Genomic DNA, 115343 nt, shown 5'->3' with positions numbered 1-115343 from the left:
CTGTTGATTCGCTCATACGCTTTGCTGCCCGCCCTGTTGGTGCTGCTAAGATAAACGGATAAGGGTTGTCTTGATTATACTCCTTCTCATTTAAGGAAAGACCACGGAGTTCAGCAAAGATCTCAACAATTCCCTTAATAACAGTGGTTTTTCCTGTACCAGGTCCCCCTGTCAGAAGCATGAGCGGGGATTGAATCGCTTTTTGAATGGCTTCTTTTTGAGAAGGCGCATATTGAATGCTTAAGCGCTCTTCCAACTCGCCTAGTGCTTCAAGAAATTCACTTTCAGAAAACTCACTTTCAAAATCAGTTTGTTCCGACAACTTTTTTATACTTGTAACGATGCCTTTTTCAGCAAAATAGAGGGAGGGAAGGTAGACATGCTCCCCTTCTACAATCAATAAGCCTTCTTCTTCTAGTATATTGATTTCTTTTTCAATAGATTCCGTGCTCACTTCCTCGGCCTTACTCATGGTTAATAACGCTTGAACCCCTGCTATAACTTCTTCAAAGGGCATATACACATGGCCTTCATTCATCGCCTTTTCGTTCAGCCAATACAAGCAGCCGGCCTGGATACGCTCTGGATGATCCCCTATCAGACCAAGCCGCCGGCCCAATTCATCGGCACGTTGAAAGCCAACGCCTTCTATATCCTGCACAAGTTGATAGGGATTGCTTTCTATCATACTGATGGCTTCATTCCCATAAGTTTGATAAATTTTGGTGGATAATTGCGTACCAAACCCATAATCTGAAAGTGCAATAAGCACCTTTTCTAACCCTTCGTGCGCGAGTAGTGTTTCAGCGATTTGTAAGGCCTTGTCCTCTTGAAGTTTTGGCACCTCGCTTAACACTTCCGGTTGGTTTAAAATCTTCGAGATGGCATTCTCTCCCAAGTGCGCAACGATACGTTCAGCTGTCGTTTGTCCTATGCCGGGGAATAACTCACCAGAGAGGTACTGAACGACACCATCCTTGGATTGGGGAAGAAGCTTCCTAAATTGCGTGACTTCATATTGCTGGCCATACTTGGGGTGTTTTTTTAGCTGTCCAAAGAATTGATAACTTTCATGGAGGTGGATCACTGGAAAGTAACCAAAAATCGCAATATCTTTAGATTCAATCGCTTCATTGGTTTCTTGAACTCGAATCCTCAGAACGGTATACGCATTATCGTCATTGCGAAACACAATGTGGTGAGGCGTTCCTTTGACATATTTTTTTTCTTCAGAAAACAGATCTAGCGTTTCATTTGTCATGATCCTTGTTCCTTTTTACTCAACTGTTTGAGACCGTTAATAGCTAAGAGATGATCCTCCTGCAAAGCTAATGCTTTTTCAAAGGCTGCTTTTGCCTCAACGCTTTGTCCCTTCATCCCGAAGGCGACTCCCATATTATAATAGGCGTCCGGGTGGTTTGGCTTTTGCTCAATAATGCGATTCAATTGCTCTAGGGCCATATCAATATGATTAAGTTTAGCCAAGCATAAAGCATATTGAAAACGGGCCTCAACATCATCTTCATTTAATTCGACAGCTGTTTGCAAATGGACAAGCGCCATCATCAACTGGCCAACATTTACATAGGACATCCCAAGCATGAAGTGAAGATCCGCCTGATTAAGTCCCTGTTGTTCAGCCTTTTTAAACTCCACAATCGCCTCATTATAACGCTCTAGCTCATAGAGTGCCCCACCATAACCATAGTGGGCAGACGGATAGTTTGCCTTCAGGCTAATCGCCTTTTCAAAAAAATTCAAGGAGCGCTCCAATTCGCCAATCATCGTAAGTACCGTTCCAAAATTAATATATCCAAGCGGATCCTGTGGATGATCCTGAATAGCTCGGTCAAAAGCACGCATGGCTTCTTCATACTTTTTTTCATTTAAATAGTTTATTCCAATCTGATTCCAATCCTCCATTTGGATCCCTCCGTGTTACCCTAAATCTCTGATAAGTATATCAAAAATAAGAAGCAGCTGGAAATAGAAGAGCAGTAATTTCCCACTAGCACTTGCGTTAGACAAAGCATTAAAAGAAAAAATAGACAACAATGCCTATCCCTTCATAGGCTAAAGGAATAGGCAATGTAGTAGCCATTTGAGGGGAGTTTGGTTCATTTATACCTCCCCTTTGTCACAATAAAACCATAATTTGGGAAACTCGAGGATTCGGAACATTTCAGGCACAATATGTTCCCAAACGCTGCGGACCACTGAAAAATGACTCACCCAGCGGATTGGATTAGAAGGCACGCGAGATTCGGAACACTCTAAAATCGTATGTTCCTCGAGCGCCGCTGACTCATGATGCGATACGAGAGTCCTGCGGGAAGTGGGAGACCGATAAGACCTTAGCAGCGTGCAGCGCGAGGAGACTTACCACTTCCCCGCGGAAAGCGAGCTGCCTGGAGTGGAAATCCGCACCGTCCTCATGATCAGAAATTTTATACTTTCTGATCTTTTTAGAAACTTGGCTTACACCTCTTCGCTGGTACTCCTGATATGATTTTTGCAAATCACACTCTTAGGGTGCCCGCAAGCCTTAGATGGTGAAAGCCAAAGTTACATTTATACTCTCTTCCTTTGAGAGCAGCAGCGAAATTATAATTTCTAATAGTATAAAAAAAGCCGAACGCATGGACAAATTCTATGCGTTCGACTCCTCTATGAGCGGAATACTTCTGTTTTCAGCCCCTATTTTGCGGCAACAAAATCTAATTTTTCGTGATAGATTTTTTGATAAATGGTTGCTATAGTGGCACCACCTAGACAAACCTCTCCATCGTAAAAAACGACGGCTTGACCTGGAGTAATCGCCTTTTGCGGCTCATCGAACATAACAGTGAGACGGCCATTTTCTTCAATATACACAGTTACCGGTTGATCAGGCTGTCTGTAACGGAATTTCGCCGTGCATTTAAAGGCCTCCTCAGTAGGTGCGCCATTGATCCAATTGGTTTTTTCAGCGGATAATCCATCAGAAAATAGAACAGGATGATTGTCTGGAGCGACATAAAGGATATTTTCCTTCAAATCCTTTCCACACACAAACCACGGTCCACCAGGTCCGCCAATGCCCAGCCCTTGACGTTGTCCATTGGTATAATACATCAACCCTTCATGACGGCCTTTATATTCGCCATCAATCGTCAGGATATCACCACTTTGCGCGGGCAAATAGTGGCTTAAAAATTCCTTGAAATTGCGTTCACCAATAAAACAAATCCCCGTGCTGTCCTTTTTGTTTGCTGTGGCCAATTGATGTTTGCGCGCAATGTCACGCACCTCAGATTTTTGTAGTCCACCCAAAGGAAACATCACATGAGAAAGCTGTTCCTTCGTCAATTGGTTTAAAAAGTACGTTTGATCTTTTCCACGATCCACGCCTCTGAGCATTTTGACTTGTCCATTCACACGATCGACCCGTGCATAATGACCTGTTGCCACATAATCCGCACCTAATGCCAATGCATGGTCTAAAAAGGCTTTAAATTTGATCTCTTTATTACACATGACATCCGGGTTAGGTGTTCGTCCGGCTTTATATTCATCTAGGAAATAAGAAAAAACTTTATCCCAATATTGTTTTTCAAAATTCACAGCATAATAGGGAATGCCGAGCTGTCCGGCAACACGGGCAACATCCTCATAATCCTCAGTAGCAGTACAAACGCCGTTTTCATCGGTATCATCCCAGTTTTTCATAAAAATACCGACAACATCATAGCCCTGCTCTTTAAGCAACAAAGCCGTAACAGATGAGTCGACCCCACCTGACATCCCAACAATAACACGTGTCTCTGCTTTTGATTTCACGGAAAACACCTCCTTCATACAGGCTTGTTTTATCCTTATGCAATACCCATGCGCTGAACGGTTTTTGCAATAATCTCTGCAGCCTTTAAAACCTGATCTTCTGTATTATATAACCCAAAGCTAATTCTAATCGAGCTTTTTGCTTGCTCACTCTCTGCACCATAAAGGGCCGTCAATACATGAGAAGGTTCAACAGATCCCGCTGTGCACGCTGACCCACTCGATACTGATACACCGTTGAGATCAAGAGCTGTGAGTAAGGATTCCACATTAACACCCGGAAAATGCACATTGATGAGACTGGCTAACGTGTGCTCCGTTGAACCATTAATAGAAAACTGTACATTCGCATCCGTCAAGGCATCGATAAGCACTTGCCGCAAACGATGATACTGCTCCACCTTTTCCTCTCTACCTTGAACCGCCAATACTAAAGCGTGTTGCAGGCCGACAATCCCCGGTACATTATGCGTCCCACCACGGCGCTTTCTTTCCTGCTCTCCCCCATGCTGATAGGGGAGTAGTGGAACAGCTTCTCTTACATAAAGAAAGCCAATGCCTTTCGGTCCGTTGATTTTGTGTGCAGTCATGGAGAGTAAATCAACTTTAAGCGCATCTACATCCATCGCCATCGTACCAAAAGCTTGAACCGCATCGGTATGAAAAACAATGCCTGTCCCTTCTAACAATGCTCCGATTTCTTCAATAGGCTGTAGCGTGCCGACCTCATTATTGGCAGTCATTACAGTGACAAGAATGGTGTCCTTTCGAAGTGCTGCCTTAACATCTTCAACAGCAAGCCGTCCTGTTTGGTCAACATCAAGATAGGTGACATCAAAGCCTTGCTTCTCCAAAAATTTGCAGGTATTTAGCACCGCATGATGTTCAACTTTTGTTGTGATAATGTGTCTGCCCTTTTCTTTCTGAGCAAAAGCTGTGCCCATGATCGCCATATTATCCGCCTCTGTACCACCGCTGGTAAAAACAATATCCTTTGCATTTGCCCCAATCATTCGAGCAATGTCACTTCGGGCATCATCGATGATTTTACGCGCCTCGCGCCCATGATAGTGAATGCTCGACGGATTGCCATATACCTCTTCAAATATTGGACGCATCGCCTCTACCACCTTTGGATGAACCGGGGTGGTTGCGGCATGGTCCAGATAGATGTGTTCCACATTGCCCACTTCCTAAATCATTTTTAAATGTAAAACATATACGGATCTTGTGTATGATCATCTTTATCAAAGCTAATTAAATCCGCAAGCGTCGTATTATCTAAAACCCCTTTAACCGCATCACGAATCTTAATCCAGAGCTCACGCTTCGCTGGATCATCATCATCCATAATTTCTACTGGTCGGATGGGACCTTCAAGCACCCGAATGATGTCTGCGGTCGTAATTTCATGAGGCTCACTCGCTAAAACATAGCCTCCATAAGCACCGCGAATACTGTTCACTAATCCCGCATTTCTGAGTGGCGCAATCAGTTGTTCCAAATAATGTTCTGACAAATTATGTTTTTCTGCAATCACTTTAAGTGCCAAAGGACCCTTACCATAATGCTCAGCGAGGGCCATCATGATGGTGAGTCCGTATCTTCCCTTTGTTGAAATCTTCAAAGAAAGTACCCCCTTCAAATATCATCTTGACTAAAGCTTGTGAAAAATGGGAAGACGTTTTCCCACAATTGTACCAATGGTTAATTCAAACAGACGGTGTCGCTGGAAACAACACCTCTCTACAGCCAGCCTAAAGTTGAACACACCCGCCTCCATAATTCCCCAAACGTTAAAGTGCTTCTATCCCGCCAATCGACTCGATAAAACATAAACTGCCACGGCGTTTTCACTCCACGATCTGTTGCAATGTCTATTGCAGGTACCACGCAATAACATTCCCCATTTTAATAATAAATCATTTAGCGTTTGAAGGACAGCCATAAAAAGATCAGCGCAGCCACTCGCTAAACTCTTATTGGGCCAGCTTTTGCTCATACCTCTTGTTCATTGCGTATTGAACGAATTGCCATGTCCCGACAGTTAATAACGAAACGCTTCTAAAAAACACACTGAAGGAACCCGAGGTGTTATTAGGTTGGCATAAATGATCAAAGCCAATCCCAAAGCCATGATGATCAAGCCGATTAAAAAAGATGAAAGTGACAGCTATACATTTATGGTTGCCATATCGTCATGACACACCTTCCGTCAGAGGGTGTAAACATGATCAAATCGCTAAAAATTGCTATGACCTCATGGTGAACTGACCTTCCCTGTTTTTAAACCTATCAAATGACTCCATATTATGTACGATTTCTATTTGTATAGAAATTTAGCACAACTAGTATAACATGAATGCTTACCTTTGGGTATGCGAGCAAAGCTAAGCAAACTGAATCATCATTCTACTTAATGTTATAATAGGATGAATAACTCTAGTGATTCAGTATGAAGAATGAATCGCCTTCATTGACAGAACCACCGTCAGAAAGGACGAGCAATTATGGATCTATTTGACTACTCTAATGAGAAAAGACAGGCTGGAGCACCACTTGCTACGCGAATGCGCCCGAGAACCTTGGATGAATTTATCGGTCAAGATGCGATTGTTGGTGAAGGTCGCCTGCTTCGCCGTGCCATTCAAGCGGATCAATTAACTGCAATGATCTTTTTTGGACCGCCTGGAACAGGGAAGACAACACTTGCCAGAATCATTGCCAATACGACCTCGGCCTACTTTCAACAAATCAACGCAGTGACTTCAGGGGTTAATGATATACGCAGCATCACGTCAGCTGCACAAGAACGCTTAAAATTCGAGGAGCAAAAAACGGTGGCCTTTATCGATGAAATTCATCGATTTAATAAAAGCCAACAAGATGCCCTGCTTCCTTTTGTAGAAGATGGAACCATCATATTAATCGGGGCAACAACCGAAAGTCCCATGTTCGAAATTAATCCTGCGCTGCTCTCACGGTCACGCTTATTTCGTTTTGAGTCTTTAACTGATGACGACATTCAAGCTATCTTACAACAGGCCCTATCCGATAAAGAACGGGGCTATGGCAATTATCCTGTTAAAATTGATGATGATGCCCTCGCACACTTAGTTGATGTGGCAAATGGCGATGCGCGTACAGCCCTCCATGCTCTAGAATTAGCCGTTTTAACGACACCGCCCAACAATACGGGGAAGATTCACGTCACTCTTGCAGAGGCCGAAGAATCCATCCAAGAGCGTGTATTACAATATGATAAATCTGGAGATAACCATTATGATACAGTCTCAGCCTTTATTAAAAGCATGCGCGGCTCTGACCCTGACGCCACACTATATTGGCTGGCGAAAATGATCACCGCTGGCGAAGACCCACGATTCATTGCCAGACGCATTTATGTTCACGCAGCGGAAGATGTCGGTTTATCAGATCCCAACGCCTTACTCGTCGCTCAAGCGGCCGCCTATGCAGTCGATTTTCTAGGCATGCCAGAAGCCCGCATTCCTTTGGCGGAGGCCGCACTTTATATCGCAACTGCACCGAAATCCAATCGCGTGATCCTAGGGATAGATGCCGCCCTAGAGGCCGTTAAAAAGGAACGTACGGGTCAAGTGCCTATTCATCTCAGGGATGCCCATTATAAAGGAGCCAAGCAGTTGGGACACGGGATCGATTATCAGTATCCCCATGATGCACCTGATGGCTTTGTTGATCAACAGTACTTACCCGATCATTTACTTGGCCGTCAATTTTATACACCTTCACCACGTGGGCATGAAAAGACCATTCAAAAACGACTCGATTATTGGTTATCGCGAAAGAAAAAGTAAGTCGCTATTTCCAATAATATCAAGCCTTTTCAGTAGATATATAGAAAAATTAGAGTTGCTTTGTATAATTCCATCACATTTTGTCTATCCTTTCTATTAAGCAATTTATCTTAAGGAGAGGTATATACATGACAAAAGTAAGACAAGATGCATGGAGCCATGAAGATGATTTATTACTAGCTGAAACCGTATTAAGACATGTGCGCGAAGGTAGCACTCAATTAGATGCCTTTGAAGAAGTGGGTGACAAATTAAATCGGACAGGAGCCGCTTGCGGTTTTCGTTGGAATGCTATCGTACGGAAAAAGTATGAGAAAGCCGTAGAGTTAGCTAAAAAGCAACGAAAGCAGTTAAAAAGAGCACAGCAAAAGCGGCCGATCCAAAACTGGCAACCAAGCTATCGAGACCAACAGGCCCAATCACTCGACTTACCTCCTGTTATCTCTGAGCAAGGTGACAGCCCTCAGCTCACACTTAATGAAGTCATCCAATTTCTACAAAACTTACAAACTAATGATTCTGAAGGCATGCGATTACGTACAGAAAATGAAAGCCTTTGGAAGAAAAATGAAGAATTAGAGCAAAAGGTCAAACAGCAAGAAAAAGAAATTGAAAAGCTTAAGGAAAATCATCAAACCATCGAAGAGGATTATCAATCTCTTATTAGTATCATGGATCGTGCAAGACGCATGGTGATGCTGGCCGATGAAGCGGATTCCCATGGACCAGCCTTCAAGATGGATAAAAACGGAAACCTTGAAAAACTCGCTAAGTAACGCGGGAAGGTAAGCTTAGTCTGCAGTGAGCAGCGCCTGCTTTTACTAAAGCATTGTCGCAAAAGACTTTTTCCGTTAATACAATATGACTAAAAAACGAGCCACTCAACGGCCCGTTTTTTTATACTATCAGAATGTATAATTTCGCTGACGCTCCAAAGAAAGAGAGTATAAGTGTAACTTTGGCTTTCGCCTTCTAAGGCTTGGCGGCAACTTAAGTGTGTGATTTGCAAAAATCACATCAGGAGTACCAGCGAAGTGGTGCAAGCCAAGTTTTCTAATTAAACATAAAACAAGAGTCCCAATTGTGCCGTATAGAACCCGAGTTTTGAACCCGCTCTTCGCAGGTGGGTGCCCTGCCTTATCTCTCATGCGTCCACATCTAGCTGAGGCATGCAATCCAGATAAAAACCAACAGGCTCCCTTTTCAATCATGTTCGGTCAAAACATGTGGTTTTTTACGTACACTTCAGGACTCTTTTTTGATTAGTGTTATTCTAACATAGGCTTCCGTCCGACTTCAAGGCAATGCGCCTGTAGGAATGAAACCCTTTATTCCACTCTCTCATTTTCACGAAGCAATTGAATATGCAATTGATCCAGTTGCTTCTCATCCACCGGCGATGGTGCTTGGGTCAACAAACAAGAGGCATTGGCCGTTTTCGGGAAGGCAATGGTTTCTCTAAGATTGGTTCGACCAGCAAGGATCATGACAATCCGATCAATCCCTAACGCTACACCGCCATGAGGAGGCGCACCATATTCAAAAGCTTCCATTAAGAAGCCAAATTGAGCTTCTGCTTGTTCTTTAGAAAATCCTAGCAGCTTAAACATTTTCTCCTGGAATTCTCTCTTATGAATCCGCTGTGAGCCACTGCCTAGTTCATAGCCATTAAGCACAAGGTCATAAGCTTGAGCACGTACAGCGCCTGGATCAGTCTCTAACTTATCAATGTCTTCAACCATTGGCATCGTGAAAGGATGATGTTCTGCAACATATCGCGCTTCATCCTCATCCCACGCAAAAAGCGGAAATTCAGTGATCCATAAAAAGTTAAGCTGAGCTTCATCTATAAGGTCAAGTTCCTTACCGAGCTTTAATCGAAGAGCACCTAAACTATCGGCTACCACCTGTGGCTTGTCAGCAACAAAGAGAAGAAGGTCTCCGTCTTTTGCGTTTGTCGCCTTGAGCAGCTCTCCTGCAGTTTCCGCCTCAAAGAACTTCGCAATCGGTCCCTTAGGCTCACCATTTTCAATTTTTAACCAAGCTAAGCCTTTGGCACCATAACGGTTGACAAAGTCAGTCAATGTATCAATATTCTTTCTGGAATAGTTTTCCGCTTGTCCTTCCACATTAATCGCTTTAACCTGTCCACCATTTGCCACCGTATCGCTAAACACCTTAAAGCCGCTGTTTTCAACAATAGCCGACACATCGATCAATTCTAAGCCAAAACGGGTATCCGGCTTATCGCTGCCATAGCGCGCCATAGCTTCAGCATAAGTTAAGCGCGGGAACGGGCCTGAGATTGTCGTTCCCCGTACTTTATCTACAACATGAATCATCATCTCTTCAATCATCGCAAGGAAAGCTTCACGTTCGAAAAAAGAGACTTCAATATCGACCTGAGTAAATTCTGGCTGACGATCCGCACGCAGGTCTTCATCACGAAAACAGCGAACGATTTGGAAATATTTTTCCATACCTCCCACCATCAATAATTGCTTAAAGATTTGGGGGGACTGTGGCAATGCATAAAATTCACCTGGATGGACGCGACTAGGTACAAGATAGTCACGCGCACCTTCAGGAGTACTCTTAGTTAAGATCGGGGTTTCCACCTCTAAGAAATCCTTATCCTCTAGAAAACGCCGAATGGCTTTAGACGTTTCATGTCTGATTTTAAATGTATTTTGCATGACAGGACGACGCAAATCAAGATAACGATATTTAAGACGTACCTCTTCAGAGACCTCTGCATCATCATCTATGGAAAACGGCGGAGTTTTGGATTCATTTAAAATATGAAGGGTCTCCACCTTAACCTCTATATGACCTGTTTGAATTTTATCGTTAATGGCATTTTCTGCCCGAGCGATAACCTCGCCTGTTACCTCAACAACAAATTCGTTACGTACCCTTTCTGCTGTTGTAAATGCATCTTTCGACCCTTCAGGATCAAAGACGATTTGAACAATCCCTGAGCGATCACGCATATCGATAAAAATCAAGCCACCCAAATCCCGTCGTCTTTGGACCCAGCCTTGTAGTGTAATGATTTGTCCGATATGTTCAGTTGTCAACGCTCCACATGGTATTCTCACTGTCATCATTAGCCCTCCTGCTGATCAACGATCGATTTGATATAACTTGGCAAATCACTAAAAGCGACAGCCTGCTGTTCACCTGATGCCATGTTTTTGACATTGATCACAGCCTTTTCTAACTCCTCATCCCCTAAAACCGCAACGGTTTTTGCTCCAAAGCGATCCGCTTGCTTGAATTGCCCCTTTGTTTTGCGATGCATGTAATCTTTATCCGCTGTAATCCCAGCTTGTCTGAGCTTAAATAAAAGCTCTGCTGCTTTTCCTTCAGCCGCTTCCCCAATCGTCACGATATAACAATGCAGAGGGTTGGCTATTTCTGGTTCAACCCCTTCAGCATTAAGTGCTAGAAGTAAGCGTTCAAAGCTCAAGGCAAAGCCGATTCCCGATGTTTCAGGACCACCAAGCTCATGGACTAAGCCGCCATAGCGCCCTCCGCCACACAGGGTTGTGATCGCTCCGAAATCTGCACCCATAATTTCAAAGGTTGTGTGGTTATAATAATCTAAGCCACGCACAAGTGTAGGATCAACTTCATAAGTTACACCCATTTGATCCAGCGTTTGTTTCACATCCGTGAAATACTTTGCGGACGCCTCATTTAAGTACTCCAATATAGATGGTGCTGTCGCCATGAGCGGATGATCTCTATCGACCTTACAATCTAGAATGCGCAACGGATTTTTTTGCAAACGATTTTGGCAATCAGTGCAAAACTCATGAATGGATGGCTCAAAATGACGGATGAGCGCCTCACGATGTGCCTTGCGGCTTTCTATATCTCCCAGGCTGTTAATGACCAATTTTAGCTTAGTTAAACCGAAGCTCTTATAATAGGACATCGCAAGGGCAATCACTTCCGCATCAAGCGTTGGGTCCTCAGTTCCGATGGCTTCGACACCAAACTGTGTCAGCTGTCTCGTTCTTCCAGCCTGTGGCCGCTCATAACGGAACATCTCACCGATATAGTAGAGCTTAACAGGTTGATTTGCCCAGCCATGCATTTTATTCTCCACATATGACCTGACAACTGGAGCTGTACCTTCTGGCCTTAACGTTAAGCTTCGATCGCCTCTATCCTTAAATGTGTACATTTCTTTTTGAACAATATCTGTCGTTTCACCAACCCCCCGTTGAAAGAGGTCTGTTGATTCAAACATAGGTGTTTTGATTTCATCGTAGCGATACAGCTTACAAAGCTGTCTTGCCTTTTCAACCATCCATTGCCATTTCGGAGAGGCGTCCGGTAGAATGTCTTGTGTTCCTCTTGGTATTTGTATGGTCATATCGTTCCCTCCTCATCAGTCCTGTGCTTCAAGCCAATAGGGTCCTTAAAATAGAAAAAGTCCCTTATCCACATCCAATGACGTGAATAAGGGACGAGTTTACCCGTGGTGCCACCCTTTTTGAAGCAACGATCTAAAAAATTAAAGCTTCCGCTTACGCCAGTTAACGCCTTGGTTACGGTCCTCTCTACTGACTTAAGGCTTCTGGCTCTTAAGCGTTCGAGAAGACACCTCGGAAGTGTCATTCATTACGTGCTTTGCAGAAACGCTTCCAGCCATGGCGTTCCTTCTCTATTCAAAGCGCTGCATAATTACTTGTCTTCCTCATCGGTTATCTTTAATGCTTTAATTAGCTTGCAATAAGCATACGGAGTCCACTGCAATTTGTCAAGTATCATTTAAACAGCATGAAAGAATCTTTAAGACGCTTACCCTTAGCCTCGGGATAAGCTCCTTTTTAGAGTCTGCACGCTTTGACGATCCGCAAAAAGTGGATGAGTCAATACATCTTGTATATCCAATCTTTTTTCTTGATGGTCAAAGTTAATCTGTTGTCGATTTTCTTGCTTTTGTGAGACACGCATAAATCTCCCGTCCTTTCCTATGTCTATACATAGGTTAGCCGGAAGTCTATTTCTCTATACCTTTTAAAAAGCCTTGCTTTCGACGATTAAAGTCACTGGTCCATCGTTGACAAGTTGTACGGCCATATCTGCCCCAAAGACTCCTGTTTTAACAGTAAATCCAGCTGCGCGCAATGCATCATTAAAGCGCTCATATAAGGGCTCTGCTTCACTTGGCATTGCCGCATCAACAAAACTGGGTCGGCGTCCTCGGCGAACATCTCCATATAGTGTGAATTGGGAGACTGAAAGTAAGTCTGCTCCAACATCACTCGCAGAGAGATTCATCTTTTGATCATCGTCTTCAAAGATTCTGAGCCCTGCAATCTTATTTGCCACATAAGTCACATCTTCGTCAGTATCCCCTTTTTTTATACCAACCAAAAGCAAAAGGCCGGCCCCAATTTCACCGACGGTCTCATTCCCTACAACCACTTCAGCATGACTTACGCGTTGCACCACTACTCGCACGCATCCAACCTTCCCTTCCTCAGCTAATCCATAACACGTCTTACCGCATAGACATCTGTAATCCGCTTAATCCGCTCAACCACTGTTTTAAGATGACTGACATTATGAATAGCAATCTTCATATCGATGAGTGCCACTTTGTTTTTGTCTGCTTTTCCTGAAACGGCGTTAATCTGTGTTTTCGTTTCAGAAACAGCTTGTAGCACTTCATTTAATAATCCATTGCGGTCATACCCAGTAATCTCAATATCCACATTGTAATTTTTTGTTTCTTCCTTTGGTGCCTCCCACTCCACATCAAGCAAGCGGGCTTGATCGACATTTAGGTTTGGACAATTCCGTCTATGAATAGACACCCCGCGTCCTTTAGTGATGTAGCCGACAATATCATCACCAGGTACAGGATTGCAGCATTTTGACAGGCGAATCATTAAATTATCGACGCCTTTAACGCGGACGCCCGTTTCCGTCTTGCGTCTTGGTGTGTAGGTTTTCACATCAGGAAACGCATTAAGCAATTGTTCAGCATCTGTCGATTTTCTCATTTTTTCAGTGAGACGTGTGACGACTTGCTTTGACGTAATACCATTATAGCCAACAGCGGCAAAAATCTCTTCATCAGTAGAAAAATTAAATTTTTTAGCGACATTGTCGATGTTCTCTTCTGTAAGCAGCTCTTTAGGATCAAAACCTTGGCTTTTGAGTTCCTTTTCAACAAGCTCTCTTCCCTTTGCAACATTTTCATCACGTCGCTGTTTTTTAAACCACTGACGAATTTTATTCTTAGCATGAGAGCTTTGCGCCATTTTAAGCCAGTCTTGACTCGGACCGTAGGAATGCTTAGAGGTCATCATATCGACAATATCACCGGTTTGTAAATGATAGTCAAGCGGGACTATCTTTCCATTCACCTTGGCGCCAACAGTCTTGTTGCCGATCTCTGTGTGAATACGATAGGCAAAATCAATCGGCACTGACCCTCTAGGCAATTCAATGACATCGCCCTTAGGTGTAAATACAAATACCGTATCCGAAAATAGATCCGCCTTTAAAGATTCGATGAACTCTTTGGCGTCCTCTGCATCATTCTGCCATTCTAAAATCTCTCGAAACCAAGCGAGCTTATCCTCAAACTTATTATTGACGTTCTTTTGCTTGCCCTCTTTGTAAGCCCAGTGAGCCGCGATACCATACTCAGCAACCTTGTGCATATCTTCCGTTCGAATCTGCACTTCCAATGGATCACCCTTAGGCCCGATAACAGTCGTGTGTAAGGATTGATACATATTGGCCTTAGGCATAGCAATATAGTCCTTAAAACGACCGGGCATCGGCTTCCATTGCGTGTGGATAATCCCTAATACGGCATAACAGTCCTTAATGCTTTTCACAATAATGCGTACGGCTAAGAGATCGTAAATCTCATTAAACTGTTTATTTTGATAAGCCATTTTCCGATAGATACTATAGATGTGCTTAGGTCTTCCAGAAATATCAGCCTCTATGTTTAATTGATTAAGCGTGTCTTGAATTTTATCAATGACCTCAGAGATGTACTCTTCACGATCATTGCGCTTCCGCTTCATAAGATTGACAATTCGATAGTATTGCTGCGGATTTAAAAAGCGTAAAGAAATATCCTCTAGCTCCCATTTGATCGCCGATATCCCTAAGCGATTAGCTAACGGGGCAAAGATTTCCAGTGTTTCATTTGCTTTTTGCACTTGCTTTTCTGCAGACATGAATTTTAAAGTGCGCATGTTATGCAGGCGATCGGCGAGCTTGATCAACACACATCGAATATCCTGTGCCATGGCAACAAACATTTTGCGATGATTCTCTGCTTGTTGATCTTCTTTGGATTTGAATTCAAAGTGACGAAGCTTTGTGACGCCATCAACGAGTCTTGCCACCTCTTCACCAAAGCACTCCGTAATATCCTCTAATGTCACATCCGTGTCTTCAACAACATCATGTAACAAGCCACCGATGATCGTTGTTGCATCCATTTCCAAATCAACGAGAATGCCTGCAACCTCAACAGGATGGATGATGTATGGGTCACCTGATTTTCGCAGTTGCCCACTGTGAGAGTCTTCAGCATATTGATAAGCAGACTTGATGTTATTTACCTCTGCGCTGCTAAGATAGCGGGCAGCTTTCTCTAAAAGATCATTAATCGTCATTAAACCCATCACCTTAAATAACTATATTGATACTATTATCATGAATATTAGCGAACATGTAAAGTCGGAAATGAAAAAATGTCGAGATTTGCTAAAAAATTAACGTTTAATCCCATTATGGCCAAAAAATTTGCCTCTATCTTGGAAACCAAGGTTTTTTATGGAAAGAAAAAAGAGCGCTCAGCTTCGAGCAACCCTCCGTCTTGTCTTAATATTGCATCAGCGTAAAAATGTCATAGTCCTTCAACTTTTCTCTGCCATTAAGATACGCCAATTCGATCATAAATGCAAGCCCAACAACATCGCCACCTAGCTGCTCAACCAATTTTATCGTTGCATCGATCGTTCCACCAGTGGCTAACAGATCATCCATAATGACGACCTTTTGTCCAGGCGTAATGCTGTCTTTATGAATGGTCAGCGCATCATTCCCATATTCCAAACCATAATCAACCTTGATGACTTCACGAGGCAGCTTACCGTTTTTTCTTACAGGAACGAAGCCTAGTTCAAGAGAATAGGCGACAGGGCAACCGACAATAAAACCGCGCGCTTCAGGGCCAACGATAATATCAGCATCCTTCTTCTTGACATAGGCAGCCATCTCATCCATTGCTTGCTTATACACTTTGCCATTTTGCATTAAAGGAGTGATATCCTTAAAGCGAATTCCTTCCTTTGGAAAATCTTCAATAATCTTAATGTGATCTTTAAAATCCATCTTAAACAAAGGCCTCCTCAGCGGGTGTCAAATCATGATTAAATTGATTAAACCATTTTTTTAATTCTCTTTTTGGAGAATAGCAAAAGAGTTCTTCTATTTTAGAGAGCTCCTGTCTCTGAACATATAAGTGCGATTCTGTTAAAGACTTTTTATTAGGATTAATCGATATCTGGACAATGTCCTTCTCTATTGTAGCAAAATCCAATTCAAAAAACACTTCAAACATAAATTTTACAAGCTCCTGACTCCAGCCCTTATGTTTGGGAATGGCTTGTAAAGCTTGTGCATAACTCAATTGCTTTTTCTTAAAAAGAAAGGCATAAAGCCATTTAAATTGCTCTCTTGTCGGAAAGCTTGTAAAAAAGTGCTCACTATTTTGGTAGAAAACCACGTAGATGCGCTCTGGAAATGTCTCACGTTGTTCAAACACTGCCGCGAGCTCATCACGAGTAGTAGGGAGATCTAAAAGAACCAAATATGGTGCTTCTGTTTTCTTTGCCGCATTTACGCCCACCTCATTGCTAAGTGTCTGCAGTTGCAAGGCCTGCAACGTCTCCTCGCGAAAACATATCAGGCGACGCTGCGCCGTTGGTATAGATGCTAAATGAGCTGCCAATGCCTGAGGATTTCCTCTGTAATCAAAGAGCTGCCATTGAGGAACTTGAATATCCTTAATCATCAGTTGAGGTTTTCTATACCCATTCCACTCATTAATCGCTAATTCTCCCACGATTGACAAACGTGCATCAGGTGTAATTTGATGATACAAATCACCGATTCTAAAGCCAATCGCATCAAGCGTCTCCTCATCCTTTGTTAGGACAAATTTCAAATGATCTTTATTGCTGCCAATCTGCTTTATCGAAGCAATCGTCAGATTTTTAAATAAAAATTGCGGTTTCGGATTTCCCACTCCATATGGGGCTAAGCGCTGCAGATCTTCAATAGCCTCAAGCGATAGCTCCTCCAGAGCGTAGACATGATCAATGAGCGTTCGTGGCGTCAGCACTTCCGGTGTTAGCAGCGTCTTTCCATAGACATTTAACTGCTCGCGCAAAGCTGCGATATCATCGTGATGAATGGACATTCCAGCTGCCATCGGATGCCCGCCAAAATGAGGCAGTAGCGTTTTACATGTGGTGAGCGCCTGATAGATATCAAATCCTTCTATGCTTCTTGCTGAGCCCTTCGCCATTCCTGTATCTGAATCCACGGCAAATACAATGGCTGGACGATAATAAGCTTCAACTAATCGCGAGGCAACGATGCCAATGACTCCTTCATGCCAATCTTCGCCCGCTACAACGATGACATCTCGAAGCTCTTCTGGCATGAGGGCAACCTTTGCCATTGCTTCCTCCGCCATCTCCTCTACCAATTGCTTGCGTTCATTATTGTAATCATCAAGCATCTCTGCTAGCTGCTCAGCCTCATCTGCCGAATCCGCAAGCATCAATTCAATAGCCGGCCGCGCATGATCCATTCGTCCTGCCGCATTAATGCGTGGACCGATGCCAAAGCCGATATCATCTTCGGTTATTCGTTGAGGCTGCTTATCTGCTACCTTTAATAAAGCAAGGATCCCATGTCTTGGATAACTAGCAATTCTTTGTAATCCTTTAATCGCAAATAAGCGATTTTCATCCACAAGGGGAACAAGATCAGATATGGTTCCTACCGCAACTAAATCTAACAATGGCTCTGGGACTTCACCCAGCAATGCATGGATAAGCTTAAAAGCCACACCAACCCCTGCCAACCCTTTAAAAGGATAAGGGCAGCCCGGTTTTTTAGGATTAATAATGATACTCGCCTCAGGTAATTCTGCAGGCGGTTCATGGTGATCCGTCACGATCACTTCAAGCCCCATCGCACGTGCTGCCGCTATCGGTTCTATTGCAGCAATGCCTGTATCAACAGTGATGATCAGCGTTATCCCTTGCTCCTTCGCTTTCTCAAACGCAGGGCTATTAGGCCCGTAGCCTTCGGTAAACCGATGAGGAACATAGTAATCTACATTTGCCCCTAATTGTCTTAAACCGAGAACCATGACAGAGGTGCTACTAACACCATCGGCATCATAGTCACCAAATACGAGAATTTTCTCTTGATTCTCAACTGCCCTTTGGATACGCTCCACAGCTTCTGCCATGCCATCGAGTTGAAAGGGTGAATGAAAAGGCATCTTGTCTATATTAAGAAAGTCGCGTGCCTCTTCAGCTGTCCGGAAGCCACGATTAAAGAGCAGGGCTGCAAGAATCGGTGAAATCGCTAAAGATTTAGAAATATTTTCAATCTCTTGCTCCGATTCTTCCCTCAACTCCCAGCGCATTTTTGCTTTTAGCATAGTGATACTCCCTCATTCCTAGTTAAATTGCTCACTGTGAATCATTCTTCTGATCCACCCTTGCGTCTATCTCTCTATCCAAAGCTTCAGTAGTGTTTGCCATTTCTTGGTTGGATTCAAGCTCGGTGTACTCATGCAGACGCTTAGTCAATCTGTTCACGGTGCGCTGGAGCTTATACACTCTCACCAAGCCTAATGATCCGACGATGAGTGCGCCCATTAAAACAGAGCCTAAAATCACAAGAATGAGCGGCCACTTCGCATGTCCAAATAAATAATTGACCGTCACTGGATCAACATTGATCACAGAAAAGATGGCAATAATTAAAGCAAATACAAGTCCCAAAATGAGACCCCACTGTCCTTTCACTATCAACACTCCTTAAAAAGTGAAGAAGGCGAGCACACGTCGAATCCGCATGCCCGCCCCCATCCGTTATTTTTATTATGACTGTTGCGGTTGAACCTTCTTTTTCTTGTTTTGCTTTTCAATATGGCGATACTTTAACACTGCCCACAGTGGTGAGGCAATAAAAATTGAAGAATAGGTTCCGGCAATAAGTCCGATAAACATCGCAATCGTAAATGTGCGGATGGATGGACTGCCAAAGATTAAAAGAGCAATGACGGGGAGTAAAACCGTAAGTACCGTATTAATTGAACGAACAATGGTTTGCTGAATACTTTTATTGACGATTTCCTTCAATTCATCAAAACTGCGAATCTTCTTATGCCGTTTCATATTTTCGCGAATCCGGTCAAAGGTAACGATGGTATCGTTAATCGAATACCCGATGATCGTCAGCACCGCAGCGATAAAGACAATGTTTATCTCAATATGCAGCAGGCTAAAGACTGTAATGATAAAGAAGGCATCATGCAGTAATGCAAGGATTGCTGTTAAGCCTTGTAAAAATTCAAAGCGAATCGTGACATAAATGATGATAAAGAGCGAAGAAATCAGCACAGCCCAGAAGGCATTTTTTGCAAGCTCCCGTCCAACAGTCGGATCGACCGTACTCACAGATGGCTTGATGCCAAATTCATCCTGCACCTTATTCTGTAGTGTGTTCACTTGTTCTTTAGTGAGCACCTCATTTAAATTCACACTTGCAAAATTGTTATTATTACCAGATAAGGTTGGTCGTTCCGGTGTATAGCCTAAATCCTCCATCACTTGTGACACTTTATTAATGGATATGGAATGGTCAGCACGAATGTCGACCCGCGTTCCACTTGAAAAATCTATACCCAAATTCATTTTGAAAACAAATAGGCTGACTATCCCTAATATGACTAAGATTGAAGATAAGGTGAAAAAGAACCGTCGCAACTTCATATAATCCATCGTTTTAAAGCTCATCGATATCACCCTTCTTCACACCAAAAACTCCTGGCTTTTTATCCAGCGCTCGGCTTTTCACCCATAGGGATAAAAAGAGTCGGGAACCAAACACTGAAGTTATAAACGTAATTACAATGCTGACAATCAACATGACTGCAAAGCCCTTAACCGAGCTGTTTCCATAAATGAACATGACGGCTGCAGCAATGAGCGTGGTCAAGTTGGCATCTAATATCGTGCCAAAGGAGCGCTTGTTTCCCGCTCTATAAGCAGACAGCACAGACTTTCCTGAACGCAGCTCATCCTTAATCCGCTCTAAGGTAATGATATTGGCATCCACGGCCATCCCTACCCCAAGTATGAGGGCGGCAATCCCTGGCAAAGTAAGAACAGCTTCTAAGCCGACAAAAACGGCTATGACAAGCCATAAGTATACGCACAACGACACTACTGCGATAAACCCGCCAAAGCGATAGAACAAAAGCATGAATAAGAAGATAGCTGCGATACCAATGGCACCAGCAGTCAGGGTATCCTTCATGGCATCTTGTCCAAATTGCGCACCAACAGAATTCGAATAAATTTCTTTCATATTAACAGGCAGTGCCCCAGCATTGAGCAAATCCCGAAGATTATTGGCTTCATCAATCGAAAAATTACCAGTGATTTGTACATCCTTGCTATCAATTTCTTTTTGAACAGCAGGAGCTGAAATGAACTCAGGGTCTGGCTTTGACTTAGTGATCTCATCATTATAAGTCAATCCCTTATGCCAATCGAGCCAAATGACCAATTTATTATCTGGATCACCCTTCGCCGCGATGGTTTTGGTCACCTTTGCGAACTTATCTGCATCCTTCAGCTGCATGGTGATCATCGGCTGATTGGTTTGATCAAAGCCAACCTTTGCGCTGCCTGGCTTTAAGTCAGATCCATCAAGCATTTTCTTATTATCGACATCCCTAAAGCTCAGCTTAGCTGTAGTTGATAAAAGCTCTCGAGCCTTTTTTTGATCTTTAACCCCAGCTAATTGGACGCGAATATGATTTTTGCCTTCAATCGTTACGTTGGGCTCACTGACACCCAGTGTATTAATTCGGCGATTGATGGCAGAAACCGCATCATGTAATGTATCACTTGTTACCTTATCCCCTTTATTAATCGGAGATACTTGATATAACACTTCGAAGCCACCTTGGAGATCAAGGCCAAGCTTTATATTATGTATCAATGGTTTTGCTGTTGCGGCGATCAGCCCAGCGAGTATAACTACGATGACAAAAAAGGATACGATCCTCCCCTTTTTAACCATGATCGCTCCTTACCCCCTTCACATTAACCTTCGATTCTTTTCAAATCAACATTCATTCTAATGAAAGCAATACCACCATTATAGCCAGTCCTAATTTTTCCTGTCAAACAGACCATTAACATTCTAACATATCCCGATGTGAAATCGAAGGTCTATCCCTTAAGTAAACCTATAATAATTCTTGAGTCATTGTTAATAAATCCTCGCCTTGGAACATCTCTAGTCGGATTTTGTTCATATAATCATTGACGGAAACACTCATGATGTGACCGACAACCTCATAAAGATGCCATTCTTGTTTCTTTTGCTTCTTTCCTTCCTTTTCCATCTTTTCTTTAATAAACGCCCAAAGTTCTTTTTCTTTAATGTGTGTTAATCCTAACAAGCGAAACTCCTGTAATTTACTCTCTATGAATGGTTTCAAATCCTGCAATCGCTTGTCCCACTCACCATGCACGATTGGTTTATCCATTGTATGCACCCCACTTATGCCTTTCACATGCTTCAATTAAAGAACTAATCAATGGTTTTATCAGGCATTTAAAGAACTTCATATTCATTATCTTACCACACTCTAACCCGCAATGATAAAAACTATTTTATCTAAGCTGTGATAACTTGTCATGCTTGGCCCATAACTCCCATATACATGAGTCAGCAGGACTTTTTGCATGTGACGTGAGACTTTTTGATGAAGGATGGAGAAAACTATGCAAAGACAATCGTTCTTAAGAGGGGCATTCACCTTAATGTTCGCTGGTATGATCACAAAAATACTCGGCTTTATCAATAAGATCGTCCTTGCTCGCATCGTTGGGGATGTTGGAGTGGGACTTTATATGATGGCTTATCCTACGCTCTTATTGACTGTTACGCTGACTCAGCTGGGGCTGCCCGTAGCGATTTCAAAGCTTGTTGCCGAAGCCGCTGCTTACGGGGATCATAAAAAAATCAAACGCATTTTAACCGTTTCCTTTTTTGTTGTCGGGACATTAAGCATTATTTTTACCATTGCTTTGATGATTATTGCCCCTTTTGCTGCTCACTTATTATTCACCGATGAGCGTACACTCTACCCCCTTCTTGCGATCACACCGATCATTCCCATAGTCGGCATCGCTTCGGTTTTACGGGGATACTTTCAGGGAATGCAAAATATGAAGCCTTATGCCTACTCTCAAGTCATTGAACAAATGGTCCGGATTTCTCTCGTGGCCGCACTCGCTCAAGCCCTGCTCCCTTATGGCATTGAATACGCCGCTGGAGGTGCCATGATTTCAGGAGTTATCGGCGAATTGATCTCGCTCTTTTATATGCTTTGGTCTTTCAAGCACAAAAAACAAGTGCGCATACGACGGAACTTTTGGAGCTACTTAAATGGCGGGAAAGACACCTTCAAGCAACTCATGAATATCGCTCTGCCGACTACCGGAAGCCGTTTGATCGGATCGATTTCCTACTTTCTTGAGCCAATCGTCGTCGCTCAAAGTCTGGCTTTAGCTGGGGTGGCAACCTCTCTTGCCACCAGTCAATATGGTGAACTTGTTGGCTACGCTTTTCCCGTATTAGGGTTGGCCGGCTTTATTACACATGCCTTACATGTCTCGCTTGTCCCCACAATTAGCGAAGCCGCTGCACAAAATCGTCTTCCCACCATCTTTTTTAGATTGAATCAAGCATTAAAAATTGCCCTCATTGCTGGAGGCTTTTCAACAATTATTTGCTTGGTATTCGCGAGACCTATTATGGAGCTTATGTATCACTCTCCACATTCCGCTGTCTATATTTATGTGGTCGCACCCTTTTTCTTCTTACTTTATTTCCAATCACCACTTGCCGCCGCTCTACAAGCCCTGGATCTAGCTAAGGCAGCAATGATCAATAGTTTGATCGGCGCAGTGGTTAAAATCGCTTTCGTTTTCGTCTTAGCCTCTCGCCCAGAACTAGGTATCATGGGGGCAGCACTAGGATTTTCAGCAAGCATCGTTCTCGTCACCCTACTTCATTTTGCGACCGTGGTCAAAGCCATTCAATTCAAACTCAACACAATCATTTTCATAAAGGGTGGCATTTTATTAGTTCTTACAGGATTGACTGCAAGATTCTTCAACCATTCCCTTTTAGTAGATTGGGCACTCTTACCCAGGACACTCACCTTAATTCTCTTTGTCACTCTCATCTACACCATTCTTTTATTCGTCCTTCGCATGATTACCAAAGAAGAATTGTCTCACTTCCCCATCATTAACAAATGGGTGGCGTAAGGCCTCCCATTATTCTTTTATTAATTTTATATGAAATACTTTATTTTTATCGAGAATACAGCAGGCAATATCCTTAACCTGCCGATAGCCCAGTTCTCTAAGCTTTTGTCTCAGCCATAAAGGCGTTTTATGTAATTGCTCTAATGCCTTTTCTTGAACAATCCCATTTAAAATCAATGTCACCGGAAGAAAGGAATAGGCCATTCTTTGATTTCGGGCCTCATCCTCGTTCATTTTTTGCAATACAGAAAGCTTGCCATTCGGTTCTAAAATCGCAAACTCGACATCCGCAATATCTCTGACGTTTTTTTCTCTTAATTGCATCATCAAATCATCATAATTATAGCGTTGCTTGCGCATTTGTTTTTGATCAATTTTTCCCTCTTTGATAATTGTTGTCGGTTTTCCATCAAAAATATGCCGTAAAAAAGGCGTCTTCAACGCAATGAGTGCTAAAGCAAATTGAATAAAAAATAAAATACCAATCGGGATAACCGTTGAAACTAATGAGCGGTTTGGCTCTTCTATAGATAATACTGCAAGCTCTGCAATCATTATCGAAACGACAAAGTCAACCACGCTCAACTGACCAATCTCCCTCTTTCCCATTAAACGAAAGGTCAACAATATAATGACATACAATATCAGGGTTCTAAGTACAACAGTAATCATTATACAGTCTCCTTTCCTTGCTTAAAGATATAGTTGCGCTCTGACTTCTCCTTTGAAATAGTATCTCATCTTAGTATGAGCAAAAAATGAGCGATTATCAGGCCATTCTGCCAAGCAAGAGAGAGGTTCCACTTCTAAATCGTACGAGCCTGAATATTTATAAATTAACAGAAGTTACTTAGGAGGTGAAAATGGATGACAAAGAAAATGGTCACTGCAGCGAGCTATGGGATGGTCACTGCCTTTGCTCTTATCATTGCTGTAGCTATTGTATTAGCAACTCTTTTTAAATTTACATCATTAGATGAATTCTCTATCGGGGAACTGCCGATGTTAATTATCTCATTCTGCGCTTTATTCATTGGTGGAATCATTGCTGGAGCAAAAATGAGGGAAAAGGGGCTATTTATAGGCGCAAGCACAGGTTTTTCCTATTCACTATTGATTTATCTTATTCTTTTTTTAGGCTATGATCGCCCTTTAGGATGGGACCAATATCTGACCATCTTAGTGAATATTATTGTCACAGGCATGGGAGGCATTATCGGAGTTAACCTCAGCGGCGCATCAAAAAAACGCTGACTCTCGCATAGGATGTATAGCCATCGCTTTCCCTGGACTTCTATCTAGGGGATATAGTGTATGAGAAAGACCTTATATTTTAAATATTTTTGAAAAGGCTCACCTGACGTGCCCACTACATGAATGTTCCTCGAAAAACAACTGGCGCATACTCTCAAAACAAAGTGATAGATAGAGGGGTCTAAAAATAGAGCAACCACCCGTTCTCACGGGTGGTTTGTGATTATGAATCCTGCTCTTGTTTTTCTTCCTCTTTTGCTGGTTCTTCGTCTTTTTTAGCTTCTTTTTCATGAGGATTAACTTTCTTTTGCAAAACCTCACGAATCGCGCTGCGATCAAAAGTCAACTTCGTATTGCCATGACATTTAATCGTCACTTGGTTATCCTCAATCACTTCAACAATACCATGAAGACCACCAATGGTTGCGATTTTATCGCCCTTTTCGAGACCACTTTGCATTTCCTGTGTTTTCTTCTGTCTCTTTTGTTGAGGACGAATCAACAGAAAATAAAAGATCGCAAAAAAGATTACCAGCATGATAATTAAACCTGCTCCACCCATTCCTATCACTCCTTTATGTAGTTAAAGCCTAAGCTTTAAAAATTCTTAGCGTTTGGTTGATTAAAACCATATTGCTCAAAAAATTCATCTTTAAAATCAATGAGACGATCTTCGCGTATGGCATCACGGACACGCTCCATCAATTTTATCAAAAAATAGAGATTATGGTAAGTAGTAAGTCGAAATCCGAATGTTTCATTTGCTTTAACAAGATGTCTTATATACGCCCGACTGTATGTTTTACAAACATGACAATCACATTGCTCATCAATCGGTCTGAAATCACGCGCATATTTGGCATTGCGTATCACAAGACGTCCCGCACTTGTCATACATGTGCCATTGCGGGCGATGCGCGTTGGGAGTACACAGTCAAACATATCGATGCCACGAATCGCCCCTTCAACTAGAGCATCTGGGGAGCCTACCCCCATGAGATAACGGGGCTTATTTGTTGGAAGCAAGGGCGTTGTATATTCAAGGGCCTCGTACATTAAATCTTTTGGTTCACCAACAGAGAGTCCTCCCACTGCATAGCCAGGAAAATCTAGTGATGTCAATGCTTCCGCGCTTCGCTTACGTAAATCTTCATAAACCCCACCCTGAACAATACCAAATAGCGCTTGGCGATCTGGATGTTTATTGGCGGCTAGACAACGCTCTGCCCAGCGACTGGTACGCTCTAAGGAATCGATAAGATATTCTCTTTCAGCAGGATAAGGCGGGCACTCATCAAAAGCCATCATGATATCTGACCCTAAAGCATTTTGAATATGAATCGATTTTTCAGGGGTTAAAAACAGCTTCTCCCCATTAAGATGGTTGCGGAAATGTACCCCTTCTTCAGTGATCTCACGCAGGTCACTGAGACTGAATACCTGAAAGCCTCCAGAGTCTGTTAGAATGCCCTGATCCCAGTTCATAAACTGATGAAGGCCACCCGCTTCCTCCACAATATCTTCCCCTGGGCGCAACCAGAGGTGATACGTGTTACTTAAAATCACACCAGCGCCCATTTCCTTTAATTCTTCTGGGCTCATTGTTTTTACGGTTGCCAATGTGCCTACAGGCATAAACATTGGCGTGTCGAACGTTCCATGTGGCGTATGGAGCTTTCCTAACCGCGCACCTGATTGTTGACACACTTTAATACATTCATAGGTTACTGCTGCTGTCATCTCTGTTATTCCTTTCTAGCACAAGCATCGCATCACCAAAGCTAAAAAAACGGTAGCGTTCTTTTACAGCTTCTCTGTAAGCAGACATGAGAAATTCACGTCCAGCAAAAGCACTGACAAGCATGATTAGCGTGGATTTTGGCAGATGAAAATTGGTGATAAATCCATCGACACCTTGATAGCGATAGCCAGGATAGATAAAGATATCTGTCCATCCCGAAGAGCCTTCAAACTGTCCATTATACTTCGTCGCAATGGTTTCTAGCGTACGAATTACCGTGGTCCCTACCGCAATGACACGCCCGCCTTCTTGTCGCGTTTTATTCAGCTGCTCTGCCACTTCGTCTGGCATGCGATAAAATTCCGCATGCATATGATGGTCTTCGATAGTATCAGTTTTGACAGGGCGAAACGTTCCCAAACCCACATGAAGCGTGATAAAAGAAATATGAACGCCTTTATCCTTAAGCCTTTGCAATAATTCCTCTGTAAAATGCAGTCCGGCAGTGGGGGCTGCTGCAGAGCCCTCATGCTTGGCATAAACCGTTTGATAACGCTCGCGATCCTCAAGCTGTTCACGTATATAAGGAGGAAGAGGCATATTTCCTAATTCATCAAGAATTTCATTGAATATCCCCTCATACTCAAATCGAAAATAACGTCGCCCTTCCTCTGCCATTCGGGTACAATATGCCCTTAATTTTCCATTGCCAAAATCAACTGTTGTACCGACATTAATCCTTTTAGCGGGCTTAACCAGACATTCCCACTCGTCTTCCTCCAGTTGTTTAAGAAGTAAAACTTCCACTTTAGCACCCGTATCAGACTTGATGCCAAATAAGCGGGCGGGGAGAACCTTAGTGTCATTGAGAACTAAACTATCGCCTGGATTAAAATAATCGACAATGTCATAAAAATGCCGATGATCAATTTGCCCTTCGTTCGGATGCAGCACCATGAGTCTTGAAGCATCGCGAGCCTTTAATGGTGTTTGTGCAATTAATTCTTCAGGTAATTCAAAATCAAATAATGAAACGTCCATCCTTTACTTCACCTCAAAACAGTTAACGAAATCGGTTGACGATATAGACAATCAAGGAAAGAACAAGACTGATGACAATTGAAGTCATGATTGGAAAATAAAAAGTGGTATGCCCCTTTTTAATCACGATATCTCCAGGTAGCCGGCCAATCACATACCACAATGCTCCAAATAAAAAGAGGAGCATACCAATGAGCATCAAAAGCTTAGCCATATCCTGCATCGTCTAAACTCCTTTAATATTTAAGTGCTCATAAACCAGAGGCGTAACCATCCGACCTCTGGGTGTTCTCTGTAAAAAGCCAATTTGGAGAAGATAGGGTTCATAAACATCTTCGATGGTGTGCCTTTCTTCCCCAATCGTTGCAGCAATCGTATCTAACCCCACGGGTCCCCCGTTGAATTTATGAATAATGCTCGTTAATAATTGGTGATCAATGTGATCAAGCCCTTTTTCATCGACTTGAAGCTGTTCTAACGCTTGACGGGTCACTTCTAATTGAATGTCCCCTGTGCCCACAACCTGAGCAAAATCTCGTATTCTTCTTAAAAGTCGGTTAGCAATCCTCGGTGTCCCGCGTGAACGACTGGCAATCTCAAATGAAGCCTCATTGCCAATGCTTGTATTCAAAACTGCTGCGGTCCGAGTAACAATCGCCGCAAGCTCGTCCACCTCATAAAATTGCAGGCGCAATATCACGCCAAACCGATCCCTTAAAGGGGGAGACAAATAGCCGGCCCTTGTCGTTGCCCCAACAAGTGTAAAGGGGGGTAAATCAATACGCATCGAATGGGCGGTTTCCCCCTTACCGACAACAATATCTAAGCAAAAATCCTCCATAGCTGGATAAAGCACTTCCTCAACCGTGCGCGGCAGGCGATGAATTTCATCAATAAATAAAACATCTCCAGGCTCAAGTGCCGTTAAAATTGCTGCCAAATCACCAGGGCGTTCGATTGCTGGTCCAGACGTTGTACGAATATTGACCCCCATTTCATGAGCAATGATCATTGAAAGCGTGGTTTTCCCTAATCCAGGTGGACCATATAATAAGACGTGATCCAAAGCCTCGTTACGCTGCTTTGCTGCCTCTATAAAGATCTTAAGGTTCTCTTTCGCCTTTGATTGACCAATATAATCTTCAAGACTCTGTGGACGTATTGATGTTTCAATCTGCTCTTCGTATACATCCGCTTCCTGAGAAACCATGCGTCCTTCAGACATTAGGCTCACCCCCTAATTTTTCAGCATGAGCTTAAGCGCCGCTTTAACGTATTGTTCAGGTGTTAGATCCTGATTCTCAAGCCTTGGCATAATTTTTTTAATTTCTCGTTCAGAATATCCTAGAGCTTGAAGCGCTTGACTCGCCTCTTCCAATCCCGTATCTTCCTGCGCAGACGCTGGCTCTGAAAATAAAGAGTACTCGGTAAAAGCACCTTGGAGCTTCCCCTTTAGATCCAGGATGATCTGTCTCGCTGTTTTCTTTCCAATGCCGGGAAATTTAACAAGAAATTTCTCATCTTCATCCTCTATTGCTTGCATGACACGCTGCGGCTCTCCCGTTGCCAATATAGCAAGCGCCCCTTTTGGTCCAATGCCAGAAACGCTTAATAAATGTTTAAATAATGAGCGCTCTTCCCTTGTTTTAAAGCCATATAAATGAATGGCATCCTCACGAACGTAGTGGTATGTATAGATTATCAGTTCTTGTCCAATCGGTTGAAATGAAAATGGATTAGGACAATAGATTAGGTAACCTATTCCCTGATTTTCAATAGTAACTGACTCACTTGTCACGTGAGCAATCTTCCCCTGAATAAATTCAAACACGCCTTTTGCCTCCATCTTACCCATTATAAAATGCACTTAAAGATACGTTAGCATTTTATATATTAATATGACTTTCCTTTTCATAAAAGGGAAAACATATGTGCCTCATTTCATCATACCATAATTTATACAACAACATAAGAGCGAAAAGCTCAAATTCCTCCGCTTGAGCCACAGAAAAAACCACCTTTAGATCAGAAGCCCTTAACCTGTCCTGCTTCGCCTGGTCCTCCTGCTGTGATCATAAAACGATCACACATTAAGGATGCATAAGCCCCGAATGCGAAAACGATGTCCGGACTTATTCAAGGATCAAAAATATTTTTTACCAAAAGACAGCATCATCCATGCAGTTGATTGGAACAGAAGACGCTCGAGCTCCTTTGAGAATACCGTGCGTCCAAAGATCCACCTGGGAACCCGCATCATTCCATCTTAAGTTAGCTGAGGCCGTGCCTGCGGAAAACAAGCGATATGGAGTGAAGATAAACACTCCCCTCTGGTTTTAACATCCAAAAGAATACATTTATTCAACAAAAAAGTGCAGCCGTAAAGCATTCAAGTTATAAACCCTGATAGTATTAGAAAAACCGGGAGAAAAGTATGCCCGGTCCTTGCCTTAGTATAGAGCATCGTCCAATATAAGATAGGCTTCATTGCCTGGTCAAGTGGAGGGGAGCGCAAGGCGCCTGCGGAACTCTCTAAAATCGTATGTTCCTCGAGCGCCGCTGACTCATGATGCGGAGACTAGAGTCCTGCGGGACGTGGGAGATCGGTAAGACCTTAGCAGTGCGCAGCGCAAGGAGACTTACCACTCCCCGCGAAAAGCGAGCGGCCTGGAGCGGAAATTCGCACCGTCCTCATGACCAGAAATTTTATACTTTCTGATCTTAAAAAAAACTCACCCAGCGGTGAGTCAGTCCACGTTCACTTCATATTTGGCAAATAAGTGAAGCATATTTTGGTACGCTTCTTTATTTGTTATGGGGATTCCGGTTTTTAAACGATTAAAATCCTTAGCCTGTAGGGCATGAATATCAATTTGAAAGAAGGTTTGAATAATCTGATTGTGTTCAGGGCTGCCATTAAATAGTGTCAGCGTATTGCCATTTTTTAGCCCTAATACTCCCACTGCTTTAGAAACAGGTGAAAGATCATCAACTTTACGCTCTAAAAATACATCCGTCTTAGTTTTTTTGATCAACGTCCATTGTGGATGCTGATGTAAAAAATCCTTTAAGGATAGGACATGCTTATCCATCGTTTTCTGTATGGAGATCCCGTCTATATATCGTGTATTCATATGAATATGTGATAATGACACAGCTTGTACTTGTATTCCTTTTCTTTCTTCTGCCCGTGCCTGCGTATGACTTAAAAATGACCCTGTGCTAAAACAAGCCAAAACCAGCAGAATATATAGTCTCTTCTTCATGATAATCACCTCTAATACTGAGGATTGTTTAATTATTGTCTAGTTTACCCAGCAGAAGACATGTTTATCCATCCTTCCCATAATCCCTTTAAATCAAAAGACTAACTTTTTTTAATTCCCTATTTTACAAGCCATTAAACGGGATTCGTTAAGAAATGATGGAAATTTTGCAAATTTCGACAACATTTTAAGGAATTCTAGTATACACTATCAATAATAAATCATTCAGAAAAGGCAAATCTTTCGAAAGAGAGAGACGCAAAGCTACAGACCTAAAGGAAATTCCCATGGTGGCTGAGCTACCTGAGCGTGGAGTGGAAACGATGCCTAATCAGGTCGATCTTAGAAGGGGTAGAAAGCTTGATAAGGAATGGGTTGAGCTCATTCTACTTGCCCAAAGGATGGGCATGAGCGTAGAGGATGTTAGAAAAATCCTAAAGAAAAAAGAAGAGCTTTAATCCACCTTCAAGTAAACCGCTATCGCTCCAGAGTTAAACCGGTGAGTAGTAAAAAAGAGGATGCCTCTAAAGTTTCCTTTAGGACATCCTCAAAAGCAGCAGCGATTTTTTTATTTTGCGTTATTTTGGAAAGGACGTTGTAAGGCATTACCTAAATCGTTGATAATGCCACTTATATCAGAGCGTACTTCTTTTATTGGTGCACCATTGTCTAAACGGTCATTGACATCAGCAATACGATTGACCATTTTACGATCAGTGACAACGCGGATGTTTTTATCAGGTGCCAGTTGTTTTGCCGTTGAGCGAATACTTTGTTCGACGGCTTGTTTATTATTCACATCTTTGTCTAGAGTCGCACCGATGACAACGGTATTGTTGTCGGTAAAAGCACTTGCGTCATTAACGTTATTCAATCGAGCAACCTGGCTAGCTATACGACGAGAAAGTGCACTATCAGCAGCAACAGAATCCTTATCATTGACATCATTGTAGTTTCTGTTGTTATTTAGTGAGGCATTATTGTCATACACATCATTTCTAGGTACGACATTTGGCCTATTTTTATCCGTATAATAGCCAATGTTGCGGACGCCATTATCCCCCATCGCGTTGTTATTATCTTTATCTGTTCCACACCCTGTCATTAGTCCTACAGCCATTAAACCAGTAGAAAGCAATGTGAGTGTTTTTTTCATGTGTTTAATTGCCCCCTTTCATCTATAGGATGTGTGGGGAGCAATTAAAGTAAACTAACAGTTAGAGGCGATCATGTCATTTTTTTCAAGGCTATGCGTCGTCTTTAATCCATGCTTCTATGTCTCAATTTCCTAACAGGGCTTTTTAAACTTTTTCACAAAAAACCTTTTCTTTCCACACTATATTTTTTCTTAGTCCTAAGAAAAAAAGCGACGATTTTCTCATCGTCACTTTTCATCCTCTTCATTTTTAGGAAAATCGGGTAAATTAATGGTATTGTGATGAGATTCCCATAAAGTATAAGGATTTTCATCTCGATGCGGAAGCTCTGTCAATCCAGGCGGTGTTTGCAATGTGGAACTCTGACCCGACTGTCCCATAGGAGGATACCCATAGCCTCCTGGTATTTGACCGCCTCCCATTGGAGGCATTTGCGAAGAAGGCTGTGAGGCTGGAATAGCTTCCTGCGAAGGCTGTCCTTCAGCCCCTGGCATCATGCCTGCGCCCTGAGTCCCCATCTCTTGATGACTTCCTGACATCATGTCCGGTTGAGTGCTGGGGTAGCCATACCCCCCTGGCATCATCCCTTGTTGTGGATGCATGGGCTGCATGCTCGGATAACCATATCCGCCCTGCGGCATACCTGGCTGAAACTGCTGGGGCTGTGACTGAGCCCCCGGATAGCTATACCCCGGCATCATTCCTTGTTGTGGATGCTGTGTTGGCTGCATGCCCGGATAACCATATCCTCCTGGCATCATTCCCTGCTGTTGTGACTGTACAGGTGGCATGCCCGGATAACCATATCCTCCAGAGCCCATCCCTTGTTGCTGAGACTGTTGCGGATCTGAAGCACCATCAGCAAATGGATAGTAGGGCTGAGGATCTTGATTTAACGTCTTCATTTTTCCAGATTGTGGATTATTAAAGGGCTGTTGATGAAAGTAAGGATGATGCCCCTGTTCATAGACAGTGGAACCGCTGGACGACTGATAAGAAGGGACACCCATTCCTGGATCAGGAAACTGCCATTTCCCGTCATGTGTTGGTGAATCAGATTTTTTAGGCGTCATCACATTAGGATAAGGATCTTCCATCATAGGTAATGTATGTTCCTCTTTTGTTTTCATTGATTTAACAGGTTCGTTATCCATGGGCTGTGTTGGTGCAATGATTTTAGAGTCTTTCATTGGCAGTTGATTTTCTTCAATATTTTCCACAGCTTTTTCTTTTGCAATAGGTTTTTTTTCTGATTTGATTTTTTTCTTGATCGGCGCCTTAATTTTTTTCTTAACTGGCTCTTTTTTCTTCACTTCCATAACAGGTTTCTTTTCTGGAATATTTTCCTTCACAGGATGTTCATTGACTGGATTTTCTTTTACCGGAATCTGATTAATCGGGTTTTCCTTCATGACATTTTCCTTAACTGGCATTTCTTTTTTTGGCATTTCTTTTTTTGGCATTTCTTTTTTAGGCGCTTCTTTAATAATTTTGTCTGCCTTTACTTTTTTCTTTACATATTTTGACCCAGAAGGGACTTTTATTTTCATTCCTGGCTTAATATTATCCGGATCAGTGAGCTGAGTATTGATCTTTTTTAAGTCTTCTAAAGATACGCCATGTTTCTGTGCAATTTTGTACAACGAATCGCCCAGTTGAACAATATATATTTTCACTCGTATCCTCCTCTACGCACAAGTTACTACAGTATATTTGTCACTTGGGCGTATTGCCACTGTTTTTTTCTATTTGTTGGACTTTTTTCTTAAGACGCTTCGATCAATGCCTTAGCTCTCTAAATTATGTATAATATAATCATATAGAAATCAGGGGGAATGAACAATGGACCAAGAGCAAGAGAAACTTTTAGGGGAAGAAAGGCGGACAACCATCCTTAAATGGCTCCAAGAGGCTGATGAGCCTTTAACTGGAAGTGAACTCGCCAAGAAAACGAATGTCAGCCGTCAGGTTATTGTCCAAGACATTTCACTATTAAAAGCCAAAAACGAGCCAATCTTAGCGACTGCAAGAGGGTATCTTTATTTTAAAAAGGGTCAGAAAGAGCAGTGCGTCCAAGTGATTGCCTGTCAGCATAACGAAGCACGCACAGAAGAAGAATTAAATTTGCTTGTCGATCATGGGGTGCGTGTGAAGGATGTTATTGTAGAACATCCAGTGTACGGCGAAATTACTGCATCACTTATGCTGGAAAATCGTAGAGATGTCCAACTGTTCATGAAAAAAATCAAGGGGACCAAAGCATCGTTACTTTCAGCCTTAACGGAAGGCATTCATCTTCATACCATTGAAGCAGGTAGTGAAGAAAAACTGAGCGATGCCTGTATAGCACTAAAAGAAGCCGGATTATTGGTCAATCAGGATTAAATTCCTCCGGTTCCTACAATATCGACTTTTTTAACCCCTCTTAATTTTTTCAAACGTTCTATAAAGGCATCCAGTTCAGTGTTCATTTCAGTCGTATCAATAGAAAGGGAAACATTGGCACTCCCCTGTAGAGGGATGGATTGATGAACGGTTAAAATGTTCCCATTGGATTCGGAAATAATATTCAATAAGCTTTTTAAAATTCCGGTTCGATCCTCCAGATGAAAAAATAACGTGACCACTTGTTCCTTAATGATTTTCTGAAAAGGGAAAATGCCGTCTTTATATTTATAAAAAGCACTTCGGCTCAGCCCAACGTCACGCACCGCTTGTGTGACACTCTGAGCCTGACCTGTTTCAAGAAGACGTTTTGCTTCAAGAACTTTAAGCATGGATTCAGATAATACATCTTGTCTTACCAAATAATATTGCTCTCGTTTCTGCACGGTCTCTCTTCTCCTCTCATACACATTTTACATACGAACTATTTTGAAAATTTCAGACGCTGGCGTTTGGATTCCGCCCCTTGTTCCACATTATACTTAAGAAAAACCGGGCGAAAAACATGCCCGGTCCTTGTCCTTAGTATAGGGCATCATCCAATATGACATAGGCTTCATTGCCTTGTCAAATGGATGGGAGCGCAAGGCACGAGATTCGGAACACATTAAAATCGTGTATTCCTCGGGCGCCGCTGACTCATAATGCAGAGACTAGAGTCCTGCGGGAAGTGGGAGATCGGATCGGTAAGACCCCCGCAGTGCGAAGGCGCGAGGAGGCTTACCACTCCCCCGCGGAAAGCGAGCTGCCTGGAGCGGAAATCCGCATCATCCTCATGACCAGAAATTTTATACTTTCTGATCCTTCAAAAAAGGAGAGCTGGCTCTCCCTTAGTTAACAAATTCAAACTCAAAATCACGAATTCTTACCGTATCTCCATCCTCGATGCCGCGTTTGCGAAGCGCATCATCCAACCCCATGCCACGCATTCTTTTTGCGAATCGTCGCACGGACTCCTCACGATTAAAATCCGTCATGATAAATAATTTTTCTATTTTTTCCCCGGAAACAACAAAAGCGCCATCATCATCCCGCGTAATAATAAAAGGGTCTTCCTCTTCTGTCGCCCGATAAACCACCTTATCTTCTACCTCTTCAGAAATGCCAAGAGGGAACATCGGCGTGTGTTCAACAAGCTCTCCGACATAATTCATGAGAGGCTGAATACCTGTTTTAGCAACGGCTGAAATTGGAAAGATCGGCACCTCTTCTTCTAGCTGTGTTTTAAAACGCTCGAGATGATCTTCGGCCCCAGGCACGTCCATTTTATTTGCTGCAATAACCTGTGGACGCTCCATCAAGCGATATTCATATTGTCTTAGTTCATCATTTATTTTGACATAATCATCAAAAGGATCGCGCCCCTCTGATCCAGACATATCAATCACATGGATAATCACCCGCGTGCGTTCAATATGACGTAAAAACTGATGGCCTAAACCCGCGCCAAGATGAGCCCCTTCAATCAGCCCAGGCAGGTCGGCAATCACAAAGCTTTTAGCCTCATCAACAGCAACAACGCCTAAGTTAGGAGAAATTGTCGTAAAATGATACTCGGCCACCTTAGGCTTAGCCGCTGAAACGACCGATAAAAGGGTGGATTTTCCTACGCTTGGAAAGCCCACCAAGCCCACATCGGCCAAGAGCTTTAGCTCAATACGAATATTGCGTTCTATACCGGGTTCCCCATTTTCTGCATGATAAGGTGCGGGGTTCGCCGGGGTTGAAAACCTTGTATTTCCTCTTCCCCCTCTTCCCCCACGGGCAATGATTGCTTCCTGGCCTTGCTCGGTCAAGTCAGCAATCAAGTCGTCAGTATCTTGATCATACACAATTGTCCCTGGTGGTACACGAACAACAAGATCGTCAGCATTTTTTCCATGCTGATTTTTAGGACCGCCATTTTCTCCGCGCTTGGCTTTAAAATGTCTTTGAAAGCGAAAATCCATCAAAGTTCGGAGACCTTCGTCCACCTTAAACACAACATTGCCACCTTTACCACCATCGCCACCAGCAGGGCCACCGTTAGGGACATATTTCTCACGACGGAAAGCAACAATACCGTTACCGCCGTCGCCACCTTTAACATACACTTTAACCTGATCTACAAACATGCTTCCACCTCAGTTATGTGGTGATAATAAAGGCTAAAATCGCCTCTTCTTTATGTATATATTTTGTTACATAGTCTAAAGAATGATACGATGCTTGTTTCATAAAAAAACGTTCCGACTCTAGAACATCTGTAAGGCTCCCAGCAAAATCTATTGTAAAGGTTGCCTGATGCTCCTCAAGATCAATGCTGATGGTGACATTATTATTCGCTTGCTGTTCAGCCTTCGTATTAAAATAGGTTAAAACGTTAAGAAAATAGGTATAAAGGCATTCATCAGCATGTGATAAATCCAGGACCTTTCCTACCACTTCAACATCTAATGTCACCATAGGTCGATTTAAATTATAGGTCAGTAAATAAGCAGCCGTTTTTGGCGCACATAAATTTGAAAGCTGCGCCTCATTTTTTGCCTTAGAAACAAGCAGGTCTACAATTTCTGATACACGTTCTACTCGGTTTAAATCTAGATTAGCTTTTATAAGTTGTAACTCGTTTAGCCAATCGTGTCTAATGGCTCGCAATAAGTCAATCATCTTATCCGGATCATGCATCGTCGAAATCTCCTATATACCGACGTTCTTATGAGCTGGAAAACTTGACTTCTCATATCATGAATGATCATGGGGCGAGAAGTCATACTCTATTCATTAAATACACCACAAGAAAGTAACTATAACATGTTTTTTCCCTTATAGTGCTAAAAAACCAGCCAAAGGGCTGGTTTTTTGTTATACTTATGCTTCTTTTGCTACAGGATATACACTTACTTGCTTGCGATCACGGCCAAGGCGTTCAAATTTTACAACACCATCAACCTTTGCATAAAGTGTGTCGTCTCCACCGCGTCCAACGTTGTTACCAGGATAAATTTTCGTCCCACGTTGACGATAAAGAATGGAGCCTCCTGTTACGAATTGACCATCGGCACGTTTTGCACCAAGGCGTTTCGCAATAGAGTCACGGCCGTTCTTTGTACTACCGACCCCTTTTTTCGAAGCAAAAAATTGAAGATCAAGCTTAAGCACGCCATCCACCTCCTTGATCATTAACTTGTATATGTTCAGAATAAGAAGCCTCAATGGTTTTTAATGAAGAAATCATGCCCTCGAGCAATACATAAACATGCTCATTCGGCTGCGTTCGAAAGGAATCAGGAACTGAACAATGAAGGTAGCCTCCATCTTCTGCCTGCTCAATATCCAATTCAACCTGGCACAATTCCTCGATTGCATTAACAGCCCCAAAGGTCACAGCCGAAACCCCCGCACACACGAGATCATAGCCATACGGACCAGAATCTGCATGACCTGATATCCGGACAGACCTCAGCTGCTTATGTTCATCGCGCTCCACTTTAACCTGAATCATAATAATGTCCTACTTATGCATTAATCTTTTCAACAGTAACTTTTGTGTAAGGCTGACGATGTCCTTGCTTACGACGATAGTTTTTTCTCTTTTTGAACTTGAATACGACGATTTTATCGCCTTTTCCATGCTCATCAACTTTTGCAGTCACATTTGCGCCTTCAACGAGTGGCTGTCCAACTTTTACGTTATCTCCACCAACGAAAAGGACTTTATCAAAAGTTACTGTTTCTCCTGGTTCAGCATGCAATTTTTCGATGAAAAGTGTTTGCCCCTCTTCAACCTTTAATTGCTTACCACCAGTTTCAATAATAGCGTACATCCCTGCACCTCCTCTAATTCTCAGACTCGCCAAAACAGGTAGCCAATCGGCATTTATAACCCATCTCGTGCGGTTGGAGCCGGTGCTCCAAAGTCTAACGTTAAAATCTTACCATAATCCTAATCACACTGTCAATCGTCTTAAAATATGTTAAAGCAATTTTCCAATCGCTTGATTATAATAATTTCCGTTGAAAAAAGCGTTCAACACATGCTTCTCTGTGATGAGGTATTCCTCGTTTTTTCCTTGAATTTTAATCTGGTGATGCCGGTCTTTATAAAACATTTCTACAACATCCATTAATGCCATATCACTTGGCACACTGACGGTCATACTTTTAAGCTCGTTTAAAGCTGAATGTTGCCAGCGCTCCAATAAAAACCGCATGAAGACATAGCGCTGCTGCCTCCATTCCTTTATCAACATCACAAGAAGGAAGAGAGCGATGACAAAATAATTCAAAAGAATCGTCCGATGAAAGGCTACCCAGAGCGTTAAGAGCATCAAGAATAGAAAGGAACTTAGCAAAGCGAGACGATACGCCCGGCGGTATGGAAAATACCTGGATAGCACAATTAATAGCAGCTTTCCACCATCTAATGGCCAAATGGGAAACAGATTAAATAATAGAATCATCCAGTTCTTCTCCAAGAACATTTCATGGTTAGTCGCATTCCAATAGGGTGTCATCAATAAAAGGAAAGACACAAAAGGAAGCCACAGGTGTTGCATAGGTCCAGAAAGCGTCACGATGAATTCCTCTTGGAATGGACGCGTTCCACTTTCATCCACCTTTGCCACCCCACCGAAAGGAAGCAATTCTATCGATGTTAATCGCCAGCCCAAAAAGAGCGCCGCAAGCGCATGCCCTAGTTCATGCATCATGACAATAAAAAAAATGGCAGTGACATCCCAAAAGTGTCCTGTGAGAACGCCAGTGCCAAACACGATCCAAAAAACTGGGTGGATATGTACTTTTTTTCTTAACACCCTTATTCCCTTAATCAAAGGAAATCACCTGGATAGGATCAACAAATGACTTTCCATTTTTAATGGCAAAATAAAAGCTTCCCTTATTTTTTCCGTCTTCCGTTGTCACTGTACCCAGTTTTTGATCCTTTTTCACATTGTCATATTGTTTAACATCGACATTCCTAAGCTTGCCATACCACGATTCCTTACCATCTTTATGCTGAATCACAACCGTTTTACCAATGCCTGCTTTGTTACCGACAAATATCACAAGTCCACTATCAATGGCTTTGACTTCTGCGTTTGCTGCCGCTTCAACCGTAATGCCCTTTTTCTTTGAAGAGAAGCCTTCAGTTACCGTCCCAGTCCCACTGACTGGAACGGCAAAGTCTTGTGAGGCTCTGCCATCATCCTGTCCGGACGCGCTTTGACTCTTATGCTGATTTGTGGGAAGAAAGGCGAGCGGTTGTCCAAAGGCCTTTTCATACCACTTAGAGACGACCGTAAAATTCATTTCATCATTTAAAGCCATTGACACAATACTCTTTGCTTTAGGGACAGAAGCAAGCATATTCGTTTTATAAAGGATGGCTCCGCCCAAAACAAGTATGGCAGCTATCAAACATTTCATAATAAAAATATTCGTTTTAAACAATGGGTGATTCTTGTTTGGAGGCATTGGATTCTCTTGGTGTATTGGACGATAACTCGGCATATCCATTGGAAGGCTTGTTCGTCTTGAACGCTGTTTGTGGCGCCTTTTGATCTCATTCATTCGATTCATCAGTAGTAACCCCCTACTCTTGCTTAATACCACTCTATGAGGAGGAGGGACGAGTTATGACGCCAATATTCAGAAGAATTTTTTACTCCAATGCTATACATTTTATCAGTACCATGATGTTTATCGGAACAAAAGACAGGACCTTTTTAACAAAGGCCTCGACCAAATTAACAAATAAAGTCCGAAATTTACGAAAAGAGAATGAATCCGGGGGCAAGTTTCCAAATCTAGAGGTGAGCGCAACAAAAGCCAGAGACAGGGTAACAAATGCCGATTCCAAAGGAACGAAAACCGGTGTCAAAATATCAAAAACTCCCTAGCAATAAGAAATCCTAGGACATTTAATAGAACCCAACTCTTTACTTAACATAGCCTTTATTGCCTGGTACTCCTGATGTGATTTTTCAAATCACACACTAAAGGGGCGCCAAACGGTATTTTTTTGCCACGTTTAAACCCATGTATTTTATGTTATTCTTTATAGTAACCGGCTCCTTTTCGTAATGTAGCACTGATTTGGTTTGTAATTCATCAGCAAGTGTTGCCAAATTAACCTACGCTATTATGAGTAAAGGAGCCATTATAAGAAGCCTTTCCGGTGGTTATTTTGTGGTGATTTAACCTTATCAGAAACGGATTCTTTTTTCATTTATTTGATGCGTTGAAATACAGAATAAACCACTTGATAGATAAGCCTTTTTACTGTGTTTTGAGAACTTCTATGAATAATCTAGGTGATAGCATAAAAAAAGAGATCTTCTGTAGATCTCTTTACTAACGCATGCCTAATAATTTTTTCATTCGAGAAAAAAATCCCTTATTTTCATCAAGAGACATGAGCGGGACAGACTCTCCTAATATTCGCCGGGCGATATTCCTGTAACCAATTGAAGCGCGTGAAGAAGGATTAAGTGCAATGGGCTCACCCTTATTCGATGCGGAAATGACCTCTTCGTCATCGACGACAACGCCCAAAAGGTCAATAGCCAAAACGTCCAGAATTTCATCAATTTCCAACATACCGCCTGATTTCATCATATGGTTGCGAATTCGATTAATGATCAGTTTGGGCGAGGCGACGCTCTCTTCTTTCTCTAAAAGACCGATAATACGATCGGCATCCCTGACAGCGGAATTTTCCGGTGTTGTTACAACAATGGACTGGTCCGCTCCGGCCACAGCGTTCTTAAATCCTTGCTCGATTCCTGCAGGACAGTCGATGAGCACGTAGTCAAAGTCACGCTTTAACTCATCAACAATGTCTTTCATTTGCTCAGGGGTGATCGATGTCTTATCCTTTGATTGTGCGGCAGGCACAAGCTTCAAGCATTCAAAACGCTTGTCTTTAATCAAGGTTTGACTTAGCTTACAACGGCCTTCTGCCACATCTACAATATCATAAATAATGCGATTTTCTAATCCCATAATGACATCGAGATTTCGAAGTCCAATATCAGTATCAACTAAACATACCTTTTTATTTTGAAGGGCTAAGGCTGTACCAATATTCGCTGTGGTTGTGGTTTTACCCACTCCGCCTTTTCCTGAAGTAATTACAATAGCTTCCCCCATATTCTTTCACCTCTCTACAATCGCTCGGCAGATTCAAGGGATCTCCGAAATAATGTCTGTAATCGTTCTACAGAAATCTGCTTCGTTTGTTGATCAACAAATGCATACTCCATCACACGGTTACCGTCATTTATGATATCTGGCGATCGGCTAATGACATCAGCAATCATAAGTTGGGAGGGCTTCATCACTGAAGCGACAATCACTTTATCTTCTCGACCTTTAAAACCGGCATGAGCAATCCCACGTAACGCCCCTAATACATAAACGTTTCCCGTAGCCATGATTTTACCACCTGGATTGACATCTCCTATTAATAAAATATCCCCTTCGATCATCACTTCTTGACCAGAGCGAATGATTTGCCTTAGAGTCGTGAGCTGCTCCTGTTTTCTAAGTTCTTCAGCCTCATCCTTCGACAACACATTCGAAACGATTTCCGCCACGAATAACTGTTTTTCGGAACGAATAATGTCTTGAATTTCTTCACGATCTTCCTTAGTTAAGTAGCGATTGCCTACTTCAACTTTCACTGAAATGAGAGGACCCTCATGAAAATAACTTCCCTGACCAGAAAGTTTCTCTTTTAATTCCGATATCAGCTCTTCATAGGAACAACGATCATTTAGCAAAAGGATGAGACCATCCTTTTTTCCTTTAATTGTCACAAGTGGTAGTTTATTTGCCATTATGTCGTTCACCTCAACACTCTATGTAAATGTTTCGACGCTAGGGCTGGAATATCCTTTTTTCATAAAAGAATGTTTGAGATTTGCTAGTTTTCTAATCTAAATAGACATTCCTTAAGGAGCGCTCCTCATCAACTCTCTTTTAAACGTTCACATAGGGCTCTTAATGGATAGAAACAAATCACCGTAAAGACGCTATTCAGAATCAATGTAGGTGCTAAATGCTGATGGGTGTACAATGTAAAATTCTGTTTGGCAATGCCAATCAATGTGTAAATCCCATACACCTCCATATCCAGCAAAAGCGTAGCAATCATTGCAGTCAATAAAATAATAACAATATGGGTATTAAAGTGTTTGCCCACCAAAAGCAAAACGTAAGTGGTAATCGTAATGCAAAAAGCATAGACACCCCATACATCCGTGTAGACCAGATCAATAAGGAAACCGAAAATCAAAGCATAACGAAGGGCAATGGTTCGTGAATAAAAGAAGCCAATCATAAGTACACCGATGAGAATAAAATGCGGTGCTGCGATGAGATTATAGCCAAAGGAACGCAGCGAAAACACTTGAAATACCGTACCTTGTAGCAATAAGAACACCAGCAAGACAATAAATAATTTCACCTGCTTCACTGCCCGTTGTCCCCTTCCGAATCGTTGCCAGAAATCGCACTCCGTTCAACAACATTAACATAATCAATATTGTTGAAATTGGCAGCAGGTTCAATCTCAGCATTCTTCGACAACCCGTAACGATCAGAACCGACGCTTTTTACTTTACCAATATAGAGTCCTGCTGGATAGACACCGCCCATACCTGAGGTTACAACCTTGTCCCCTTTTTTGATCTTCGCATCGACGCGAAGCTTCTTTAATAAGAGTACATTTTTATTAGGATCATAGCCCTCAATCATGCCATTTGTTCCATCTTTATTTATCACCTTCACTGATATTTCGTTATTGCTTTTTTGATCAGTGATTAAAGTAACAGTACTTGTAAATTGGCTAACAGTCTTAACCTTACCAATAAATCCATCGGCTGTGACGACCGCATCATTAATTTCAATGCCTTGTTGTCTGCCTTTATTAATGGTCAATTGTTGATTCCAGCCATCAAAAGAACGACTAACGACTAACGCAATATGTGTTTTAGAAGCCATGATGTCTGTAGTCGAGTTAATATGTAACTGCTTTTCTAATGACGTATATCTTTGCTTCAGATCATCGTATTTCGCATCTAATTGCGCATAATCCTGTAGATGCTTCTTTAAGGTTTTGTTTTCTTCATATACGTTTTTAATATCTTCAATGTTCTCAAAGAAACCCGCTACATATTGAGCGGGTCTATTGAGTACTACTTGAAACCAGCCGACCGTATCATGAATGAATTGCTCTGGCCAAGATAATTGCTTGCGCTCTTTTAACGAAAAGCCGATAAGTGCAACCAGCAATATCAAACTTGTTAATAATAAAATCAACTTTTTATTTGAAAAAAAGGGTGGCATATTCACACCTACTTCAGATTACTTTGATCCAGATCTTGAGGTTATTCCTGCACGTGATTTAAACACGGCAAGGTTTTCTAGCGCACGTCCTGTACCAATTGCTACACAATCCATCGGATTTTCAGCAATGATAACAGGCATTTGTGTTTCATCACTTAATACTTTATCAAGATTACGCAACAATGCACCACCGCCTGTTAAAACGATGCCTCTATCCATAATATCCGCAGCGAGCTCAGGTGGCGTATTTTCTAATGTGTTCTTTACCGCTTCAATGATCTGATCAACGGTATCTTTTAATGCTTCAGCAATCTCTTCAGCAGTCACATTAATCGTCTTTGGTAAACCCGTTAATAAATCACGTCCACGAATTTCCATGTCCTCGTATTCCTCTGGTTTTCCTGCCGATCCAATTTGTAGCTTTAATTGCTCTGCCGTTCTTTCCCCGATCATCAGATTATAATTTTTCTTGATATACTGGATGATATCCTCATCAAATTCATCGCCAGCGATACGAATGGACTGACTGGTGACAATGCCGCCTAAAGAAATGATGGCAACTTCAGTTGTTCCGCCGCCAATATCTACGACCATGCTTCCTGTTGGTTCCCATACGGGGAGATCTGCACCGATCGCCGCTGCAAATGGCTCTTCAATAGTAAAGGCCTCCTTTGCACCCGCCTGCTTCGTTGCATCCTCAACAGCTCGTTTTTCCACAGCTGTGATCCCTGATGGCACACCAACCATCACATTCGGTTTTCTACCAAAAACCGAGCGTTTATAGGCTTGCTTAATAAAATATTTTAACATGGTTGCCGTGGTTTCAAAATCGGCAATCACTCCATCGCGTAAAGGGCGCTGTGCCACGATATTCCCTGGGGTTCTTCCAATCATGTTCTTAGCAGAATTTCCCACCGCTTCGATCGTTTCCGTATCTGTTCTCTTAGCGACAACAGATGGCTCCCGAAGGATGACACCTTTCCCTTTAACATAAACAAGTGTATTTGCAGTCCCAAGGTCTATACCCATATCTTTGGAAAATCCGCCTAACATCTATGTAAACTCCCTTCATGTTGCAAAACTCATAAATTAAATTATATCCTAAATAGAATCACTTGAATAGTCTTAAACGACACCTTTTTCCTTTAAGCTGATAAATTTTCTATCCCCGATAACAATATGGTCTAAAACATCAATTCCAAGCAATAATCCGCATTCCACTAAGCGTTTAGTCACATCAATATCTTCACGACTTGGAGTTGGATCCCCACTGGGATGATTATGAAAACATATAATGGAGGCTGCCGAGCGTTTGATGGCCTCCTTAAAAACCTCTCTTGGATGAACAATGGAGGCATTCAAACTGCCGATGAATATAGTCTGACGATGGATCACTTGATTCTTCGTGTTAAGAAATAAAGCGACAAAATGCTCTTGAGAAAGAAACCTCATATCGTCCATGACATAATTCGCACCATCTTGAGGCGAACGAATCACGTAGCGCTCCTCATCCGCTTCCTTTATCAGTCGTTTTCCCACTTCAATAGCGGCAAGAATTTCAACAGCCTTGGTCTTTCCTATCCCTTTGATGGCCATCAATTCTTCAATAGTTGCTGTTCTTAGACCGCGCATTCCTGCAAATTGAGTCAGCACTCTTTGGGCTAATTGCATCACCGACTCGTTGCGCAGGCCCGTTCTTAGCACGATGGATAAAAGCTCCTGATTGGTTAAACGGCCAGCCCCTTCTTTGATCAACCGCTCTCTAGGGCGTTCTTCCTTTGGAACATCACGGACCATCAGCATTGACTTTGTCAAAAATATTCCTCCTTATAAAAATTTTCATGACTGACAAAGATGCCGCAGTGGAAACGATCCGCAAGTTCGACTTTAGGCCTGAAACGCATTATCCTCTTTAAATAAATGTCGAATAGGGTCAACTGAAGTAGTGATGTGGAAAACGCATGTGAAAGAGGAAAAAATGAAAGGAATAATCATTAAGCGGCCTATGATAAGCCGTTTGGGAGGCGTTTTACTGTTTATATTAAATGTAACGCACTCCCGCTCATTTGTCACGAGAAAACTGGAGATAATCCTTTACTTTTTCACTCTCTTTAAGCTTTCGTCAAAACCAGTCATTTTATGACAAGTGTAACCAAAAAAAGAGGGTGAGACAAAACGACTCCCCCCTAATGCCGAGCGATAAAATTATAAAAATGGCAGGAAAACTGGATGCGCAGTCAAAACACGGAGACTCCTACGGAAATAGCGCATGTCCGAAGATCTATTTGGGAAAATAAATAGTCTATTCCCAAATTAGCTAAGGACGTGCCCATGGAAAGCAAATGTGCTGACAGAGCACTTCATCACTCGCTCAAAAATCCGAACGCATTTCTTAAAATTGTGAATGCATCCGGATGCTCTATGAGCTGAATCCTTCTGTTCCTGCCTCTTTATTATTTAGCAAGGCCCTGTAAAATCCCTTGATAGACATTTAATGCATCGAGAAGAGACTGCTGTCCTGTCTCTCCACTCTTAATTTGGTTGAAAGCAGTCATTAACTTATCATGCAGTGTTTTTAACTGTGAAATTTGGCTGGACTCCGCCTGTGATGCTTTAGGCAATTGGAAGTCTGTCAAAGCTTTCTTGGCTTTATTTAAAGCTGCCTGACTTGGTTCTCCACCTGCCAAAAACTGGCTGGATGCATCGAGACAGGCTGAGAAGGCCTTTTGTCCTTCCTGTAAATCGCGATACACTCGATCTGTTGCATGAACAGACTGAACGCTATAAGACCAGCTCTTACTATAGATGTCTACGCCTTTTGAAGTAAACGTGTTTGTTAGCTGAGCCTTAGCCGAATCACTGGAGACAATCCCAATAAATACAGCATAACGCTCCCCATCCTTAATCACCGCTGCCGGTAATCCGCTATGTTGTTTGAGATCGTTCATCCCTGCCTCTGCCGCTTTCTGTGTTGTGAATACGCCTCCCTGGATTTCAGTAAGTGTAAGGGCCAAAGCCTTGGCATTCTGATTATTCTTTTCTTCTGATGATGTATTCGTAGCAGTCTGGCTCTGATGGCTGGACGTTTCAGTATCTGTTGGTGCTTTACTATTATGCGAAAAAAGTATAAGTACCGTAAATCCAATACCCAGCCCAACAATAATGGCTGTGATAAAGGGCATCCAAATATGCTTAAAGAAGGTTGTAAACGTTGTCGACCGTGACTTCTTCTGCCCCGACACTGGCAAACGCTTCTTTTTTTTCTTCTTCTTTCTATGTTTACTTGTGAGTACTGTCGATGCAGGTTCGCTATAGTCTGGTTCATCAATACGCTTTTGATCTTGAAATGTTTTTTTCCAATCTAAAGAATGGTCCTCCTCAGCTGCTGCAACTTGCTTTCTTGTCCACTCTTGTAGCCGATGCTCTTTTCCATTGAAGCTCACAATGATATCATCGGTATCACGATGCTGTTGTTCGTTAGGTTTAGAACGTGTCATCGACAGATTCCCCTTTCAACGACGACTTCGAATGAAGAATAGCACATGAACAAAAAAAATGGACAAGACATTTGTCGTCTCATCCTTTTTATTTATCGGCAAATTATCACATTTTTTTCTTATAAAATATAGGAAGCGACTCGATTTCGTCCCTTTTGCTTCGCACCTGAATACACGGCTCGATTGGCAGTGCGTATCAATGTCATCGAATTATTCCCATGAATTGGTACTGTTACGACACCAATACTCGCCGTAACCTGATCGCCTGATTCACCTGTAGACACTCACTTATACACAAAGGGATGGCTACCTGCATGCGAATCTCTTCAGCAAGTTGATAGGCCTCCTGCTTAAGAGGGACAACGAAGTTATAAACTCTGATAGTCTGAGATACCGGGCTTAATAGCATGCCCAATCCTTGTCCTTAGCATAAGCATCATCCAATATGAAAGAGGCTTCATTACCTGGTTAAGTGGACTGGAGCGCAAGGCGCGCGATTCGGAACACTCTAAAATCGTGTGTTCCTCGGGCACCGCTGACTCGTGATGCGGAGACTAGAGTCCTGCGGGAAGTGGGAGAGCGGTAAGACCTTAACCGCGCGCTTTCTGCGTGGAGGCTTACCGCTTCCCCGCGGAAAGCGAGCGGCCTGGAGCGAAATCGTGCACCGTCCTCATGACCAGAAATTTTATGCTTTCTGATCTTTAAAAAAAACGCTGGCTAGCACTCAGCGTTTTTCCAAAGATTGATTTTGCTTGTAGTAGACTCTAACTTGTGAAACAAAATATAATGATCCAGTGATCAGCAACAGCTCATCTTGCCCGTTCATCTCCTCTACAAGTTGTTCCAAAGCCTCCTGCCACCTACTCACCACTTGAGCCTTGATTGCTTTTGGAACCAACGGTAAGACGTTCTGAGGATTGAGAGCTCTCTCGAATTTAAAGCCAGTCAAAATCAAGCGATCACTGATCTTAGATAATTCACGTAATAGCCCTGCATTATCCTTATCCTTTAAAGTCGCAAAGAGCGTCGTAATCTTTTTCTCAGGAAAATGTTGTTCCATCGTTCGGACGAGCGCTTGCATCCCCTCTAAATTATGGGCGCCATCGACGAGGATAAGGGGCTTGTCAGAAAGCCGTTCAAATCTTCCCGGCCAGCGCATCTTTTCTAACCCTCTACGAATAGCGGCTTCTTCAATATAAAAAGAGTAGAAGACTTGTAAATAATCCGCAGCCATGACTGCCAAGGCAGCATTTTTTATTTGATGCTGGCCAATCATATTAAGTTTTAAAGCAGGATAAGCATGAAAAGGTGTTTTTATGTCAAAGATTTCAGTGAACGTCTGACTTTCTTCAGTCGCTTGAATCTTAAAAGCCTGTCCCAATTGATAAACCTTTGCGTGATTTTCTTCAGCTATTTCTTTAAAGACTTCAAAAGCATTTCCATCAGCTGCTGTGATCAAGGGCACACCCGGCTTGATAATCCCTGCTTTCTCAAAGGCAATTGCTTCAAGCGTAGGGCCAAGCTGCTTCATGTGATCATGACCAACATTGGTAAGAATCGTGAGCAGGGGCTTAATCACGTTCGTGGAGTCATGACGTCCTCCAAGTCCTACTTCAAAGAGCACAATATCACACGGATTGATTTTGGCAAAATAAACGAGAGCAATCATTGTGATCACTTCAAACTCTGTCGGCGCACCCAAATCTGTCGCCTCAAGCCCCTCCGCAACAGGTTTGACTTGTTGCGCCGCTTCAATAAGCTCGGTATCAGAGATAGGTAGTCCATCTTTTGTAATGCGATCATTAAATTGATAGAGCGCAGGTGACGTGAAGGCACCTACTTCATAGCCAGCTTCTCTTAATATATGGCTTAAATAAGAAAGCGTCGACCCCTTCCCGTTTGTCCCACCAATATGCACGGTCCGCATGCGATGTTCAGGATGATCAAGCTGTTCCAACATCCATTCCATTCTTTCCAGTCCAAGCTTTATGCCAAAAGTCAGCCACTGCTCCAACCATTTTTTTACCTCAGAAACATCAGAAAACATACTCTCACCTTCAGTTATCTCAGAATATATAATATAGCTCAAGACAGAAAGAGTCATGGCTAGGAAGCCATCACTCCTTCTGTAAAATGATAGAGCCGTTCTAGTGATTAAGCATTTAATTCAGCCAGACGTTCTTGAACCTTCCTTTGTTTCTCCAAATAATCCTTTTCCTTGGCACGTTCAGCCTCAACAACCTTTTCTGGCGCCTTGGCAACAAAACCTTGATTGCTAAGCTTTTTCTGAACACGTTCCACTTCACTTGTCCATTTTTTTAGTTCCGCCTGTAATCTTTGCCGCTCTTCTTCAATATCAACCAGACCTGATAGCGGGAAATAAAGCTCTGCGCCGGTTACGATCGCCGTGAGCGATTGCTCAGGGGCGCTAATAGATAAAGACAGTGTCAGCGTTTCGGGATTGCAGAAGCGCTCAATATAGTAGTAATTGGCCTCTAAGATCGCCAATTCTTTTTCCGAAGCCGGCTTAATCAGAAGCGCAATCGGTTTGCTTGGAGCGACATCCTTTTCAGCGCGAAGATTTCTGACGCTTTTAATGATGCTCTGCAGCAGCTGCATCTCATGTTCCGCTGCCTCGTCCTCCCATTTGTCCTCTGTTTCCGGCCAATTTTTAAGCATGATCGTTTCACCTGTATGTGGAAGGTGTTGCCAAATTTCTTCTGTAACAAATGGCATGAAGGGGTGCAGCAAGCGCAAGATATGATCAAGCACATGAACCAATACCGATTTGGTGTTCAGCTTCACCTCTTCATTGTCTCCGTATAGGGCGATCTTTGCCATTTCAATATACCAGTCACAGAAGTCATCCCAAATGAAGCCATATAGCTTACGACCTGCTTCCCCAAAGTCATAGTCATCTAAGTGCTTCGTGACCGCTTGAATGGTCGTATTCAATCTTGAGAGAATCCAGCGATCAGCAACCGATTGTTTCCCATCTAAATGCAGATCATCAACTGTCAATTCACCAAGATTCATGATAAGAAAGCGCGAGGCATTCCATATCTTGTTAGCAAAATTCCAGTTGGCCTCAACCTTCTCCCATTGAAAACGTAAATCCTGACCTGGAGTTGTTCCCGTAGCCAAGGTAAAGCGCAAGGCGTCCGCTCCATATTTCTCGATCACTTCCATCGGATCGATGCCGTTACCTAGAGATTTACTCATTTTTCTACCTTGCTCATCGCGAACGAGTCCATGAAGCAAGGCATCTTTAAACGGCTTTTGCCCTGTGAATTCGACGGATTGAAAGATCATGCGAGCAACCCAGAAAAAGATAATATCATAGCCTGTAACTAGAACGTTAGTTGGAAAATAATGCTTGAAATCTTCATTAGTTACATCAGGCCAGCCTAAAGTTGAAAGTGGCCATAGCCCTGAGCTGAACCAAGTATCAAGGACATCCTCATCCTGCGTCCAGTTTTCACTGTCCGCTGGCGCTTCTTTACCAACATAAATTTCTCCCGTTTCCTTATGATACCAAGCAGGAATGCGATGTCCCCACCAGAGCTGTCGGGAAATACACCAATCACGAATGTTTTCCATCCAACGAAAATACGTATTTTCAAAGCGTTCAGGAACAAAATGGACCTTATCCTCACCTTTTTGAAGCTGAAGGGCCGCATCCGCAAGAGGTTGCATTTTAACAAACCACTGGGTAGAAAGATAAGGTTCCACAACCGCATCTGAGCGCTCAGAATGACCAACGGAATGGAAGTGATCTTCTATTTTAATAAGTACACCCTCTGCCTTCATGTCCGCAACGATTTGCTTGCGGCAGTCAAAGCGGTCAAGCCCCTGATATTTTCCAGCGTTCTCATTCATCTTGCCAGACTCATCCATGACAAGAATGCGTTCGAGATCGTGCCGGTTCCCCATATCGAAATCATTAGGATCATGTGCTGGAGTAATCTTAACCGCTCCCGATCCGAATGCCATATCGACATAATCATCAGCAACAATTGGGATTTCGCGGCCAACAATCGGTAAAATCGCCTTTTTACCAATCAACGCTTTATAACGCTCATCATCTGGATGAACAGCAATCCCTGTATCACCAAGCATCGTTTCTGGTCGAGTGGTGGCAATTTCAATATAGCCTGAGCCATCAGCCAATGGATAGCGCATATGGTAAAGATGCCCTTGAACATCTTTATAAATGACTTCAATGTCGGAAAGCGCCGTTTTTGTTGCAGGGTCCCAATTAATGATGTATTCGCCTCGATAAATGAGCCCTTTTTCATATAGACGGACAAAAACCTCTTTGACAGCATTAGAGAGCCCCTCATCAAGGGTAAAGCGCTCACGTGAATAATCAACTGATATACCTAATTTTGACCATTGACTGCGAATAAAATCAGCATACTCTTCTTTCCAATTCCAAGCAGTTTCAAGAAACTTCTCTCGGCCGAGTTCATAACGGTTCTTGCCTTGTTCTCTGAGACGCGCATCTATTTTTGCTTGGGTGGCAATACCCGCATGGTCCATCCCCGGTAAATACAAGGCGTCATAGCCTTGCATTCTTTTAAAGCGAATGAGTAAGTCTTGCATGGTGACATCCCATGCATGCCCAAGATGGAGCTTTCCAGTAACGTTTGGTGGTGGAATCACAATCGTATAGGGCGTTTTTTGGGGATCACGCTCGGCTTTGAAATAGCCTTTTTGTTTCCATGTTTCATACCATTTTTCTTCTGTAGCAGTGGGATCATACTTCTTTGGTAATTGCTGTTCTTCTGACACTGCCTATCCCTCCTTGGAATCACCTTTATAACTTTTTAACCAATAAAAAAAGCCCTTCTCGTCAAAAAGGACGAAAAACGCTCCGCGGTACCACCTTTATTTGCACAAAAAAACGTGCACTCTTGACAGAATAACGACCTGTAACCGGCTCTCACTATTAAGACCTCTCGTCTGTTCATGCGAGCAGCTAGATGGGCGACCTTCTGTGCTTTCCACCTAGGAAGCCTTACAGCCGATGAGCTTCCCTCTCTACAGGTATCCAAGTCACGTACTCTTCCCTTTATGCCGATAGCACTTTATTCATCATGGCTAGTTATTATATACATTATTCTACTGATAAAGGCGCCAACACGTCAAGCCTTTATTTCACCCCTTTGAATACAAAACAGTCTTTCCATAAAAGAAAAGAGGTATACATGCACCGTCTAAAGACAGAGACCATAGACTAGAACAAGGGGTGATAGGACTATGTTTAATCGAAATAAATGGCAATTCAATCGCTATAATTGCCCTTTGTGGTTTCGAAGACTTATTGAAGGCTTTGAAATCATCGTGCTCCCATTAGCAGTATTTCAAATGATCCGCACCATCTTCTTTCCAACAACCTTTGATGTCTTAGTACTTGTCGGCCTCATTGCTCTTTATATCGTTTTCTTAAAAAGATTAATCTAAGGCGTTTCGTCGCTTTGCTGATCTTTTTCTTTCTGTGCTGCTAAAGCTTCAATCAACGCAGCTCGCTTTGGCTCTTGGTGATGAATCCGTTCAAACTGTTCAATAAAATGCAGTTCCTTATTTGACAACTCCGAGCTTTCATAGGCCATCACTGTCTCGAAAATTGATCCAGGATAGTGAAGAAAGCCTAGCAAAAGCTCCTTCTCACTTTCTCTAAGTGGAAAGGTCGTCTCATACAGATTAAGGGATTTCACCCAATCTCGAGAATGAAAATGTGGCGAATCAAACATTGTCGCTAGATCTCTTATCGGTGTATCTAATCCCCCGTATTCCATATTGATCACCATCGGTCCCCTCGCATGAAAGATGAGATGGGAAAGATCAGGCTTTCCTAAACATTGAACAAGCCGCTGCATCGGCATTTCTTTCACATGCTCTCTCCACACTTCTAATTGCTGAATGGCTCGATGGGTCTTTTGGACAAACATTGCATAATGAGCAGCCACCAGCTGTTCAAAGGGGGACGGGTAGATCCTGTGATCAGACCGCTGGACAAAGGCCGTTAGCCCATCTAATTGCCCTTTCCAACGTCTCTCAAGGTGCTCCAGTCCCTCATCTACTTTTCTTGGGTCCTCAATCGGTTCAAGCTCTACCGTTGCATGATGAATATAACTAAGATAATCAACCAGGATGTCGCTTTTTCTTTGATTAGAAAAAGGAACTTCTTCTAACCAAGGCGTTACATAATAAGTCTCACCGTTCACAGTTACATAGCGTAATCCATCAGTCGTAGTGATAATGGGTGGGACGTTCAAGGATAAGGCTAACAGCTTGTTGCGTGTTTGCAGAGAGCGGCTCAGGTTTTGTTTAGAGGTTACTTTTTTCAGGGAATAGATATTATCTTTTGTAAAAATTTGAAATCTCTTTCCATGCGGTCGAATGGCAATCGGCTCCAACCCATAGTAAAAAAGGACGCGTTTCAAGGCGTCCGGTACCGACTCCGACATATGCGTCACCACCTAGAAAACCATTGTCGTTGGTTTTACTATTTTTTGGTTCCTGGTATATAGATGATCTGCCCTTCTTCAAGGGATTCGGAATCCAAACGATTTCTTCTTAGTAAGCTTGTTACAGGGACTTGGTACCGTTCGGAGATACTTTCTAAAGAATCCCCTGATTGAACAATGCACATGCGCACTCTTGAAAATTGCTCTTCCGCATTTGTTAGCATTTTAGTAAGATAGAGAGCATTCTCAGAACGCTTCTTTTGTTCCACATTAGCATTTACAGAGACATCATCATCCTCTAGCTCTACCATTTCTTCCTCAAAAAAGGTATCTGCATCTATTGGAGGGGTCTCTGGTTGTTCCGAACGATTATAAGCACTATAAAACGCATGATCCATTGTTCCCATCTCTTCTTGATAGGCTTGAGCATCTTCTTCCTCTTCGTCCTCTTCTGCTCTTTCTAAAAATGTCGGCTCAAACATCTCCTCGTGTTCTTCTTCCTCTCGAGCATTTAATTCGATCTCTGGCGTTTCCTCTTCTTGTTCACCTTCTTCTACAGGCTCACGATAAGCTTCAAAGCGCATCGTTTCCGTTGGATCAAAGGCACTTTCATCTGTTTCAACTTCCTCTTCCTCAATATCTTCTATTCCTTCAGCTTGCTCGCCCTCCTCTGGATCATCCTCGATACTGCGGACCGCACTATCCTCTCGTGTTTCAGTTGGCTCAACCAAACCTGATATCGTAACCTCTGCTTGAAGTTGAATACACCCATCCTCGGGCAGATCATAATCAAAGGTTTCTACGCTCACATAGAGATCGTCAATATCATCGACTCGATTCGCTGGGATTGTTATATCAACCGGAAACCGATGTTCAAATAACACCGTTCCTTCATCGGATTCCTTTATGAGGTCGACAATTCTGAAATCGGGACGTTCAAATGTATCGTCAGACAAATTTCCTTTCTGTGTTCCCTCACGCGGATTGTACTCTCCATTTAACAAAAGCGCACCTTTGATAGAAACATAATGCGGATTCTCTTCTATTGTGATGTCCGGTTCCAATGCCATGGATAATACATCTTCTGCACTTTCACCATTTCTTAACCAGACCGACTCATTGATTGAAAATCTTAGGTCCTGACTAGAAGACTGGGACATGCTATTCACCCTTTCCACGGTTATCATTACAGATGTATGCAACTCGTCTCCGGGTTATGATAAAAAAGTTATCAGGTCCGTCCCCTATTAGGAAACTCACTGGCTACCGATTCTAAGATACTGAAAGCAAAGCTATAACAATGAGCCATGGTTCAATTTTTTTAACTGCTCACATAAAAGGAGCTGAAAAACTCATCTGTCTAGAAAACATTTTGCTATATTGAGGGGGATTATTTTGGGAAGCTGGCCTTTGCTAAAAAGGTCTCCTTTTTTGTTTCACTCATCCCTTGATTCACAAACATAAATCATCTTCCATATTAAGAAAAACCGGGCGAAAAGCATGCCCGGTCCTTGTCCTTAGTTAGAGCATCATCCAATATGAAAGAGGCTTCATCGCCTGACCAAGTGGATGGGAGCGCAAGGCGCGTGATTCGGAACACTCTAAAATCGTGTGTTCCTCGGGCGCCGCTGACTCATGGTGCGGAGACTAGAGTCCTGCGGGAAGTGGGAGATCGGTAAGACCTTAGCAGTGCGAAGGGGGCGCGTGGAGGCTTACCACTCCCCCGCGGAAAACGAGCGGCCTGGAGCGAAATCGCGCACCATCCTCATGATCAGAAATTTTATGCTTTCTTTTCTTTAAAAAAACCTACGAAGAGAATAAAGCTCTTCATAGGTTTCTTAGTTTCGTTATACAGTTATCGCGAGCTAGCAATTCTTGAGAAAGCAATGTCAACTGCGGAAAGGGTGGCTTCAATATCCTCCATGCTATGTTCTGTGGATAAAAAGATGCCTTCAAATTGTGAGGGGGGTAAGGAAATCCCTTTCTCTAACATTGTATTAAAATACATTTTGAAAAAGTCGAGGTTGGCTGTTTTGGCCGTCTCATAATTGATCACATCTTCATTGGTAAAAAAGATGCCAATCATTGACCCTGCACGGTTGACCGTTAAAGGCACATCATATTTTTTAGCTGCTTCCAGATAGCCGGCTTCAAGGCGATCGGCGATCTTCTGAAAGCCCTCGTAATCTTCCGGCTTCAGCTGAGATAACGTCTCATACCCCGCCACCATAGCTAATGGATTCCCTGAAAGTGTTCCTGCTTGATAGATGGTACCACTCGGAGCAATCTGCTCCATGATATCACGACGCCCCCCATAAGCGCCGACAGGGAGACCGCCGCCAATCACCTTGCCTAAGCAGGTGATATCTGGCGTGATGCCAAAGTAGCCTTGTGCACACTGATAATCAACTCGGAATCCTGTCATCACTTCATCAAAAATTAAAAGTGCGCCATGCTTCTCCGTAATCTCTCGCAATCCCGCTAAAAAGCCTTCTTGTGGTGGAACAACGCCCATATTGCCAGCTACAGGCTCAACGATGATCGCCGCAATATCCTCACCAAAATGTTCAAATGCGACCTGAACACTTTCAAGATCATTATAAGGCACCGTAATGGTATTTTTCGCAATGCCCTCCGGAACCCCTGGGCTATCGGGCAAACCCAGTGTAGCAACGCCAGATCCTGCCTTAATAAGAAGCGAATCACCGTGGCCATGGTAGCAGCCTTCAAATTTTAAAATTTTATCCCGTCCTGTAAATCCACGGGCTAAACGCAAGGCACTCATCGTTGCTTCCGTTCCTGAGTTAACCATGCGAACAACTTCAATAGATGGAACACGCTCAATGACAAGCTCAGCTAGCTTGGTCTCTAACAGGTGTGGGGCACCAAAGCTTGTCCCTTTTTCGGCTGTTTCTTTAATCGCATCAATGACTTTTTCATTGGCATGACCGAGAATAAGTGGTCCCCAAGAAAGGACATAATCAATGTACGTATTGCCATCAATATCTTTGATCTTTGAGCCTTTTCCTTCAGTAAAATACACTGGATTCATATCAACAGATTTAAAAGCGCGGACAGGACTATTGACACCACCAGGCATGACGCGCTTGGCTGCTGCAAATGCCTGTATTGATCGATCCATTGGCTTCATCGTGTTCATGCCTCCTTTAACCATTTTGCAGCATCTTTAGCATGATAGGTAAGAATGAGATCTGCCCCTGCTCTTTTCATGCTTGTTAGTAATTCCAGAACGATTGCCTTCTCATCAATCCAACCATTTTGACTCGCTGCTTTTACCATGGCATATTCTCCACTGACGTTATAGGTCACAAGCGGAAGATTAAATTGATTTTTCAAATCACGTAACACATCCAAATAAGAAAGCCCAGGCTTAACCATCAGAAAGTCCGCGCCTTCTTCCACATCCGATTCGGCTTCTCTTAAAGCCTCTAAACGATTAGCCGGATCCATTTGATAGGTTTTACGATCTCCAAATTGTGGTGTGCTATCTGCGGCATCTCTAAAAGGACCGTAAAAGGCGGAAGCATATTTTACTGCATAGGACATGATTGGAATATTTTCATAACCAGCCTCATCCAATCCTTTGCGGATCGCAGCCACGAAGCCATCCATCATATTAGAAGGCGCAATGACATCTGCACCAGCTTCAACCTGAGAAACTGCTGTTTTTACTAGCAATTCTAGGCTTTCATCATTGACCACATCGCCATCGCGAACAATCCCACAATGCCCATGGTCTGTATATTCACAAAGACAAGTGTCAGCAATCACCATTAATTCTGGAAAATGTTCTTTAACCACTCGTGTTGCTTCTTGGACAATCCCATGCGTGTGGTAAGCTTGTGTTCCTACAGCATCTTTTTCACTGGGAATGCCAAAGATCATAACTGAAGGAATCCCTAAATCCACAACCTCTGCCATTTCTTCTACTAATCGATCCAATGAAAATTGATAGACACCAGGCATTGAGGGGATTTCTGTTTTGATGTTTTCTCCTTCAATAGCAAATACGGGATAAATAAAGTCATCAGCAGTAAGAATAGTCTCTCTTACCATGCGTCGGAGCGTGGCATTTTGTCTTAAGCGACGATGACGGTGAAATTTCAAGTCTGTCATGATTTGTTCCTCCTAGTCGGTTTCTGAATTGATGATCTATAGTGAGCAATGGACTGAATAAGTGCAGAAGCAGTATACTGCTTTGGAATAATCTGTGCGGTCAACCCATGACGCTTGACTTCCTCTGCCGTCACTTCCCCTATACAAGCGATGATGACATGCTTCCAGAAAAGTGTCGTATCAAGTGGTTGTATTAATGTCAGGAAGAAGCGAACCGCGGATGGACTAGCAAAGGTCACAACATCCATGCGATTTTCTAATATAAGCTGATGCAACAAGGGTCTGATCGCTTCATTACACAAAGTATCATAAACATTTAAACGTTCGCTGATAAAGCCAAGGCGTGTTAATGTCTCACTCAAGTCATCCTTGGCCAACCTACCTAGTGGGAGAAGCACACGCCCGCGTTCTTCCTCCCGCATTCCAGCCGCTAATGCCTTTGCTGTATACTCTCTTGGAATAAAATCAGTGGCATAGCCATACTCCTCTAGAGCCTTTGCTGTTTTTTTTCCAACCGCAGCAAGCTGAACATGCGATGGTAATGATAACCCTAGATGTTTGAGATGCTCCATAAAGAAGCGGACACCATTGGCGCTTGTCCACATCACCCATTGATACTGTCCAAGCTCTTTGAGTTTTTGCTGAGCATTATCGGTTAAAGCAAGAGATTGAAAGGTCATTACAGGGGCAATGAGTGCCTGACCACCGCGCTTTTCAATGTCGGCAATCATCGATTGTGCCGCCGATTGAGCACGCGTAATGAGAATGCGCAGACCATTCAATCCCTCTGTCATGACTCGTCCAGCTCTTCCTTCACACCTTCAAGAATTCGTGCTGCTCCTTGTTCTCTGAGCTGCTCTGCTAACGCTATACCCAATGACTCAGGGCGAGCGCCAGTTAACGCTCCTCTGATGACCGTTTGACCATCAGGAGATGCGACAAGGCCTGTGAGATGAAGGTGATCCTTTTCATAGATACAATGTGCGGCAATCGGTACTTGACAGCCTCCCTCCAGCTGCCGTAAAAAGGCGCGTTCTGCTGCCACGGTTTGTGCCGTTTGCTCATCATGAATGAGCTTTAGCAAAGCGATGAGGTCATGGTCATCGCTTCGACATTCAATCGCCAACGCACCTTGTCCAACGGCTGGTAAAGACACGTCTTGTGATAGGTATTCGGTGACGATGTCCTCACTCCAGCCCATCCGTTTTAACCCTGCCGCCGCAAGAACGATCGCATCATAGTCCCCATCCTTTAATTTTTGCAGACGCGTATCAATGTTACCGCGCAACGGAACGACTTTTAGATCAGGGCGAGTAGCGAGTAATTGTGATTGACGTCGCAAGCTGCTCGTTCCAATCACAGCGCCTTCAGGGAGCTCTAGAAACTTCCGTCCATCTTTGGAAATCAACGCATCTCTATCATCTTCTCTAATCGGAATACAAGCAATCATTAACCCTTCAGGAAGCTCTGCTGGCATGTCCTTCATACTATGAACAGCCATATCGATGTCATGATTTAAAAGCGCTTGTTCAATCTCTTTAACAAATAAGCCTTTGCCGCCCACTTTAGATAACGTCACATCTAAAATACGATCGCCCTTTGTCACGATGTGCTTTAATTCAAAGGCAACATCCTGCTGAACAGCTGTGATCCGTTCCATGATCCACCGTGTTTGCGTAAGTGCAAGCTTACTTTTTCGTGAACCTACATTTATAGTAACCATATAATGCCTCCGATTCTATTGATATGTATCCATCCCTTACCACAGATGAAATCCTGTAAATACTTCAGATAAAAAAACATTGATAAGAACAAGTAAAAAAGCAACAATGTTCCAAAATACAAGGGGTTTCCCATATACATTCTTGCCTAATCTTTGATAAAGATAAAGACAATAAGCAAGGAGGACTAGAAAAGAAGTAATGATCTTTGAGTCTAGCCAATTGACATTGGAAAACACATCTGTTGCCCGAATGATGCCAAGCAAGAGACTGATAAGCAATAAGGGCACACCTAGTAAATTACAGTAAAAAGCCCCTTGCTCTAGCCGTGCCAGACTGCCAAAATGAATCAAGCGCTGATCCCACTTTTTCTGTTTCAATAAGCGATATTCTACCAAGTACATCATAGATAAAATGAAAGAAATCGCAAAGGCCGCGTAAGACAACAGTGCAATAGAGATATGAATGATCAATAGATCGGACATTAGGCGCTGCCCTAAAATCGGAGCTGCTGGATCATTCGGTTGAAATAGCGTGATCACCATGATAGCAAAACCAACAAGATTCGCAAAGAAGCCAAAAAAATAAAGTTTGAAAAAGCGATGCATCACTAGCGATGCACTGACAATGATCCACGCAACAAAAAACAATCCATCAATTGGTGTAAGAATCGGAAATTCTTTAGTATAGGAAACCTTTAGAACTACTGTGATCAGCTGAAGGACCCAAACAATTGAAAGCAACCAGAATGCCAGCTGATGGGCCTTCCGGTTGTTCTGCAAAAAATCTATAAAGAAACTACACACACATGCCGCATATAAAATTACCGTAATATCGTAAAGCCAGTGCATCGTCATGAGGGAGACTCCTTTCCTTAGGAGTTAGAGTGCGCTTCCCTTAGGGCTTGCTTGACTATAGGCTGGGTGTCATCACTAAGATGTTGTTTTTGGCGTTCATGAGCAACCTCTTCCTCAATACCAAAAATGGAAATAAAGGTCTCAAGCTTTTTATTCCCCTGTGATTCACCACTGAATTCCTTAGCCTTGGCAATGGGATCACGAAGCAGTTGATTGATGATGCTCTTTGTATGCTTACTGATGACCTTGCGTTCGCGGTCTGTTAAATCAGGCATTTTTCGTTCGATGCTTTTCATCGTTTCCGCTTGGATGGCCAAGGCCTTTTGTCTTAAAGCGGTAATGACGGGGACGACACCAAGAGTTTGTAACCATTCAGAAAAAGCCCAAAGCTGCTCACTGATCATCTCTTCAATGCGTTCTGCCTCAGCCTTTCTTTCTTCAAGGTTGGATTGGACAATACCTTCAAGGTCATCGATATCATATAAAAAGACGCCTTCAAGAGAATGAACCGCAGGATCAATATCTCTAGGCACTGCAATATCAACAATAAATAATGGACGGCCTTTGCGCGCCTTAAGCACTCTCTCTACTTGATTCGCCGTAAGAATAAAGTCCCGTGCCCCTGTGGAACTAATGACAATGTCAACATCTTGTAAAGCTGTTGTCATCTGCTCCATCGTATAAGCATGACCTGAAAAACGAGCAGCCAGCTCCCGCGCCTTTTCCAAGGTGCGATTTAATACGGTCACTTGGGAGGCACCGTGGCTTTTCATGTGATTGGCAGCCAGCTCACCCATTTTACCTGCACCAATAATCATCACATGCTTATCGTCAAGGCGGCCAAAGATCTTACCAGCAAGCTCAACGGCAGCATAGCTGACTGACACGGCATTTTCATTGATTGATGTTTCTGAATGCGCCCGCTTAGCAACCGTCACTGCCTCTTTAAATAACTCATTGAACAATGTGCCTGTCACCTTCAGGCCTTGCGCCTTTAGAAAAGCTTCACGCAGCTGACCAAGAATCTGAGTTTCTCCAATGACTAGCGAATCCAGCCCACAGGCGACTTTAAATAGATGTTCAATCGCCGCTTCATTTTCTTCAATAAACAAGTACTTTTCCAAAGCCTCTTTTTCAATGCCAAACCATTTGGCCATGAAAGCTTTTGTATAATAACGACCAGTATGTAGCTGATCTGCAACAATATATATCTCTGTGCGATTACATGTTGAAAGAATCACATTCTCAAAAATGCTTTTTTGTTGTCTGAGTTCCAATAATGCCTGCCCTAAGTCAGACTCAGGAATTTCAAATTGTTCTCTGATCTCCACCGGGGCTGTCCGATGATTCAGTCCGATGACCAGAATATGCATTTTACTTCACCCCGTCACTTCATTAAAAATGAGGTTTATCTACCCCTTATTTAGAATTATTATAACATAATATTGTCCAACACTCATGTCTGAAATATGAAGAGTTCTTGAACGAAGAAGGGTCACCGAATATTTTCAATTCAAGTTCCACCAGTTGCTCCTCTTGTGATACTATTAAATAAGCATGAACACTTAAAGGTTCTGCAAATATCTAAAGTATAAAGAATGTATGACAGCTTGCCAACTATTCTGTTTGCTGACAAACCACATTTGGCATGGAGTGACAGATCACATGAAAAAACAAAATGTTTTTATAGGGATTATTATCGTCGCGATCGGAGGCTATTTCCTCTTAAGAACGCTTCATCTCCCTTATTTGACGGCCTTTAATAATTGGCCAACCTTTCTAATGCTTATCGGCCTAGCGTTTATACTGTACTCTTATTTCTCGAAAGACACGGATTCCATTTTCATAGGCGTTCTCTTATTCGGACTTGGCATTCATTACCACTTCTATAAGCGTTTCGTTTGGTGGCCAAATGGCTGGGCAGCTTATGGCCTTATTATTAGCTTTGCCTTTCTGGCTCAATATTATAAAACCCGTAAAAAAGGGCTTAAGGCCGGTTTGTTTTTTTTGGTCTTATCCATCCTAGACCTCTTTTACTCTGGTGTTCAGGCGTTCACGTACCACATCACCGCATGGGTTGGTAACCTCTGGCCTATTGCTTTGATCCTATTGGGACTCTATTTAATCTTTAGGAAAAAATAGATTTATTCTTATTTAATAATTAATATTTTATTGGAGCAAGCTTCCATAGCCCTTTGGCATCCAGATGATTTTATACCTTGCCTTTATTAGAAAACTTGGCTTATCGCCGCTAAGCCTTAGAAGGCGAAAGCCAAAGTGACACTTATACTCTCTTCCTTTGAGAGCGTCAGCGAAATTATATATTCTGATAGTACAAAAAACCCACGCTTATTAATTATAAGAGTGGGTTTTTCAATCAAATGAATTTTTCTATTTCACTCCACAAAGCGTCTTTTCCAATATGCTCTTGCGTGGAATAAATAACAAAAGGATCTGTCGGAGCTATACCAAGCTTTTCTTTAATGAGCTTCACTTGCCTGGGACGCTTGGTCTTTGGCACTTTATCGCACTTTGTTGCAACAATAATGATAGGTATCTCATGATACTTTAGAAACTCGACCATTTGTATATCCTCTTTGGTGGGAGGATGCCTGAAGTCAACAAGAGCAACAACGACACGTAGCTGTTCATTTTCAGAAAAGTATTGCTCCATCATCCTGCCCCAAGCTTGTCTTTCCTTTTGCGATACTTGTGCGTAGCCATAGCCAGGAACATCAACAAAATAAAAAGCCTCATTGATAATAAAATAATTCAATTTCTGAGTCTTTCCTGGTTTTTGTGATGTTCTGGCCAGATTTTTTCGATTTAATAAATGATTGATCAGCGATGATTTTCCGACATTTGAACGTCCTGAGAGAGCGATCTCGGACTTGCCATCCGTCGGCCATTGTTCTGGACCGACGGCACTGATCACGTAATCAGCAGATTTAACCTTCACTTTTTCCCACCGCCTAAGGCATGCTTAAGTACCTCATCCAAATGTTGCACGGGAATAAAGGTGAGTTCATCACGCACACTCTTAGGAATATCATCTAAATCCTTCTCATTATCCTTTGGAATAATGATCGTTTTCAGCCCTGCTCGATGCGCACTTAGAGTTTTTTCTTTCAATCCACCGATCGGAAGCACACGTCCTCGCAGGGTGATTTCTCCAGTCATCCCCACTTCCTTTTTCACGGGACGTTGCGTTAACGCCGAGACGATAGCTGTTGCCATCGTAATCCCTGCAGATGGACCATCCTTAGGCGTTGCGCCTTCAGGAACATGAATATGAATATCCATCTTCTCTAAGCGTTCATCAGAAATGTCTAATGCTTCCGCGCGGGAGCGTACATAGCTTAAAGCGGCTTGTGCGGATTCCTTCATGACATCGCCTAACTTACCGGTCAGGGTTAATCGTCCCTTCCCTTTAGCTAACGAAACCTCAATAAACAAAGTGTCGCCACCAAATGGGGTATAAGCAAGTCCTGTGGCCACACCCACTTGGTCTTCTTGTTCAGCCATACCATAGTGAAACGGCGGTTTGCCTAACAGCTTTTCAATGGTTCTTGGTGTGAGCGTCACTGACTTTTGTTCACCAGTCACAATCATTTTAGCAACCTTACGACATAGTGAGGCAATGCGTCTTTCCAGATTCCTGACACCCGCTTCACGTGTATAATGGCGAATCAAAAATTGTACGGCTTCTTCTTTAATACGAAACTGATTTTTCTTCAAACCATGCTCCCGCAATTGGCGGGGAATGAGATGCTCCATGGTAATATGCAGCTTTTCAATTTCTGTATAGCCTGCAATACTAATCAATTCCATACGGTCAAGCAAAGGGCGGGGAATTGTTCCGACGTTATTGGCTGTTGTTATGAACATGACCTTGCTTAAGTCATAAGGCTCTTCAATATAATGATCACTAAAAGTATTGTTTTGCTCAGGATCCAATACTTCAAGCATCGCTGCCGCCGGATCGCCCCGGAAGTCATTCGACATCTTATCGATTTCATCAAGCAGAAATACTGGATTGACTGTTCCAGCCTTTTTCATGCCTTGGATGATACGTCCAGGCATGGCACCAACATAGGTCCGGCGATGACCACGAATCTCTGCCTCGTCACGCACTCCACCGAGGGATATTCGTACAAAATGACGATTCAATGCCTTAGCTACTGAACGAGCCAGCGAGGTTTTTCCCACTCCTGGTGGTCCGACTAAACACAAAATCGGTCCCTTCAATGATTTCGTCAGCTTTTGCACAGACAAATATTCCAAAACGCGTTCCTTCACTTTGTCTAATCCATAATGCGCCTCATTTAATGTGTCTTTCGCGTGATGAATATCTAAATTATCCTCGGTTTCAGTCTGCCAAGGGAGCTGTAATAACCAGTCAATATAATTGCGAATGACGCCACTTTCTGCAGAACTCGTAGGAATTTTCTCATAGCGACGCAATTCTTTAAGTGCCGTTTCCTTTACACTTTCGGTCATTTTTGAGTCCATAATGCGAGTTCTTAAATCACCGATTTCATCTTCCTTGCTCTCACGCTCACCCAATTCCTTTTGGATGGCCTTCATTTGTTCGCGGAGATAGTATTCCTTCTGTGTTCTCTCCATTGATTTTTTCACTTGCTGCCCAATCTTTTTTTCCAGACCAAGCACTTTTTGTTCATTGCTTAAAATGCGGATTAAAGTGCGCAAGCGTTCCTTTATATCAATGGTTTCTAATAAGTTTTGTTTTTCACGAATTTTAAGTGGCAAATGATAGGCGATGATGTCAGCTAACCGAGAAGGCTCCTCAATATCCTGAACAGTTGCCAATGTTTCAACATTGATTTTCTTGGATAAGTTAATATAATTGCTAAACTGATCAAGCACTGTGCGCATGAGCGCCTCAGTTTCTACATCTATGGTTAGATCGTCTTCAATGATCTCTACCTCGGCTTCAAAACAGCCTTCAGTGTTTGTATAGGATAAAATGCGGGCACGAGATTCGCCTTCAGCTAGAATGCGAATCGTTCCGTTTGGCAATTTAAGCATTTGCTTCACAGCTGAAATCGTACCGATCTCATAAATATCCTCTGGCTGAGGATTTTCAGTAGCGATTTCTTTTTGTGTTACAAGTAAAATTTTATGATCATCCATCATCACTTTTTCTAGAGCTTCAACTGACTTATCGCGGCCCACATCTAAATGCAGGACAACAGACGGATAGACAAGAAGCCCTCGAAGTGGAAGAAGGGGTATGGTCCTAATCTGTTTATTGGACATTAAAGCACCTCCGATACATTGCTCTGTACAATTCTACCTATAAAGTCGGAACATGTCTAATATTAACAACGCCAGGGGAAAAAGAGATGACTTTTCGCATAGAAAACTTGCCATTTGGCAAGTTTTTTATTAGAAAAATATTATAGAGATCTCATAAACGGCCTTTAGACTGACTGTGAAGAAGATTGGAACGAAAGGGCAGCTGGCATTGACTCTGCTTCCGTTTCGGAGCCGGTATCCAAAAGGGCATGCTTCAGCACTTCTGTCAATCTTCCCACGGTATGAATCTCAATGCCCTTGATCTCATGAATCAAAGATTGGTCATTCTCCTGAGGAATAATCACCCGTGTGGCCCCCGCTTCTTTCGCTGCTTCAACTTTTGCTAATACCCCACCAATAGGCTTGACTGCCCCATGAATACTTAATTCACCCGTCATGGCGATTTTAGGATCAATAGGAATGTTTTTGATCGCTGAATAAATAGCGGTGGCAATGGCAATCCCAGCTGATGGACCATCGACAGGTGCTCCGCCAGGAAAATTGACATGAATATGATATTGATGGGCACGCACACCCATTTTATTTAAAACAGTAATGACATTTTCAATGGAACTCTTCACAAGGCTTTTCCTGCGAATCGATTTACTTTGTGAGCCCATCGTTTCCTCTTCCACTATCCCTGTGATGGTAAGGCTGCCTTTTCGACTTCTCGTCGCTGTCACTTCTATTTCAAGCAACGCCCCTCGATTTGGTCCGTATACCGCTAAGCCGTTGACAAGCCCCACTACAGGTTCAGCATGCACCTTTTTATCTGGCTTAGGCTGAAGCTGACTGGATTGAATCACCCATTCGATATCGCTTAATTGAATGCCTTCACCTTGCTTAGAAAGAGCAATGCCTGCAGCGATTTGCATCATGTTGACGACTTCGCGACCATTCCGCGCATATTCAGCGATTTTTTTAATGCTTTCGTCTCCAATTTTCAGCTGTAATTTTTCTGCAGCCCGCCGTGCAATAATTTCAATATCAGCAATCTTGAGCTCATTAAAGAAAACCTCTAAGCAGCGTGAACGGATTGCTGGCGGAATCTCTTCTGGCGAACGGGTTGTGGCTCCTATCAAACGAAAATCTGCCGGCAGCCCATTTTGAAAAATATCATGTATATGTGGGGGAATTTGTGTATTTTCTTCACTATAATAAGCACTCTCTAGAAATACCTTGCGATCTTCTAACACCTTTAAAAGCTTGTTCATTTGAATCGGATGAAGCTCACCGATCTCATCAATGAATAAAACGCCTCCATGAGCATGGGTCACAGCACCTTGTTTGGGCTGCGGAATACCCGCTTGTCCCATCGCTCCTGCGCCTTGATAAATGGGATCATGAACACTGCCAATGAGCGGGTCGGCAATCCCTCGCTCGTCAAAGCGAGCGGTTGTTGCATCTAATTCAACAAATACAGAAGAGGGCTTGAAGGGTGAATGCCAGTTATGCTTGGCTTCCTCCAGTACAAGGCGGGCAGCCGCTGTCTTTCCAACACCTGGAGGACCATAGATAATCACATGCTGGGGATTAGGCCCACAAAGCGCAGCACGCAGCGTACGTATGCCATCCTTTTGTCCAACAATATCATCCATGTTAAGTGGTCGCACACGCTCAGAAAGAGGTTCAGTTAGAGAAATGCTCCGCATTTTTCTCAGCTGCTCCATCTCTTTTTTGGATTCTTTATCGATTGATGACTTTTGTGAATGCTGACTGCGAAGCAAATTCCAAAAATATAAGCCAATGACCACGCCAAAGAAAAGCTGTACGAAAACAAGTAATGTTGTCCAATTCATGATTTGCTTAACCTCCTGAACATTCTTCTTTGCGTTAGTATCTCCGACCATGAACAGCTATAAACAAAAGAAGGTCATTTCCTGTAAAATTTTTAAAAATTAGAGGTTTAAACCTTTTTTTAAGCGGGTAAATTATCATAAATTCCCTCATCCTTTCAGCCTACACCCCTCGAATTTTTTAGAATAGGCAGGCAATATGTTGAAAAAGGCTGTATTTCGTCATTTTTCCATTATAACGAACAAAAACTCTGCAAATATCCTCTTTTTTAAAGCGATATTTGGTTTGCTATAGGTTTTCAAATCTTGTTACGCTAAAGTAAGTCTAATTTTTGCGGGATTGGCAAAAAATACGAGTACGCTTTTCTAAGTTTCAGGAATCAACCTTCAGGAGGTGGCTTTTGATTGATTGAATTTAAAAATGTATCCAAGGTCTATGAAGACGGCTTTAAAGCTTTGAAGAATCTTTCCTTCACTGTTAACGAAGGCGAGCTCCTCGTCTTAATCGGACCAAGTGGCTGTGGAAAAACAACAACCATGAAGATGATTAACCGGCTGATTGAGCCTACTAGTGGAACGATTACGATTGAAGGGCAAGATATTTCAGAAACCAACCCCGTTTTGCTCCGACGTGACATCGGCTATGTGATCCAACAGATCGGCTTACTCCCTCACATGACTATCCGGGAAAATGTTTCACTCGTTCCAAGACTTAAGAAATGGGAAAAAGAACGTTACTTGAATAAAGTGGATGAATTAATGGAAATGGTTGGACTTAACCCTCAAACCTTTGGGGAAAGATATCCATCAGAGCTAAGCGGGGGACAACAACAGCGCATTGGTGTTATTCGTGGACTTGCCGCTGAGCCAAAAATCATTCTAATGGACGAACCCTTCAGTGCTTTGGATCCAATAAGTCGAGAGCAGCTTCAAGAGGAGCTCGTCAGACTGCAAAAGGACATTCAAAAAACCATCGTTTTTGTCACACATGATATGGACGAAGCACTGAAAATTGCTGATCGTATTTGTATTATGCGAAAAGGTGAAATCGTACAGCTGGACAGACCTGAAAATATTCTTAGACATCCGGCTGATGCCTTTGTACACAGCTTTATTGGTGAAGAGCGCATTCAGGATAATCTAGATGAAGGGGTGAGTTTACCTAGTGTGAAAAAGCTGATCGTGAAGCCGATCACGGCTTATGCCACAAGAGGCTTAGCCGAAGCTTCCAAGTATATGCGCAACAAGCGCGTTGATAATTTAATCGTTGTCGATAAGAATGACATGTATTTAGGCATCGCGACGATATGGGACGTCCAGAAGCATTATCGTGAAGAGGGGTTAACGTTAGACGATATCAAGCAAACAGATAGTGATGTGCTCACTCCAGATATTCCTGCTGAAGAAGCGTTTCAGCTCGTCAATGAATCAGTCTATGGGTTTGTTCCCGTAGTTGATGATCAACATAAACTCTTAGGCATTGTTAATCGCGCCAGCCTAGTAGAACACATTGTCGATCAAATTATACAATAGAAAGAGGTGACGAAAATCACTATTTTACATGAAACTCTTGATGTCTTTGTCAATCGTTGGTCAATGGTTTGGAATTTATTAATGGAACATATCTTTCTTTCCTTTATCTCTATTCTTATCGCGATTATTATTTCAGTGCCTTTAGGTATCTATCTCACCCGTCATAACAAAATAGCTGGCCCTGTCATTGGCATTACTTCTATCTTTCAAACGATCCCAAGCCTTGCCCTCCTAGTCTTCCTAGTTCCATTCATAGGGACAGGAAAGCTCCCTGCGATCATTGCTCTAACCGTTTATGGATTGCTCCCCATCTTGCGCAATACGTACTTAGGTATCATGGGTGTTGACAGCTCCGTCATTGAAGCTGGTAAAGGAATGGGAATGACAAATCGCCAAATTCTATGGATGGTTGAGCTTCCTCTTTCTTTACGAGTCATTATGGGTGGGGTACGCACCGCTTCTGTCCTTGTCATTGGTGTTGCAACAATCGCTGGTCTTATCGGTGCCGGTGGACTTGGTGATTTGATTTATCGTGGACTGCAAACTCTTAATACTGGCCTGATATTAGGTGGCGCTATTCCAGCCGCTCTCCTTGCCATTATTTTTGACTACTTATTAAAAAAGCTCGAAGAAGATGTTACGCCAAAGGGCCTCCAAGCCAAAGGCAAACTGCCAAAAAAGAGTGTCAAAATTATCAGATGGTCGGTTGTCGGTATCATCATTCTTGCCCTCATTGGAAATTTCGCTATACAAAGCTTTGGGGGAGCGAATAAAGACACCATTGTTATCTCCGGTAAAAACTTCACCGAGCAACAGATTATGGTCTATATTATGGGACATCTCATTGAAGATAAGACCGATCTTAATGTTGAGTATCATTCCTTCCTCGGAGGGACATCTCCTGTATTTAACGGCGTTAAAAAAGGCGATTACGACCTATACGTCGAATATACAGGAACAGGCTTAATTGAAATTTTAAAGCATAAGATAGTCAGCGACCCTGACAAAGTATATGATATCGTGAAACAACAGTTTAAAAAGAAGTATGATCTCGATTGGCTAAAGCCCATTGGATTCAATAATACTTATACCTTAACAGTTCGCCAATCTGATGCTCAAAAATATGGATTAAAAACCATCTCCGATCTCAAGAAAGTGGACTCCAAATTATCCCTTGGCTCAGAACCAGAATTCTTGGAACGAAAGGATGGCTATCCAGGTTTAGAAAAAACGTATGGATTGCATTTTAAATCCACGAGTTCAATGGATGCAGGGATCATGTACAGCTCCATTAAAAATAATAAAGTGGATGTCATCGATGCTTACGGCACTGATGGACGTATTCCTGCCTATAATCTCAAGGTTTTAAAGGATGATAAGCATTTCTTTCCTCCTTACTATGCAGCACCACTCATCCGTGATGATACGCTTAAAGCTCATCCAGAATTGAAAAAGGTACTGAATATGTTGAGTGGGAAAATTAATGACCAAACCATGCAAGAGCTGAATAAAGAGGTTGATCTGGATAAAAAAGACTATGAAGATGTCGCCGTCAACTGGCTTAAGAAAGAAGGCTTGATTGATTAAAGAAACCGGGCACATGCCCGGTTTTTGTTTGGGAACATAAAGCATCATCCTATACGCAAGAGGCTTCATTGCATGGTCAAGTGGATTGGAGCCCAAGGCGCGAGAGCTTCGTAACACCCTAAAATCGTGTATTCCCGAAGTTCCGCTGACTCGAAATGTTACTAGAGTCCTGGGAGATCGCTAAGCCGCCGCGGCGTGCCGGGCGAAAAGCCTTACCACTCCCCCATGAAAAATGTGAGCAGCCTGAAGCGGAATCGCGCACCGTCCTCATGACCAGAAATTTTATACTTTCTGATCCTTCAATGAAAAACCTCTCACGCAGATTACGTGAGAGGTTTTCTTTAGGGTCAGCATTATGCAGATTCTTTTGGAGATTGCTTATTTTCGATCACTGTACCATCGTCCATAACGAGCGTAGGACCGACCGTCCCTTCCACTGTTTTTTCTGTAATAATGCATTTTTCCACATCATCACGAGAAGGTAGGTCATACATGACATCGAGCATAATGCTCTCAATGATGGAACGCAAACCTCGAGCGCCTGTTTTGCGTTCAATTGCTTTATTAGCAATTGCTCTTAGTGCACCCTCTGTAAATTCGAGCTCCACATTATCAAGCTCAAGCAATTTACTATATTGCTTTACTAAGGCATTTTTTGGCTTCGTCAAAATTTCAACCAATGCATCTTCATCAAGCTGTTCTAAAGAGGCAACAACAGGCAAACGACCAATAAATTCAGGGATTAATCCAAATTTCAATAAATCCTCAGGTAATACACGTTTTAAATAATCGTCTTTGCCTAGATCTTGTTGCGTGTTATCAGATCCAAAACCAATCACCTTTTTGCCCAAACGTCGTTTAATGATTTGTTCAATGCCATCAAAAGCCCCGCCACAGATAAAGAGAATATTTGTCGTATCAATTTGAATAAACTCTTGATGCGGATGTTTTCTACCACCTTGAGGCGGCACGCTAGCTACCGTTCCCTCCAAGATTTTAAGCAAGGCTTGTTGTACACCTTCGCCAGATACATCACGTGTGATCGATGGATTTTCAGACTTACGGGCAATTTTATCAATTTCATCAATATAAATAATGCCACGCTCGGCCTTCTCTACATCATAATCAGCCGCTTGAATGAGTTTGAGCAGGATGTTTTCAACATCCTCACCAACATAACCCGCTTCAGTTAATGACGTTGCATCAGCAATCGCAAAGGGAACATTGAGGATTTTAGCCATGGTTTGTGCCAATAGCGTTTTACCGCTTCCTGTTGGTCCAATCATGGCAATATTACTTTTCGCCAATTCAACCTCATCATTTTTTTGTTTGGCATTGATCCGCTTATAGTGATTATAAACGGCAACAGATAGATTTTTCTTTGCCTCTACCTGACCAATGACGTATTCCTCAAGGATGGCACGAATTTCTTGTGGCTTCGGAATGTCTTTGAATTCAACTTCCTCTTCACCACCAAGCTCCTCTTCCACAATTTCAGTGCAAAGCTCAATGCATTCATCACAAATATATACACCCGGTCCAGCAACCAGTTTTCTTACCTGATCCTGAGTTTTACCGCAAAAGGAACATTTTAATTGCCCTTTTTCTTCATTAAATTTGAACAATACTTTCACCCCTAATCTCTGTCTTTTAAGCACGGGCAGAAAAGAGCGAATTGGTTTTCTTTAGAATACCTATTTCTGGCTGACACTTCAAACATATTGCATGAAGTAAGCTGCTGCCAATGACTATGTAAGCATTGTAACATAAATGGAAGGCTGACAATAATGATTCGCCTTAAGAAAAGGATATGTATAACGTTTGAAAAATACACTCATTTTCTCTAATTCTTTATTACCACATATTGTGGCGTTTAAAACAAAACCATTTAGAGAAAAGCCATATATTTTCAGGGAAAAGTTGTGAAGAAACAAGGCACGTTAAACGTGCCTTGTTTTCTTCCAAATGCCTTGTTGCATATTCTTTGTTGTCACCAGCTCAAAGAAAGATTACTCAGCTTCTGCTTCGCTGTCTTCGGTGTTTTCTTCACTTTTGGGAACAGATTTGCTGTTGTCTACAAGAAAGTCAACGGCTTTACGGACCTTTAAATCACCCTTAATCGCTTCGTCTCCACCTTGTAACGCTAGCATTTGCTTGACTTGCTCAACATCGATTTTATAAGTATCCGCCATATTTTGGATTTCTTCTTCCACTTCTTCGTCAGATACTTCAATGTTTTCAGCTTCAGCTACTGCTTCAAGTGTAAGATTTGCACGAACGCGCGCTTCTGCATTTTCTTTCATTTGTTCACGCAAACCATTTTCATCAGTACCCGAGAATTGATAATACATTTCCATCGTCATACCTTGAGATTGGATCTGTTGTTCAAATTCACGTACCATGCGGTCTTGCTCACTTGTGATCATGGCTTCTGGTACATCAATGGTCGCATTTTTAGCCGCTTGCTCAACGACTGCGTCACGAGCTGTATTGGTTGCGTTTTGTTCTTTTTGTTCTTTTAATTGCTTTTCAAACTTTTCTTTAAGCTCAGCAAAAGTCTCGACTTCCTCATCAACGTCCTTAGCAAACTCATCATCAAGCTCTGGGAGTTGCTTTACTTTGATTTCATGAACCTTGACTTTGAAAGTGGCTTCCTTCCCTTTTAGATCTTCAGCATGATATTCCTCAGGGAAAGTCACATTGATGTCTTTTTCCTCTCCAGCTTTTAAACCTATAAGCTGTTCTTCAAAACCAGGAATGAAAGAATTTGAACCAATTTCAAGAGAATAGTTTTCAGCCTTGCCGCCTTCAAAAGCTTCACCATCAACGAAGCCTTCAAAATCAATAACAGCGGTATCGCCTTCTTCAATAGCTCCGTCTTCTTTGACCGCTAATTCTGCATAGCGCTCTTGAAGCTGTGTAATTTGGGCATCCACTTCTTCAGCAGTGACTTCAGTATCTTGTTCTTCTACTTCTAAGCCTTTGTAGTCCCCTAATTGCACTTCGGGCTTAACAGTCACTTCTGCCTTGAATACCAATGCACTGCCTTTTTCAATTTTCTCAATATCAACATTTGGTTGATCCACTGGTTCAATCGCTGTTTCTTCCACGGCTTTTGAATAGGCTTCCGGCAATACGATATCAACAGCATCCTGATATAGAGATTCAACACCGAAGCGTTGTTCAAAAATCATACGAGGAACTTTCCCTTTACGGAAGCCAGGAACGTTCACTTGTTTGACCACTTTCTTAAACGCTTGATCAAGTGCTTTATTAAAACTATCAGCATCCACTTCAAAAGTAAGTGTGCCCTGATTTCCCTCTTTTTTCTCCCAATGTGCTTTTACATCCATATATTCTTACCTCCAACGTCCAACTTCATACTTGGTCTACTAAACGAATGTCAGTTTTGCAACCATTACATTATATCATAATAGAGTCTTGCACGAAAATCAATGATACTATGTATTTTGTTCAATCTCACGAATGTCTTTGACAAGTGGTATAATCGCATCTTTGGCTACTGAAAACAATGATTCTATGATTTCTTCCTCAACTTCCATGCCCATCATTTCGTTGGAATAGAGGTAGCAGGCCGCTGCCCACAGCTTTGGCTCATTAGGTTCAAGAGATCGAGGGAATATCGTCAGGACAAAATGATTCCAAACTTGCCATGCAACGTCTTCCAAGGATGGATTATTGGATGCCAAGACATCCTCTAATAGCTGTTTTACACTATCCGAAAATTCATTATAAAATAGTGCTTCATTTAAATCAACTGTATATGTGTTGCCAAATTTTATGATATTAACGGACTCTTGATACCCGTTTTCTTGTAAGGCTTCTAAGACTAAGCTTTTAAGAAACCCGTCGGCGTCACTTTTTAAATACTCGATCAGCGCCTGACTAACAACACCAAAATCTCTTGCTTTTTGTATAGCCGCAAGTTGATGATCATACTGAGTGCTCTGTAAGCCTATGGCGATGCTATCAGCGATCTTGGATGGATCGTCCTGAGAGTGCTGAAAATTCTCTTGAACGCCTTCAATATTCGCTTCTATCACTGGTTCATCAGCTCTTTGTTGGGAAAAATATTCCAGTTGTTGTAAGGTTTGACGGATATCTGTCGGCACGTCATTTTCACTTAATACGGCTTCAATGAGTGTTAACACCTCTTGATATTCCTTCATTTGAATGAGAACAGTGATATGCAGTTTTAACACATCATAGTAATGCCCAATATCTCTTTTCATCATCTCTTTGGTTAAATCGCGTGCTTCTTTATAGAAGCCGAGTTCTACATAGCACACAGCCAAACCATAGGCTGCCTGCGGATGCTCGGGATCGATGTCATGAAGCTGCTTAAATAAGTCGAAGGCTTCACGATATTGTTTGTCCTTTAAAGCCGCAATCCCTTTATCAAGCAAGCGAACAGATAGGTTTGGAAAATGGACAATATTACCGTCCTTATGTAAACGCATGGGTCCATCCCCCACTTCCTTAACTCATGATAGCTTCTTACAGTTTAGCAGGTTCATGTAGACAACACAACGTACAAGTGTGCAGGGAGTCGTTCGAACCGTTCATAAATAGGCCACGTATATATCAAATGAGCAACGGCCTTCATAGCCGTTGCTCATTTGAAAGATTGCTTCCCAATTATCTTTTGTTTAAAAAAGTCCTTAAATCATGTTTTTATAGTGCAGAGGAGGCATGTCACAGTGTAAAAAATGTGCATTTTTTCTGAGGTGGCGCAAGAGGGTGCCTTTCGACTAGAAAACTATACTAAAAGGAGATGCTCACAAAACCTCTTGTGAGCATCTCTTATCTATTCAATCCTTAATTAATTATCGTTAGTAATAATTATGTAAGTAGACAATGGCGTCCCAGAAGGGATTCGAACCCCTGACCGACGGCTTAGAAGGCCGTTGCTCTATCCTGCTGAGCTACTGGGACGTATTAAATGAATGTCATTTGTGCTTCCAAAATCCCGCTCTAGCCTCTTCTAGAAATCTCAATGATGCTTTTCGGCTAGTGCGCTGTCGCTTATCCATGATGCGGATTCGATCGTGCTGAGCTACTGGGACGTGATTACACTATTTATTGATCCGTTTCATTAACTTGTATGCTTTACGTATTATTATAAAATCAAATGGAGCGGGTGATGGGAATCGAACCCACGACCAGAGCTTGGAAGGCTCTTGTTTTACCACTAAACTACACCCGCACACATATTAGCGACAATAATAACTATAGTGTATCTTTCCTATTCTGTCAATAGAAATTATAGATTTTTATCACCCCTTAATACAGATTAAAGCTTGTAACTTGCCGTGAGCGCTTCGACCGCTCGTCCACTTACATCATAAAAGTTGACGGTTAAAGTCTGCACCCTCTTTTCCCAGGTTGCAATAGCATAGGTCGCTTCACGTCGTCCCCGTGGCAAACGAATACTCCCTGGGTTGATCCATACACACCCGTTAGCTTGCCCTGAACCAGCAAGATGAGTGTGACCAAAGCATACGATCTTGGCTCCAGCTTCCTCAGCTTTATATAACAGATTCATCTCGGTCATCTTAACATTGTATAGATGACCATGCGTGACAAAAATCTTGTGGTCATCCAAATCAATGACAAGGTTGTTAGGAAACCCTGCACTTGGCACATCGCAATTACCAGCAACCACTTTATAGCCTGTCAATACTGGATGATGCGATGCAAGCTCCGAATCTCCACAATGAATCATGATGTCAGCATCCTGATGACGTTGAGATAAGGTATGTAACTCGTCCTCTAAACCATGACTATCACTCACAATTAAGATTTTCATTTCAGAAACTCCTCTTTGATTGTCGGCCATATGACTTGCAGCTCCTTCATCGCCATCGCCCTATGACTCAGCTTATTTTTTTGCTCGCTCTCAAGCTCAGCGAAGGTCTTTTTAAATTCAGGAATGTAAAAAATCGGGTCGTAACCAAAGCCAAGTGTTCCTGTAGGCTGTTGCGCAATAAGTCCGTGACACTCTCCTTTAACAAAACGGGTTGGAATATTTGGGGCGCTAATGGAAAGTACACAAGTAAAATGGGCGGTCCTTTGCTCAAAGGGAATCTCTTTCAGTTCCTCTAGTACTTTCGCAATATTTGCCTCATCCGCTTTGTCTTCCCCAGCGTAACGGGCAGAATAAACCCCTGGTCTCCCATCAAGAGCATCGATTTCTAATCCTGAATCATCTGCGATGGCTACAGTATTATAAATTTTTGCAATAGCCTCCGATTTCAACTGGGCATTTTCATAAAAGGTAGTGCCCGTCTCTTCAACATCAATGGCGTCCGGAAAATCAAGCAATGACTGAATTGTCAATCCAAAAGGGTGGAAGAGCTTTTGAAACTCTTCTATTTTCCCTTTGTTTTTTGAGGCAATAATAATACGGTTCATTTTGAAGCCTCCCGATGATCTGGTAAAGTAAATGCACCAATAATAGACTTTTGATAATCGATCAATTCGTTGATACCTTTTTTTCCCAAAGCAAGCAGTTCAGCTAATTGTGTTTCTGAAAATGTCGCCTCTTCGCCAGTTCCTTGGATTTCTACAAATTCTCCCTTTCCTGTCATCACGAGATTCATGTCGACTTCTGCTGATGAATCTTCCATATAGCATAAATCTAATATCGCTCCATGCTTTTGATCAATCCCAACAGAGGTAGCGGCTAAAAAAGTTTTGACGGGCATTTTACTAATTGAGCCTTTCTCAATGGCCTTTTTGAAGGCAAGAATCATCGCAACAAAAGCCCCTGTAATCGAAGCGGTTCGCGTCCCTCCATCTGCTTGAATGACATCACAATCAATCCAAAGTGTTTTTTCGCCGATTGCCGAGAGGTCCACAACTGAGCGTAAGGCGCGACCAATCAACCGTTGAATTTCCATCGTGCGCCCCGAAACCTTTCCCTTGCTAGACTCTCTTATATTTCTTTGCTCCGTTGCTCTAGGAAGCATCGCATATTCAGCAGTAATCCACCCTTTGCCTTGACCACGCATAAAAGGCGGAACACGGTCTTCGATAGAGGCATTGCAAATCACTTTTGTTTGTCCGACAGTAATTAACACAGATCCTTCTGGATGTATTGTAAAATTAGGTTCGATATGTATAGATCTAAGTTCATCATTCTTTCGTCCATCTTGTCGCATGCAGATCCCCCTAATTTGAGCTTTAATTTCAAAGGTTATGTATATTTCCTCAATTGGAAAAGAGGTAGCCAGGAGAGCTACCTCCACTACTATATCATATTTTTAAGAAAAAGTTTAAACCCCAGTCTTGTTAACATTAACGTTTGGAACACCTACAGGCTGTGTCAATGGCTTACCAGACTCTGTCACGACCTGTGTTTTTCCTTGCACCTCGATGGCCACCTTTGTAATAGCAGGTTGGTTAGTAAAGGTAAGCGCTAAGCAGTTAAGTGCTTCATCACTGACCACTTTTTTACTACTATCTGCATACAAATAATCATTAAAGTTTAAAGTCGCAACGCCTTTGTCATTAATCACTGGCTTATCCGTCAAGCTAACGTCTGAATTAAAAGGTGCTTGTAAGGTATTATCACCAATAGGCGTGTTCTTTAAAGCATCAATGAGCGCGGTATACTTATCTTCTGAATTGTCATAGCGCTCGGTCACCGGAACATAATAGGTGCTGCCTGTACTGCTTTTAGCTGTGTAGTAGACAATCATACTACTGCTATTGGTGATATCACCAGCGTAGTTTTTCTCAACGTTAATCCCATCCGCTCGAGTTAAGCCCTGCGTGGGGATTGGCGTTTTGGCAACAGGCATCTGTTGTAGTGACTTGCCATTCACGCTTAATTTGACACGCTTGATATTGTCGAACTGCGTCAGCGTCCATGTGATCGATTGCATGATTTTCTGTTCATCTGCTGCCTTATAATCTTCAAACTCCTTAGAAAAATCGGCATGAAGTGTGCCCTCTTTATCTAAATTAAGTGAGAAAGTTGTACCAGCTGGGATAACAGCTTGAAAGCCATCTGGTAAAATGTCTGAAACTGGTCCATCTTGAATCAAATAACTGAGAGCTTGTTTTGCCACCTCATTGCTTTGAGGCAAATTAAACACTTGAGGTGTCACATGTCCGTTAGCATCAACAAGATATAATTGTCTTGCTGCTGTTTTTTCGTCCGGTTTTTTCTTATTATCTTTATGCTCTGCAAGTTGTTTTAAGCTAACTTTATCTGCCATTGACTGCTCTTTGGAAGATGATGAGCTATTATTGTGAATCCCACACCCTGCCAGTGCTAACGGAATGATCATACACACTGTCAGTAGTGATGTTTTGCCCGGGATGCGCATGGGTTTCCCTCCTCTGATAGTTTGTACTACTATGTATACGAGCCACTGTCCAAATTAGACCAAGAACTTTTTTCAAAACCCCCGCCTCCTTTTCCCCTTTTATCGCTTCTGATATCTTCTCAGCATTTTCGTTTAAAGGAACGCTTATGTCAGCATTCACAGTCATGTCAACCGCCACTCCTTTGAAAGAATGCTATCCCTATAAAATAAAGCAATTAACCTGTAACAGTTCGTTTCCGCCAACATATTATAATTTTGACTAAACACCTTCCTCGCAGCTCTTTTGCTCGAGCAAGGAGGGGGAATTGTTGACAGAGAATTACCATCGTCCAAAGCCTTTATTAACTAAGAGGGAAAGAGAAGTTTTTGAACTGCTTGTTCAAGATAAAACGACCCGTGACATCGCTCAGGAACTTTTTATCAGCGAAAAGACAGTTCGAAATCATATTTCCAACACAATGCAAAAGCTTGGCGTCAAGGGGCGTTCCCAAGCTGTCGTTGAATTATTGCGTATTGGCGAGTTGGAACTCTAATGAACTTCCGGCTTTCTTTATATGAAAGCCGGTGTTCATTTTTTCCATAAGCTACTTCTCGTTTTAGGATTTTTTAGTCGAAATCAGTCTCATAGTCTGCTCCTTTCTCTCATCCCTGATCTCATAAAATGATATGAATAAGTACATAAATGCAAGAATTTTTCGTCTCAATATCCCTTAGCTAAAATTTCCCTGCCTTATTTGAAATTGTGTTAAAATAATAGAGGTTACTACTTTTTCCAACTCCACCTATAGACAATGAATCCAATGTATTGTCGAAATATAGAATGGGGAAAAGAGATTCTGCTCAGGAGGCGTAAAATGGCTGAAATAAACACAATGAGCCACGAAACAACTGCAAAAATCGAAAAGCAATTGCGCTGGATTTCTTCTGTAATTAAGGATACTGGTAGGCAGATGCTGACAGAATACAATATGACTCCTCCGCAATTTGTTGCCTTGCAATGGATTTCTGAAAAAGATGGGATAACAATCGGAGAGCTGTCTCAATACATGTTTTTTCCATTTAGCACGACTACAGATCTTGTCGATCGGATTGAAGAGCGTGGCTTTGTTAAACGCGCTAAGGATGAAAAGGATAAAAGAGTGGTTCGCCTTTTTTTATTGCCAAAGGGCAGAGAAGCAATTCAAGCTGTTATTCTGAAAAGGCAAGAATATCTAGAGAAGAAATTTGAAGATTTTACTGACGACGAGCTTCAGGAATTTCAACTTGGGCTCGACAAACTATACCAAGAGATAAAGAAAGATTTTTAACATGAATGAGGCGATCTTTTGAATAAGCCAATAGGTGTGATTGATTCTGGGGTTGGAGGACTAACCGTTGCCAAGGAAATTATTCGCCAACGCCCTAACGAATCCATTATTTATTTAGGGGACACAGCACGCTGTCCTTATGGACCACGGCCCAAAGAAGAAGTTAGAGAACTGACCTGGCGCATGGTTCACCATTTATTATCACAAGATATCAAGATGCTTGTCATTGCCTGTAATACGGCTACCGCAGTCGCTTTTGAAGAAATACGCGATGCCTTGCCCATTCCTGTAGTAGGCGTCATCAATCCTGGGGCTCGTTCAGCGCTTCAAGTGACTCGAAATTATAAAGTAGGGGTCATCGGCACAATAGGGACCGTCAATAGCAATGCCTATGTTCATGCCCTTCACGATATCCATCCAGACATTGAAGTGACGCAGCTTGCCTGCCCACTTTTTGTTCCACTGGTAGAAGCCGGAGATTTAAATAGCGCACAATGTAAAACAATCATTGAAGAATCCTTATTGCCATTAAAAAAGACTGACATTGATACTTTAATATTGGGCTGTACCCATTATCCGTTGCTGAAACCAGTGATTAGAGAAGTCATGGGAAAACACGTTCAGCTTATTGACTCAGCAAAGGAAACCGCCCGAGAAATGAGCACGATTCTCTCCCATAACGACATTGGGGCCCAAGAAGGCACTCCCCATCATCGCTTCTATACCACCGGTGGCAAGCAAGTCCTGCGCGAATTAGTCACGCAATGGCTCAAGCTTCAATCCAAAGTGCACAACGTCTCTATTTAGAAGAGTCTCATGCGATGGGAAGCCTTCTAAAAGGAGTATAGAGTGCAAAGGAGCATTCGTACTAATCGCATAATTTTCACTTTCTTATCCACCCTCTTAAGTGCAAGCTTCGAATATAGCTTGCACTTTTACTCTATTTAAAAAGCTTGCGTCTTCTTGAAGCGCAAGCTCATTTCATGATTCAACGATGTCGTCTTCCCCACCACACATCTCTTTTCTCAAGTGACCTTTATTAAGAACAACCGACCAAAGTCGTCCAGTCCTTGTCTAGGTATAGAGCATCATCATATATGGTAGATGCCCTTTGCAAGGCCAAGTGGATTGGAGCGGAAAGCCACTGCCGCTTAGCAAAAGAAGGATTCCACAAAACATCTACTAGAAAGGTGCTAGTAGATGTCACGCTGCAAATCCAATTATTAGTATTTTATCCAGCCATTCTGATCCAGCACTCATGAAGAGTGCGACAACATTAATATCCATGGGTTTCTTATTTTTCAAAATTTCAATCCACGCACTCATGAAGAGTGCGACGATAAAGAATTAAACAAGAGTGATAGTACCCTAAAATTTCAATCCACGCACTCATGAAGAGTGCGACAAGCGGTAGCGGATGCCGACAATTCCAAAGAAAGAATTTTAATCCACGCACTCATGAAGAGTGCGACATAGCAATGATACAGATATCACGATTAATAAAGTATTTCAATCCACGCACTCATGAAGAGTGCGACATTTCATTTTCTTTGTTTCCGGGGACTAAAAAATGATTTCAATCCACGCACTCATGAAGAGTGCGACCGCCCTTTTATTATTTTTGATCATAAGCCTAAGATATTTCAATCCACGCACTCATGAAGAGTGCGACACGAAAAGAATGGATCGTCTCCGTTGGTGCGATGATTTCAATCCACGCACTCATGAAGAGTGCGACGTCGGTATTGTTCTTATGATAATAGGACGAATAAAATTTCAATCCACGCACTCATGAAGAGTGCGACTGGCCTACGGTTTGAAAATAAAGACCGCATGGTTGGAATTTCAATCCACGCACTCATGAAGAGTGCGACAGGACAACGTGGACGAACGCTATTACTTGAGCGAGATTTCAATCCACGCACTCATGAAGAGTGCGACGCATTAGTCGCCATTAGTTAGCCTCCTTATATCTATTTCAATCCACGCACTCATGAAGAGTGCGACAGCGAAATTCAGCAAAAACATCCTAAAGAAATTGAATTTTTACTAATAAATTACTTTTATTTTACCATTAAAAACCATTAAAGGATATAAGAATAATAAAAATGGACATATATGTGGTGCGAATCTCCCTAGTATTTTATGTTCACTTCACATTCGCACCTAGATTCTCCATCTCTTAAAACGAGGATATAACATGATCTTCATTTCCAACAAGTTAGCAAAAAGATCGCTTGTTTTCAGATAAGCTTTTTAGAATGGACGTTTTGTTATTTGTGTGGGGCTTTTGTTAACTCGGCCTGCCCTTTGTTGCCCTCATCCCTAGATTCAGAAACTTATGCCTCGGATTTGTTCTCTTTTCGGTAGCTTCGGGTATTATTTGTTATTTTGGATGAGGTTTTTCTTAAATGGCCACGCTTTTCGTTCCTTTGCAATTGGCCTTTGTCTCTTGCCTACACCATTGGTTACGCTCACTCCTAATTTGGAAGCTTTCACTCTTGGTTTGTTGTCATTCGGATCATATTAGGAAGATCGTCAATACAGAGCAAGCATTCTGAAATGGAAAGCAACATCAGCCACAATCAACACCCAAAATTTTTTACTGTTTCACCATTTTGGTACGTCTCATGTGATTGTTCCACATCATATCCTTCGCTTTCCCTAAGCTTCAAGTGCCAGGTTCCACTTACACTATCGTCCACAACTGCATTAAAGTGATGCGTTTTGATTCATTAATAAGAAAAACCGAGCGGAAAAGCATGCCCGGTCCTTGTCTGACTATAGAGCATCATCCAATATGAAATGGGCTTCATTGCCTGCTCAAGTGGATGGGAACGCAAGGCGCGAGACTCGGAACCCTCTAAAATCGTGTGTTCCTCGGGCGCCGCTGACGCATGGTGCAGAGACTAGACTCCTGCGGAAAGTGGGAGATCAGTAAGACCTTAGCAGGCGAAGGCGCGAGGAGGCTTACCACTCCCCCGCAGAAAGCGAGCGGCCTGGAGCGAAAATCCGCACCGGCCTCATGATCAGAAATTTTATGCTTTCTTATCTTTCAACAAAAGACCCGCATCTATTATAGATGCGGGTCTTACACTATTAGCGGCTTCCGAAAAAGCTCTTAAGTGAGTGAATCGCTGCTTGACGGTTAATGGCAGCAATTGATGTCGTTAATGGAATACCTTTAGGACAGGACTGTACACAGTTTTGTGAGTTGCCACATCCTTGAAGGCCGCCTTCATCCATAAAGCTTTCTAGGCGTTCTTCTTTATTCATTTCACCTGTTGGGTGAGCATTTTTCAACTCGACTTGACCAAAGACGAAAGGTCCCATGAAATCTGTTTTACTGTTAACATTTGGGCACGCCTCAAGGCATACACCACATGTCATACATTTAGACAACTCATAAGCCCATTGTCTTTTATTCTCAGCCATCCGTGGTCCTGGTCCAAGATCATAGGTTCCATCAATTGGAATCCAAGCCTTAACTTTTTTCAAGGCATCGAACATGCGACTACGGTCAACTGCCAAGTCACGAACTACTGGGAAGGTGCGCATTGGCTCGACACGAATCGGCTGAGTCAGCTTATCGACGAGTGTACTACAGGCTTGACGTGGTTTTCCATTGATCACCATCGAGCACGCACCACATACTTCCTCCAAGCAGTTCATTTCCCATTGAGGTGGAGAGGTTTTTTCTCCATTTGCTTTAACGGGATTACGACGAATTTCCATCAAAGCCGAGATGACATTCATATTTTGTCTGTATGGAACTTCAAATTTTTCTTCGTAAGGGGTGGCGTCAGGTCCATCTTGTCTGGAAATGATAAAAACCACAGTTTTATTTTCAGCCATCCTCTATGCCCCCTTTTTAGTGTTTTGTAGTATAATCGCGTTTCCGCGGCTTGATTAATGAAACATCAACCTCTTCATATGAAAGGTCTGGTGCATTTTTAGAAGCATTGAATTTCGCTTTCGTTGTTTTTAACCATTCATCATCATTACGCTCTGGGAACTCTGGCTTATAATGCGCACCGCGACTTTCATTACGGTTATAAGCCCCTTGAGTGATCACTCGAGCAAGCTGGAACATATTCCAAAGCTGACGTGTAAAGGCTGCACCACTGTTTGACCACTTCGATGTATCATTCACGTTAATATTTTGATAACGCTCCATAAGTTCTTGAATCTTCTCATCTGTCTGAAGCAGCTTTTTATTTTCACGAACAACCGTAACATTATCTGTCATCCATTCGCCTAATTCTTTATGCAAGACGTATGCATTTTCTTTGCCATCCATCTTAAGAATATTATCGTATTTCTCTTGTTCGCGCACTTTATGTTGTTCAAATAAGTGAGATGAGATATCCTCAGTATGTTTATCAAGACCATTGATATATTCAACGGCATTTGGACCCGTGATCATTCCACCATAAATAGAGGATAGAAGCGAGTTCGCACCAAGGCGGTTTGCACCGTGATATTGATAATCACTTTCCCCACATACGAATAAGCCTGGAATGTTAGACATTTGGTTATTGTCTACCCATAGGCCCCCCATTGAATAGTGAACCGCTGGGAAAATTCTCATTGGCACTTTATGAGGATCCTCACCAACAAATTTTTCATAGATCTCAATGATACCGCCAAGCTTAACATCAAGCTCATGTGGATCCTTGTGTGAAAGATCAAGATAGACCATATTTTCACCGTTGATACCTAGCTTTTGATTAACGCAGACATCAAAAATTTCACGTGTCGCAACGTCACGTGGTACAAGATTTCCATAAGCAGGATATTTTTCTTCAAGGAAGTACCATGGTTTACCATCTTTATATGTCCAAACACGACCACCTTCACCACGTGCAGACTCACTCATCAAACGGAGCTTATCATCCCCTGGGATGGCCGTTGGATGGATTTGAATAAATTCACCATTTGCATAATATGCTCCTTGCTGATAGACCGCAGAAGCAGCTGTTCCGGTGTTAATCATAGAGTTTGTGGACTTTCCAAAGATAATGCCACAGCCGCCAGTTGCTAAAATAACGGCATCAGCAGCAAATGTTTCAATGTCCATCGAATGAAGATTTTGGGCAACAATGCCTCGACATACTTCTTCGTCATCAAGAACTGCTGATAGGAATTCCCAATATTCATATTTTTTAACTAAGCCTTTAACTTCCCAGCTACGAACTTGCTCATCAAGCGCATACAACAATTGCTGACCTGTTGTTGCACCAGCATAAGCGGTTCTATGTACTTGTGTCCCACCAAAACGACGAAAATCAAGAAGTCCCTCTGGTGTTCTGTTAAACATAACACCCATACGATCAAATAAATTAATAATATTTGGAGCTGCTTCACACATTGCTTTAACCGGTGCTTGGTTAGCTAAAAAGTCTCCACCATAAATGGTATCGTCAAAGTGTAACCACGGAGAGTCTCCTTCGCCTTTGGTATTGACTGCACCATTTATACCACCTTGTGCACAAACAGAGTGTGAACGTTTGACTGGTACGACTGAAAAAAGGTCGACATGTACACCAGCTTCAGCAGCTTTAATGGTTGCAAACAAACCTGCGAGTCCGCCACCGACGACGATGATTTTTTGATTACTCATTCAATTACACTCCTTACATCATTGCTACTGTATCTGGATTGACAAAGGCAAAGACGCTGCGAATACCGACAATGGCTAGTAATATGAAAATTATTACAGTGAGATAGGATGTATAGCGCTGTGATTTGGGCGTAACGATAATACCCCAGTGAACAAGAAAAGCCCACAACCCATTGGAAAAATGGTAAACAGCACAAAGAACACCCACAATATAGAAGGCGACCATCCAAGGATTATCCAAGATATTAGCCATCATTTCAAAATTGAGCTCAGTTCCGCGAAGCATCGCGATGCGCGTTTCCCAAATATGCCATGCTAAGAAAATGACTAGGAAAAGGCCCGTCCAACGCTGAAAGAAGAACAACCAATTTCGATAATAGCCAAAGCGTTTTACATTTGGTTTAGCTTGAAATGCAATATAAATACCGTATATTGCGTGGAACAAAAGCGGCAAATAAATGAAAACGATCTCTAACACTACAAGATAAGGTAATTTTTCCATGAAATTTGCTGCTTTGTCAAAAGCTTCAGCGCCTCTGGTTGCAAAGTAGTTGACAGTCAAGTGAACAACTAAAAATAGTCCAATTGGAATTAAACCCAGAAACGAATGAAGCCGGCGGTTAACAAAATCTCTACTTGCCATTAAAGTTCCCCCTTTACTTCAGGTTTTTTCCGGTTGCATATTTCTGAAATGATCCAAGCAGTTAAAGGGATACCCTTACATTTTCACGGAAAACAGTGAAAATAAAACCGATGATTGCTGCTTCCGTCCCTGCTGAATTAAATATTAAATATGTAACAAATACATTGTACTCCCAACAGTATAACCCGTCAAGAAATGAAGAATTCTCATATTTTGATAAAAAAACACATAGTTTAACCAGCCAAAAAGCGATATACTATAATCAGAAGGAGTTGGAACAGCCATGAAATTTGAGCACCCTCGTATTGAAACATATGGTGATAAACAAGTTCCCGCTTTCGGTTTTGAATTGTTACGAACTGTCCTGCTTCAAGAGCTGCTTGGCGAAGAAACCGAGCCGATCTTATACTGGTCAGGACGGAAGCTGGCTAGAGCGTATCCATGTGCAAATAATGACGAACTCATCCTCTTTTTTGAACGTGCCGCCTGGGGAACTCTTGAATTAGTCAGTGAAACGCGAGGCAAAATTAAATTTGAACTCAGATCCGATCTGATTGATGCCCGTTTTAAAAACAAAAGTGACTATCACTACTCACTCGAAAGCGGCTTTTTAGCTGAGCAAATTCAAACCATTAAAGGGTATACCGCTGACGCACAGGTCGAAGTCAAAGGAAGCCGAGACCGAAAAGTCACCTTTCTTATCGCTTGGGATTTAAAAGATCCCATAGAAAGAGCGTAAATTCACACAAAAAAGCAGCCGACGAAGGGCTGCTTTTCTCATTCACTCCACACCGGCGGAAGACGTCTCAGGAGCTTCCTCTAAACGAAAGGCACGATGACAGGCATTCAGGGCCTTATTCAATTGATCCGCTGCAATGACAGTAGAGACTTTAATTTCTGAAGTGCTGACCATTTTGACTTTAATGCCTTCATCAGACAGTGTCTTAAACATCGTGGCCGCAACCCCAGGATTCGAGACCATCCCTGAACCGACAATAGAGACTTTTGCTAGATCCGCTTCAACATTTATCTCCTGAAACTTTAGCCGTGGTTTATTGTGTTTAATGACCTCAAGGGCATCGGCCAAACCGGCTTCTGCCAAGGTAAAAGAAATACTCGTTTCTTGTTCATCCAAAGCATTCTGAATGATCACATCCACATTGACATTGGATTCAGCCAACACCTGAAAGACCGTCGGAAGGGTGTGAATTTCATTAGGTAACCCCAGTAGTGTAACCTTGACGACCTCACGTTCGAAGGCCAATCCTCTTACTGCTAGTCCCTTTTCCAAATGTGCTTCCCCCTTAATAATTGTCCCATTGGTTGTGTCAAAGCTTGAGCGTACCGTAAGAGGGACATGATACTTTTTTGCATTCTCTACCGCTCGAGGATGCAGGACACCGGCCCCTAAATAAGCCATTTCCAGCATTTCATCATAGCTGATTTCTTTTAATTTTCTCGCTTCCTTTACGACACGCGGATCCGTCGTATAGACACCGTCCACATCTGTATAGATCTCACAGAGGGAGGCCTTCAGAGCGGCGGCGAGTGCCACCGCTGAAGTGTCAGAACCTCCGCGACCAAGGGTGGTGATTTCCTGATCCTGAGCAACACCTTGAAATCCAGCAACAACAACCACACGGTCATCTGATAAATGCTGCAATAAAATCTCTGTTTTAATATCCTCAATTCGGGCGTTTCCATAAACCCGTTCTGTGCGAATCCCCGCTTGCCAGCCCGTTAGCGAGATAGCAGGGTAGCCTCGCGCTTCCATTTCCATCGCAAGCAGAGCAATGGTTTGCTGCTCCCCTGTAGATAAAAGCATATCCAGCTCACGCTTTTTTGGACGCTCGCTGATTTGTTTGGCAAGCTCTAAAAGATGATCAGTGGTTTTCCCCATCGCCGAAACAACAACAACCACTTGTTCTCCTTCACCAAGCTTACTTATGATTCGATCTGCAACGCTTTTAATACGTGCAATAGAACCAACTGACGTTCCGCCAAATTTCATCACCGTGATACTCATTTGCTGCACCTGTCTTCCTTAGTTATTTTCCATGTTTATCGCATAGAAACAAGCGATATAAATAGAAAAAACAGTGAAGACACATCCTTCACTGCTGCATAACGATCTATACAACAGGCTTGGATAGTCCTCCACACGCTTGTGTGACAAACCCGGATTTATTCAACCACGGATCCAGCAAAGCCTCCTATGAGTGATTGCTTCACTTCGGCAACCCCACCCTTCCCCAATTGATCGTCAAAGCTCATTCTTCTCCCAATTGGTACTCTTTTAAGGTCGCACCTCTACCAAAACACTGTTTTTCACTATGAAATTACGTTGCATTATATCATGATTCGCTGCCTTCGACAATGCTCTTTGTCAAATAAGACGCTTAGGATTCCTCTTCTTCTTGAAAGTAGTGAAGGATTTGCTCAGCAGTACTGCTCGGGATTCCTGCTGCTGTCAGTTCTTCCAACGTTGCCTGCTTAATTTTTTTCACTGAGCCAAAATGACGAAGGAGAAGCCGCTTGCGCTTAGGGCCAATCCCTTCAATGTCATCCAATTGGGATTTAACCATTGATTTATCACGTACTTGGCGATGAAAGCTGATGGCAAACCTATGCACTTCATCCTGTATTCTCTGCAAGAGATAAAATTCCTGACTGTTTCTTTCCAGCGGGACAACCTCAGATTGCTCGCCGATAACGAGCTGGGATGTTCTATGCTTGTCATCTTTCACCAATCCGCATACTGGAATGGACAGCCCTAATTCATTTTCTAAAATATCAATGGCCGCCCGCATTTGTCCTTTTCCGCCATCGATTAAAATCAGATCAGGAAGCGGCAAATTTTCCTTCAGTAGTCGGCTATATCTGCGACGGACAACCTCGCGCATAGATGCCACATCATCCGGACCCTTTACAGATTGAATGCGGTATTTACGATAAGCCTTTTTATTTGGCCTTCCATCTTCAAAGACGACCATAGCCGATACCGGATGGACCCCTTGAATATTAGAGTTATCAAAGGTCTCAATCACTCTTGGGGTGGGGATATTCAGTTTCTCCCCTAAATTTTCCACAGCTTTAATGGTCCGCGCCTCATCACGCTCAATCAAGACAAACTTTTCTTTCAAGGCAATTTTAGCGTTTTTAGCAGCCATGTCAACGAGATCCTTTTTTCTCCCTCTTTGAGGCTGGGTCACTTCAATATTTAATAATGAGGCCACAAGCTCACGATCAATGTCTTTTGGGATTAAAATTTCCTTCGGCTTAATATGATTCGCTTGCAAGTAAAATTGTCCAATAAAGGTTAAGAAGTCTTCTTCGGGCTCACTATAAAAGGGAAATAATGAAACATCACGCTCAATAAGCTTGCCCTGCCGCATGAAAAACACCTGCACACACATCCAGCCCTTATCATAAGCGAAGTTAAACACATCGCGATCCACAGTATCATTAAACATCACCTTTTGCTTTTCCATAACGGTTTCAATACTGCGAATTTGATCGCGGAGCTCCTTAGCTCGCTCAAATTCTAATTGTTCAGCGGCTTGATTCATCTCTTCTGTCAGTTGCTTCTTAATATCACGATGTCCGCCATTTAAAAAGCGAACGATCCCATCAATCATGTCTTTATACGTCTCTTCCTTAATCTCATTGACACACGGCGCCAAGCACTGTCCGATATGATAGTAGAGACAGACACGATCAGGGAGGGTTCGACATTTGCGTAAAGGATACAGACGGTCAAGTAATTTTTTAGCTTCTTGGGCCGCTGCTACATTGGGATAGGGACCGAAATAGCGACCTGAATTTTTCTTGACCTTCCTTGTAATGACAAGTCGTGGATCCTTTTCATTGGTCAGCTTAATATAGGGATAGCTTTTATCATCTCTTAGCATGACATTATACTTTGGATCATGCTCCTTGATGAGATTCATTTCTAAAAGTAATGCTTCAATATTAGAGGAGGTCACGATATATTCAAAATCAACAATGTCCATGACCAAACGCTGGGTCTTTGCGTCATGACTTCCAGAAAAATAGGAACGCACGCGATTGCGCAAATTCTTTGCCTTTCCAACATATATGATGGTTCCATTTTTATTTTTCATGAGATAACAGCCAGGCTGATCTGGGAGAGTGGCTAACTTCTCGTTAATATTAGCCATTAACATCACCTAATTTCACAAACATTTCCCAGGAAACGCATCAGGGATTGTATCATTATTAGAATACCATAAAATAGCTGAAGTATCTGTTTTAAAACACGCCAATTAATCCCCTTCTTATATACTTTTCGCCCTTATTGAAATGCTGCATCTTCCTGCGACAGCGCTTTAAAAAACTTGGCTTATCCCTCACTGCTTCGCTGAGCACAGCCGATGTGCATCCGATCAGATGCACAACACACTAAAGTTGCCCCCTACGGACACTCTTGATATGATTTTTCAAATCACACAGGCGAAAGCCAAAGCCCGAACTTATAAGGTCTTCCACGAAGTTATAAATTCTGATAGTATAAAAAAACTTGAGGCCATAGGACCTCAAGTTTTATAAAGAAATCTGTGCTTAAGCGTGTTTGCTGATAAATTCAGCAAGAGCTTCTTTGGGTTGGTAGCCTACAGCTTTATCCACCACTTCACCATCTTTGAAGAGAAGTAAAGTCGGAATGCTCATGACGCCAAATTTTCCGGCTGTTTCCTGATTTTCATCAACATCCAGCTTAACAATTTTAACTTTATCGCTCATTTCTGCATCAAGTTCTTCTAAAACAGGAGCAATCATTTTACAAGGACCGCACCAAGTTGCCCAAAAGTCAGCAAGGACAAGACCATTAGAAGTTTCATCAGAAAAAGTTTGATCAGTAACATGTGAAATTGCCATTTAAATGACCTCCTTTTCGGTACTTTATATTATTCCACTGCAGTATACCATTTAAAACACGTCATTTTCCAATAATTGAACTTGGATGAGCCTCAAGCCTGCTGAAGCACCTCTTTAAAGTGCTGAGTAAGGCGCGGAACCACTTCAAATAAATCTCCAACAATGCCATAATCAGCAATATTGAAAATGTTCGCTTCAGGGTCCTTATTGATCGCCACAATGACTTTCGAATTGGACATGCCAGCTAAATGCTGGATAGCACCAGAAATCCCACAGGCAATATAAAGGTCAGGCGTAACCACTTTTCCAGTTTGACCAATTTGCAAGGAATAATCACAGTAACCCGCATCACACGCAGCACGCGAGGCACCAACAGCTCCACCTAAGACATCGGCGAGCTCTTGAAGAGGTTTAAAGCCCTCCGCATTTTTTACACCCCTACCGCCAGAGACAATGACCTTTGCTTCACTAAGGTCAACACCTGTTGTTGTCTTCTTAACGATATCTTTGACGATGGTTCGAAGGTCTTTAACCACAACATCAAAAACTTCAATCGTCACCTCTCGGGTTTCATCTTTTTCCAAAGCAGCAATATTATTAGGGCGAAGGGTCACAAAAAGCATCTCAGAGTTGATGCGTTTCTTTTCAAAGGCTTTGCCAGAATAAATCGGTCGGATAAATAACGGTTTATCCCCTATTTCCAAATCAGTAATATCCGATACGAGCCCACAATCTAGACGTGCAGCTAAACCTGCTGATAGATCCTTCCCCATTGCTGTATGGCCCATGACAATCGCTTTTGGTTGTTCACTACTGATGACTTGCATCAAGGCTTGTTTATAGCCATCAGGTGTATAAGACTTCAATTGCTCATTTTCTACGATTAGCACACGATCCGCTCCATAATAACCCAATATAGGTCCAAACGCTTCCACCTGATCTCCGCATAGCACTGCTACCACTTCACCACCATCAGCGAGTTGTTTAGCGGCGGCAATCGCTTCGAATGATACATGTCGACACTGTCCTTCCTTCGATTCAGCGATAACTAGCGTTTTACGTGCCATAAATCTTCTCCTCCCCCTTAGATTATTTTTGCTTCCGTTCGTAATAAGCGAACCAGTTCTGTCACTTGTTCTTCTGGTTCCCCTTCAATTCGCCTTCCCGCTTGTCTTGCCTTAGGAAGAAAAACATCAATCGTTTCTGTCAATCCTTCAGCCTCTTCCTCATCTATATCCAAATCATCCAAATCAAGCACTTCTAAAGGTTTCTTTTTTGCTTTCATAATCCCAGGGAGCGAAGGGTAACGCGGGTCATTCAATCCCTGCTGAGCCGTGACAAGGATGGGAAGTGACGCCTCGATAATCTCTTGATCCCCTTCAACATCACGCTCAACAGTAACGCGCTCACCGTCCACTTTAAGGCTGACAATCGTACTCACATGAGCAATACCAAGTTTTTCTGCTAACCGCGGACCAATCTGCCCCGTGCTATTATCATTTGATACGTTGCCACCAAGGATGATATCAGCCTTTTTATCCTTAAAAAAGGCATCTAAAAGCGTGACCGTTGACACTTGATCATATACCTCAATCTCTTCGTTATTGATTAAATACGCACGGTCAGCCCCCATTGCTAAAGCCGTGCGCAACTCTTTTTCCGCTTCCTCGTCACCAACAGTCACTACAGTAACCTCTCCGCCTTGTTCATCACGGAGCCTCATCGCCTCTTCGATGGCATATTCATCGTATGGATTAATAATGAATGCAACGCCATCTTCAGAAATACGGCCGTCTTCTATTATGATTTTTTCTTCTGTATCGAAGGTACGCTTCATCAATACATAAATATTCATTAAAACTCCCTCCCTAAATATCCTTGAATTGTGGCTTGCGTTTCTCGATAAATGCCTGAATCCCTTCTTGTGCGTCTTGTGAAGCAAATACCTCACCAAAGCTTAATGCCTCTTTTTCCATTCCTTGCCCGTAGCGCCCCTGTCTAGCTTCTACTAAACAGCTGAGTAAGTGACCCACTGACACAGCGCTTTTTTCAGCAATAAGTTGTGCGAGCTGCTTCGCCTGTTCGAGTGCTATCCCTTCTTCTGTCACTCTATTAATCAATCCCCATTTTAATGCTTCTTCCGCTCTGATCGGTTCACCTGTGAGCATCATTTCAGTCGCCTTCGGCAGACCTACAAGCTGGGAGAGTCTCTGCGTCCCAGCAAACCCCGGAATGAGACCAAGATTCAGCTCAGGCAAACCAAAAGCAGTCCCTGCTTCAGCAATTCTCAGATGACAAGCCATGGCTAATTCCAGTCCACCCCCCAGTGCAGCACCATGAATCACTGCAATGAAGGGCTTTGAAGAACCTTCTATACGGTTAAAAACGGCTTGCCCTTTTCGAGAAAGGTGACTAAAAGCCTCACTAGTACTAACCTGTGTAAATTCTTTAATATCTGCACCTGCAGAAAAAAAACGACCTTCGCCATGGATAATGACGGCCTTTACCTCAGAATCCGCTTCAATTTTTGTTAACTGTACATCCAATGCCTCGATAATAGCTGAGGATAGTGCATTTGCAGGTGGGTGCTGGATCGTTAACACCGCCACCCGTCCTTCGCAGGTCATCTTTACATCGCCCATGATTTTAGCCTCCCATTTACTTGTATAGCGCTTACAAAAAGGTTATAAAGCATGAGCTTAACGTGTTAAACCGTTAAGCAATAGCTCACTCACTGGCTTTCCCAAAGCTGTCAGATCAAAATGAAACTCATTCATCACCCAGTTTGACACGGTTTCATCTAAAGTCCCAAATATCATTTGCCGCGCTAAACGCGTATCCAATGTTTCTCGAAATACACCGTGCGCCTTCCCCTCAATCACAATACCATCAATGATATTTAAATAGTCCTTCAAGGTTTCATTAATTTGTGACCGAATATTTTTGTTCGACTGTCTGAGTTCTAATTGCGTCACAACAGCAAGATGCTGATCCGCAGCCAATTGGTTGAAATGCATAGCCACCAATGCGCTGAGCTTATTCGCTGCGGAAGGTTTGCCCTCAATCTCAGCCCTGATCTTACGGATAAAGTCCCCCATTTTTTCTTGAAAAACAGAGATGAGAATATCCTCTTTATTTTTAAAGTAAATATAGATGGTTCCGTCAGCCACACCTGCATGCTTCGCAATTTTGGAGACCTGCGCCTGATGAAAACCATTTTCTGCAATGACCTCAACTGCAGCATCGATGATCTGCTTGTATTTTGGCCTCTCCTTTATGCTCATTCTTATGATTCCTTTCCATAATGAATGATGACTCATTCATTATTATTGTAAAGAAACTATTCCGCTCGTCGATTCTAAGTATAGCAAAATAAAAAGCTGGGAAAGAGCCCTAAAAGACTCCTCCACACTTTTTATTCATTATACTAAATCTTCAGGAATACACAACTCATTAGGAAAGATGGCGATGCTGTTCCTCAGCTATAAGCTCGCGCTTTAAGATTTTGCCAATTGAAGTTTTCGGCAGCTCATCTCTGATTTCATAGATATGAGGGACTTTAAATGCCGCTAAATGCTTGCGACAATGACGATTCAAATCCTCTTCACTTAGCGTCTGTCCAGCCTTCGGAACAACAAAGGCTTTGACGGTTTCACCCCGATATCTATCCGCGACTCCAATGACCGCCGCCTCTTTCACATCGGGATGTTCGTATAGGACCTCTTCCACCTCACGTGGATAGATATTGAAGCCGCTCGCCAAAATCATATCTTTTTTGCGGTCAACAATATAAAAATAGCCCCGCTCATCGACATAGCCCATGTCTCCTGTGTACAACCAGCCATCCTTCAATACTTTTTCAGTTTCATCAGGTCGCTTCCAATACCCCTGCATTACCTGAGGTCCCTTTACAACCAATTCACCAATTTCCTTAATCCCCGCTTCTTCACCCGTCTCAAGAGAGAGGATGCGGGCTTCTGTATCCGGATAAGGAAGGCCGATAGATCCAGTAACTCTTTCCCCCCAAATCAGATTGCAATGCGTGACCGGCGAAGCTTCTGTCAGCCCATATCCCTCGACAAGCTTTCCGCCGCTCAAGCGCTCAAATTGCTGCTGAACTTCTATAGGGAGTGGCGCTGATCCACTCACACACGTTTTAATAGAAGAGAGATCATATGCCGCTACATTAGGGTGGTTGATCAGGGCAATGTACATCGTGGGGGCCCCTGGAAACAGTGTTGGCTTTTGTGTGGCGATGGTCTTTAACACTTCCTCAGCCTCAAATTTAGGCAGGATAACAAGCTTCGATAATTGCATAATGCCTAGGTTCATTACAATGGTCATTCCATAAACATGAAAAAAAGGCAACGCTCCGAGTATAACCTCTTCCCCATATTTATGACGGTACATCCAATGCCTGCATTGCTCCGTGTTTGCTATTAAATTTTTATGTGTCAGCATAACGCCCTTTGCCGGACCTGTCGTGCCTCCTGTATATTGAAGCAATGCAAGATCATCCTCTGGAGAAATCTCTACGGGTGATATTGACAATTGTCCTTGCTTTAACAATGCCTTAAAAACATGTACGTGTGTTAAATCTCGAAATTCTCTTTTTTTTGGTAGTTTGGTTTGCGAAACAAAAGGATAAAGGATATTCTTCGGAAAAGGTAAATAGTCTTGAATACCAGTGACAATAATATGCTCGAGCTTTGTTTGTTCTTTAACATGTGCCACCCTTGGATAAAGCTGATCTAAGCAGATGATCATTTTTGCTCCTGAGTCACCAAGCTGATGCTCAAGCTCTCTTTCCACATACAAAGGGTTGGTCTGTACCACAATCCCTCCAAGCATAAGCGTAGCATAATAAGCAATGACCGATTGTGGACAATTTGGCAACATTATCGCAACACGATCGCTTTTCTTAAGTCCCAGCTTTGACAATTGCTGCGCCAATTTCAGCGCATCCACATAAATCTGCTTATAGGAAAGCTCCTTTCCTAAAAAATGAATAGCCACCTTGTTTGGGTGCTTTTCAGCTGCCTCCTTAAGATAATCGAAAAGAGGACGCTTCCCGTAGTCAAGTTCAGACGAAATTTCCTTCGGATAATGCGAAAGCCACGGCTTCGCTTCCGTCTCCATATTTTATCCTCCCTTTGATCCGCACCTTTCCAAACAACACATTCCTTATTCATATTATAATGTAAACCCTTACATATTAAAATGCTTTTATTATATATTATTTTCAATCCCGACAAAATTGCTTTAAAACCTTATTTCCTATGGATGTTCTGAACAACTGAATTGCATGGATTAAAATATTAGATATGAATGATTTAGCAACACCGCTCGTAAATTCACATAATCTATTAACGGTATACAGCTCAAAAAACATGCAATGCCACCCAGTAAGCCTCTCCCCCGAGGTCTGCCGAGTGACAAAACATGTTATTGTATAACCAGATAAATAACGCCTGCGGCGCCAAAAACCACACAACAACCGATTAAAATTTTTGCCAAGGTTTCCATAAAACAAATCCCCCTCACTTTTTAAGGGCCGCTTAATATAAGCTTGAGCCAATCACATAAGATAACCCAATGGATATGATCATTGCGATGAGACCTACCGCGACATTGCCGCGTTCAATCTCATCATCAATTCGAAAGGTTGGCGTTAAAAATTCAAAAACAAAATAACCGATGAGCAGTAAGGCAAAACCAAAAGCGCCCTGAACAATGGTAGTTAATAAGGGTTCCCCAGTGCTAATAGAAAAGCGAAACACGTTGGCAATCCCAAAAATTTTCCCGCCAGTTGCCATGGCGACCGCAAGATTCCCATTTTTGATTTCATTCCAATTTCGATACTTCGTCACAAGCTCAAAAATAGCTAAAAAAACGACACCACAGACGATGACAACGCTGTAATAGCTCAGTGCCTCAATATAAGTGTTTCCCCATAAGTGGTTCATGAGCCTCCCCCTTCACAGCCACTCCCATTCTAAACCGTGTTATTTGAGCTCAACAATAGTCACACCGCCGCCGCCTTCACCAGCACCACCTGAACGAAAGCTTTTGACACGTGAGTGCTGCTTCAAATGGTTTTCTACTCCTTTGCGCAACGCTCCCGTTCCTTTTCCATGAATGATAGAAACGCGTGAGTACCCCGCAACCAAAGCCTTATCAATATAGCGATCCAAGCGGCTTATAGCTTCTTCATAGCGCTCACCTCGAAGATCAAGCTCCGTCTTCACTGTTGTGGTTGTTGTTCGAATATTGACAACCGGCTTGACCTCCTGTTCCTCTTTTACAGCTTTAAGATCAACCGCCTTAATATTCATCCTCATGATACCGACTTGTACGAGATACTCTTTATCATTGATTTTCTCGACAATATGTCCTTTTTGTCCAAAGCTCAAAACTTTTACTTCTTGTCCCGGTTGAAAATGTGAGGGCTTTGCTTTCGTATACGATTGAGTGACGGGTTTGGATTCATGAGCTAAAGCCTCTAAGGCATGATCCAAGCGTTTCTTGGCATCAATAACTTCGTGATCCTTTACAGGCTGAGATTGCTGCTGTAGCTGCCGCAAGGTTGTAATCACTTCTTCTGCCTCGCGTCTAGCTTTCTCCACTGCTTCACGCGCTGCTTCTTCCGCCTTTTTTAATATCTTGCCACGCTCTGCTTCTAACTTCAATCGCTCTGCTTCAAGCTCATCTTTTAAGCGTTCAACATCAGCTTTGTACTCCTTAGCCTTTTGTTCAGCCGTCTCAGCCTCTCTTTGACTCTTCTCCAAAGCCGCAATCATGTTATCGACCTTTGCTGTTTCACCACTGATTTGTTGTCTTGCTTCTTCAATGATGTCCTCACTAAGACCTAAACGGCGTGAAATCTCAAAAGCGTTACTGCGACCAGGTATACTCATGAGCAGGCGATAGGTCGGACGCAGTGTTTGCACATCAAATTCAACACTCGCATTGACCGCCCCTTCACGTTCATAAGCATAGGCTTTGAGCTCACTATAATGCGTCGTGGCAATAATGCTTGCTCCTCGACGAAATACATCATCTAAAATCGCAATGGATAAAGCCGCTCCTTCTTGAGGGTCTGTGCCCGCTCCTAGTTCATCGAACAACACGAGACTGCGGAAGTTCACTTGATCTAAAATCGTGACAATATTCGTCATATGTGAAGAAAACGTACTTAAGCTTTGTTCGATGGATTGTTCATCGCCAATATCGGCAAAAATCTGTTCAAAGACATTAACAGAGGAGCCCTCATCTACAGGAATATGCAGACCTGACTGCGCCATGACGGTTAAAAGTCCCACTGTTTTTAAAGTGACAGTTTTTCCGCCTGTATTCGGTCCCGTAATAATAATGGCTTGATAGGGCGACCCCATTTGGATGCTGATCGGTACAACCTCACGAGCAGAAATGAGTGGATGACGCGCTCTTTTAAATTCCAGTTTACCGTCTTCACGTAAGGCTGGCTTCGTTGCTTTGAGCGCATGGGCAAACTTGGCCTTTGCAAAAATAAAGTCCAAGTATCCGAGGTGTTCAACTGTGGCATTTAATAGCTCAGCCACCTCGGCTACCTGTTCCGTTAACGCTCTCAAAATCCGTTCAATTTCATGCTTTTCCTTTGCTCGCGCCTCACTTAATTGGTTATCAATCTCAACGACGGCCTGTGGCTCTATAAACACTGTTGCCCCTGATGAGGATTGATCATGAACGATACCACCAAAGGCATGACGATATTCTTGCTTAACCGGTATGACATAGCGATCGTTGCGAATAGTCACAATGCTTTCTGAAAGCATTTTTTGGTGATGCGACGAACGAATCAATCCTTCCAATCGTTCTTTAATACGTGCATCTAATGTTCTCATCTGTGAGCGAATCGTGCGCAGCTTATCACTTGCCCCATCCATCACTCGCCCCGAATCATCTACACAAGAGGTGATTTCCTTCTCCAATTGAGTTTGTGGAACCATCTCATTGACACGCGCGTAAAGGATTGGAAGCTTAACCTCTTCCTCCTCTAAGTCAGCGAAAAACTTTTTGATGATGCGACTTGCTCGAATGCTATCACCAATGGCATTTAATTCACTTGCGGAGAGCACGCCACCAATCACTGCCCGTTTTATAAATGGGCGCACTTCTGTAACTCCACCCAATGGCACATTACCTCGCAGCCGATAGACTGTTGCTCCTTCGTCGGTTTCATCGATCAGTGCTTGAACCTCTGCTATAGATGTTCGAGGAACAAGCTGCTCGACCCACTCTTTTCCCAATGACGAAGCTGTATAATTTTTGAGTTGTTCCTTAATCTTTTCATATTCTAATAAAGAGAGTGCACGTTGCAAAGCGCTCATCCTTTCTTACTGACTCAAGCGTTCTTTGGTTCTTTTATAAAAGCTTCAAAACGTCCGCGACTCATGGTGTTAAGCACCGTTTCTGGACGTATCCAGCCTCTTCTTGCCGCCGTGACACCAACAGGCATATCGTCTAGCATATCTAAAGAATGGGCATCCGTGTTAATCGCAAGTTTAACCTGTGCGTCTTGTGCGCGTTTTACCCACTCTGAGGTCAGATCCAATCGACTGGGATTCGCATTTAACTCTAACGCTGTTCCCGTCTCTCGTGCCCATTGAATCAACAGTTCCATATTAACAGCATAGCCCTTCCGGCGCCCAATAATGCGACCCGTTGGATGAGCAATTAAGCGAACGTGAGGATTTTCCATTGCCTGCCGAAGCCGGCGCATGATCGTGGCTTCATCCTGAGAGAAGCTCGTATGAATGGCTGCAATGACAAAATCAAGCGCCTCAAGGGTTTCATTACTAAAATCCAAGCGCCCATCAGATAAAATATCCATTTCAGTCCCTGCAAAGATTTTAAATGCAGAGCCATAATTGGCATTTAAGCGTTCAATTTCCTCGCGCTGTTGCAACAGCCGCTTTTCGTCAAGCCCGCCAGCCACCCTTAAGGATTTGGAGTGATCCGTGATTACAATATAATCGTAACCTTTATGACGTGCCGCTTCGGCCATTTCTTCTATCGTATACGCCCCATCGCTATAGGTGGTATGCATGTGTAAATCAGCCTTAATATGGTTTACTGTAACAAAATCAAAGGCCTCTCGTTCGGCTGCTTCAGCAATCTCCTCACGTCCCATGCGAATCTCTGCAGGAATCTCACATAACCCAAAATGAGCAAAAAAAGCCTTTTCTGAGGTAAACGTCAAGCGTTCACCTGTTTCCTCATTTTCCACACCATATTCACTAATCTTCTCTCCTTGCGCCTTGGCAAGCTGCCGCATTTTCACATTATGATCCTTTGATCCCGTAAAATGATGAAGCGCAGTTGCAAACTCCGCTTCAGTGACAAAGCGAAAATCAACCGATACGCCCCATTCATCCTTGAGAATGACAGACATTTTGGTTTCACCTTGACCGGTAACCTCAGAAACCTCAAGCCCTTCCTTAATCGCCTCAGCAACCTCATGAGGCTGCTCCGTCGCAATCACATAATCAATATCCTTCATCATTTCCTTTTGCCGACGCAAGCTACCCGCTTTAGAGTAGCGATCAATGGCTGGGATGTTCATTAACACCACTTCAATTTGCGCTGATAGCTTTAGCATATATTCAATAGGAAATTGCTCTGGACGTTGACTTGAAGCCTCCACTGCTTTCAATATTTTTTCCTCTGTTTTCTTTCCAAAACCTTCAAGTGCTTGTACCTGTTCAGCCATGCAAGCTTGCTTTAACGTTTCGAGGTCAACGACACCAAGCTCTTGATACAGCTTGGCAATCTTTTTCCCGCCTAATCCCGGAAGCTTGAGGAGTGCAAGCAACCCTTCCGGCACCTCTGCCTTCAACGTGTTCAAAAGAACGGATTCTCCTGTTTCCAGCAATTCATCAATCACTTGAGCGGTTCCTTTGCCAATCCCCTTTAGTGATGCGGGATCCTCAATTTGTTGCATGCTCCGATCATCATTTTCTAATGCTAGAGCTGCCTTGCGATAGGCTGATATTTTAAAAGGGTTTTCCCCTTTGAGCTCCAAATAGGTTGCAATTTCCTCTAATACTTTGATAACCTGCTTTTTATTCAAAGCATCCTCACCCCTTTAAAATGGTGTAGGCATCCACCACAATTGATGAATGCCCTTATATCCCTTTTATGAAACTAGTTGTGGTCGATACCTGCAGCCAAAGATTCCCTAATTTATCAGATAGGACAGGTGTGTTATCTATAATGAGATGGGCGACATAAGAGTGGTCAATCATTTGATCAATCCCCATATAAGGAGCTAATGCGCCGATAAATAGCAAGATAAACAGAACGAGATAGACCTCGGCAAAGCCAAAAACAGCACCCAGCCAACGGTTTACCGTTCTAAGTATGGGGAGATCAGCAAGAAAATCCAACATAGATCCCACAATTTGCCAAAGGATCTTCACCGCAACAAAGATGATAACGAAAGCAATCGCTCGATAGAAGGCCATCTCTAAGCTACTGTGACTCAGCGTAGAGAAAAAGGCATTAGAACCTGTGTCAGGAAATGGAATCCATAGCTTTAATACCGGAGCGAACTTTTTATAATAAATAAATGCGATAACATAAGCAGCGATAAAGCCCGTGAGATGAATGAGTTGTAAAATCAGCCCACGGCGTTTGCCAATGAAAAAACCAGCAATTAAAAGAATGATAATGATCAAGCTCAGCATAAAATGTTCCCCAACTTTCTGTCTCTGAACCAACAACGGTAACTATACACGACCATTGTTTTATTTATCCGATTAAGCAGCAGTACTTGCCGCACAAGCTTCTCTTTATCTATAAAGCTTCAAGACTATATTATCATATCAAAAAGTCGGAGTTTGGAAAACACTTTATTCACAGGCTTCACGAAAAGACATCCGGTCATCATTTCACCCTTGTTTCCAGCAGCTACTAACAACTGAAAGCGACCATTTAGTGCTCAATGGATTCGAAGCACAAAGGCCCGGTAATTTAATGCCTGCAAAAGCAATGAGGGTTTGACACTTCAATCCTTTTGGTAACATGATTACATCGTTCATCACTTTTTTACGAGGCATGAGGAGAGCTGTCTCCTACTCTCCATTTGAATCCACATGGCTTTCCTTTATATCTCTTAGTAAAGAAATGATCTCTTTATTTTGTTGAACTTGTATCTCAGAGCTGTTCCGTATCTCCATTACCCATTTTAATAAATAAATGACGATGATTAACGGAATTAAAAAAATGATTAAGGACATTAGTGCGCCAAATCCTCCCATATTCTTACCCCCATTTCTATTTTTTATCTATATAAGTCCATTCCATAATAGCTTATTTAAGTCAATTTAACGAACATGAATGACCTACGATCGACTAACACCATCACATCCATATGACAACACGAAGCTACACATCCATACCACTTCAGTTGTGCATCGGAGGCCGCGCCCGGAGAAAGTGTCCAGCTGTAGCGGAAATCGACTCAATAGTATTTGGATTTAAGTCTCAACAATTTCTATGATGAAATGGATTCATAACACCAATTCATTCTCCCTAGCTTTTTGACCCTGATATTATCCAATGTTATTCCGCTACCTAATCACCTCATGTATAATAGAAACAATAGGAGAGTGAAGATATTGAGCCAAGCTGTGATTAAGCTACAAGCTAAAGCCATACCGAAATTGCAGGCTTATTATAAGACGTATTTAGTGGATAAGTTGCCACCTGGCGCCCTCTTTCGAGCTGAAACAGGGAGTTGTGCCATCACTGCTTATCAATCAGGAAAAGTGCTCTTCCAAGGGAAAACAGCCGAACAAGAGGCAAAAAAGTGGAACAAAAGTGAACAAACACCCAAGACCACTCCCACTTCTCGAGTAAAGATGCGTCCTAATGTGGAGCACCATAACTATGCGCCGCCACGCCATATTGCTGAGCTGGCTATCATCGGTTCTGATGAAGTGGGAACAGGCGATTACTTTGGGCCGTTGGTCGTTGCCGCCGTGTATACCGATCAAAAGGATATGGATAGACTGCGGCAGCTTGGCGTGCGTGATTCAAAGGCTTTAACAGATGAACGGATTAAGGCGTTAGCAGAGCAAATCCTTCCAAACGTCACAAGTAGTGTATTAGTGTTGCCAAACGAAAAATACAATGCCCTGCAGAGTGCGGGTTACAATCAAAATAAACTGAAAGCTGTCATGCACAATCAAGCATTGCTTAACGTACAAAGCAAGCTTGACCATCCCTTTGATGGCTTTCTCATCGATCAATTCACCACACCATCAAATTACTTTAAATTGCTTGCTGATCGTAAGACGGTCATCAAGGAGCATATTTATTTTAAAACAAAAGGTGAGAGTGTCCATCTATCGGTTGCCTGTGCCTCAATTATTGCCAGACAGCGCTTTTTAAGCGAAATGGATCGTCTTTCCACACAATGTGGCCAATTACTCCCCAAAGGGGCTGGTCCCCATGTCGATGCCATCGCCGCCCAGATCATCACTACACAAGGGATTGACGCTTTAAAAAAGCTAACAAAGTTCCATTTCGGGAACACTGAAAAGGCCCTCAAACTAGCCAGAGGATGACAAAAGCGTTGTCCCCTGGCTCGCTCTTTTATGGCAATACCGAATTCCCTTCAAAGGCTTTCTTTTTATTTTAAAGCCTTTTTACTCTACCCCCGCGCCCCGCTTAGGTTATACTTGATATAATCCCCTTAATCCTTTACTTGTTTTATCGCGGATAGAAGTACGATCCGTTAGCCTTTAACCCCAAAACTATGAAAACAATTAAAAGAATACTCTGCAATAAAATAAGTTGTCTATCAAGAGATTTGCTCACTGAATGCTTGATAAAGAGAGGAAGGATTAATATGACTATCTATCGTCTTGGTGTATTAAAAGGAGATGGCATTGGCCCAGAAATTGTGAACGCTACCGTTGATGTCTTTAAAACGGCATCCCGTAAAGCTAACATTGACATTGAATGGCTAACTCTGCCAATGGGTTGGGAAGCGATTAAACAATACGATAATCCTCTGCCCGAAGTCACGACTGAAGGATTAAAAAATACCCACGGCTGGATTCTCGGCCCTCATGATTCGGCCTCCTACCCGCCCGATCATAAAAAGAACCTGAATCCGAGCGGTGTGCTCCGCCATACCCTCGATTTATTTGCAAATATCCGCCCAGCCAAAACGCTGCCGGGTATCCAAAGTATGGTTGGTGAAGCAGATTTGGTCATTTATAGAGAAAATACGGAAGGATTTTATGCAGACAGAAATATGTTTGTCGGTCATGGAGAATGGCAAATTACTGAGGATGTTGTCATAACAGCAGGCGTTTTTACACGACAAGCAATAGAACGCATCGCTCACGCCGCATTCCAAATGGCTATGAAGCGTCGTAAAAAGGTAACCGTTGTTCATAAGGCAAATGTCCTACGCTTAAGCAATGGTCTATTTTTAAATATCTGTCGTGATATCGCTCAACAATACCCCGAAGTGACAATAGATGACTATCATATCGATGCTATGGCGGCTCACCTCGCGCGTCGCGCCAAGGATTTCGATGTCATCGTCACAGAAAACATGTATGGCGACATCCTTTCTGACTTAGCAGGAGAGCTGGTTGGCAGCCTAGGGCTTGCCCCTTCCATCAATGCCAATGATACGATTGCCATGGCTCAAGCTGCCCATGGCTCCGCACCCGATATCGCAGGCAAAAATATCGGAAATCCAACAGGCATTATGCTGTCAACGGTCATGCTCATGGAATGGCTTGCTGAAAAACACAATGACCCTAAGCTAAAGGAAATGGGCACATACGTTGAACAAAGCCTCGCCCAATCCCTAAAAGAAGGGATAAAAACAAAGGACTTGGGAGGCCACGCCACAACTTCCGAATTTGCAGAAGCGATTTCTGAAAAAATCATGCGAATCGAATCACGCTAAGATAAACTGGGCGAAAATAACTTTTTCGCATTAGTGTCGATATAGTATTGGGTAAGATAATGATCATCTAAGTGCCGAGCTACATAATTGAAAGCAAGTGCCTGAAATGAAAGTCACCACCCTTCCTTATGCATGATAAGAATAAAAAAGGGAATTTTTTCAGTGGCCTAAATAAAAGCGAGAATTACTTCACGAACAAACCGCCTGTGTTACTCCAAGAAAGCTGATGACGAAGCAATATAGACATAGGGACAGATAACTTGGAACACAAATCGTCTATTCCAACACGTGCTGAGGCTACTATAGACGATCGCTAAAAACGTCACATCCAACACCAAAGCTAGCGCATTCTGCGTATCGGAGGCCGTAGCGAGCAGCGATAACTGGCATGTACACTATCTCCTCCAATGACACCCAAAATTTTGTACATGCTTATCATTAAAAAAGCTCACCGGGCTTTGAAATAGCCCAGTGAGCTTTTATTTGACTATGACGCTCAAGTGTGAGTCAGACTTTTCAAATGCTCAGCGGCTTGGATCAAAAAATCTGCTTCACCAAAACTGCCTGATTTCAACACGATGAGCATATCTCGTCCAAAAGCTAGGCCAGAAGGAACGCCTGTGGCAATTTCTTTAAGAATGAAGTTGCCTTTAATGCCTAGTTTTCGCGTGATCGTACCAGAGGTGTCACCACCTGCAATGACCAATTTCTTGAGGTGACATTGTTCAACGATTTGTACAGTGATGTCAGCTAACAGTGCCGAAACCATCTTGCTTATTGTTAAAGCATCGATCCCCTTCTCTTTGCCGAGCTGTTTCGTTTGCTGAACAATTTCCGGAGTATTGTCAGCCATCACTAGCACATCACTACCGTTTACTATCCGCTCCATAACACGTTTTACCGCCTCATCCTGTTCCAATTGGCGGTCCTGTGGAGAGTAAATATGTCTGGAATCTACCACGACAGTCGGACAACCCGATGCTATGAGCAGCTGCGTTTGCTCCCCAGTTTGTGGCGTCAAGCTCCCAGATACAATCAGCACACCGTAAGGATCATTCATATCCAACGATTGAAGGGGGCTGATCATGGGCTCAGTGGGAACAAATTTTGGCAGCTCTTCAGCCAAGGCTGAGCTTCCAGCCAACACTTTAACATCTTTCACTGCTTCCGCAATTACAGTCAAATCCTCTTGTGTCTCAGCGTCTACAATACAATAATTTGCCACTGCTCTCTGACTTTCAATTTCTGCTTTTAAAGCGGTAGCCCCTTTTCTTACGACATCCAGGTGTATAGCAGAAACCACCCTATCTGTTTGCTCCTGTAAGATAGAAACCAGATTGGATTGTTTCATTGGATGAACTGGATCATGGGCAAACTCCGATTCCTCTAATTGTTTCCCATAAACGGTATGAATACCGTTCACCGTCTTACGCCCATTTTTCGGAAAAGCTAGTACTATAACAGCAAACTCCTCATCAAGGGCGTCAAGCATCGCATCGAATTCCTTCCCTATATTCCCTCGGAAGACCGAACAGGTTTTGTTAAAAAAGCGTGTACACTGCAATTCTACTAACGCTTTTGTCGCTTGATAGACTTTTTGATAGCTTAATGCCGGGCTATCCAACCGACTATCTGTATCGACAACCACGACATTGGCATCGTTTTGTAGCTTCAGGTGCTCATCGTAGGCCACCACTTTTACCGTACAGCCATTTTTACTAAACATAATGCCAATATCATTTGCTCCCGTTGTATCGTCCGCTACAACGCCAATAATATGGGTCATGTCTACCCCTCTTTTCTATAAAAGATTATCAATAGAAAGAACGCACTATTTCCCTCTATAGTGCGCCTTAACTCGATCGCTTATCCAGTGCTGAAAGGATCGCCGCAATACTGATCTCCGGACTTGTTAATACGGGTTTGGGATAGGCTCTATCCGCCTCTAGTGCTCGAATCATAGAGATTTGCGCCAGTACGATCACATCACAATGCCCTGATAGCTCTGCTATTTTGTCTTGTATCAGTGCATCGTGTTGCGCAGTGTTCCCTTGATTTAAAGCTTTAAAGGCTTCCGTCACTACTTCTGTAACAACGGAAATCTCCTTTCCCTTCTCTTCCGCAAGCTCTATTAATATCTTCTCTGATGTCGGACCTGCTGCGGCCACTGTCGCAATTAATCCGATGTAATGCCCCATCTCTACAGCCTGCTCGAGCATCGCCAAATCTACACTTAAGACAGGCATGTCAAACTTGGATTGGACCAAACGTGCTTGTGGTGTAAAAGAAGAACAGGTTAACAGCACACCATCTACTCCACTTGCTTCTGCCTTGTGCACTAAATCCTCTAATCTTTGGATCATTTCAGGTGTAATCTGGCCGGTTTCGTTTAATGCTTTTATAAGTCCTTCATCTAAAAAATTTAAGCACTCTACATTAGGAGCATATTTACGAAAGGCGGCATTCATTGGTTCTACTGCATTCAAAGTGGCATGGACCAATCCTATACGATAGCTCATGATACATTCTCCTTTATAAAGCAAATAATGCTTATATTTTTCTACAGTTTCTTCCTTGGCTTATAAAAAGAGTCCTCTAGGAAGCTCTTAACGGTTGTTTCTGGAATTTTAACAAGATTAACGCCCGCTTCCTTTGCCTTCAAAATCATACGACAGGCCATCTCTAATGTCTCTAGTCTCATCTGTGCTTCTGCAATACTATCATCAAAGACGACAACACCATGGTTGCGCATCATAATGATATTGGCCTCTGTTGCTTGTTCAGCAATTGCCTGAGCCAAATCTTGAGAGCCTGGATGATAATAGTCGACATAAGCGATGTTTTCAAGGTAATACATCGTTTCGATAAATAGTTCAGACAAAATCGGCTCATCGCTACAAGCGAACAACGTCGTATAAAATGGAGAAGAATGCAATATAGCCTTGATATCTTTTCTCTTGCGATAAATCCCAAGATGAAATGGCGTTTCTTTGGAGGCCTTTTTGGTCCCTTTGTTCTCCCCTGTATCGATTTGACACTCGATAAAATCGTCCGCTTGTAAATGCGCCATATTTGTTCCTGAAGCCGTTATTACCATGTGATGATCATCAACTCTCGCGCTCATATTTCCTGATGTTCCCCAAGCTAATTGATGAGCAAGCAGATAGTGCCCTGCTTGAATAAGCTCTTGCTTTATCTTCATAATGACCACTCCATTATTAAATTTATGCCTCCGTCCTTCTCCATCCCCTTTCCCCTCTGATTGATCATTCTCTGAGGAAGAGAATGAGGGGAAAATTCTCTTCGCTTAGTTACTCTTGCAACTCCTTCAACAGCTTATTCATCGCTAGATAAGAGGATTGCGCCGCCTGATAATATGAAGGGTGCTGCTCAATTTCCATCCCGATATAGCCTTCATAGCCTACTGAGCGCAGCATTGAAAAGAACTTCCCCAGATCGATTGTTCCTTCACCGGGGATACGTCGGTCACTGTCTGAACAGTGGATATAGCCTATCTTCTCGCCAGCCAACACAATACTCTGGAGCGGAGATGCTTCCGTCGTCTCCATATGAAAGGTATCTAAATGAAGAGCCAGATTCGGCCTATTCACACTTTCAATCCAAGCAAGGGTTTCTGCTACCGTATTCAGATTGTTGATACTCCCCGCATGTTGTGGTTCAATGAGAAGCGTGACATTGTACTTTTGCGCATACTCACATAGCTCTCTGATAATTCCAGCAAGTGTCCTTAAGGCTTCTTCTTTATCGATACCTGTAAAGCTGCCACGAAACTTTCCTATAGAAACTGGAGCACCACCAAAGCGGGACGCCAATGCAATGACTTTTTTCAATCGCTCTTTCGCAGCATGCTTAACCATTGGATCTTGTGATAACAATGTGAGCCTATCGTCTCTTGTCACATGGGTAGCCAATATTGCAGCAACCTCAAGCTCCTTTTCCTTCAGCTGGTTAACTACTTGAAGCACATCCATCTCATCAGGATCTCTTACGGATAACTCTACTGCCTTATAACCAATTGCTTTAATGTCACTAATGTTGCGTTCGAAATCACCATTAAACCCCATAAATGCGGCATGGGTATCTGGTGTTCCAACGGGATATGCTAGATGCATTGTCCTCCCCCTGTTCTATTGATTCCTTTCATCTATCATGTTTAATAGACTTGGATTATTAGGTGTTTCGTGTAAGAAGACAAACCGGGCTGCCTGTCTCAATCTGTCGACCTGTATAAGTGAGCTGTCCAGTCTGTTCATCGACGGCGTAAACGACAACGGAATCACTATCCTCATTGGTCGCATATAAAAACTTACCCGTTTCATCAATGGTGATATGCCTCGGTGTTTTCCCTAAAGTAGGAACACATCCAATATTTTTTAAATACCCCGTATAATCATCTATGGAAAAAATCGTAATGCTATCGTGAATCCTGTTCGAAACATAAAGGTAATTAGCAAAGGGATGAATAATCACCGTGCCTCCCTCACCATTCCCCGTATAATACTCAGGCAGCGTTGGTACATTCTGCTTCGGGGTAAGCTTACCTGTCTCTCTATTCAATTGGTAATAGACGACGGAATTATCCTTTTCATTTAACACATAAACAAAGCGCTCATTGCTGTGAACAGCCGCATGACGTGGCTCTGCTCCTGGTCTAGCTTTTAAAGCGCATGTCTTTAAAAGCGCACCTGATTCTTCCACTTTATATACATTGACTTGACCATACCCCTGATCTCTCCCTTGAGCAGGGACCAATAAATAATCCATACTCTGTGAAAGGATACACTGATGCGGGTAAGAGATATTTCCTTCTTCTAAACCGGGAATATGCACCTCATGCACGGGATCAGATAGACGTCCATCTGATCCGCGCTTTAATGTCGCAACCTTCCCACCCTGAAGTGTCGCTACAAAACAATACGAATTAGTCTTATCAATGGTGAGATAAACGGGGTTTTTCCCGCCTGCATAAGCAGTGTTAAGATAATGTAATTTTCCCGTTGCTGAGTCGATTTTAAAGGCACTGACTTCTGTTTTATCTCCGTGCACAGTATACAAGTATTCTTTATTTCGATCGAAAGCAAGGTACGATGGATTCTCCAATTCAATCAATTGAATCTCCTGCCATTCCCCACTTTTCTCCTCTATCTTATAAACCTTTAGACCCTTTCCCCTCGCATGTCTTTCTTTGGTCGTTCGACATCCCACGTAGGCATAACTCATATAGCATTCCCCTCTCGCCTGTTCTATTTCATTTCTTGATTGCTTTTCCTAAACCTAGACGAGTTTATAGACACCTAAAATAGCTAACAAGAAGGCAACGATTAAAGCAACGAGCGCCCAAGCAATCAATTGGATAAACATTTTATTAATATCCTTTTTATCACTGTCATCCTTATCAGCATTCGCTGAAGTCGCAGCGATGATCAAAGCCCCCGCTTCAGAAATTGGGCTGAGACCTGTTATTGTAGAACCGACGACCACAGCAGTCGTTAGAGCATATGGCGAAACCGCGCCATGGAATGAGCTGGCAATATGACTGGCGGTTGGAATAAGCGTTGGAAAAACGACGCCAATTGCTGAGCTAAATAATGACATGATGCCCGCAGCTAATTCCATAAATGCCGTACTTGTATGCGGCCCCATAACAGATAACAAGCCTTTAGAGAGCAGATCAATACCACCTGAGCTAACAACAATCTCCATCAGCATGCCTACACCAAGAATCAGAAGCAAAACATTCCAAGGAATACTCTTAATGCTCTCTTTTTCATCTGCCGCCCCAAAGGCAACAAGGATGGCTCCGATTAAAAAGGCAACAAGGCCAACGTTCATTTGAAAAACCGTGGCACAAACCACCATGACAAGAATGCCGATCAATGTCATGATTTGATGCCAATTAAATTTAACAACTTCCGTTTCTAGAGTCTTGCTCACTGGCTTTGGCTTCCATCCCTTGTAGTAGAGATAAGGTAAAATAGCCATGACAACCGATGTGATTAATAATCCTAAAAAGATAGGAGTCATATCAGGTGCCAGCCCTTGCTTTGTCAGCAATCCTTTGACCAAGATGCCCTCTGGCGTGATCGGGACCATACGTCCACCCCAGATTCCAGCGATACCAATTAAGGAAAGCATTAAGGGTTCAAAGCCAGTCGCCACCGCAAGTGAAGCTCCCACAAGTGGTATGATGGCTAGATTAGGAATGGCACCTGGTCCAATCGCTGTTAATACAAAACCCAATAGATACATGACAATAGGAATAATCCATACCCTGTGTTTAACTAAAGACAGTATTTTGGCTTCAATCAAGTGCAGCGTATTATTTTGTCTGACGATACTAAAGAGATAGATCACTCCAGTCATCGATACAAATAACGAACTTGAAAACCCTGCGATGATTTCTTTGCTGTCTATATGATATATCTCTGCTAAGACAAGCGCTAATCCAATCGTAATGATCCCCACATTGGTCCTTCTAAAATACCCGACAACCACGGCAACTAACACAGCAAGTAATGAGACTACGCTTAAACTTCCCACTCTTTTTCCCCCTAATCCACTAACCGATTTTTTCAGACCGACAAATTTATTTCTCTAGTATTCTATATAGTAAAAGCAAGACGAGGCACCCCTATTGCAAAAACTCAGGCCTATTTAAAGCAACAAGCAAGATAACGCTTTCATCCATTCTAATATTTATCCACTTTTCTAACTTAAAACAGCCATAGCTATTTCAACCCTTTGAAGCGTATTCAAAAACCTGTTTTGTTTGGGAAGTGAACCCCCTAAAGCTGCTTCACTTCCCAAAATTAACTTTACTTGCTCAATTAAAAAGCTCCGGAAACTCTAAATGGTACTGTTGAGCCACTTCGCTCAAGTTACTTAAAATCTCACCAGAAAGTGGTATGCCTTTTTCGCTTCTCTCTTTAGCTACTCTTTCTTCTGGCTCGCCTGGCATCATGATTTCGTCAAACCCTTGTGCCCGAGGTAAGTTTTTCAAACGAGAATAGAAGGTATCCATTCTATTTTTGTATTCGTCCATCGAAACGAATAAATCTGGCTTGATGACGAAGAAAAGATGTCCAACATTTTGAGGTTCAGAATGATCAAAATACAAGCTTTTGACATCGCCACCAAAGTTAGCTCCTGTAAACATCCCCGCCATTAAATCCATCATCATTGCCAGCGCTGACCCCTTGGCTCCACCAAAGGGTAAACAAACCCCTTCAAAGGCCTTCTTAGCATCGGTTGTTGGGGCGCCATCTTTATCCAATGCCAAGCCTTCTGGTATCGGTTCTCCATTGGTGGCAGCTACCCTAATTTTTCCTCTTGCAATAACCGTCATCGCCATATCTAGTACATAATCAGGTGAATGATGGCCCCCTGGAATCCCTGTAGCCAGTGGTGCCGCACCTAAAAAGGTTGTTCTCCCACCCCAAGCTGGTAGTGCTGGTGAAGAGTTGGTAAACGCGATACAAATACAACCGGCTTCGATGGCTTGTTTAACATAAAGTGCCGCCATGCCAAAATGCGTACTATGACGAACACCTACAAGCGCAATCCCCATATTTTGCGCCATTTGGATGCCTTCTTCAATCGCCTTGTGGGAGACGATGAATCCCATACCGTCATCCCCGTCTACTATAGCAGCGGCAGGTGTCACTTTTTCCACCTTAATATCCGGTTGCGTATTGACTAATTTTTTACTGATCCTATTAAGATACATGGGTATTCTGGAAACACCATGAGAAGTTAGTCCTCTTAAATCTGCTGCAACGAGATCCTCAGCAATGGTCAATGCATCTGCTTGACTTAATCCCCCTGCTTCTAGCATTTTTGAGGCCATATCAACAAGTTGTTCTTTTTTTATTACTTTATCCTTTACCCCCACATGATCCCCTCCTATGAAAACGCTCTGCTTTGTTGTACATCTTCATTGTATAGGACCCTTGTTCTAGGGTAAAATTCAAAAATGTCATCCTTGATCATAACAAAAGTTCATGATGAAACGTTTACAAGTGATATAGCCCCTTTGGAGCGCAGGACGCGAGACTCCGGCGAGAAGTGGGAGATCGTTATAACCCGCAGCATAAAGCAGGCTCACCTCTTCCCGCCGAAAAATGAGTGGCTGAACTGGACATCAGCATCTGAACCTTCTTTATCCATGACAAAAATCCTTTTCAGTGACTTCACCAAGAGCGAGCGTGCCTGCACGATCAGACACCCGAATTGTTTCGAGCAAGCGTAAAGGCCATTCCATGAAGCGTTCAACCTATAAATTCCAACCTTAAAAAAGAAAAGCCTCACACATCACGATTGTGAAGATGGGCTCTTCTCCTATTTTTCATTCGCCTCTTATAACCTTTTCGCTTGAGATTAAGAAAAACCGGGCAAAAAGCATGCCCGGTCCTTGTCCTTAGTATAGAGCATCATCCAATATGAAAGAGGCTTCATTGCCTGATCAAGTGGATGGGAGCGCAAGGCGCGAGATTCGGAACACTTTAAAATCGTGTGTTCCTCGGGCGCCGCTGACTCATGATGCGGAGACTCGAGTCCTGCGGGACGTGGAAGATCGGTAAGACACCGCAGTGCGAAGGCGCGAGGAGGCTTACCACTCCCCCTCGGAAAGCGAGCGTCCTGGAGCGGAAATCCGCACCGTTCTCATGATCAGAAATTTTATACCTTCTGATCTTTTTAGAAAACTTGGCTTGCACCACTTCGCTGGTACTCCTGATGTGATTTTTGCAAATCACATACTTAGGGTGCCCGCAAGCCTTAGATGGCGAAGTCAAAGCTCGACTATACGATCTTCCTTTGAGAGCGTCAGCGAAATTATAAATTCTAATAGTACAAAAGAGTTGTGAGGGAGGCTTTGTTAATAAAGTGCGTTCATTTCTTTAACAAACTTAATAAAAGTATTAACTAAGGCCGTCTCAATATAGTCCTGTCTATAAATCATCCACGTATTCCGCTCTAATAAAGCGCCTTCTTTTGTAGGCATAGAAAGCTTAAAATATTCACTTTCTGGAACAATGGCGGGCCCAAAGAAAATCCCAAATCCCAGTCCCTTTAGCACCATTTCCCAACAGCTATCTAAATTATTAACCTGAAAGCCGATGGTTGGCAGGGTATCAAAATGAGCACGCCACCAATTATCTATAAGCTTAACCGTCACTGGATCTCGAGTATATTCAATCCGAGGGAGTTTTGGAAGATCGCTTAACTGTATTTTCTTATTGAAAGCAACGTAGCCTTCCTCTTGATCAAGAAGATACTTTTCCCCTTCGAAGTCATGGTCGCCTCGAATAAAGCCGATGTGTACTTCCTTGTTCCGGACGAGCTTAACTACTTCACCGCTCATTCCCGTTTTAATATCAAAGTTAATATCATGATGCGAGGTTTTATACTTTTGAAGGAGCGATGGAAGTACAAAGCGTCCAAAGGAATGGGGAGTGCCAATTTTTAAAGTACCTGTCTTCCCTTCATCGATTAACAAAAGGTGATGTTTCACTTCTTCTAGTAGGCTTAGGACGTCCCCAGCCTTCTCTATTAAATATTCTCCCTGTGGTGTAAAAATCACACCTTTATTATTCCGGTCAGCGATCACAATATTAAATTCTTTTTCTATTTGCTGCAATCTTTTTGTTAAAGCCGGCTGCGTCATAAATAGAGAGTTTGCTACCTTGGTCAAGTTATGGTCACGACGAAGTGCATCTAAAATTTCCCAATCACTGTCTCTCAACAATCCCTCTCCTCTCTTATCTATGAATAAAGCGACATCGCTCTCATACATCCGCTAACATTCACACCTGTCACGCAACCGCTTTATTATACTATAAAAATAAAATTCCGGCCTATTTAAGGAATTTGTAGGGGTCCGTATGAAATGATTTCTTACTTTAATCGTAGTGGGTAATCCTCATGGTGTCAATATTAGCAGATTCCCCGTTTGTGTCAAACTTTTCTCGGTACCCTATTCATCCCAGTATTTCTGGCACTCTAAATTTGTACGCTTTTCCAGCTACCGCGCGAATGTCTTCGCTTGGTTCC

At 42.7% G+C, this 115343-nt stretch carries 101 protein-coding genes, 2 tRNA genes, 1 other RNA gene, 1 pseudogene, 1 CRISPR repeat array, 2 riboswitches and 2 other annotated features (1 of these 110 running past the window's edge); of the genes and pseudogenes, 17 read left to right on the top strand and 88 right to left on the bottom strand.

What is annotated here, in order from left to right:
- The 5 genes from recD2 to cymR form a co-directional block, all read right to left on the bottom strand.
- Positions 1-1261, bottom strand: partial view of an SF1B family DNA helicase RecD2 gene (gene recD2, locus IEW82_RS10835; protein WP_188693675.1) — the 5' portion only. Its footprint begins 1067 nt before the window's first position; 1261 of the gene's 2328 nt are visible here — the first part of the coding sequence; it begins with the start codon at positions 1259-1261; its stop codon lies off the left edge, out of view.
- Positions 1258-1923 (bottom strand): tetratricopeptide repeat protein, encoded by a 666-nt coding sequence (locus IEW82_RS10830; RefSeq protein WP_188693670.1) that lies wholly within the window; start codon positions 1921-1923, stop codon positions 1258-1260. Before IEW82_RS10830 ends, recD2 begins: the two co-directional genes overlap by 4 nt.
- A 774-nt stretch (positions 1924-2697) precedes the next feature.
- Positions 2698-3819, bottom strand: coding sequence for a tRNA 2-thiouridine(34) synthase MnmA (mnmA, locus tag IEW82_RS10825; RefSeq protein WP_268237355.1), 1122 nt, complete (start codon positions 3817-3819; stop codon positions 2698-2700).
- A 35-nt stretch (positions 3820-3854) separates the two neighbouring features.
- Positions 3855-5000, bottom strand: coding sequence for a cysteine desulfurase family protein (locus tag IEW82_RS10820; protein ID WP_188693664.1), 1146 nt, complete (start codon positions 4998-5000; stop codon positions 3855-3857).
- Between the two features lie 23 nt (positions 5001-5023).
- A complete protein-coding gene (gene cymR / locus IEW82_RS10815) occupies positions 5024-5446 on the bottom strand; it encodes a cysteine metabolism transcriptional regulator CymR (protein WP_188693661.1) in 423 nt (140 codons plus the stop codon).
- Between the two features lie 883 nt (positions 5447-6329).
- On the opposite strand from cymR, the gene IEW82_RS10810 reads away from it, so the two are divergent.
- Together IEW82_RS10810 and IEW82_RS10805 are read left to right on the top strand one after the other, a co-directional pair.
- Positions 6330-7655 carry an AAA family ATPase gene (locus IEW82_RS10810; protein WP_188693658.1) on the top strand — a complete coding sequence of 442 codons (1326 nt, stop codon included), beginning with the start codon at positions 6330-6332 and terminating at the stop codon, positions 7653-7655.
- Positions 7656-7783: 128 nt separating this feature from the next.
- The gene (locus tag IEW82_RS10805) at positions 7784-8431 is read left to right on the top strand and encodes an RsfA family transcriptional regulator (protein WP_188693654.1); all 648 of its coding nucleotides are present in this window, start codon (positions 7784-7786) and stop codon (positions 8429-8431) included.
- 294 nt (positions 8432-8725) lie between these two features.
- Here IEW82_RS10805 and ssrS read toward each other — a convergent pair.
- The 11 genes and pseudogenes from ssrS to IEW82_RS10750 all read right to left on the bottom strand — a co-directional run bounded on the left by ssrS (position 8726) and on the right by IEW82_RS10750 (position 21522).
- Positions 8726-8910, bottom strand: a non-coding RNA gene (ssrS, locus tag IEW82_RS10800) — 6S RNA.
- A 73-nt stretch (positions 8911-8983) separates the two neighbouring features.
- Entirely contained in the window at positions 8984-10765 is a 1782-nt protein-coding gene (gene aspS, locus IEW82_RS10795; RefSeq protein ID WP_188693651.1) for an aspartate--tRNA ligase, read from the bottom strand.
- Entirely contained in the window at positions 10765-12042 is a 1278-nt protein-coding gene (gene hisS / locus IEW82_RS10790; RefSeq protein ID WP_188693646.1) for a histidine--tRNA ligase, read from the bottom strand. The genes aspS and hisS overlap by 1 nt, the downstream gene beginning before the upstream one ends.
- 86 nt (positions 12043-12128) lie before the next feature.
- Positions 12129-12379: a binding site (T-box leader), on the bottom strand.
- Positions 12380-12476: 97 nt separating this feature from the next.
- Positions 12477-12626 carry a hypothetical protein gene (locus tag IEW82_RS10785; RefSeq protein WP_188693644.1) on the bottom strand — a complete coding sequence of 50 codons (150 nt, stop codon included), beginning with the start codon at positions 12624-12626 and terminating at the stop codon, positions 12477-12479.
- A 63-nt stretch (positions 12627-12689) separates the two neighbouring features.
- The gene (dtd, locus tag IEW82_RS10780) at positions 12690-13136 is read right to left on the bottom strand and encodes a D-aminoacyl-tRNA deacylase (protein WP_188693640.1); all 447 of its coding nucleotides are present in this window, start codon (positions 13134-13136) and stop codon (positions 12690-12692) included.
- 23 nt (positions 13137-13159) lie between these two features.
- Positions 13160-15331, bottom strand: coding sequence for a RelA/SpoT family protein (locus IEW82_RS10775; RefSeq protein WP_229672521.1), 2172 nt, complete (start codon positions 15329-15331; stop codon positions 13160-13162).
- 199 nt (positions 15332-15530) lie between these two features.
- A complete protein-coding gene (locus IEW82_RS10770; protein WP_188693635.1) occupies positions 15531-16043 on the bottom strand; it encodes an adenine phosphoribosyltransferase in 513 nt (170 codons plus the stop codon).
- Between the two features lies 1 nt (position 16044).
- Positions 16045-18393 carry a single-stranded-DNA-specific exonuclease RecJ gene (gene recJ / locus IEW82_RS10765; protein WP_188693632.1) on the bottom strand — a complete coding sequence of 783 codons (2349 nt, stop codon included), beginning with the start codon at positions 18391-18393 and terminating at the stop codon, positions 16045-16047.
- Positions 18394-18424: 31 nt separating this feature from the next.
- Positions 18425-18763, bottom strand: coding sequence for a LapA family protein (locus IEW82_RS10760; protein ID WP_188693629.1), 339 nt, complete (start codon positions 18761-18763; stop codon positions 18425-18427).
- 75 nt (positions 18764-18838) lie between these two features.
- Positions 18839-21050 (bottom strand): annotated as a pseudogene (gene secDF, locus IEW82_RS10755) (protein translocase subunit SecDF).
- Between the two features lie 169 nt (positions 21051-21219).
- Complete coding sequence (locus IEW82_RS10750) at positions 21220-21522, bottom strand: post-transcriptional regulator (protein WP_188693626.1); 303 nt, start codon at positions 21520-21522, stop codon at positions 21220-21222.
- Between the two features lie 238 nt (positions 21523-21760).
- On the opposite strand from IEW82_RS10750, the gene spoVB reads away from it, so the two are divergent.
- Positions 21761-23314, top strand: coding sequence for a stage V sporulation protein B (gene spoVB, locus IEW82_RS10745; protein ID WP_188693624.1), 1554 nt, complete (start codon positions 21761-21763; stop codon positions 23312-23314).
- Between the two features lie 9 nt (positions 23315-23323).
- Here the strand turns inward: spoVB and IEW82_RS10740 are convergent, their stop codons facing one another.
- On the bottom strand, positions 23324-23986 hold the full coding sequence (locus IEW82_RS10740) for a DUF421 domain-containing protein (protein WP_188693620.1): 663 nt from the start codon (positions 23984-23986) through the stop codon (positions 23324-23326).
- Positions 23987-24181: 195 nt separating this feature from the next.
- Between IEW82_RS10740 and IEW82_RS10735 the strand changes: the two genes are divergently transcribed.
- Entirely contained in the window at positions 24182-24568 is a 387-nt protein-coding gene (locus tag IEW82_RS10735) for a TIGR04086 family membrane protein (protein WP_188693617.1), read from the top strand.
- Positions 24569-24791: 223 nt separating this feature from the next.
- Here the strand turns inward: IEW82_RS10735 and yajC are convergent, their stop codons facing one another.
- From yajC to IEW82_RS10700, 7 genes are all read right to left on the bottom strand, one after another.
- Complete coding sequence (gene yajC, locus IEW82_RS10730) at positions 24792-25130, bottom strand: preprotein translocase subunit YajC (protein ID WP_188693614.1); 339 nt, start codon at positions 25128-25130, stop codon at positions 24792-24794.
- Between the two features lie 35 nt (positions 25131-25165).
- Positions 25166-26308, bottom strand: coding sequence for a tRNA guanosine(34) transglycosylase Tgt (gene tgt / locus IEW82_RS10725; protein WP_188693609.1), 1143 nt, complete (start codon positions 26306-26308; stop codon positions 25166-25168).
- The gene (queA, locus tag IEW82_RS10720) at positions 26286-27350 is read right to left on the bottom strand and encodes a tRNA preQ1(34) S-adenosylmethionine ribosyltransferase-isomerase QueA (RefSeq protein ID WP_188693607.1); all 1065 of its coding nucleotides are present in this window, start codon (positions 27348-27350) and stop codon (positions 26286-26288) included. The genes tgt and queA overlap by 23 nt, the downstream gene beginning before the upstream one ends.
- A 22-nt stretch (positions 27351-27372) precedes the next feature.
- The gene (locus tag IEW82_RS10715; protein WP_188693604.1) at positions 27373-27573 is read right to left on the bottom strand and encodes a DUF2905 domain-containing protein; all 201 of its coding nucleotides are present in this window, start codon (positions 27571-27573) and stop codon (positions 27373-27375) included.
- A 3-nt stretch (positions 27574-27576) separates the two neighbouring features.
- The gene (gene ruvB, locus IEW82_RS10710) at positions 27577-28560 is read right to left on the bottom strand and encodes a Holliday junction branch migration DNA helicase RuvB (RefSeq protein ID WP_373285715.1); all 984 of its coding nucleotides are present in this window, start codon (positions 28558-28560) and stop codon (positions 27577-27579) included.
- A gap of 27 nt (positions 28561-28587) precedes the next feature.
- Positions 28588-29181 carry a Holliday junction branch migration protein RuvA gene (gene ruvA / locus IEW82_RS10705; protein WP_188693597.1) on the bottom strand — a complete coding sequence of 198 codons (594 nt, stop codon included), beginning with the start codon at positions 29179-29181 and terminating at the stop codon, positions 28588-28590.
- 916 nt (positions 29182-30097) lie between these two features.
- Positions 30098-30616, bottom strand: a complete 519-nt coding sequence (locus tag IEW82_RS10700) for a BofC C-terminal domain-containing protein (protein ID WP_188693593.1) — start codon at positions 30614-30616, stop codon at positions 30098-30100.
- 223 nt (positions 30617-30839) lie between these two features.
- Positions 30840-30923, top strand: a riboswitch (cyclic di-GMP riboswitch).
- Between IEW82_RS10700 and IEW82_RS10695 the strand changes: the two genes are divergently transcribed.
- On the top strand, positions 30904-31074 hold the full coding sequence (locus IEW82_RS10695) for an anti-repressor SinI family protein (RefSeq protein WP_229672513.1): 171 nt from the start codon (positions 30904-30906) through the stop codon (positions 31072-31074). Its footprint overlaps the riboswitch before it by 20 nt.
- A gap of 110 nt (positions 31075-31184) precedes the next feature.
- On the opposite strand, the gene IEW82_RS10690 is transcribed toward IEW82_RS10695, so the two are convergent.
- Both IEW82_RS10690 and IEW82_RS10685 read right to left on the bottom strand, forming a co-directional pair.
- The gene (locus IEW82_RS10690) at positions 31185-31721 is read right to left on the bottom strand and encodes a YhcN/YlaJ family sporulation lipoprotein (RefSeq protein ID WP_188693590.1); all 537 of its coding nucleotides are present in this window, start codon (positions 31719-31721) and stop codon (positions 31185-31187) included.
- A gap of 279 nt (positions 31722-32000) precedes the next feature.
- A complete protein-coding gene (locus IEW82_RS10685) occupies positions 32001-33449 on the bottom strand; it encodes a LysM peptidoglycan-binding domain-containing protein (protein WP_188693587.1) in 1449 nt (482 codons plus the stop codon).
- 166 nt (positions 33450-33615) lie between these two features.
- On the opposite strand from IEW82_RS10685, the gene IEW82_RS10680 reads away from it, so the two are divergent.
- Positions 33616-34158, top strand: a complete 543-nt coding sequence (locus tag IEW82_RS10680) for a transcription repressor NadR (RefSeq protein ID WP_188693584.1) — start codon at positions 33616-33618, stop codon at positions 34156-34158.
- Here IEW82_RS10680 and thrR read toward each other — a convergent pair.
- The 8 genes from thrR to IEW82_RS10640 all read right to left on the bottom strand — a co-directional run bounded on the left by thrR (position 34155) and on the right by IEW82_RS10640 (position 39780).
- On the bottom strand, positions 34155-34604 hold the full coding sequence (gene thrR / locus IEW82_RS10675) for a transcriptional regulator ThrR (RefSeq protein WP_188693582.1): 450 nt from the start codon (positions 34602-34604) through the stop codon (positions 34155-34157). The genes IEW82_RS10680 and thrR overlap by 4 nt on opposite strands.
- Positions 34605-35048: 444 nt before the next feature.
- Complete coding sequence (obgE, locus tag IEW82_RS10670) at positions 35049-36332, bottom strand: GTPase ObgE (RefSeq protein ID WP_188693579.1); 1284 nt, start codon at positions 36330-36332, stop codon at positions 35049-35051.
- 13 nt (positions 36333-36345) lie between these two features.
- A complete protein-coding gene (locus tag IEW82_RS10665; protein ID WP_188693575.1) occupies positions 36346-36885 on the bottom strand; it encodes a Spo0B C-terminal domain-containing protein in 540 nt (179 codons plus the stop codon).
- Between the two features lie 183 nt (positions 36886-37068).
- Positions 37069-37359 (bottom strand): 50S ribosomal protein L27, encoded by a 291-nt coding sequence (gene rpmA / locus IEW82_RS10660; protein WP_188693571.1) that lies wholly within the window; start codon positions 37357-37359, stop codon positions 37069-37071.
- Positions 37352-37702, bottom strand: a complete 351-nt coding sequence (locus tag IEW82_RS10655; protein ID WP_188693569.1) for a ribosomal-processing cysteine protease Prp — start codon at positions 37700-37702, stop codon at positions 37352-37354. The genes rpmA and IEW82_RS10655 overlap by 8 nt, the downstream gene beginning before the upstream one ends.
- A gap of 13 nt (positions 37703-37715) precedes the next feature.
- Entirely contained in the window at positions 37716-38024 is a 309-nt protein-coding gene (gene rplU / locus IEW82_RS10650; RefSeq protein WP_188693565.1) for a 50S ribosomal protein L21, read from the bottom strand.
- A gap of 12 nt (positions 38025-38036) precedes the next feature.
- Positions 38037-38109: a sequence feature (ribosomal protein L21 leader region), on the bottom strand.
- Between the two features lie 65 nt (positions 38110-38174).
- Entirely contained in the window at positions 38175-39014 is an 840-nt protein-coding gene (locus tag IEW82_RS10645) for a M50 family metallopeptidase (protein WP_188693563.1), read from the bottom strand.
- A 10-nt stretch (positions 39015-39024) separates the two neighbouring features.
- Complete coding sequence (locus IEW82_RS10640) at positions 39025-39780, bottom strand: M23 family metallopeptidase (RefSeq protein ID WP_188693561.1); 756 nt, start codon at positions 39778-39780, stop codon at positions 39025-39027.
- Between the two features lie 56 nt (positions 39781-39836).
- Between IEW82_RS10640 and IEW82_RS10635 the strand changes: the two genes are divergently transcribed.
- Complete coding sequence (locus IEW82_RS10635) at positions 39837-40100, top strand: hypothetical protein (RefSeq protein WP_188693558.1); 264 nt, start codon at positions 39837-39839, stop codon at positions 40098-40100.
- A 454-nt stretch (positions 40101-40554) separates the two neighbouring features.
- On the opposite strand, the gene minD is transcribed toward IEW82_RS10635, so the two are convergent.
- The 10 genes from minD to IEW82_RS10585 all read right to left on the bottom strand — a co-directional run bounded on the left by minD (position 40555) and on the right by IEW82_RS10585 (position 51842).
- Positions 40555-41352 carry a septum site-determining protein MinD gene (gene minD / locus IEW82_RS10630; protein WP_188693554.1) on the bottom strand — a complete coding sequence of 266 codons (798 nt, stop codon included), beginning with the start codon at positions 41350-41352 and terminating at the stop codon, positions 40555-40557.
- 14 nt (positions 41353-41366) lie between these two features.
- Positions 41367-42041, bottom strand: a complete 675-nt coding sequence (gene minC / locus IEW82_RS10625) for a septum site-determining protein MinC (protein ID WP_188693551.1) — start codon at positions 42039-42041, stop codon at positions 41367-41369.
- 131 nt (positions 42042-42172) lie between these two features.
- Positions 42173-42679: a rod shape-determining protein MreD gene (gene mreD, locus IEW82_RS10620; RefSeq protein ID WP_188693547.1), complete on the bottom strand. Its 507-nt coding sequence runs from the start codon at positions 42677-42679 to the stop codon at positions 42173-42175.
- Positions 42676-43551 (bottom strand): rod shape-determining protein MreC, encoded by an 876-nt coding sequence (gene mreC / locus IEW82_RS10615; RefSeq protein ID WP_188693544.1) that lies wholly within the window; start codon positions 43549-43551, stop codon positions 42676-42678. The genes mreD and mreC overlap by 4 nt, the downstream gene beginning before the upstream one ends.
- 18 nt (positions 43552-43569) lie before the next feature.
- The gene (locus tag IEW82_RS10610) at positions 43570-44604 is read right to left on the bottom strand and encodes a rod shape-determining protein (protein WP_188693541.1); all 1035 of its coding nucleotides are present in this window, start codon (positions 44602-44604) and stop codon (positions 43570-43572) included.
- Positions 44605-44676: 72 nt separating this feature from the next.
- The gene (radC, locus tag IEW82_RS10605) at positions 44677-45348 is read right to left on the bottom strand and encodes a RadC family protein (RefSeq protein WP_308422155.1); all 672 of its coding nucleotides are present in this window, start codon (positions 45346-45348) and stop codon (positions 44677-44679) included.
- A 656-nt stretch (positions 45349-46004) separates the two neighbouring features.
- Positions 46005-47048, bottom strand: a complete 1044-nt coding sequence (locus IEW82_RS10600) for a hypothetical protein (protein WP_188693537.1) — start codon at positions 47046-47048, stop codon at positions 46005-46007.
- A 119-nt stretch (positions 47049-47167) separates the two neighbouring features.
- On the bottom strand, positions 47168-47332 hold the full coding sequence (locus IEW82_RS10595; RefSeq protein WP_188693533.1) for a diguanylate cyclase domain-containing protein: 165 nt from the start codon (positions 47330-47332) through the stop codon (positions 47168-47170).
- A gap of 440 nt (positions 47333-47772) precedes the next feature.
- The gene (locus tag IEW82_RS10590) at positions 47773-49095 is read right to left on the bottom strand and encodes a bifunctional folylpolyglutamate synthase/dihydrofolate synthase (RefSeq protein ID WP_188693529.1); all 1323 of its coding nucleotides are present in this window, start codon (positions 49093-49095) and stop codon (positions 47773-47775) included.
- A gap of 107 nt (positions 49096-49202) precedes the next feature.
- Complete coding sequence (locus tag IEW82_RS10585) at positions 49203-51842, bottom strand: valine--tRNA ligase (RefSeq protein WP_188693526.1); 2640 nt, start codon at positions 51840-51842, stop codon at positions 49203-49205.
- A 468-nt stretch (positions 51843-52310) separates the two neighbouring features.
- Between IEW82_RS10585 and IEW82_RS10580 the strand changes: the two genes are divergently transcribed.
- Positions 52311-52514, top strand: coding sequence for a YszA family small membrane protein (locus IEW82_RS10580; RefSeq protein ID WP_188693522.1), 204 nt, complete (start codon positions 52311-52313; stop codon positions 52512-52514).
- On the opposite strand, the gene IEW82_RS10575 is transcribed toward IEW82_RS10580, so the two are convergent.
- The 8 genes from IEW82_RS10575 to hemA all read right to left on the bottom strand — a co-directional run bounded on the left by IEW82_RS10575 (position 52511) and on the right by hemA (position 61609).
- Complete coding sequence (locus tag IEW82_RS10575; RefSeq protein ID WP_188693519.1) at positions 52511-53521, bottom strand: YutH/CotS family kinase-like spore coat protein; 1011 nt, start codon at positions 53519-53521, stop codon at positions 52511-52513. The two genes, IEW82_RS10580 and IEW82_RS10575, sit on opposite strands and share 4 nt — an antisense overlap.
- 38 nt (positions 53522-53559) lie before the next feature.
- The gene (gene spoVID, locus IEW82_RS10570; protein WP_188693516.1) at positions 53560-54681 is read right to left on the bottom strand and encodes a stage VI sporulation protein D; all 1122 of its coding nucleotides are present in this window, start codon (positions 54679-54681) and stop codon (positions 53560-53562) included.
- A 695-nt stretch (positions 54682-55376) separates the two neighbouring features.
- On the bottom strand, positions 55377-56672 hold the full coding sequence (gene hemL / locus IEW82_RS10565) for a glutamate-1-semialdehyde 2,1-aminomutase (RefSeq protein ID WP_188693514.1): 1296 nt from the start codon (positions 56670-56672) through the stop codon (positions 55377-55379).
- A gap of 5 nt (positions 56673-56677) precedes the next feature.
- Entirely contained in the window at positions 56678-57658 is a 981-nt protein-coding gene (hemB, locus tag IEW82_RS10560) for a porphobilinogen synthase (RefSeq protein ID WP_188693510.1), read from the bottom strand.
- The gene (locus IEW82_RS10555; protein WP_188693507.1) at positions 57655-58452 is read right to left on the bottom strand and encodes a uroporphyrinogen-III synthase; all 798 of its coding nucleotides are present in this window, start codon (positions 58450-58452) and stop codon (positions 57655-57657) included. The genes hemB and IEW82_RS10555 overlap by 4 nt, the downstream gene beginning before the upstream one ends.
- Positions 58449-59381, bottom strand: a complete 933-nt coding sequence (gene hemC / locus IEW82_RS10550; protein WP_188693504.1) for a hydroxymethylbilane synthase — start codon at positions 59379-59381, stop codon at positions 58449-58451. Before hemC ends, IEW82_RS10555 begins: the two co-directional genes overlap by 4 nt.
- Before the next feature lie 36 nt (positions 59382-59417).
- Positions 59418-60236, bottom strand: a complete 819-nt coding sequence (gene ccsA, locus IEW82_RS10545) for a cytochrome c biogenesis protein CcsA (RefSeq protein ID WP_188693501.1) — start codon at positions 60234-60236, stop codon at positions 59418-59420.
- A gap of 17 nt (positions 60237-60253) precedes the next feature.
- Positions 60254-61609 carry a glutamyl-tRNA reductase gene (hemA, locus tag IEW82_RS10540; RefSeq protein ID WP_188693497.1) on the bottom strand — a complete coding sequence of 452 codons (1356 nt, stop codon included), beginning with the start codon at positions 61607-61609 and terminating at the stop codon, positions 60254-60256.
- Between the two features lie 292 nt (positions 61610-61901).
- On the opposite strand from hemA, the gene IEW82_RS10535 reads away from it, so the two are divergent.
- On the top strand, positions 61902-62378 hold the full coding sequence (locus IEW82_RS10535; RefSeq protein WP_188693495.1) for a LiaI-LiaF-like domain-containing protein: 477 nt from the start codon (positions 61902-61904) through the stop codon (positions 62376-62378).
- A gap of 235 nt (positions 62379-62613) precedes the next feature.
- Here IEW82_RS10535 and yihA read toward each other — a convergent pair whose 3' ends face one another.
- From yihA to lonB, 3 genes are all read right to left on the bottom strand, one after another.
- Positions 62614-63195: a ribosome biogenesis GTP-binding protein YihA/YsxC gene (yihA, locus tag IEW82_RS10530; RefSeq protein WP_188693493.1), complete on the bottom strand. Its 582-nt coding sequence runs from the start codon at positions 63193-63195 to the stop codon at positions 62614-62616.
- Entirely contained in the window at positions 63192-65516 is a 2325-nt protein-coding gene (gene lon / locus IEW82_RS10525; RefSeq protein WP_188693490.1) for an endopeptidase La, read from the bottom strand. Before lon ends, yihA begins: the two co-directional genes overlap by 4 nt.
- Positions 65517-65680: 164 nt before the next feature.
- The gene (lonB, locus tag IEW82_RS10520) at positions 65681-67354 is read right to left on the bottom strand and encodes an ATP-dependent protease LonB (protein WP_188693487.1); all 1674 of its coding nucleotides are present in this window, start codon (positions 67352-67354) and stop codon (positions 65681-65683) included.
- Between the two features lie 402 nt (positions 67355-67756).
- On the opposite strand from lonB, the gene IEW82_RS10515 reads away from it, so the two are divergent.
- Both IEW82_RS10515 and IEW82_RS10510 read left to right on the top strand, forming a co-directional pair.
- Positions 67757-68884, top strand: coding sequence for an ABC transporter ATP-binding protein (locus tag IEW82_RS10515; protein ID WP_188693484.1), 1128 nt, complete (start codon positions 67757-67759; stop codon positions 68882-68884).
- A 63-nt stretch (positions 68885-68947) separates the two neighbouring features.
- Entirely contained in the window at positions 68948-70471 is a 1524-nt protein-coding gene (locus IEW82_RS10510; RefSeq protein WP_188693826.1) for a glycine betaine ABC transporter substrate-binding protein, read from the top strand.
- 353 nt (positions 70472-70824) lie between these two features.
- Here the strand turns inward: IEW82_RS10510 and clpX are convergent, their stop codons facing one another.
- From clpX to IEW82_RS10465, 9 genes are all read right to left on the bottom strand, one after another.
- Positions 70825-72096 carry an ATP-dependent protease ATP-binding subunit ClpX gene (gene clpX, locus IEW82_RS10505; RefSeq protein WP_188693480.1) on the bottom strand — a complete coding sequence of 424 codons (1272 nt, stop codon included), beginning with the start codon at positions 72094-72096 and terminating at the stop codon, positions 70825-70827.
- Positions 72097-72480: 384 nt separating this feature from the next.
- Complete coding sequence (gene tig, locus IEW82_RS10500) at positions 72481-73824, bottom strand: trigger factor (RefSeq protein WP_188693476.1); 1344 nt, start codon at positions 73822-73824, stop codon at positions 72481-72483.
- A 108-nt stretch (positions 73825-73932) separates the two neighbouring features.
- Positions 73933-74952, bottom strand: coding sequence for a tetratricopeptide repeat protein (locus IEW82_RS10495; RefSeq protein ID WP_188693473.1), 1020 nt, complete (start codon positions 74950-74952; stop codon positions 73933-73935).
- 398 nt (positions 74953-75350) lie between these two features.
- Positions 75351-75427: transfer RNA gene (locus IEW82_RS10490), tRNA-Arg, on the bottom strand.
- Positions 75428-75624: 197 nt separating this feature from the next.
- Positions 75625-75698, bottom strand: a tRNA-Gly gene (locus tag IEW82_RS10485).
- Between the two features lie 87 nt (positions 75699-75785).
- Positions 75786-76301, bottom strand: coding sequence for a YfcE family phosphodiesterase (locus IEW82_RS10480; protein WP_188693469.1), 516 nt, complete (start codon positions 76299-76301; stop codon positions 75786-75788).
- Positions 76298-76906, bottom strand: a complete 609-nt coding sequence (locus IEW82_RS10475; protein ID WP_188693466.1) for an XTP/dITP diphosphatase — start codon at positions 76904-76906, stop codon at positions 76298-76300. Before IEW82_RS10475 ends, IEW82_RS10480 begins: the two co-directional genes overlap by 4 nt.
- Entirely contained in the window at positions 76903-77655 is a 753-nt protein-coding gene (rph, locus tag IEW82_RS10470) for a ribonuclease PH (RefSeq protein WP_188693463.1), read from the bottom strand. Before rph ends, IEW82_RS10475 begins: the two co-directional genes overlap by 4 nt.
- 114 nt (positions 77656-77769) lie before the next feature.
- Positions 77770-78828, bottom strand: coding sequence for a GerMN domain-containing protein (locus tag IEW82_RS10465; protein ID WP_188693460.1), 1059 nt, complete (start codon positions 78826-78828; stop codon positions 77770-77772).
- Positions 78829-79136: 308 nt separating this feature from the next.
- Here IEW82_RS10465 and IEW82_RS10460 point away from each other — a divergent pair, with 308 nt between their 5' ends.
- The 3 genes from IEW82_RS10460 to racE all read left to right on the top strand — a co-directional run bounded on the left by IEW82_RS10460 (position 79137) and on the right by racE (position 80942).
- Positions 79137-79361, top strand: coding sequence for a helix-turn-helix domain-containing protein (locus IEW82_RS10460; protein WP_188497704.1), 225 nt, complete (start codon positions 79137-79139; stop codon positions 79359-79361).
- 321 nt (positions 79362-79682) lie between these two features.
- Positions 79683-80135, top strand: a complete 453-nt coding sequence (locus IEW82_RS10455) for a MarR family winged helix-turn-helix transcriptional regulator (RefSeq protein ID WP_188693457.1) — start codon at positions 79683-79685, stop codon at positions 80133-80135.
- An 18-nt stretch (positions 80136-80153) separates the two neighbouring features.
- A complete protein-coding gene (gene racE, locus IEW82_RS10450) occupies positions 80154-80942 on the top strand; it encodes a glutamate racemase (protein ID WP_188693455.1) in 789 nt (262 codons plus the stop codon).
- A 499-nt stretch (positions 80943-81441) separates the two neighbouring features.
- Positions 81442-82142: direct repeats of the CRISPR family, unit length 32 nt; unit sequence ATTTCAATCCACGCACTCATGAAGAGTGCGAC.
- Positions 82143-83234: 1092 nt separating this feature from the next.
- Here racE and sdhB read toward each other — a convergent pair.
- Genes sdhB through IEW82_RS10435 form a run of 3 tightly spaced genes read right to left on the bottom strand, consistent with a single transcriptional unit; the run spans position 83235 to position 86401 of the window.
- Positions 83235-83990, bottom strand: coding sequence for a succinate dehydrogenase iron-sulfur subunit (sdhB, locus tag IEW82_RS10445; protein WP_188693452.1), 756 nt, complete (start codon positions 83988-83990; stop codon positions 83235-83237).
- Positions 83991-84006: 16 nt separating this feature from the next.
- Positions 84007-85758: a succinate dehydrogenase flavoprotein subunit gene (gene sdhA, locus IEW82_RS10440; RefSeq protein WP_188693449.1), complete on the bottom strand. Its 1752-nt coding sequence runs from the start codon at positions 85756-85758 to the stop codon at positions 84007-84009.
- A 13-nt stretch (positions 85759-85771) separates the two neighbouring features.
- On the bottom strand, positions 85772-86401 hold the full coding sequence (locus tag IEW82_RS10435; protein ID WP_188693446.1) for a succinate dehydrogenase cytochrome b558 subunit: 630 nt from the start codon (positions 86399-86401) through the stop codon (positions 85772-85774).
- Between the two features lie 283 nt (positions 86402-86684).
- Between IEW82_RS10435 and IEW82_RS10430 the strand changes: the two genes are divergently transcribed.
- Positions 86685-87140, top strand: a complete 456-nt coding sequence (locus IEW82_RS10430) for a YslB family protein (RefSeq protein WP_188693442.1) — start codon at positions 86685-86687, stop codon at positions 87138-87140.
- Positions 87141-87182: 42 nt separating this feature from the next.
- Here the strand turns inward: IEW82_RS10430 and IEW82_RS10425 are convergent, their stop codons facing one another.
- From IEW82_RS10425 to IEW82_RS10365, 13 genes are all read right to left on the bottom strand, one after another.
- The gene (locus tag IEW82_RS10425; protein WP_188693439.1) at positions 87183-88427 is read right to left on the bottom strand and encodes an aspartate kinase; all 1245 of its coding nucleotides are present in this window, start codon (positions 88425-88427) and stop codon (positions 87183-87185) included.
- Between the two features lie 116 nt (positions 88428-88543).
- A riboswitch (Lysine riboswitch) is annotated at positions 88544-88722 on the bottom strand.
- A 78-nt stretch (positions 88723-88800) separates the two neighbouring features.
- A complete protein-coding gene (uvrC, locus tag IEW82_RS10420; RefSeq protein WP_308422152.1) occupies positions 88801-90582 on the bottom strand; it encodes an excinuclease ABC subunit UvrC in 1782 nt (593 codons plus the stop codon).
- 400 nt (positions 90583-90982) lie between these two features.
- Positions 90983-91297, bottom strand: a complete 315-nt coding sequence (gene trxA, locus IEW82_RS10415) for a thioredoxin (RefSeq protein ID WP_188693435.1) — start codon at positions 91295-91297, stop codon at positions 90983-90985.
- Between the two features lie 92 nt (positions 91298-91389).
- Entirely contained in the window at positions 91390-92364 is a 975-nt protein-coding gene (locus IEW82_RS10410) for an electron transfer flavoprotein subunit alpha/FixB family protein (RefSeq protein WP_188693431.1), read from the bottom strand.
- A gap of 17 nt (positions 92365-92381) precedes the next feature.
- Positions 92382-93152 (bottom strand): electron transfer flavoprotein subunit beta/FixA family protein, encoded by a 771-nt coding sequence (locus IEW82_RS10405; RefSeq protein ID WP_188693428.1) that lies wholly within the window; start codon positions 93150-93152, stop codon positions 92382-92384.
- 13 nt (positions 93153-93165) lie between these two features.
- Positions 93166-93939: an enoyl-CoA hydratase gene (locus tag IEW82_RS10400; RefSeq protein WP_188693424.1), complete on the bottom strand. Its 774-nt coding sequence runs from the start codon at positions 93937-93939 to the stop codon at positions 93166-93168.
- Positions 93940-93996: 57 nt separating this feature from the next.
- Positions 93997-94581 carry a fatty acid metabolism transcriptional regulator FadR gene (gene fadR / locus IEW82_RS10395; protein WP_188693421.1) on the bottom strand — a complete coding sequence of 195 codons (585 nt, stop codon included), beginning with the start codon at positions 94579-94581 and terminating at the stop codon, positions 93997-93999.
- 169 nt (positions 94582-94750) lie between these two features.
- The gene (locus tag IEW82_RS10390; RefSeq protein WP_188693418.1) at positions 94751-96436 is read right to left on the bottom strand and encodes an AMP-binding protein; all 1686 of its coding nucleotides are present in this window, start codon (positions 96434-96436) and stop codon (positions 94751-94753) included.
- Between the two features lie 419 nt (positions 96437-96855).
- A complete protein-coding gene (locus IEW82_RS10385) occupies positions 96856-97263 on the bottom strand; it encodes a DUF350 domain-containing protein (protein WP_188693415.1) in 408 nt (135 codons plus the stop codon).
- 39 nt (positions 97264-97302) lie between these two features.
- Positions 97303-99666, bottom strand: coding sequence for an endonuclease MutS2 (locus tag IEW82_RS10380; RefSeq protein WP_188693412.1), 2364 nt, complete (start codon positions 99664-99666; stop codon positions 97303-97305).
- 14 nt (positions 99667-99680) lie between these two features.
- A complete protein-coding gene (gene polX, locus IEW82_RS10375; RefSeq protein WP_188693409.1) occupies positions 99681-101408 on the bottom strand; it encodes a DNA polymerase/3'-5' exonuclease PolX in 1728 nt (575 codons plus the stop codon).
- A gap of 55 nt (positions 101409-101463) precedes the next feature.
- Positions 101464-102024, bottom strand: a complete 561-nt coding sequence (locus IEW82_RS10370) for a CvpA family protein (protein WP_188693406.1) — start codon at positions 102022-102024, stop codon at positions 101464-101466.
- 387 nt (positions 102025-102411) lie between these two features.
- On the bottom strand, positions 102412-102597 hold the full coding sequence (locus IEW82_RS10365; protein WP_188693403.1) for a hypothetical protein: 186 nt from the start codon (positions 102595-102597) through the stop codon (positions 102412-102414).
- Between the two features lie 327 nt (positions 102598-102924).
- Between IEW82_RS10365 and rnhC the strand changes: the two genes are divergently transcribed.
- Together rnhC and IEW82_RS10355 are read left to right on the top strand one after the other, a co-directional pair.
- On the top strand, positions 102925-103908 hold the full coding sequence (rnhC, locus tag IEW82_RS10360) for a ribonuclease HIII (protein WP_188693399.1): 984 nt from the start codon (positions 102925-102927) through the stop codon (positions 103906-103908).
- Between the two features lie 284 nt (positions 103909-104192).
- Positions 104193-105272, top strand: coding sequence for an isocitrate/isopropylmalate dehydrogenase family protein (locus tag IEW82_RS10355; RefSeq protein ID WP_188693397.1), 1080 nt, complete (start codon positions 104193-104195; stop codon positions 105270-105272).
- A 496-nt stretch (positions 105273-105768) separates the two neighbouring features.
- Here IEW82_RS10355 and IEW82_RS10350 read toward each other — a convergent pair whose 3' ends face one another.
- From IEW82_RS10350 to IEW82_RS10315, 8 genes are all read right to left on the bottom strand, one after another.
- Positions 105769-107058: a four-carbon acid sugar kinase family protein gene (locus IEW82_RS10350; protein ID WP_188693394.1), complete on the bottom strand. Its 1290-nt coding sequence runs from the start codon at positions 107056-107058 to the stop codon at positions 105769-105771.
- 67 nt (positions 107059-107125) lie between these two features.
- Positions 107126-107791 (bottom strand): aspartate/glutamate racemase family protein, encoded by a 666-nt coding sequence (locus IEW82_RS10345; protein ID WP_188693391.1) that lies wholly within the window; start codon positions 107789-107791, stop codon positions 107126-107128.
- A gap of 41 nt (positions 107792-107832) precedes the next feature.
- Positions 107833-108474 (bottom strand): class II aldolase/adducin family protein, encoded by a 642-nt coding sequence (locus IEW82_RS10340; protein WP_188693389.1) that lies wholly within the window; start codon positions 108472-108474, stop codon positions 107833-107835.
- A gap of 109 nt (positions 108475-108583) precedes the next feature.
- The gene (locus IEW82_RS10335) at positions 108584-109405 is read right to left on the bottom strand and encodes a sugar phosphate isomerase/epimerase family protein (RefSeq protein ID WP_188693386.1); all 822 of its coding nucleotides are present in this window, start codon (positions 109403-109405) and stop codon (positions 108584-108586) included.
- 58 nt (positions 109406-109463) lie between these two features.
- Complete coding sequence (locus tag IEW82_RS10330; RefSeq protein WP_188693383.1) at positions 109464-110513, bottom strand: lactonase family protein; 1050 nt, start codon at positions 110511-110513, stop codon at positions 109464-109466.
- Between the two features lie 54 nt (positions 110514-110567).
- Positions 110568-111833: an SLC13 family permease gene (locus IEW82_RS10325; protein WP_188693380.1), complete on the bottom strand. Its 1266-nt coding sequence runs from the start codon at positions 111831-111833 to the stop codon at positions 110568-110570.
- Positions 111834-112116: 283 nt separating this feature from the next.
- On the bottom strand, positions 112117-113184 hold the full coding sequence (locus IEW82_RS10320; RefSeq protein ID WP_229672511.1) for an Ldh family oxidoreductase: 1068 nt from the start codon (positions 113182-113184) through the stop codon (positions 112117-112119).
- 984 nt (positions 113185-114168) lie between these two features.
- Positions 114169-115035, bottom strand: coding sequence for a LysR family transcriptional regulator (locus tag IEW82_RS10315; protein ID WP_188693377.1), 867 nt, complete (start codon positions 115033-115035; stop codon positions 114169-114171).
- Positions 115036-115343: the final 308 nt, after the last annotated feature.

Origin of the sequence: Pullulanibacillus camelliae (genome assembly GCF_014642655.1) — a bacterium.
Taxonomy (GTDB): Bacteria; Bacillota; Bacilli; order Bacillales; family Sporolactobacillaceae; genus Pullulanibacillus; species Pullulanibacillus camelliae.
This window is presented reverse-complemented; position numbering and strand designations above follow the sequence as displayed.

Bases quoted from the DNA above. Each gene is read 5' to 3' on its own strand.
- hemB (WP_188693510.1), bottom strand. From the start codon at position 57,658: ATGACAGACTTGAAATTTCACCGTCATCGTCGCTTAAGACAAAATGCC.
- spoVID (WP_188693516.1), bottom strand. From the start codon at position 54,681: ATGTCCCAGTCTTCTAGTCAGGACCTAAGATTTTCAATCAATGAGTCG.
- IEW82_RS10340 (WP_188693389.1), bottom strand. From the start codon at position 108,474: ATGAAGATAAAGCAAGAGCTTATTCAAGCAGGGCACTATCTGCTTGCT.
- IEW82_RS10830 (WP_188693670.1), bottom strand. From the start codon at position 1,923: ATGGAGGATTGGAATCAGATTGGAATAAACTATTTAAATGAAAAAAAG.
- IEW82_RS10640 (WP_188693561.1), bottom strand. From the start codon at position 39,780: ATGAATCGAATGAATGAGATCAAAAGGCGCCACAAACAGCGTTCAAGA.
- recJ (WP_188693632.1), bottom strand. From the start codon at position 18,393: ATGCTAAAAGCAAAAATGCGCTGGGAGTTGAGGGAAGAATCGGAGCAA.
- mreC (WP_188693544.1), bottom strand. From the start codon at position 43,551: ATGCCACCCTTTTTTTCAAATAAAAAGTTGATTTTATTATTAACAAGT.
- IEW82_RS10385 (WP_188693415.1), bottom strand. From the start codon at position 97,263: ATGAACCACTTATGGGGAAACACTTATATTGAGGCACTGAGCTATTAC.
- tgt (WP_188693609.1), bottom strand. From the start codon at position 26,308: ATGACAGCAGCAGTAACCTATGAATGTATTAAAGTGTGTCAACAATCA.
- trxA (WP_188693435.1), bottom strand. From the start codon at position 91,297: ATGGCAATTTCACATGTTACTGATCAAACTTTTTCTGATGAAACTTCT.
- IEW82_RS10425 (WP_188693439.1), bottom strand. From the start codon at position 88,427: ATGAGTATCACGGTGATGAAATTTGGCGGAACGTCAGTTGGTTCTATT.
- ccsA (WP_188693501.1), bottom strand. From the start codon at position 60,236: ATGACGATGCACTGGCTTTACGATATTACGGTAATTTTATATGCGGCA.
- IEW82_RS10480 (WP_188693469.1), bottom strand. From the start codon at position 76,301: ATGAAAATCTTAATTGTGAGTGATAGTCATGGTTTAGAGGACGAGTTA.
- minD (WP_188693554.1), bottom strand. From the start codon at position 41,352: ATGGGGGAAGCTATTGTAATTACTTCAGGAAAAGGCGGAGTGGGTAAA.
- IEW82_RS10400 (WP_188693424.1), bottom strand. From the start codon at position 93,939: ATGGGCGATGTAAAGATGACCTGCGAAGGACGGGTGGCGGTGTTAACG.
- IEW82_RS10785 (WP_188693644.1), bottom strand. From the start codon at position 12,626: ATGCGTGTCTCACAAAAGCAAGAAAATCGACAACAGATTAACTTTGAC.
- IEW82_RS10345 (WP_188693391.1), bottom strand. From the start codon at position 107,791: ATGAGCTATCGTATAGGATTGGTCCATGCCACTTTGAATGCAGTAGAA.
- fadR (WP_188693421.1), bottom strand. From the start codon at position 94,581: ATGAGCATAAAGGAGAGGCCAAAATACAAGCAGATCATCGATGCTGCA.
- IEW82_RS10655 (WP_188693569.1), bottom strand. From the start codon at position 37,702: ATGATTCAGGTTAAAGTGGAGCGCGATGAACATAAGCAGCTGAGGTCT.
- tig (WP_188693476.1), bottom strand. From the start codon at position 73,824: ATGGATGTAAAAGCACATTGGGAGAAAAAAGAGGGAAATCAGGGCACA.
- IEW82_RS10510 (WP_188693826.1), top strand. From the start codon at position 68,948: ATGGTTTGGAATTTATTAATGGAACATATCTTTCTTTCCTTTATCTCT.
- lonB (WP_188693487.1), bottom strand. From the start codon at position 67,354: ATGAATTGGACAACATTACTTGTTTTCGTACAGCTTTTCTTTGGCGTG.
- lon (WP_188693490.1), bottom strand. From the start codon at position 65,516: ATGTCCAATAAACAGATTAGGACCATACCCCTTCTTCCACTTCGAGGG.
- IEW82_RS10735 (WP_188693617.1), top strand. From the start codon at position 24,182: ATGACAAAGAAAATGGTCACTGCAGCGAGCTATGGGATGGTCACTGCC.
- IEW82_RS10750 (WP_188693626.1), bottom strand. From the start codon at position 21,522: ATGGATAAACCAATCGTGCATGGTGAGTGGGACAAGCGATTGCAGGAT.
- IEW82_RS10435 (WP_188693446.1), bottom strand. From the start codon at position 86,401: ATGGCAAGTAGAGATTTTGTTAACCGCCGGCTTCATTCGTTTCTGGGT.
- IEW82_RS10335 (WP_188693386.1), bottom strand. From the start codon at position 109,405: ATGCATCTAGCATATCCCGTTGGAACACCAGATACCCATGCCGCATTT.
- IEW82_RS10590 (WP_188693529.1), bottom strand. From the start codon at position 49,095: ATGTTTTCTGATGTTTCTGAGGTAAAAAAATGGTTGGAGCAGTGGCTG.
- ruvB (WP_373285715.1), bottom strand. From the start codon at position 28,560: ATGGTTTCTCAGGAAGCGGATGTATACGAAGAGCAGATTGAAACATCA.
- obgE (WP_188693579.1), bottom strand. From the start codon at position 36,332: ATGTTTGTAGATCAGGTTAAAGTGTATGTTAAAGGTGGCGACGGCGGT.
- IEW82_RS10390 (WP_188693418.1), bottom strand. From the start codon at position 96,436: ATGGAGACGGAAGCGAAGCCGTGGCTTTCGCATTATCCGAAGGAAATT.
- IEW82_RS10740 (WP_188693620.1), bottom strand. From the start codon at position 23,986: ATGATTACTGTTGTACTTAGAACCCTGATATTGTATGTCATTATATTG.
- IEW82_RS10610 (WP_188693541.1), bottom strand. From the start codon at position 44,604: ATGTTAGGCGGATTTTCCAAAGATATGGGTATAGACCTTGGGACTGCA.
- IEW82_RS10365 (WP_188693403.1), bottom strand. From the start codon at position 102,597: ATGGGAGGATTTGGCGCACTAATGTCCTTAATCATTTTTTTAATTCCG.
- hemL (WP_188693514.1), bottom strand. From the start codon at position 56,672: ATGAAGCCAATGGATCGATCAATACAGGCATTTGCAGCAGCCAAGCGC.
- rnhC (WP_188693399.1), top strand. From the start codon at position 102,925: ATGTATAATAGAAACAATAGGAGAGTGAAGATATTGAGCCAAGCTGTG.
- IEW82_RS10410 (WP_188693431.1), bottom strand. From the start codon at position 92,364: ATGGCACGTAAAACGCTAGTTATCGCTGAATCGAAGGAAGGACAGTGT.
- minC (WP_188693551.1), bottom strand. From the start codon at position 42,041: ATGGCAAATAAACTACCACTTGTGACAATTAAAGGAAAAAAGGATGGT.
- uvrC (WP_308422152.1), bottom strand. From the start codon at position 90,582: ATGGCTAATATTAACGAGAAGTTAGCCACTCTCCCAGATCAGCCTGGC.
- IEW82_RS10690 (WP_188693590.1), bottom strand. From the start codon at position 31,721: ATGACAGGGTGTGGAACAGATAAAGATAATAACAACGCGATGGGGGAT.
- rplU (WP_188693565.1), bottom strand. From the start codon at position 38,024: ATGTACGCTATTATTGAAACTGGTGGTAAGCAATTAAAGGTTGAAGAG.
- radC (WP_308422155.1), bottom strand. From the start codon at position 45,348: ATGGTCCGTGATGTTCCAAAGGAAGAACGCCCTAGAGAGCGGTTGATC.
- IEW82_RS10555 (WP_188693507.1), bottom strand. From the start codon at position 58,452: ATGACAGAGGGATTGAATGGTCTGCGCATTCTCATTACGCGTGCTCAA.
- IEW82_RS10635 (WP_188693558.1), top strand. From the start codon at position 39,837: ATGACGCCAATATTCAGAAGAATTTTTTACTCCAATGCTATACATTTT.
- sdhB (WP_188693452.1), bottom strand. From the start codon at position 83,990: ATGGCTGAAAATAAAACTGTGGTTTTTATCATTTCCAGACAAGATGGA.
- spoVB (WP_188693624.1), top strand. From the start codon at position 21,761: ATGCAAAGACAATCGTTCTTAAGAGGGGCATTCACCTTAATGTTCGCT.
- IEW82_RS10715 (WP_188693604.1), bottom strand. From the start codon at position 27,573: ATGCAGGATATGGCTAAGCTTTTGATGCTCATTGGTATGCTCCTCTTT.
- IEW82_RS10695 (WP_229672513.1), top strand. From the start codon at position 30,904: ATGGTGGCTGAGCTACCTGAGCGTGGAGTGGAAACGATGCCTAATCAG.
- IEW82_RS10350 (WP_188693394.1), bottom strand. From the start codon at position 107,058: ATGACCCATATTATTGGCGTTGTAGCGGACGATACAACGGGAGCAAAT.
- yajC (WP_188693614.1), bottom strand. From the start codon at position 25,130: ATGGGTGGAGCAGGTTTAATTATCATGCTGGTAATCTTTTTTGCGATC.
- IEW82_RS10355 (WP_188693397.1), top strand. From the start codon at position 104,193: ATGACTATCTATCGTCTTGGTGTATTAAAAGGAGATGGCATTGGCCCA.
- IEW82_RS10430 (WP_188693442.1), top strand. From the start codon at position 86,685: ATGAAATTTGAGCACCCTCGTATTGAAACATATGGTGATAAACAAGTT.
- IEW82_RS10380 (WP_188693412.1), bottom strand. From the start codon at position 99,666: ATGAGCGCTTTGCAACGTGCACTCTCTTTATTAGAATATGAAAAGATT.
- rph (WP_188693463.1), bottom strand. From the start codon at position 77,655: ATGCGACAAGATGGACGAAAGAATGATGAACTTAGATCTATACATATC.
- queA (WP_188693607.1), bottom strand. From the start codon at position 27,350: ATGGACGTTTCATTATTTGATTTTGAATTACCTGAAGAATTAATTGCA.
- IEW82_RS10775 (WP_229672521.1), bottom strand. From the start codon at position 15,331: ATGGGTTTAATGACGATTAATGATCTTTTAGAGAAAGCTGCCCGCTAT.
- IEW82_RS10770 (WP_188693635.1), bottom strand. From the start codon at position 16,043: ATGGATTTTAAAGATCACATTAAGATTATTGAAGATTTTCCAAAGGAA.
- IEW82_RS10700 (WP_188693593.1), bottom strand. From the start codon at position 30,616: ATGAAGAAGAGACTATATATTCTGCTGGTTTTGGCTTGTTTTAGCACA.
- IEW82_RS10680 (WP_188693584.1), top strand. From the start codon at position 33,616: ATGGACCAAGAGCAAGAGAAACTTTTAGGGGAAGAAAGGCGGACAACC.
- IEW82_RS10370 (WP_188693406.1), bottom strand. From the start codon at position 102,024: ATGCTGAGCTTGATCATTATCATTCTTTTAATTGCTGGTTTTTTCATT.
- hemA (WP_188693497.1), bottom strand. From the start codon at position 61,609: ATGCATATTCTGGTCATCGGACTGAATCATCGGACAGCCCCGGTGGAG.
- IEW82_RS10805 (WP_188693654.1), top strand. From the start codon at position 7,784: ATGACAAAAGTAAGACAAGATGCATGGAGCCATGAAGATGATTTATTA.
- IEW82_RS10575 (WP_188693519.1), bottom strand. From the start codon at position 53,521: ATGTCGGAGTCGGTACCGGACGCCTTGAAACGCGTCCTTTTTTACTAT.
- IEW82_RS10580 (WP_188693522.1), top strand. From the start codon at position 52,311: ATGTTTAATCGAAATAAATGGCAATTCAATCGCTATAATTGCCCTTTG.
- IEW82_RS10495 (WP_188693473.1), bottom strand. From the start codon at position 74,952: ATGCGTTTACATAAGGACGGTAATATTGTCCATTTTCCAAACCTATCT.
- IEW82_RS10330 (WP_188693383.1), bottom strand. From the start codon at position 110,513: ATGAGTTATGCCTACGTGGGATGTCGAACGACCAAAGAAAGACATGCG.
- IEW82_RS10405 (WP_188693428.1), bottom strand. From the start codon at position 93,152: ATGAATATTTATGTATTGATGAAGCGTACCTTCGATACAGAAGAAAAA.
- hisS (WP_188693646.1), bottom strand. From the start codon at position 12,042: ATGACCATACAAATACCAAGAGGAACACAAGACATTCTACCGGACGCC.
- IEW82_RS10475 (WP_188693466.1), bottom strand. From the start codon at position 76,906: ATGAACCGTATTATTATTGCCTCAAAAAACAAAGGGAAAATAGAAGAG.
- IEW82_RS10810 (WP_188693658.1), top strand. From the start codon at position 6,330: ATGGATCTATTTGACTACTCTAATGAGAAAAGACAGGCTGGAGCACCA.
- IEW82_RS10455 (WP_188693457.1), top strand. From the start codon at position 79,683: ATGGCTGAAATAAACACAATGAGCCACGAAACAACTGCAAAAATCGAA.
- aspS (WP_188693651.1), bottom strand. From the start codon at position 10,765: ATGATGACAGTGAGAATACCATGTGGAGCGTTGACAACTGAACATATC.
- IEW82_RS10600 (WP_188693537.1), bottom strand. From the start codon at position 47,048: ATGACACGTTCTAAACCTAACGAACAACAGCATCGTGATACCGATGAT.
- IEW82_RS10665 (WP_188693575.1), bottom strand. From the start codon at position 36,885: ATGCATGATCCGGATAAGATGATTGACTTATTGCGAGCCATTAGACAC.
- IEW82_RS10465 (WP_188693460.1), bottom strand. From the start codon at position 78,828: ATGCGCATCCCGGGCAAAACATCACTACTGACAGTGTGTATGATCATT.
- IEW82_RS10535 (WP_188693495.1), top strand. From the start codon at position 61,902: ATGAAAAAACAAAATGTTTTTATAGGGATTATTATCGTCGCGATCGGA.
- hemC (WP_188693504.1), bottom strand. From the start codon at position 59,381: ATGGTTACTATAAATGTAGGTTCACGAAAAAGTAAGCTTGCACTTACG.
- sdhA (WP_188693449.1), bottom strand. From the start codon at position 85,758: ATGAGTAATCAAAAAATCATCGTCGTCGGTGGCGGACTCGCAGGTTTG.